Annotated in this window: 104 protein-coding genes, 1 tRNA gene and 4 pseudogenes (2 of these 109 only partly in view); 38 read left to right on the forward strand and 71 right to left on the reverse strand. The window is 55.2% G+C overall.

The annotated features are described in order from the left end of the window. On the forward strand, nucleotides 1-48 hold the 3' portion of the coding sequence (locus AC2FLG_RS07435; RefSeq protein WP_496705675.1) for a M16 family metallopeptidase. Its footprint begins 1,242 nt before the window's first position; only the last 48 of its 1,290 coding nucleotides appear in the window; the start codon falls outside the window, past its left edge; its stop codon occupies nucleotides 46-48. Between the two features lies 1 nt (nucleotide 49). Beyond that, nucleotides 50-1,438, forward strand: a complete 1,389-nt coding sequence (locus AC2FLG_RS07440; RefSeq protein ID WP_496705677.1) for a peptidase M16 family protein — start codon at nucleotides 50-52, stop codon at nucleotides 1,436-1,438. 398 nt (nucleotides 1,439-1,836) lie between these two features. Here the strand turns inward: AC2FLG_RS07440 and AC2FLG_RS07445 are convergent, their stop codons facing one another. From AC2FLG_RS07445 to AC2FLG_RS07455, 3 genes are all read right to left on the reverse strand, one after another. Then, complete coding sequence (locus AC2FLG_RS07445; protein WP_496701402.1) at nucleotides 1,837-2,244, reverse strand: universal stress protein; 408 nt, start codon at nucleotides 2,242-2,244, stop codon at nucleotides 1,837-1,839. Between the two features lie 60 nt (nucleotides 2,245-2,304). After that, nucleotides 2,305-2,754 (reverse strand): phasin family protein, encoded by a 450-nt coding sequence (locus AC2FLG_RS07450; protein ID WP_496705679.1) that lies wholly within the window; start codon nucleotides 2,752-2,754, stop codon nucleotides 2,305-2,307. A 133-nt stretch (nucleotides 2,755-2,887) separates the two neighbouring features. Beyond that, nucleotides 2,888-3,295 carry a c-type cytochrome gene (locus tag AC2FLG_RS07455; protein WP_496705681.1) on the reverse strand — a complete coding sequence of 136 codons (408 nt, stop codon included), beginning with the start codon at nucleotides 3,293-3,295 and terminating at the stop codon, nucleotides 2,888-2,890. A gap of 403 nt (nucleotides 3,296-3,698) precedes the next feature. Here AC2FLG_RS07455 and AC2FLG_RS07460 point away from each other — a divergent pair, with 403 nt between their 5' ends. Both AC2FLG_RS07460 and AC2FLG_RS07465 read left to right on the forward strand, forming a co-directional pair. Then, nucleotides 3,699-4,919, forward strand: a complete 1,221-nt coding sequence (locus AC2FLG_RS07460; RefSeq protein ID WP_281973017.1) for an APC family permease — start codon at nucleotides 3,699-3,701, stop codon at nucleotides 4,917-4,919. Nucleotides 4,920-4,967: 48 nt separating this feature from the next. Then, complete coding sequence (locus AC2FLG_RS07465) at nucleotides 4,968-6,584, forward strand: MFS transporter (RefSeq protein WP_496705683.1); 1,617 nt, start codon at nucleotides 4,968-4,970, stop codon at nucleotides 6,582-6,584. A 9-nt stretch (nucleotides 6,585-6,593) separates the two neighbouring features. Here the strand turns inward: AC2FLG_RS07465 and AC2FLG_RS07470 are convergent, their stop codons facing one another. From AC2FLG_RS07470 to AC2FLG_RS07500, 7 genes are all read right to left on the reverse strand, one after another. After that, complete coding sequence (locus AC2FLG_RS07470) at nucleotides 6,594-8,168, reverse strand: trypsin-like peptidase domain-containing protein (protein ID WP_496705685.1); 1,575 nt, start codon at nucleotides 8,166-8,168, stop codon at nucleotides 6,594-6,596. A gap of 424 nt (nucleotides 8,169-8,592) precedes the next feature. After that, nucleotides 8,593-9,717, reverse strand: coding sequence for an ABC transporter permease (locus AC2FLG_RS07475; RefSeq protein WP_496679684.1), 1,125 nt, complete (start codon nucleotides 9,715-9,717; stop codon nucleotides 8,593-8,595). After that, nucleotides 9,718-12,414 carry a ribosome-associated ATPase/putative transporter RbbA gene (rbbA, locus tag AC2FLG_RS07480; RefSeq protein WP_496705687.1) on the reverse strand — a complete coding sequence of 899 codons (2,697 nt, stop codon included), beginning with the start codon at nucleotides 12,412-12,414 and terminating at the stop codon, nucleotides 9,718-9,720. Then, nucleotides 12,411-13,406, reverse strand: coding sequence for an HlyD family secretion protein (locus AC2FLG_RS07485; protein WP_271952509.1), 996 nt, complete (start codon nucleotides 13,404-13,406; stop codon nucleotides 12,411-12,413). Before AC2FLG_RS07485 ends, rbbA begins: the two co-directional genes overlap by 4 nt. 346 nt (nucleotides 13,407-13,752) lie before the next feature. Further along, the gene (locus AC2FLG_RS07490; RefSeq protein ID WP_271952511.1) at nucleotides 13,753-14,130 is read right to left on the reverse strand and encodes a nuclear transport factor 2 family protein; all 378 of its coding nucleotides are present in this window, start codon (nucleotides 14,128-14,130) and stop codon (nucleotides 13,753-13,755) included. A 244-nt stretch (nucleotides 14,131-14,374) separates the two neighbouring features. Then, complete coding sequence (locus AC2FLG_RS07495; protein ID WP_271952513.1) at nucleotides 14,375-15,160, reverse strand: formate/nitrite transporter family protein; 786 nt, start codon at nucleotides 15,158-15,160, stop codon at nucleotides 14,375-14,377. A 255-nt stretch (nucleotides 15,161-15,415) separates the two neighbouring features. Beyond that, entirely contained in the window at nucleotides 15,416-15,862 is a 447-nt protein-coding gene (locus AC2FLG_RS07500) for a universal stress protein (RefSeq protein WP_496691984.1), read from the reverse strand. Between the two features lie 369 nt (nucleotides 15,863-16,231). On the opposite strand from AC2FLG_RS07500, the gene AC2FLG_RS07505 reads away from it, so the two are divergent. Together AC2FLG_RS07505 and AC2FLG_RS07510 are read left to right on the forward strand one after the other, a co-directional pair. Continuing rightward, a complete protein-coding gene (locus AC2FLG_RS07505) occupies nucleotides 16,232-16,612 on the forward strand; it encodes a hypothetical protein (RefSeq protein ID WP_496705689.1) in 381 nt (126 codons plus the stop codon). 133 nt (nucleotides 16,613-16,745) lie between these two features. Further along, nucleotides 16,746-16,898 carry a hypothetical protein gene (locus tag AC2FLG_RS07510; protein ID WP_185956674.1) on the forward strand — a complete coding sequence of 51 codons (153 nt, stop codon included), beginning with the start codon at nucleotides 16,746-16,748 and terminating at the stop codon, nucleotides 16,896-16,898. Here the strand turns inward: AC2FLG_RS07510 and AC2FLG_RS07515 are convergent. The 3 genes and pseudogenes from AC2FLG_RS07515 to AC2FLG_RS07525 all read right to left on the reverse strand — a co-directional run. After that, a pseudogene (locus tag AC2FLG_RS07515) lies at nucleotides 16,851-17,089 on the reverse strand (transposase); the annotation flags it as partial. The gene AC2FLG_RS07510 and the pseudogene AC2FLG_RS07515 sit on opposite strands and share 48 nt — an antisense overlap. Before the next feature lie 588 nt (nucleotides 17,090-17,677). After that, nucleotides 17,678-17,815, reverse strand: coding sequence for a hypothetical protein (locus tag AC2FLG_RS07520; protein WP_496691982.1), 138 nt, complete (start codon nucleotides 17,813-17,815; stop codon nucleotides 17,678-17,680). Between the two features lie 255 nt (nucleotides 17,816-18,070). Further along, entirely contained in the window at nucleotides 18,071-19,069 is a 999-nt protein-coding gene (locus AC2FLG_RS07525; RefSeq protein ID WP_496705691.1) for a hypothetical protein, read from the reverse strand. 205 nt (nucleotides 19,070-19,274) lie between these two features. Here AC2FLG_RS07525 and AC2FLG_RS07530 point away from each other — a divergent pair, with 205 nt between their 5' ends. The 5 genes from AC2FLG_RS07530 (at nucleotide 19,275) to AC2FLG_RS07550 (ending at nucleotide 23,104) form a co-directional block, all read left to right on the forward strand. Then, the gene (locus tag AC2FLG_RS07530; protein WP_496693701.1) at nucleotides 19,275-19,814 is read left to right on the forward strand and encodes a PepSY domain-containing protein; all 540 of its coding nucleotides are present in this window, start codon (nucleotides 19,275-19,277) and stop codon (nucleotides 19,812-19,814) included. 38 nt (nucleotides 19,815-19,852) lie between these two features. Then, nucleotides 19,853-20,512 (forward strand): response regulator transcription factor, encoded by a 660-nt coding sequence (locus tag AC2FLG_RS07535; protein ID WP_142636050.1) that lies wholly within the window; start codon nucleotides 19,853-19,855, stop codon nucleotides 20,510-20,512. A gap of 50 nt (nucleotides 20,513-20,562) precedes the next feature. Then, complete coding sequence (locus tag AC2FLG_RS07540; protein WP_496705693.1) at nucleotides 20,563-21,840, forward strand: sensor histidine kinase; 1,278 nt, start codon at nucleotides 20,563-20,565, stop codon at nucleotides 21,838-21,840. Nucleotides 21,841-21,971: 131 nt separating this feature from the next. Further along, nucleotides 21,972-22,148 carry a hypothetical protein gene (locus AC2FLG_RS07545; protein WP_496705695.1) on the forward strand — a complete coding sequence of 59 codons (177 nt, stop codon included), beginning with the start codon at nucleotides 21,972-21,974 and terminating at the stop codon, nucleotides 22,146-22,148. 8 nt (nucleotides 22,149-22,156) lie between these two features. Beyond that, nucleotides 22,157-23,104: an ornithine cyclodeaminase family protein gene (locus AC2FLG_RS07550; RefSeq protein WP_496705697.1), complete on the forward strand. Its 948-nt coding sequence runs from the start codon at nucleotides 22,157-22,159 to the stop codon at nucleotides 23,102-23,104. Nucleotides 23,105-23,410: 306 nt separating this feature from the next. Here the strand turns inward: AC2FLG_RS07550 and AC2FLG_RS07555 are convergent, their stop codons facing one another. Then, nucleotides 23,411-23,947 carry a luciferase domain-containing protein gene (locus tag AC2FLG_RS07555; RefSeq protein ID WP_496701430.1) on the reverse strand — a complete coding sequence of 179 codons (537 nt, stop codon included), beginning with the start codon at nucleotides 23,945-23,947 and terminating at the stop codon, nucleotides 23,411-23,413. Between the two features lie 66 nt (nucleotides 23,948-24,013). Then, the gene (locus tag AC2FLG_RS07560; RefSeq protein WP_496705699.1) at nucleotides 24,014-24,604 is read right to left on the reverse strand and encodes a YceI family protein; all 591 of its coding nucleotides are present in this window, start codon (nucleotides 24,602-24,604) and stop codon (nucleotides 24,014-24,016) included. A gap of 124 nt (nucleotides 24,605-24,728) precedes the next feature. On the opposite strand from AC2FLG_RS07560, the gene AC2FLG_RS07565 reads away from it, so the two are divergent. Beyond that, nucleotides 24,729-25,310 (forward strand): TetR/AcrR family transcriptional regulator, encoded by a 582-nt coding sequence (locus tag AC2FLG_RS07565; protein WP_496705700.1) that lies wholly within the window; start codon nucleotides 24,729-24,731, stop codon nucleotides 25,308-25,310. A gap of 466 nt (nucleotides 25,311-25,776) precedes the next feature. After that, nucleotides 25,777-26,532, forward strand: a pseudogene (locus AC2FLG_RS07570) (IS5 family transposase). Between the two features lie 74 nt (nucleotides 26,533-26,606). Here AC2FLG_RS07570 and AC2FLG_RS07575 read toward each other — a convergent pair. From AC2FLG_RS07575 to AC2FLG_RS07590, 4 genes are all read right to left on the reverse strand, one after another. After that, nucleotides 26,607-27,617 (reverse strand): DUF2955 domain-containing protein, encoded by a 1,011-nt coding sequence (locus tag AC2FLG_RS07575; RefSeq protein WP_496705701.1) that lies wholly within the window; start codon nucleotides 27,615-27,617, stop codon nucleotides 26,607-26,609. Next, nucleotides 27,607-28,671 carry an HlyD family secretion protein gene (locus AC2FLG_RS07580; protein ID WP_496705702.1) on the reverse strand — a complete coding sequence of 355 codons (1,065 nt, stop codon included), beginning with the start codon at nucleotides 28,669-28,671 and terminating at the stop codon, nucleotides 27,607-27,609. The genes AC2FLG_RS07575 and AC2FLG_RS07580 overlap by 11 nt, the downstream gene beginning before the upstream one ends. Then, nucleotides 28,668-29,747 (reverse strand): AI-2E family transporter, encoded by a 1,080-nt coding sequence (locus tag AC2FLG_RS07585; RefSeq protein ID WP_496705703.1) that lies wholly within the window; start codon nucleotides 29,745-29,747, stop codon nucleotides 28,668-28,670. Before AC2FLG_RS07585 ends, AC2FLG_RS07580 begins: the two co-directional genes overlap by 4 nt. 180 nt (nucleotides 29,748-29,927) lie before the next feature. Beyond that, nucleotides 29,928-30,194 carry a potassium channel family protein gene (locus tag AC2FLG_RS07590; protein ID WP_496705705.1) on the reverse strand — a complete coding sequence of 89 codons (267 nt, stop codon included), beginning with the start codon at nucleotides 30,192-30,194 and terminating at the stop codon, nucleotides 29,928-29,930. 422 nt (nucleotides 30,195-30,616) lie between these two features. Here AC2FLG_RS07590 and AC2FLG_RS07595 point away from each other — a divergent pair, with 422 nt between their 5' ends. Beyond that, a complete protein-coding gene (locus AC2FLG_RS07595) occupies nucleotides 30,617-33,265 on the forward strand; it encodes an AsmA family protein (RefSeq protein WP_496705707.1) in 2,649 nt (882 codons plus the stop codon). 136 nt (nucleotides 33,266-33,401) lie between these two features. On the opposite strand, the gene AC2FLG_RS07600 is transcribed toward AC2FLG_RS07595, so the two are convergent. Next, nucleotides 33,402-34,739, reverse strand: coding sequence for a metal-dependent hydrolase family protein (locus AC2FLG_RS07600; RefSeq protein ID WP_496705709.1), 1,338 nt, complete (start codon nucleotides 34,737-34,739; stop codon nucleotides 33,402-33,404). 10 nt (nucleotides 34,740-34,749) lie between these two features. Further along, nucleotides 34,750-34,992: a hypothetical protein gene (locus AC2FLG_RS07605; RefSeq protein WP_496705710.1), complete on the reverse strand. Its 243-nt coding sequence runs from the start codon at nucleotides 34,990-34,992 to the stop codon at nucleotides 34,750-34,752. A 150-nt stretch (nucleotides 34,993-35,142) separates the two neighbouring features. Here AC2FLG_RS07605 and AC2FLG_RS07610 point away from each other — a divergent pair, with 150 nt between their 5' ends. Continuing rightward, the gene (locus AC2FLG_RS07610) at nucleotides 35,143-36,831 is read left to right on the forward strand and encodes an adenylate/guanylate cyclase domain-containing protein (protein WP_496705711.1); all 1,689 of its coding nucleotides are present in this window, start codon (nucleotides 35,143-35,145) and stop codon (nucleotides 36,829-36,831) included. Nucleotides 36,832-36,904: 73 nt separating this feature from the next. Here AC2FLG_RS07610 and AC2FLG_RS07615 read toward each other — a convergent pair whose 3' ends face one another. The 7 genes from AC2FLG_RS07615 to AC2FLG_RS07645 form a co-directional block, all read right to left on the reverse strand. After that, nucleotides 36,905-37,318 carry a cupin domain-containing protein gene (locus AC2FLG_RS07615; protein WP_050602994.1) on the reverse strand — a complete coding sequence of 138 codons (414 nt, stop codon included), beginning with the start codon at nucleotides 37,316-37,318 and terminating at the stop codon, nucleotides 36,905-36,907. Nucleotides 37,319-37,847: 529 nt separating this feature from the next. Beyond that, entirely contained in the window at nucleotides 37,848-39,248 is a 1,401-nt protein-coding gene (locus AC2FLG_RS07620) for a TRAP transporter large permease (RefSeq protein WP_496705712.1), read from the reverse strand. 11 nt (nucleotides 39,249-39,259) lie between these two features. Then, nucleotides 39,260-39,892, reverse strand: coding sequence for a TRAP transporter small permease subunit (locus AC2FLG_RS07625; protein WP_496698624.1), 633 nt, complete (start codon nucleotides 39,890-39,892; stop codon nucleotides 39,260-39,262). A gap of 68 nt (nucleotides 39,893-39,960) precedes the next feature. After that, entirely contained in the window at nucleotides 39,961-40,971 is a 1,011-nt protein-coding gene (gene dctP, locus AC2FLG_RS07630; RefSeq protein ID WP_496691966.1) for a TRAP transporter substrate-binding protein DctP, read from the reverse strand. A 126-nt stretch (nucleotides 40,972-41,097) separates the two neighbouring features. Further along, on the reverse strand, nucleotides 41,098-42,438 hold the full coding sequence (locus AC2FLG_RS07635) for a sigma-54-dependent transcriptional regulator (protein ID WP_496705713.1): 1,341 nt from the start codon (nucleotides 42,436-42,438) through the stop codon (nucleotides 41,098-41,100). Further along, entirely contained in the window at nucleotides 42,435-44,165 is a 1,731-nt protein-coding gene (locus AC2FLG_RS07640) for a sensor histidine kinase (protein WP_496705715.1), read from the reverse strand. The genes AC2FLG_RS07635 and AC2FLG_RS07640 overlap by 4 nt, the downstream gene beginning before the upstream one ends. 320 nt (nucleotides 44,166-44,485) lie before the next feature. Beyond that, nucleotides 44,486-45,157, reverse strand: a complete 672-nt coding sequence (locus tag AC2FLG_RS07645; protein WP_496705717.1) for a TetR/AcrR family transcriptional regulator — start codon at nucleotides 45,155-45,157, stop codon at nucleotides 44,486-44,488. Between the two features lie 69 nt (nucleotides 45,158-45,226). On the opposite strand from AC2FLG_RS07645, the gene AC2FLG_RS07650 reads away from it, so the two are divergent. Continuing rightward, entirely contained in the window at nucleotides 45,227-46,450 is a 1,224-nt protein-coding gene (locus AC2FLG_RS07650; RefSeq protein ID WP_496705718.1) for an FAD-dependent monooxygenase, read from the forward strand. 425 nt (nucleotides 46,451-46,875) lie between these two features. Here AC2FLG_RS07650 and AC2FLG_RS07655 read toward each other — a convergent pair whose 3' ends face one another. After that, on the reverse strand, nucleotides 46,876-47,898 hold the full coding sequence (locus AC2FLG_RS07655) for a permease (RefSeq protein ID WP_496705720.1): 1,023 nt from the start codon (nucleotides 47,896-47,898) through the stop codon (nucleotides 46,876-46,878). 85 nt (nucleotides 47,899-47,983) lie between these two features. Here AC2FLG_RS07655 and AC2FLG_RS07660 point away from each other — a divergent pair, with 85 nt between their 5' ends. The 4 genes from AC2FLG_RS07660 to AC2FLG_RS07675 all read left to right on the forward strand — a co-directional run bounded on the left by AC2FLG_RS07660 (nucleotide 47,984) and on the right by AC2FLG_RS07675 (nucleotide 51,209). Further along, nucleotides 47,984-48,841: a LysR substrate-binding domain-containing protein gene (locus AC2FLG_RS07660; RefSeq protein ID WP_496705721.1), complete on the forward strand. Its 858-nt coding sequence runs from the start codon at nucleotides 47,984-47,986 to the stop codon at nucleotides 48,839-48,841. Between the two features lie 304 nt (nucleotides 48,842-49,145). Further along, complete coding sequence (locus tag AC2FLG_RS07665) at nucleotides 49,146-49,451, forward strand: site-specific integrase (RefSeq protein ID WP_496705723.1); 306 nt, start codon at nucleotides 49,146-49,148, stop codon at nucleotides 49,449-49,451. Between the two features lie 12 nt (nucleotides 49,452-49,463). Beyond that, nucleotides 49,464-49,931: an ester cyclase gene (locus AC2FLG_RS07670; RefSeq protein WP_496705724.1), complete on the forward strand. Its 468-nt coding sequence runs from the start codon at nucleotides 49,464-49,466 to the stop codon at nucleotides 49,929-49,931. 201 nt (nucleotides 49,932-50,132) lie between these two features. Beyond that, nucleotides 50,133-51,209, forward strand: coding sequence for a DUF2652 domain-containing protein (locus AC2FLG_RS07675; protein ID WP_496705725.1), 1,077 nt, complete (start codon nucleotides 50,133-50,135; stop codon nucleotides 51,207-51,209). A 180-nt stretch (nucleotides 51,210-51,389) separates the two neighbouring features. Here the strand turns inward: AC2FLG_RS07675 and AC2FLG_RS07680 are convergent, their stop codons facing one another. From AC2FLG_RS07680 to AC2FLG_RS07700, 5 genes and pseudogenes are all read right to left on the reverse strand, one after another. Beyond that, nucleotides 51,390-51,851, reverse strand: a complete 462-nt coding sequence (locus AC2FLG_RS07680) for a hypothetical protein (protein ID WP_142640399.1) — start codon at nucleotides 51,849-51,851, stop codon at nucleotides 51,390-51,392. A 514-nt stretch (nucleotides 51,852-52,365) separates the two neighbouring features. After that, nucleotides 52,366-54,426, reverse strand: a complete 2,061-nt coding sequence (locus AC2FLG_RS07685) for an adenylate/guanylate cyclase domain-containing protein (RefSeq protein WP_496705726.1) — start codon at nucleotides 54,424-54,426, stop codon at nucleotides 52,366-52,368. A 572-nt stretch (nucleotides 54,427-54,998) separates the two neighbouring features. After that, nucleotides 54,999-55,202, reverse strand: a pseudogene (locus tag AC2FLG_RS07690) (IS6 family transposase); the annotation flags it as partial. 343 nt (nucleotides 55,203-55,545) lie between these two features. Continuing rightward, entirely contained in the window at nucleotides 55,546-59,343 is a 3,798-nt protein-coding gene (locus AC2FLG_RS07695; protein WP_496705728.1) for a hypothetical protein, read from the reverse strand. Between the two features lie 550 nt (nucleotides 59,344-59,893). Continuing rightward, entirely contained in the window at nucleotides 59,894-60,784 is an 891-nt protein-coding gene (locus AC2FLG_RS07700) for an AraC family transcriptional regulator (protein ID WP_496705729.1), read from the reverse strand. Between the two features lie 158 nt (nucleotides 60,785-60,942). Between AC2FLG_RS07700 and AC2FLG_RS07705 the strand changes: the two genes are divergently transcribed. Both AC2FLG_RS07705 and AC2FLG_RS07710 read left to right on the forward strand, forming a co-directional pair. Continuing rightward, the gene (locus tag AC2FLG_RS07705) at nucleotides 60,943-61,755 is read left to right on the forward strand and encodes an SDR family oxidoreductase (protein ID WP_496705731.1); all 813 of its coding nucleotides are present in this window, start codon (nucleotides 60,943-60,945) and stop codon (nucleotides 61,753-61,755) included. A gap of 36 nt (nucleotides 61,756-61,791) precedes the next feature. Next, nucleotides 61,792-62,634 carry an SDR family NAD(P)-dependent oxidoreductase gene (locus AC2FLG_RS07710; RefSeq protein ID WP_496705733.1) on the forward strand — a complete coding sequence of 281 codons (843 nt, stop codon included), beginning with the start codon at nucleotides 61,792-61,794 and terminating at the stop codon, nucleotides 62,632-62,634. A gap of 271 nt (nucleotides 62,635-62,905) precedes the next feature. On the opposite strand, the gene AC2FLG_RS07715 is transcribed toward AC2FLG_RS07710, so the two are convergent. The 11 genes and pseudogenes from AC2FLG_RS07715 to AC2FLG_RS07765 form a co-directional block, all read right to left on the reverse strand. Beyond that, complete coding sequence (locus AC2FLG_RS07715) at nucleotides 62,906-63,739, reverse strand: class I SAM-dependent methyltransferase (protein ID WP_496705734.1); 834 nt, start codon at nucleotides 63,737-63,739, stop codon at nucleotides 62,906-62,908. Nucleotides 63,740-63,944: 205 nt separating this feature from the next. Continuing rightward, nucleotides 63,945-65,582 carry a hypothetical protein gene (locus AC2FLG_RS07720; protein WP_496705736.1) on the reverse strand — a complete coding sequence of 546 codons (1,638 nt, stop codon included), beginning with the start codon at nucleotides 65,580-65,582 and terminating at the stop codon, nucleotides 63,945-63,947. Between the two features lie 301 nt (nucleotides 65,583-65,883). After that, complete coding sequence (locus tag AC2FLG_RS07725) at nucleotides 65,884-66,606, reverse strand: IS5 family transposase (RefSeq protein ID WP_496703435.1); 723 nt, start codon at nucleotides 66,604-66,606, stop codon at nucleotides 65,884-65,886. Nucleotides 66,607-66,886: 280 nt separating this feature from the next. Continuing rightward, complete coding sequence (locus AC2FLG_RS07730) at nucleotides 66,887-68,041, reverse strand: glycine cleavage T C-terminal barrel domain-containing protein (protein WP_496703437.1); 1,155 nt, start codon at nucleotides 68,039-68,041, stop codon at nucleotides 66,887-66,889. Nucleotides 68,042-68,070: 29 nt separating this feature from the next. Next, nucleotides 68,071-69,681 (reverse strand): annotated as a pseudogene (locus tag AC2FLG_RS07735) (AMP-binding protein). After that, nucleotides 69,678-70,478 carry an enoyl-CoA hydratase gene (locus AC2FLG_RS07740; protein WP_496703439.1) on the reverse strand — a complete coding sequence of 267 codons (801 nt, stop codon included), beginning with the start codon at nucleotides 70,476-70,478 and terminating at the stop codon, nucleotides 69,678-69,680. Before AC2FLG_RS07740 ends, AC2FLG_RS07735 begins: the two are co-directional and overlap by 4 nt. A gap of 7 nt (nucleotides 70,479-70,485) precedes the next feature. Then, nucleotides 70,486-71,349 carry an MBL fold metallo-hydrolase gene (locus tag AC2FLG_RS07745; RefSeq protein WP_496705739.1) on the reverse strand — a complete coding sequence of 288 codons (864 nt, stop codon included), beginning with the start codon at nucleotides 71,347-71,349 and terminating at the stop codon, nucleotides 70,486-70,488. 36 nt (nucleotides 71,350-71,385) lie between these two features. After that, nucleotides 71,386-71,775 carry a rhodanese-like domain-containing protein gene (locus tag AC2FLG_RS07750; RefSeq protein ID WP_496705741.1) on the reverse strand — a complete coding sequence of 130 codons (390 nt, stop codon included), beginning with the start codon at nucleotides 71,773-71,775 and terminating at the stop codon, nucleotides 71,386-71,388. 122 nt (nucleotides 71,776-71,897) lie between these two features. Next, nucleotides 71,898-72,362: a CoA-binding protein gene (locus tag AC2FLG_RS07755; protein ID WP_496705743.1), complete on the reverse strand. Its 465-nt coding sequence runs from the start codon at nucleotides 72,360-72,362 to the stop codon at nucleotides 71,898-71,900. Further along, nucleotides 72,363-72,731, reverse strand: coding sequence for a 2Fe-2S iron-sulfur cluster-binding protein (locus AC2FLG_RS07760; protein WP_496705745.1), 369 nt, complete (start codon nucleotides 72,729-72,731; stop codon nucleotides 72,363-72,365). Beyond that, entirely contained in the window at nucleotides 72,728-74,083 is a 1,356-nt protein-coding gene (locus AC2FLG_RS07765) for a selenium-binding family protein (protein WP_496705746.1), read from the reverse strand. Before AC2FLG_RS07765 ends, AC2FLG_RS07760 begins: the two co-directional genes overlap by 4 nt. A gap of 72 nt (nucleotides 74,084-74,155) precedes the next feature. Between AC2FLG_RS07765 and AC2FLG_RS07770 the strand changes: the two genes are divergently transcribed. Then, complete coding sequence (locus AC2FLG_RS07770) at nucleotides 74,156-74,917, forward strand: IclR family transcriptional regulator (RefSeq protein WP_496703447.1); 762 nt, start codon at nucleotides 74,156-74,158, stop codon at nucleotides 74,915-74,917. A gap of 354 nt (nucleotides 74,918-75,271) precedes the next feature. On the opposite strand, the gene AC2FLG_RS07775 is transcribed toward AC2FLG_RS07770, so the two are convergent. The 4 genes from AC2FLG_RS07775 to AC2FLG_RS07790 all read right to left on the reverse strand — a co-directional run bounded on the left by AC2FLG_RS07775 (nucleotide 75,272) and on the right by AC2FLG_RS07790 (nucleotide 79,614). Beyond that, a complete protein-coding gene (locus AC2FLG_RS07775; protein WP_496705748.1) occupies nucleotides 75,272-75,991 on the reverse strand; it encodes an alpha/beta fold hydrolase in 720 nt (239 codons plus the stop codon). After that, nucleotides 75,988-77,529, reverse strand: a complete 1,542-nt coding sequence (locus tag AC2FLG_RS07780; protein WP_496705750.1) for an ABC transporter permease — start codon at nucleotides 77,527-77,529, stop codon at nucleotides 75,988-75,990. Before AC2FLG_RS07780 ends, AC2FLG_RS07775 begins: the two co-directional genes overlap by 4 nt. Next, the gene (locus tag AC2FLG_RS07785) at nucleotides 77,526-78,581 is read right to left on the reverse strand and encodes a quaternary amine ABC transporter ATP-binding protein (protein WP_271952026.1); all 1,056 of its coding nucleotides are present in this window, start codon (nucleotides 78,579-78,581) and stop codon (nucleotides 77,526-77,528) included. The genes AC2FLG_RS07780 and AC2FLG_RS07785 overlap by 4 nt, the downstream gene beginning before the upstream one ends. Before the next feature lie 67 nt (nucleotides 78,582-78,648). Beyond that, entirely contained in the window at nucleotides 78,649-79,614 is a 966-nt protein-coding gene (locus AC2FLG_RS07790; RefSeq protein WP_142639707.1) for an ABC transporter substrate-binding protein, read from the reverse strand. Nucleotides 79,615-79,867: 253 nt separating this feature from the next. On the opposite strand from AC2FLG_RS07790, the gene AC2FLG_RS07795 reads away from it, so the two are divergent. Then, nucleotides 79,868-80,767, forward strand: a complete 900-nt coding sequence (locus AC2FLG_RS07795) for a LysR family transcriptional regulator (protein WP_281995973.1) — start codon at nucleotides 79,868-79,870, stop codon at nucleotides 80,765-80,767. Between the two features lie 61 nt (nucleotides 80,768-80,828). Here the strand turns inward: AC2FLG_RS07795 and cuyB are convergent, their stop codons facing one another. Together cuyB and cuyA are read right to left on the reverse strand one after the other, a co-directional pair. Next, nucleotides 80,829-81,530, reverse strand: coding sequence for a cysteate racemase (gene cuyB, locus AC2FLG_RS07800; protein WP_496705751.1), 702 nt, complete (start codon nucleotides 81,528-81,530; stop codon nucleotides 80,829-80,831). Nucleotides 81,531-81,533: 3 nt separating this feature from the next. Further along, the gene (cuyA, locus tag AC2FLG_RS07805) at nucleotides 81,534-82,547 is read right to left on the reverse strand and encodes a D-cysteate sulfo-lyase (protein WP_496704054.1); all 1,014 of its coding nucleotides are present in this window, start codon (nucleotides 82,545-82,547) and stop codon (nucleotides 81,534-81,536) included. A gap of 122 nt (nucleotides 82,548-82,669) precedes the next feature. On the opposite strand from cuyA, the gene AC2FLG_RS07810 reads away from it, so the two are divergent. Next, on the forward strand, nucleotides 82,670-83,557 hold the full coding sequence (locus tag AC2FLG_RS07810) for a LysR family transcriptional regulator (protein WP_496705753.1): 888 nt from the start codon (nucleotides 82,670-82,672) through the stop codon (nucleotides 83,555-83,557). Between the two features lie 885 nt (nucleotides 83,558-84,442). Here AC2FLG_RS07810 and AC2FLG_RS07815 read toward each other — a convergent pair. From AC2FLG_RS07815 to AC2FLG_RS07830, 4 genes are all read right to left on the reverse strand, one after another. Continuing rightward, a tRNA-Arg gene (locus tag AC2FLG_RS07815) sits at nucleotides 84,443-84,519 on the reverse strand. Between the two features lie 64 nt (nucleotides 84,520-84,583). Then, a complete protein-coding gene (locus tag AC2FLG_RS07820) occupies nucleotides 84,584-85,966 on the reverse strand; it encodes an ATP-binding protein (protein WP_142639715.1) in 1,383 nt (460 codons plus the stop codon). A gap of 18 nt (nucleotides 85,967-85,984) precedes the next feature. Further along, nucleotides 85,985-87,403, reverse strand: coding sequence for a dihydrolipoyl dehydrogenase family protein (locus AC2FLG_RS07825; protein ID WP_496705762.1), 1,419 nt, complete (start codon nucleotides 87,401-87,403; stop codon nucleotides 85,985-85,987). Between the two features lie 2 nt (nucleotides 87,404-87,405). After that, the gene (locus AC2FLG_RS07830) at nucleotides 87,406-88,137 is read right to left on the reverse strand and encodes a TVP38/TMEM64 family protein (RefSeq protein ID WP_271952047.1); all 732 of its coding nucleotides are present in this window, start codon (nucleotides 88,135-88,137) and stop codon (nucleotides 87,406-87,408) included. A gap of 296 nt (nucleotides 88,138-88,433) precedes the next feature. On the opposite strand from AC2FLG_RS07830, the gene rpmH reads away from it, so the two are divergent. From rpmH to AC2FLG_RS07890, 12 genes are all read left to right on the forward strand, one after another. After that, nucleotides 88,434-88,568, forward strand: coding sequence for a 50S ribosomal protein L34 (rpmH, locus tag AC2FLG_RS07835; protein ID WP_005632162.1), 135 nt, complete (start codon nucleotides 88,434-88,436; stop codon nucleotides 88,566-88,568). Between the two features lie 25 nt (nucleotides 88,569-88,593). Next, nucleotides 88,594-89,019, forward strand: a complete 426-nt coding sequence (rnpA, locus tag AC2FLG_RS07840) for a ribonuclease P protein component (protein WP_142639721.1) — start codon at nucleotides 88,594-88,596, stop codon at nucleotides 89,017-89,019. Continuing rightward, the gene (gene yidD / locus AC2FLG_RS07845; RefSeq protein WP_496705764.1) at nucleotides 89,016-89,252 is read left to right on the forward strand and encodes a membrane protein insertion efficiency factor YidD; all 237 of its coding nucleotides are present in this window, start codon (nucleotides 89,016-89,018) and stop codon (nucleotides 89,250-89,252) included. The genes rnpA and yidD overlap by 4 nt, the downstream gene beginning before the upstream one ends. A 66-nt stretch (nucleotides 89,253-89,318) precedes the next feature. Then, nucleotides 89,319-90,926, forward strand: coding sequence for an acyl-CoA dehydrogenase family protein (locus AC2FLG_RS07850; protein ID WP_496705766.1), 1,608 nt, complete (start codon nucleotides 89,319-89,321; stop codon nucleotides 90,924-90,926). Between the two features lie 44 nt (nucleotides 90,927-90,970). Next, complete coding sequence (gene ttcA, locus AC2FLG_RS07855) at nucleotides 90,971-91,864, forward strand: tRNA 2-thiocytidine(32) synthetase TtcA (protein ID WP_496705768.1); 894 nt, start codon at nucleotides 90,971-90,973, stop codon at nucleotides 91,862-91,864. 73 nt (nucleotides 91,865-91,937) lie between these two features. After that, a complete protein-coding gene (locus AC2FLG_RS07860; protein ID WP_496691916.1) occupies nucleotides 91,938-93,482 on the forward strand; it encodes a putative bifunctional diguanylate cyclase/phosphodiesterase in 1,545 nt (514 codons plus the stop codon). Between the two features lie 123 nt (nucleotides 93,483-93,605). After that, entirely contained in the window at nucleotides 93,606-95,435 is a 1,830-nt protein-coding gene (gene yidC, locus AC2FLG_RS07865; protein ID WP_496705770.1) for a membrane protein insertase YidC, read from the forward strand. Then, a complete protein-coding gene (locus AC2FLG_RS07870; RefSeq protein WP_496705772.1) occupies nucleotides 95,432-96,169 on the forward strand; it encodes an MOSC domain-containing protein in 738 nt (245 codons plus the stop codon). The genes yidC and AC2FLG_RS07870 overlap by 4 nt, the downstream gene beginning before the upstream one ends. Beyond that, nucleotides 96,166-96,819, forward strand: coding sequence for a ribosome biogenesis GTP-binding protein YihA/YsxC (gene yihA / locus AC2FLG_RS07875; RefSeq protein WP_142639735.1), 654 nt, complete (start codon nucleotides 96,166-96,168; stop codon nucleotides 96,817-96,819). Before AC2FLG_RS07870 ends, yihA begins: the two co-directional genes overlap by 4 nt. Before the next feature lie 60 nt (nucleotides 96,820-96,879). Continuing rightward, a complete protein-coding gene (argB, locus tag AC2FLG_RS07880) occupies nucleotides 96,880-97,743 on the forward strand; it encodes an acetylglutamate kinase (protein WP_496691913.1) in 864 nt (287 codons plus the stop codon). 20 nt (nucleotides 97,744-97,763) lie between these two features. Then, nucleotides 97,764-98,438: a ferredoxin gene (locus AC2FLG_RS07885; RefSeq protein ID WP_496705773.1), complete on the forward strand. Its 675-nt coding sequence runs from the start codon at nucleotides 97,764-97,766 to the stop codon at nucleotides 98,436-98,438. Further along, entirely contained in the window at nucleotides 98,435-98,932 is a 498-nt protein-coding gene (locus AC2FLG_RS07890) for a SixA phosphatase family protein (RefSeq protein WP_496705774.1), read from the forward strand. Before AC2FLG_RS07885 ends, AC2FLG_RS07890 begins: the two co-directional genes overlap by 4 nt. Before the next feature lie 47 nt (nucleotides 98,933-98,979). Here AC2FLG_RS07890 and AC2FLG_RS07895 read toward each other — a convergent pair whose 3' ends face one another. The 9 genes from AC2FLG_RS07895 to AC2FLG_RS07935 form a co-directional block, all read right to left on the reverse strand. Beyond that, on the reverse strand, nucleotides 98,980-99,771 hold the full coding sequence (locus tag AC2FLG_RS07895; protein ID WP_142639743.1) for an amino acid ABC transporter ATP-binding protein: 792 nt from the start codon (nucleotides 99,769-99,771) through the stop codon (nucleotides 98,980-98,982). Nucleotides 99,772-99,783: 12 nt separating this feature from the next. Then, nucleotides 99,784-101,088: an amino acid ABC transporter permease gene (locus AC2FLG_RS07900; RefSeq protein ID WP_496705775.1), complete on the reverse strand. Its 1,305-nt coding sequence runs from the start codon at nucleotides 101,086-101,088 to the stop codon at nucleotides 99,784-99,786. A 1-nt stretch (nucleotide 101,089) separates the two neighbouring features. Beyond that, nucleotides 101,090-102,358, reverse strand: a complete 1,269-nt coding sequence (locus AC2FLG_RS07905; RefSeq protein ID WP_496691910.1) for an amino acid ABC transporter permease — start codon at nucleotides 102,356-102,358, stop codon at nucleotides 101,090-101,092. A gap of 127 nt (nucleotides 102,359-102,485) precedes the next feature. After that, nucleotides 102,486-103,502: an amino acid ABC transporter substrate-binding protein gene (locus AC2FLG_RS07910; RefSeq protein ID WP_142639749.1), complete on the reverse strand. Its 1,017-nt coding sequence runs from the start codon at nucleotides 103,500-103,502 to the stop codon at nucleotides 102,486-102,488. Nucleotides 103,503-103,708: 206 nt separating this feature from the next. Further along, a complete protein-coding gene (locus AC2FLG_RS07915) occupies nucleotides 103,709-104,416 on the reverse strand; it encodes an ATP12 family chaperone protein (RefSeq protein WP_282022297.1) in 708 nt (235 codons plus the stop codon). A 4-nt stretch (nucleotides 104,417-104,420) separates the two neighbouring features. After that, nucleotides 104,421-105,092 (reverse strand): HAD-IA family hydrolase, encoded by a 672-nt coding sequence (locus AC2FLG_RS07920; RefSeq protein ID WP_496705776.1) that lies wholly within the window; start codon nucleotides 105,090-105,092, stop codon nucleotides 104,421-104,423. After that, nucleotides 105,089-106,132, reverse strand: a complete 1,044-nt coding sequence (locus tag AC2FLG_RS07925) for an RluA family pseudouridine synthase (RefSeq protein WP_142639807.1) — start codon at nucleotides 106,130-106,132, stop codon at nucleotides 105,089-105,091. Before AC2FLG_RS07925 ends, AC2FLG_RS07920 begins: the two co-directional genes overlap by 4 nt. Nucleotides 106,133-106,241: 109 nt before the next feature. Further along, nucleotides 106,242-107,555, reverse strand: a complete 1,314-nt coding sequence (locus AC2FLG_RS07930; RefSeq protein WP_496705777.1) for a replication-associated recombination protein A — start codon at nucleotides 107,553-107,555, stop codon at nucleotides 106,242-106,244. Nucleotides 107,556-107,559: 4 nt separating this feature from the next. Further along, nucleotides 107,560-108,942 (reverse strand): trypsin-like peptidase domain-containing protein, encoded by a 1,383-nt coding sequence (locus tag AC2FLG_RS07935; RefSeq protein WP_496705778.1) that lies wholly within the window; start codon nucleotides 108,940-108,942, stop codon nucleotides 107,560-107,562. A 657-nt stretch (nucleotides 108,943-109,599) separates the two neighbouring features. Between AC2FLG_RS07935 and AC2FLG_RS07940 the strand changes: the two genes are divergently transcribed. After that, nucleotides 109,600-110,199, forward strand: a complete 600-nt coding sequence (locus AC2FLG_RS07940) for a TetR/AcrR family transcriptional regulator (protein WP_496705779.1) — start codon at nucleotides 109,600-109,602, stop codon at nucleotides 110,197-110,199. 104 nt (nucleotides 110,200-110,303) lie between these two features. Here AC2FLG_RS07940 and rplQ read toward each other — a convergent pair whose 3' ends face one another. The 7 genes from rplQ to rplO form a co-directional block, all read right to left on the reverse strand. Continuing rightward, complete coding sequence (gene rplQ, locus AC2FLG_RS07945; protein WP_142639761.1) at nucleotides 110,304-110,726, reverse strand: 50S ribosomal protein L17; 423 nt, start codon at nucleotides 110,724-110,726, stop codon at nucleotides 110,304-110,306. Between the two features lie 117 nt (nucleotides 110,727-110,843). Then, nucleotides 110,844-111,860, reverse strand: coding sequence for a DNA-directed RNA polymerase subunit alpha (locus AC2FLG_RS07950; RefSeq protein ID WP_281995981.1), 1,017 nt, complete (start codon nucleotides 111,858-111,860; stop codon nucleotides 110,844-110,846). Between the two features lie 115 nt (nucleotides 111,861-111,975). Next, nucleotides 111,976-112,365, reverse strand: a complete 390-nt coding sequence (rpsK, locus tag AC2FLG_RS07955; protein ID WP_037311698.1) for a 30S ribosomal protein S11 — start codon at nucleotides 112,363-112,365, stop codon at nucleotides 111,976-111,978. A 14-nt stretch (nucleotides 112,366-112,379) separates the two neighbouring features. Then, the gene (gene rpsM / locus AC2FLG_RS07960) at nucleotides 112,380-112,748 is read right to left on the reverse strand and encodes a 30S ribosomal protein S13 (RefSeq protein ID WP_142639766.1); all 369 of its coding nucleotides are present in this window, start codon (nucleotides 112,746-112,748) and stop codon (nucleotides 112,380-112,382) included. A 200-nt stretch (nucleotides 112,749-112,948) separates the two neighbouring features. Further along, complete coding sequence (locus tag AC2FLG_RS07965) at nucleotides 112,949-113,593, reverse strand: adenylate kinase (protein ID WP_142639768.1); 645 nt, start codon at nucleotides 113,591-113,593, stop codon at nucleotides 112,949-112,951. After that, complete coding sequence (gene secY, locus AC2FLG_RS07970; protein WP_271951986.1) at nucleotides 113,590-114,954, reverse strand: preprotein translocase subunit SecY; 1,365 nt, start codon at nucleotides 114,952-114,954, stop codon at nucleotides 113,590-113,592. Before secY ends, AC2FLG_RS07965 begins: the two co-directional genes overlap by 4 nt. 109 nt (nucleotides 114,955-115,063) lie before the next feature. Further along, nucleotides 115,064-115,343 carry the 3' portion of a 50S ribosomal protein L15 gene (gene rplO, locus AC2FLG_RS07975; RefSeq protein ID WP_142639772.1) on the reverse strand. It continues 194 nt past the right edge of the window, so the window shows 280 of its 474 coding nt (coding positions 195-474); the start codon falls outside the window, past its right edge; the stop codon is at nucleotides 115,064-115,066.

Below are 115,343 nucleotides of genomic sequence, written 5' to 3' on the forward strand. Positions count from 1 at the left end.
ATCAAGCCATCAGCCACATCAGTCGTGTTGGCCGAAAAAGCAGAGTAACATGCAAGCATTCAAAAGCCGGTTCACTTCCTCTCTCTTAATGGTTCTCAGCCTGCTGTCAGCGCAGCAGGTCCGAGCAGAGCTGATCGCAACGACTGGCGATGCGAATATTGTTTATCTGATGCCACTAGAAAACGGCATCTCAGAACTCACCTTGGTTTGGCCAATTGATCGGCCAACAACAGAACGGGTGGCCGCGTTGCGCGCTGGTCTCGCAAGTATCGTGTCAGGAGGAACATCAAGCCGTTCCTCCCACAAAATTGCTAAATACAAGCAGTTGAAGGGGATCAGGTATTACGTCGAAACAAGTCGCCATAGTCTGATGCTCACTGTTTCGGCGCCAAATGAAGTCTTTCCAGAGACCATCGTCCACCTCGAAAATCTATTGCTTGAGCCGGAATACTCCGACGGCTGGTATGCAAGAGAGCTGCAGTATTCCAGCCCAATCAAGTCTACCAGGACCAGAATGCCAGAACATGTTCTGGATGAAGTGGCGGATTTCCTAGAGTACGAACCTGACGAAGCAGAAACCGAGGTTTGGGATGGCCAATTTCGTTTCGGTCAACCCATTCAGGCAATCCTAAGATCTGGAGATGAAGAAGTAGAACGCCGCACCATTCGACTGGTTAACAAGCTTCCCCGCCCGAAGGGAAAGTGGGAACTGCCTTTTGCAAAATGGGCTGAAGCGTTGATTGGCACGGATGTGGATGACTTCACCCTTCCAGCGGGTGTCATTCACTTTGCCGATCCCGACTCTTCCGAGATGCTGATCCTTTTTGTCAAAGCAGAGGAGTTTGCGGACGAGGCTGACCAAGTTGGAACAAATGTCTTGGTGGATTACATTGGCGCAAACCAAGGGTCTGAGATGTTTCGGATAATCCGCCAGGAAATGCGTGCGGCTTACGATCCACGTTCAGATTTCGTTGTCATGGGGAAGAGAAAGGCGATTATCTCACTGAGCGCAACAGTTGAGGCGGTAAGATGGCCAGAGATCTATGAGAAAATAAAGGAAATCTATCAGAGTGTCCGCAGCGGGAAGATTGAACAAGAAGGTTTAGAGATTCAGTTCGGTCAGTTGGACCGGGCTTACTATCGCGATTTTTTCACTGAGCCTGTCTGGGGAACGCGGCAATACCTGCACGAGTACCCCGAGGGCGCTGACGGGACTATCGAAATTCCACTTTTTGGCGTGTTCCAAACACTGTCATTGGAGGAGACGGCAGCAATCTCACATGAGCTTTTGCCGCCTTTGGAGGATTTCCTTCTTATTCTGATCGGAGGAGGAAACTCTCCTCTGGACCCCTTGCAATCAAAAGGTTTCTGCTCGATGCCGAAAAGCACCCCATTGAGGTTTTGCCTTGATGTGCTTTCGAATGCTGAAAACCTATAGGTCAAATGCAATTTTAGTTGGCCTTTAAAAGGAAGCACTAGCCCCTGCAAAGCTCAATTGCCGCGCAAAGCAGTCATAAGTGTTTAGTGCTGTATTGTGCAAATTGGGCGCAGAGCCAGGTTTCGCCGCTTGCGGCGCCAAAGTTCGCTCCTGCCATGCGAACGACAGTACATCGACCGTGACAGTGGAAGATAAGAGGCTTGACCTATTCTGCCGATGGCTGGTTCCGTTCCATCTGCGCCAAGTTGCCTACTGCATTGGCAATCGGCCGCAGCGAGCCCATAGCGTGAATACGATTTTCACGCTGCGCGTGCTCGCAACGCCAATTTCACTCCGTCGTCTTTGTGTCCCATGCTGGGCATCCAGCATTCGACTTGGAGCACCTGCCACAAAACGACTCAGCGGATCACGTGGACAGAACAATTGGCGTGGTGAACGACCCGGTTCGCAGTCGACCCAATAAACATGTTCTCGATCCCCGGCTTGTGTGAGGCCAGCACGATGCAATCGATGCCATTTTCATTTGCGAAATCAACGATCGCTCGGCCAGCGCTCCCCGAGATAAGCCGCGGTTTCGCCCCCGGTAGCTCTGCAGCGTTCCGATGTAAGCCTTCCTGAAGCTCTTTTCGCGTGTTGGCCAGAACTTCCTCGGGTATCTGGGATGCCACATATGCAGGGACCGGCTCCTGCACATGGAGCACTGTGAATTCCGCATCGGCACTCGCTAGCAAACGAGCAGCTTCAAATGAGGCCTGTGTATCGTGATCGTTGTCCAGCGCGACTGGAATCAGAATGTTCTTATACATGTTATTGACCTTCGATTGCTCCAGCTACGATCATTCCGGCCTCCGCGGTGATACGGCACTCTAAACCGGTTCGGATTTCGAAGACTTACCCGCTTTCTTTGCTGTGCTTGCAACATCACCTATTGTTTTTTCCACAGCTTCGTCTTCGGTTTCCGCTGCAAATGCTGCACATCGGGCAACTGTTTCGAACCATTCCTGAGCGTCAGCCACGAGGCGTTCGGCTGAATGCTTCTGCCACTCTGCTATGGAATGCAGTGCTTTCGCCGGATCAGTCGGGTCTGCAGCAGACGCCGAGCGCGCAGCTTCTAACGCGGTTCGAACAGCCTCGTGACGCCTCTCAAACCAATGTTGAGCAAAGGCCTCTGCCTCTTTCAGTGATTTCTCCTGCGTGTCCCAGAATTGCTCAAGCTGAGCGCCTAAAAACGGATTGGCCGTAGTAGTCGGCTGCATCTGCTTGAAAACATCAACAAGTGGGTTGGAGTAACTTGATTTTGGCTTCTCTTCAGGCATCGGAGATTCCTCCTCATCTTCCCAATGCTGAATCTTACCATATCCAGTAGAAAATAACCTTAATGTAGATCAACCGGCGTCAACAAACGTGGGCAGTGGTGATCTACAATCTAATGGCAGCATTTGTACCAACCTACTCGATTTGAATAGACTCCAGATAATAGATCACATTTGCCAACGGCACACCTGCGAACATCGGCTGGCCGTCAGGCATGGTCAGCGCAACTTTTTGGTCCGAATCCAAAGCTGGTCCAAAAATGGGCATTTCTCCGCCATGCGCGAGCAATGGTGCGCGACCATCAATTTGACGCGCCGTCTCCTCAATCGGAAAAACGCCGTCGTTTTGGGCCGCAAGCCTGGTCAAATCAGGCGTCCTTATTGCCAGCATCTCCGCCATTGGACCATCTCCAGTGGCCTCGAAACCATGGCATTGCCAGCAATAGGTTCTGTAGAGATTGTTTCCGTTTTGAAGGTCAATATCCTGCGCCAGTGCAGCACTTGCAGCAAATATTGACAAAAGAAGTCCGCGATAAACTGGCATCTGTTCCTCCTCGAACGTCAGCATTTCGCGTTTAGACTACGCGGTAATGAATGAACGCTTCATTGATCTCGCTCATATTCAGCCTTTGAGTACCAGCTGGGAAAGACTGCGACGAAAGTAAATACACTGCAGTCGGTTCCGCTTGGCTGGTCGGTTCTTGGCGACCAATGACATAGATCAATTCAAAAAGTTACATTACATAGTAAAGCATGAATGTTTCAGCGGGATTGCCGTTCATCGCCTGCATCCAAATCAAACATGGTGATAAGCGGAATTGCAAAAGCGTGGAAATTCCACCGCAGGGGCTCGGAATGAATGGTGGCGAGCCCCTCGTTAGTGACTGGTGTACTTAACCGCGCTGTAGCTCGGTACACAGGCGTTTGTTCATTGAGGAGTGAAGCCAATGCATACGGCCGATCCACCGACACCTAAACTCCGACGCGCGCTTACTGCCCCGTTGCTTACGCTTTACGGACTAGGTGTCACCGTTGGTGCGGGAATCTATGTGCTTGTCGGTGCCACCGCCGAGGTCGCTGGTCCTTACGCCGCTGTTTCGTTTCTCATTGCAGCGCTCGTCGTTTCGCTGACGGCTTTGTCGTACGCCGAACTCGCAACCCGTTATCCCGTAAGCGCGGGAGAAGCGGCATACGTCGAAGCTGGGTTTCAAAGAAACTGGATTGCCGTGTTGGTGGGTCTCGCCGTCGCTGCTTCGGGAGTGATATCGGCTTCGGCCGTTGCGATTGGAGCGGCCTCCTATCTTCACACCCTGACCAACCTTGGCACCACGTTGCTTACGATCGGCATCGTGTCGGTTATGGGACTGATTGCACTCTGGGGCATCGCGCAATCAGTATTTGTGGCGGCAGTGATCACGATCATCGAGATTTCGGGGCTTCTGTTTGTGATTGGCTGGGGCATGTCCGTGCAGGATCCGCAAGGCTATGCGTTCAGCGAGACGATTCCAGGTTTTGAGATCAACGCTTGGCGGGGCATTTTTGCGGCGTCGCTTCTGGCTTTCTTTGCCTTTGTTGGATTCGAGGACATGGCAAACGTCGCCGAAGAAGTAAAAGACCCAGTTCGCACAATTCCTAAGGCAATTCTGCTGACGCTCGTTCTGGCGACGGGTCTGTATCTGGCGACCTCAATTACGGTCCTGCTTGTTGTTCCTATCGATACCTTGTCGACGTCGACTGCCCCGCTTGCTTTGGTTTTTTCAAATGCACCCGAAGTAATCAAACAGGGGTTTGCCGCAGTCGCAGTCGTTGCAACAGTCAATGGCGTCCTGATCCAGATGATAATGGCGTCGCGGGTAATCTACGGTCTTGCCGACCGGGATCATCTGCCGAAAATACTGGCGAGTGTCCCGCAGGTAACCCAGACACCAGTCGTCGCAACCCTGCTGGTTGTGGCGCTAATCCTTCTACTGACCCAAACACTGCCGATCGGCACCCTAGCAGAACGCACATCTCAGATCGTCTTGGGGGTGTTTGTGCTAGTCAATTTCTCGCTGATCTTTTTGAAGTTGAAACCGGATTCAACCCGACAACATTTCCACGTACCTCTTGTCGTGCCAATCCTTGGTGTTCTGACCAGCACCCTGCTTTTTGGCGCCGGGTTTCTTTGAGAGAAAATCCGACGGCGTTAGGTCGCCAGAACGGGATCCGAATGACATATGAACACTGATCGACCTACACTTGGAAGGCGGCTCTCTGACTGGTGGCACCGGACATTCGTTGATCTGGTCGCGCAATTACAATGGTCCTACATGCCACCGTTAATGGTGTACTTCGCGGCCGGAGTTTCGGGACTGACATCCGTCGTTGGCGCGTTTTTCCTCAAGGACTATCTGAATCTATCTGCTGCTTTCGTGGCGGGCTTGGCATTTTGGGCCGGATTGCCCTGGATTTTGAAAATGCCGCTTGGGCATCTGGTGGATCTGTTCTGGCGTTGGAAATCGCTGCTGATATTGGTTGGCGCGTCTCTTATCACGGCCTCGTTGCTTATCATGTATGGACTTGTGTCCGCGCCTGCCCAGATGGCCGGGGTCATGTTGCCTGAGCATTGGTATGTCGTTGCCTTGATCTTGGCACCTTCTGGTTATGCCATTCAGGACGTCGTGGCAGATGCCATGACAGTCGAAGCGGTACCACAAACCAACCAAGATGGGTTCGCGTTTACGCATGAAGAAGTTCGTGCCCGCCACACTACCATGCAGACCCTGGGCAGGATTGCGATCATTTCCGGGTTTGCGGGAGTCGCAGCGGTTAACATCTGGATTTTTTCGGGTGCGGAGGATCTGGAGAAAGGCGATCGTTTGGTTCTCTACGGTCAGGTCTATCTCGTCGCTCTGGTTGTCCCCTTACTGTCGATCAGCGGAGTGGTTCTTCATGCTCTGATACAGCGTCGCCTCGTTAGTCTTGGGCACCTTCCACACAAACCGGATCAAGCCACCGAAGTAAGGTGGCCAATACTGCTGGGAGGTCTCGCGTTTGTTGTACTCAGCGTTGTGTTGGGAACCGCAAATTTCGCCTTTGCGCAAGAGACTGTTTTTGCGGTTTCGCTCACGGTCATTCTCTATCTCATGTCACGGCTGCTAAGGGAACTGGAGTCGAAACAGGCCAAGGTTCTGATCGGGACGGCGACAATCATTTTCGTTTTTCGCGCGGTCCCGTTGCCTGGTCCGGGATTGACCTGGTTCGAAATCGACGAGCTTGGGTTCGACGAACAGTTTCTGGCAATTCTGGCGCTCCTGACCTCACTACTAGCGCTGCTTGGCCTGATCATCCTCAGACCGTTTATGGCCAGTCGTTCCATCGCGCAGGTGGTGGTACTGCTCACCATTGCCGCCGGAGTGCTGGCCCTGCCTAACCTTGCTTTATACTACGGAGTGCATGAATGGACGGCCGCGCACACAGGCGGGGTTGTGGATGCAAGATTCATCGCCATACTCGACACAGCCGTCGAGTCACCGCTGGGTCAGATCGCGATGGTCCCGATGTTGGCCTGGATCGCACGTAACGCCCCGACACATCTCAAGGCGACCTTTTTTGCTGTCATGGCGTCTTTCACCAACATGGCATTGTCGGCAAGCAGCTTGGGCACAAAATACCTAAACCAGGTATTTGTCGTGACTCGTGTCGTGACCGAACCCAGAACGGGTACAGTTGCATCCATCGCTGACTATAGCCACTTGGGGAATTTGCTGATTACCGTGGGCCTGATCTCTGTCATAGTCCCACTGATTATGGTTTTTCTTGTGCAAAATTCACCATATCGGACAGGCGAATGAATACGCGGATCAATCGCTTTCATTGAGAAGTGTCTTGAGGTGCGACACCGGAACGCCAATATTCGAACCACCAAACTCGGGTAAGATCGCGGCGTTGATCGCAACCACCTTACCGTTTCGGTTCAACGCAGGTCCCCCGCTTCCTCCAGTTGTGGTCTCTGCATCATAAACAATGGCGCCGGGACTGGTCTGGGCTACGATTCCCCGGCTGGCCAGGGGTCGGATTTTATTTTGTTCCGAAAGATGGGTCGCAATTGTCCAGAAATCCACGGCGCCTTTATTCTCTAGCGTTTTCAGAAAGCCCGGACCGGCCTGCGCGATAAGAGCCTTCAGGCCGGTTGGATATCCAAGCAGGAAAACTTCCTCTCCCGCTCGCGGTGGCTCATCTGCAAGTAACAGCCCAAGACCCCGAACGCGTGTGGCGTCGATAGAGAGAAGCGCCAGATCTGCGGTTTCGCTTGCTTTATGCAAGACAGCCTTAATTGGCACAGTTTGATCAGGCAAATAGACCAGCAAACTCAGCATCTCGGCCTCCAGCGCTGCGGCCTGAAGGGCTTGTGCACGGTCGCCAGTCGTCCAGGGCAAGGCAACATGACGGTTGGTCACCAACAGAGGCGGGTCCTGTAGAAGAAACCCGGTTCCAGTAAACTGAAACTCAGCAGGTTCGCCCATCGCATCTGGTTCGAGCCACGGTTGTCCAAATGGCGTTTGCAGATTCTTTCCATCGGGGCCAACCACATGCCGCAGCAATTTCCCGCTTTTGATCTGCCGCAATCCATAGGCGCCCTGGACGAACGCGACGGAACGCGTAGAGGCTGTGATAATCCGCGTTGATGCGCCTGCGCGTTCCTCCAGCGTGCCAAGACGCTGCTCAGTGGACAGCACCTGACTCTCGAAAGCGTCTTTGAGTGCACCCAAATCCTCCGGCGTCAACGAGTCTTCCCGGGTCTGTGCCAGCATAACGGCAACCGCTTCGATCTTACGGGATTCTCGTTCCAGGCTGTCCGCCAGCTTCCTGTCGTTCTGAAACAGTAAATACCCAAATACGGCGATCAGAAGGATTGCGCCAATAACGGTGATCCTGAAGAGAATTGTGGTTTGTGATGCTAGCCGACGCCCACTGTCGCGTAGTGCACCGGAAATTTTTCTTGGAAAGGGTCGACGGCTTGTTCTCGCATATGCGTACGCGTCGCTTAGGATATCCTCGACCGTGCGATGTGCAGGGAATGAGTGGTCGCACACCCTGTAGCGGGACATCGGGCCTTTTTCGCCGAATTCGATCATGTCGCCGTGCCTGAGGTCAACCGAAGCGACCTTGTGACCATTGACCCAGATATTCCGATCAGACAACGCGTTTAACGTGTAACCGTCATTTGACCACTGAAGAGTCGCAATGTCTTCGTCATAAGCTGGCACATCTTCTTTCGGTCTCAGCCTCAAGGTACGGTCCGGACTAACCGAGGCTGACACAGCGTTGTCGGCAAGCCAGACTACAGTCCCACGAGACGGGCCGGTCAAGCTCTCCAGGAATGCACGGACATTACCTGTATCAACTCCTGTGTCGCCTTGGTCCGGTGTCCGCATGGCCCATCTCTGTTTAATAGCGCTATACCCACTCTATCATGGGCAACCTCGAAACTTCCACGTTTGGCAATAAAGCACACATTCAGAGTATGCCCGGGAGCGGTTCTCCGGCGGTTAATTGTTACCGTCGAGTTAATTGCAAATAGGTGATGCTATCAGGAGAGGTCCAATGACCGACCGGCCTTCTATACATGTTGACCCGATCATGGTGAACGTGCGTGATCTTCTTCTGGCCACGTAGTGTCAATCGATGGTCCTTGATTTGGATGTTTTGCGGGGACTGTTTGCCTTCAAGCATCTGAACCTCCTCCTTTAATGCTATAACGGCGAGGCAGTATTATGCCAAATTACGGGCGCGGCCATTGATCTTACGCAAGCGGGTGCTCTGTCAGCCGCCTAGTTTGGCTCAGGTGCAAAAACTTAATTAGGTCTCTTGCGCAACCGAGCGTCTAAAAAGCAGCAGACTTGTTGCCAGAAGGATCGCGCCCAAGCACGCCATCCATACGAACTCTGCCCAGACTGTCTCGATCCCGGCACCTTTGAAAATGATGGACTGACTGGCTGACATGTAGTGGCGGGATGGGAGGATAGATGTTCCGATCTGAAGCCAGCCAGGCTGCCCTTCGATTGGCGTCTCTCCTCCTGACAGCATCAACATTGGAAGCACCGTCAGCATAACCAAAAGTGCGAATTGAGCCATTGAGCGCGCAATCGTCGCAAGAAACACCCCAAGCGCCGTCGCCGTGAAGAGAAAGAGAGCTGTGCCAATTAAAAACAACACCTTCGATCCCGCGATGCTGATCCCCAGGAAGTCTTGCATAACAAAGGTCAGCGATAGGGCGGTCGCTACCAGAACCACCGCAGCGTTTGCCCAGATCTTGGCGACCGCAATGTCAAATGGGGTAAGCGGCATCGCCAGCAGGTGTTCGATTGTTCCATGCTCGCGCTCACGGATCATGGCAGCACCGGTAAGGATTGTGGTCAGCCACATGATCTGGCCGATCAACGCGACGATACCGGCGAAACGAACAGTGTCGCGATTTGGATTAAATGCGCTGCGCACAATGATATCGATGGGCGGCGGGTCTAACAATTCTGCTCCGATGGCAAAGCGCCGGATCTCGGCGCTCAAGATATTGATGATGTAGTTCGCTCCAATTCCGGCCTGCTCCATCGCTGTCGCATCGATCAAAACCTGAATTTCTGGCGCGCGCCTAGCTCGAACATCTTTCTCGAACCCTGGTGGCACTGCGACTACAAACAGGAAATGCCCTGCATCCATCTTTTCGGCCCCGGTACCCGGTGCGATCTGGACAACGGGTTGGAATTCAGGCGGAAAAAACGCTGAGGCAAGCGAGCGTGAAAGAGGCGAGCCATCCTCGTCGGCAAATGCAATGGATGCATTGTTGACCGAGTTTGAAACGCCCGTAGCCTCCATTACGGGCGCCAGCGTGAATGACCAGACAAGCAGCGCCATCATCACCCAGTCGCGCCGAAGGCTCATCATTTCTTTCAAACCAAGCCAGAATATGCGGGACAATCGTTGCATTCACTTCTCCTGCGCTCGGAGTAACAGTGCAGCGATCAAGGTTAGCGCGGGCCCGAAACAGGCTAGGGCCAGAAGGTCGGGGGCAAGTGCATCCCAGCTAAGACCTTTGGTGAACGCGCCGACGTTTAGATGCAGGAAATAGGATGAAGGCCAAAGCGATCCAATCGTCTGAGCGCCGCCTTCCAACGTCGAGATCGGTTGTAGCAGCCCGGAGAATTGAATGGTCGGCACCACCGACGCGATAGCGGTGGCAAAAGTTGCGGCCACCTGGCTCGACGTTATGGTCGCAATAAGCAATCCATAAGATGTGGTTGCCCAAACATATAGGAAAGCACCAATTGCAAGCGGCACCGGATTTCCTTTTAGGGGCACGCCAAAAATGAAGATCGTCATCGCTGCCAAAAGTAGGAAATTGACGAACGCTATCACAATGTAGGGGATCTGTTTGCCAACCAGAAATTCGAGCCGCGTCGTTGGCGTTGCGTAGAAATTGGTGATCGTGCCCAACTCTTTCTCCCGCGCGACACTAACAGCCATCAAAACGGCCGGCAGCATTATCAACAGGATCGCAGGCATGGCAGGGGCCATTGCAGCGATACTTTCAAAGCTTTGATTGTATCGGAAGCGCGGTTCGATGCGGGCGATTTCGACCGACTGCTCGCCACTTTGGCGGGCCATTACTTCCAGAAACGTACTGTGAAGCCCGGCCACATAGCCCTCTATTGTCTCACCCTTGAACGGTATCGCACCGTCCACAATTGCCAAGACTTCAGTTGGCTCGCCGGCGCGCAACTTGCGACCAAAATCGGGTGGGAGTTCGACAACCAGCGAGATGTCTCCTTTGGCCAACCGCTCGCGGCCGTCTTCAAAACTGGCCAGAGGCACCGTGGGGTTGAAATAGCGGGAACCAGAAATCTCGGCGATATAGGTACGACTCTCAGGCGATTGAGACAGGTCGAGCACCGCGAAATCCAGGTCTTCTATGTCCAAAGTGATCCCATAGCAAAAGACCAACATCAGGATCACCGAGCCAAGGAAAGCAAAAGCCAAACGGACGCGATCGCGCAGAACCTCGGTTGTTTCGCGCCGTGCATAGGCCAGTATGCGCCCGATACTTCCGGCAGCGCCCGGGTTGACAGCATCAACCGAAATTTTGGGTGCTGCTACCGGCTCAGGCGGCTCGACGGCCTCCAGGACAGAGATGAACGCACCTTCCAGACTGTCCGACTGCGCCGTTGCGATCAACTCATCTGGTGTACCTTCAGCTAATACCCGGCCTGCATGCATGAAAGAAACGCGATCACAGCGCTCTGCTTCGGTCATGAAATGTGTCGAGACGAAAATCGTTACATCATCGTCTCGCGACAGCTCGATTAACAGCGCCCAAAACGAGTCGCGCGCCTCGGGGTCCACGCCCGAGGTTGGCTCATCCAGGATCAACACCCGAGGCCGGTGGATCACGGCGACGGCAAGGGAAAGACGCTGCTTGATACCCAGCGGAAGCGCCGACGCCAGCGTGCCCATATGTGCCTTAAGGCCGAAACGTTCGGCCAATTCATCAATGCGTTCTACACGATCTTTGATCGCAAAGATGCGGGCGTGCAACTGGAGGTTTTGTTGAACGGTCAGCTCACCATAAAGCGAGAATGCCTGGCTCATATACCCGATCTCGCGGCGCATCCTAAGATCGCGCGCATCCACCGGTCTGCCGAACAGCAGCGCCTCACCCTCACTTGCTGGCAGAAGACCTGTCAGCATTTTCATGGTGGTTGACTTGCCGCAGCCGTTTGATCCGAGGAAGCCAAAGATTTCGCCTCGGTGGATCGAGAATTCGACATCGTCGACGGCAGTAAAATCGCCAAAGCGTCGGGTCAACCCACGCGCCGTGATCACCGGGTCTGCACCTTGATGATGCATGGGTACCTTGTTCGGCACAAACCGGGGTTCTCCTCGTGCCTGTAGCTGCCTGTAAGATGTTTCAAGATCCCGGGCTTTACCCTTCAGCTTGACAGGGGGGCCGTGAAATATCACCCGACCGGCATCCATCGCTACTATAAAATCGAATTGTTCGGCTTCCTCCATATAGGCCGTTGAAACCAGTATGGAGAGACCGGGCGTTTCTTCTCGGACCGCGTCTATCAGCGCCCAGAATTGGCGCCGCGACAGTGGATCAACTCCGGTCGTCGGTTCGTCCAGTACCAGAAACTTAGGGTCGTGGATCAGCGCACAACACAGTCCAAGTTTCTGCTTCATTCCGCCCGAAAGTTTGCCCATAAGCCGGTCCGAAAAGGGCGCAAGTCCGGTCGCTGACAGCAAGGCCGCGATCCTGATTTCACGTTCCTGTTGCCCCTGTCCGAAAAGACGTGAAAAGAACTCGAGATTCTCACGCACAGACAGTTCCGCGTATAAGTTGCGGCCCAATCCCTGCGGCATAAATGCGATCGCCGGGCACACGCGGTGACGGTGCGCGCGGTCACCTATCGATCCCCCGAGAATATCAATTTCCCCGGACTGAAGTTGCTTTGCGCCGGTAATCAATCCCAGCAGCGTTGACTTGCCAACCCCGTCCGGCCCGATCAATCCGATAAGTTGGCCAGTTGGCAGAACCAGCGAAAGGTTATCCAACGCAACATGCTGTCGGTACGTGTGTGTGACACCGTTGATGCAGAAACCAGATGAGCCCCCCTCGGCGCTCATTCGAACAGCTCGGGTGGAATTCGTCTATCCAGATCGTCTGGCCACGCGCCATCGGAAGTAAGTCGGATCACTGCAATGCCGCGAAGGCCGGTCTTCACATGCTCAATCCGCGCCGTAACCAAATCCCTGGGAATGCGAACCCGAACGCGAAAAACCAGCTGCTCCCGTTCGCTCAAAGTTTCTACCTGCTTGGGAGTGAATTGAGCTTCGGGAGAGACGAAGGTTACGGTTGCTGGGATGGCAAATTCCGGCAACGCATCAAGCACGATGCGCGCCTCGGCACCGATGGGCAATAGTCCCGCTTCGCGTGCAGGCAGGAAGACCTCCATATAGACGTTTTCCAAACTGAGTAACGTCAAGATCGGTTCGCCCGCTCCAACGACCTCGCCGGGCTCGGCCAGTCGATACAGAATACGCCCCGGCATGGGAGCGATGAGAGAACCATCCTCTATTTGTGCCGCAATCCGGCGCACCTCGGCCTCTGCGGCGGCAATCTGGCTATCCGCCGTTGCAACCCGGGCCTTGGCCGCGCCCAGCACGGCATCCGCAACCTGAAACGCGGTTTCACGATCCTCAAAGACAGTCATCGAGATATTCTGACCGGCCAGCAACGCCTTTGCCCGGTCAAGCTCCTGCGAAGCGCGACGTTGCTGGCTTTCTCGCTGGACGACCACGGCTTCGGCTTCGGCCTTGGTTTGGCGCGCCAGCGCAACCTCGGCACTGGCACGGTCAAGGGCTGCAGATAATTCATCTGTATCCATTTCAACCAGCAGTTCACCCGAAGCAACCAGGCTGCCCTCTGCTGCCATGACCCGAGCAACTCGCCCGGCAAAGGTTGGAGCGATTTCTACTTGTTCAGCCTCGATCCGCCCATTGCCCTGTACAAACCCAGCCGGCAATTCATCACTGTCTTCTGCGACGAAAAAATAAACAGCTGCACCTGCAAGTAGGAGCGCTATGGCGATCAGAATTGCGCGTACGTTCTTTCTCATGGCCCCGCGCACATTAGTTAATTTTCTATTCTAATTTAGCTCGCTCTCGACGTGATGCCTTGAGTTGGATCAAACAGGTTCTACCTGATGATTGTCCAAGTGCTTATCGGGTACGAATTTGCGGCTCAGGTCTGGTTGTTGGCCCACATCCACGGCCCAATGAGGCTTTCGGGGTGTGACTCTCTATGACGGCTGCGCCGAATTGGTCGCAATGATGCGCAAGGGCAAGCATCCCGTAGTCGAAATAAATGCCCAGTTGCGCATCTGTCGTGTCAAAGCTCTTACGAGTCACGCTTCCAACGTGCAGATAAAACCAACACTGCGTCAGCGTTGCTGGCTGTCGTTCCTACTTCGGCAACATGAAGAACTCTTCAAGTACAATTTTCCCATCTGCTACCGAATAAACTGCGATCTCGCTCAAGGTCATGTGTTGCCCTGTAGCCTTCTGCGTTACGTTGACCTTATATCGTACACCGAAGCGGTTTGGGGGATGAACATAGGGGCCATCCACGTCGAATTCGACGATTTCATGAGCTGCCAGCCAGTCCTCTCTTTTTCCCTTTATAGCATCCCGGCCCTTGGTGACGCGAAACTGTCGAACCGGAGGTACAACCGCCTCAATAGATTGAGCGTTTTCGGCATACATTTCACCAACGTTTGCAAGACCTCTGCGATCACGCATTGCCTGAACGAATGTTCGTCCAATCTCGACTATTTCTTCCATGATAGCCCCCCAATTTCAGCCTCAACTGTATCACATCGTACCTTTGCCAATCTTGACAGGGATCAATAAAATTAGATGTTCGCGAAGGATTCAGATCAGGATCGAGAGGACGACTTGCACAGTGGAAATGAGCGGCCCAATTTCCGGCGTCGTCTTCAGCCAGTGCGTTATTAGACAACGCCTTCAGAACCAACTGTTTCCGATCATTTCTCTCCGGCGGGTGCTGAAATCGAAGAAACAGATCTTACCGTTTGGGTCCGCCAAGATAAGCAAACCAATAGGCCAAGGCAACTCCTCCCGCCCCGCCGACAATGTTACCCAGAGTGACCCATAGCAGATTGGCCGCCGCTGCGAAAACCGGCACGGTTGCTCCCGCTGCCCAGCCCTGCGGGAAGAAATACATGTTCGCAATCGAATGCTCGAGCCCCAGCAACACAAATGCAGAGACGGGCCACAAGACCGCTAGAATTTTTCCAGCGACGCTGCGGGCGGCGAAGGACAGCCATACGGCAAGGCAGACCAGCCCGTTGCACAATGCGCCGCGGGCGAAAGCCTCCATTGGTTCCAACCCCGCTTTGGCATCGGCTACCCTTATGGCAGTGCTACCCATCGGCCCCTCAAGCAAGCCGGTCAGGGCGAAGGCCAATGCAAGCCCAACGGCACCCACGAAGTTACCAACGTAGACGATGCCCCAGCTTCGGAACAGCAGCCGCAACGGTATCTTGCGATCGACCGCTGCTATCACCATCAGAACATTGCCGGTGAATAATTCTGCACCACCTGCGATCACCAGGATAAGGCCCAGGGAAAACACTGCTCCTCCCAGAACGCGGATCGGCCCTGAAGCGCTGTCTGCCCCCGTGACCGCCATCGTATAGGCCGCTGCGCCAAACCCTATGAATGCTCCAGCCAGCATCGCAAGAATGAACATGGGTGCTAGTGGCAGCTTTGCCTTTGCGACCCCGGCAGTCTCAACTAACGTTGCAATTTCAGCGGGTTTATGAGCATCGAACAGGGCCGGGGGGTTCATGTGGCGCTCCAGAGTTGGCACGAGTTTACGTAGCAGGAAGTTTAATCCTGTCTTCTGACCTTGAACTAACGCGCAAATAAAACCGGAGGCCTATCTGTTCCCTCTGAGTTCGGATAGTTCCACCTAACACAGTTTGGCGCGCGGTCATGGCCATAGGTACCCTTGAGATCTACTTCAGCTTCCGCTTTCGCGAGATCTTAACGCAGAACTTTTCGATCCTCATCGTTTAGCGCCGATTGGGGCCAAGTTTGAAATTCAGGCAACGGTTAAAACAGCACAAGTGGCATTCCGACTGATGCCTAGAGAGGTGCTCCCTTGAATTAGGCTACTAATGCTTCCCAATCCACGGCGGCCCGTCACAATCAGGTCAGCTTTGCATTGCTCGGCACATGCGATGATCTGGTCTACGGGATCACCGCGTTGGGTATACGTTTGCGAAACCGTCTGATTGTACTCTTCGGCGATCTCTCTACCAGAGGAAATAATCTTGTTTGCTGCCTGCTGCACCTCTTCGTCTGAAGGCATTGTCGTGACGGCGTGATAGCCAGCCAATGCGCCCATTGCGAACGCCACGGTTTGGGGTTGAGGTGTATGAACAAGGTGAATTTGGGAGCCATATTTGCTTGAAATATCACAGGCAACGCGCAGAGCTGCTTCTGACGCCTCAGATCCATCCAAGCCAACTACGATCTTTTTGAACATGTTGCACTCCCTCCTTAGTGAGGGGTTAGTATGGGCGAGCTTGCAGTAGTTAACTTTGACTCAAATCAACACATTTCACTGCAGGTTCGAGCGTAGTCGTCCGTCTATTTCCAGAAGATATACGGTAACTGTACCAATTTTGAAAAATGTTAGGAGTTGCAAACGGGTCATCTCAAAGGGGTAACAGCGCATAATTATTGCGAAAAACCTCGCGCAGACGCTACATTTTTTCAAAGGGTATCAAGTTAAGCCCAATGATAAAGATCAAGGGAAATGGCGAGAAGAATTGCTATTAGGGGCGTGCGTTTCAGTTCGTTTGGTAGATTGCCCACGACACGAGATTCAATCTTATTTCTGAGGAAAACAACGATGCCTTCCTCTCCGCCTTGGGTTCGCCCAGTTACGATAGCCGCAGCACTCTTTGGTCTCCTTACCATTTTCTCGGGAGGAACAGCCCTGTTTGGGGGCGCTGCTGCCAGTGCTGCAGTCGGAGATGCAGTTCCATTCGTGCTTTGGTTCAATTTTCTGGCTGGATTTATCTATTTGTTAGGCGCTTTTGCGCTCTATAAATCCACAATCTGGGCACAACGAATTGCCTGGTTGCTTGGCTTATCTACACTATTGGTGTTCGTTGTTCTGATACTAGTGGCACTTAGTGGAACGCCGTTTGAATGGCGAACGGTCGGCGCAATGACCATACGCAGTGCATTCTGGTTAACTGTAGCTTTCGCGCTTTCCAAAACCGCATAAGCCAGCCAATGGGTGCCTCACCCGCGCCCAAATAACTCGGCAAGACAGGCACTTTTGATTGGGATCAAGGGCCGAAACGAGCTGTTTCGACATAGTTGGTGCGTTTTTCGAACCGATTTGCAGGAGGATCGGAATGACTGTGCTGATTGCCTACGGTACCCTAGAAGGCCAAACGGCTAAGATTGCGCATTTTATCAACGATGTGGTCAGAGAAACCAGCTACGAAACGAAGCTGATCAACGCCAGCGGTCACCCCCGCTGTCTGTCTCAGTGGCAGCTTGAATAGCACCTTGATCGACAGGCAGAATTGGATCGCCGCATTCGAAAAGACCGGCTGTGACAAGGCCGACCTTCGTGCGCCGCGAGCCAGGTCATGTCCTTGTCCAGCCAGACAAGAAGTGAGCCGCGCTCTTTAAGCGCAGCATTGTAGTCGGACCAATTCGTGACGCGCTAACGGGCGGAAGATGGCTTACTCATCCAGACCGTTTAACCTTATGGATTCGCGTTGTGAATCCCTCGCTGCGAGAGATATGCAACAACGCCCATGTTCGCGAGAACATAGCGGTCTAACTATCAGAAGGTCATTTAAGATGAGATTGATATTCGCGATTTTACTTCCGTTTGTGGTGTTCTTCACGATCCAACGCCCTTTTCAGGGCTTTTTCTGCCTGCTCTGCGTATTCCCAGTGAATTGTCGCGTGAATCCCAATAAAGTTGCCGCCCAATCTTGTTGACAACGTGCATCCAGACCGATGTCCTCCAATCGACGTGCCACAGGCTGCTTGGCAGGAAGGCCACACGGCAGACCTTCGCCGCGCATGCATCAACAAGACCTACAAACGGCGGCAATGCACTTGAAGCAGACCCTTAATCCAAGATGCAGTGTTGTGGAGCATTGGACAGTGGCCATACGGACAAAGCTGCCATCGGGAAATAAAATCAAAATGGCAGCATTTTCTTATATGGCGGTCAATGCCCCCCAGTTTGTCCACTCATACGCAACAACATTAACCGAACGTGAACAATGTATTCTCAGAGTGTTCAACCGTTATCGTTCATACTTCCTTACTCAGGGCCGATCAATGCGTGCCCGGATGCACTGAAGGGGAACAGCATGATCAATACTGCCAATGAGGGTGCGCCTAGCATTCCTACAGCAATGCAATCCTCGCGCACCGTCTCAGGCGGTGAATTGTCAAGCATCACGAATTCGAGCAACGGTCGCTTCCCTCCTATCGAAAATGCACTGTCTGAACTATTCAACAAAGAGCGGCTAAAAGAGGCGAAACGAGGCGTCTGATCTCTCAACAGAACGTCTGCGTATATCCCAAGTCACGTGGTGTTGTCTGGGATGTAGTGAAACCCGCTCCGGATCGGAGCGGGTTTTTTTATTTGTGATGTTGTTATGCCTGCTGGCTCGGGTCTATTTGACCTGGTGATTGATTGGACAATCAGCAATCAGCTATCAAGACCAAGCAGAGTTTTTACGGCAGCTTCGACCTCATCCGTCACAGGCTTGTTGGCGGCAGCCTCCAACGCTTCACGCTCGGTCTGCGGTTGATTTTCTACAGCCTCAGTCAGCGCATCGACTTCTGCCACCGTATCGTTGTAGTCGACCGCAGCCTGCCGTTCGGCGCCTAGGTCTTCGGCCGTATCGAGGGCTCCCTGAAGTTCGTCATTGGCGTCCTTAAGCTCTGCTTCTATATCCGGATCTGTGCCCCCGGCATCGGCAAGAGCGTCCTCAAGCTCGTTCACGCGATCCTGCTTCTCCTGAACATCTTTCAGAGCCGCATCAAGGTCCTCTTCGATCTCAGAGACCGGGCGGTCCGGCGGGGTCATGCCATCCAGCAATGCCTGTGTTTCCGCAAGCTCCTCACGCAATTCATCTCCGGCCAGAACTGCGTCACGAAATGCGGCGATGCGGCCCACACGGGAATTAGGAGAGGCGTTCTTGAGAGCATTCTCATTAGCGTTGGCGGCGTTCAGTGCGCCTAGTTCAGATGGGTGCACGCCCAGCAGATCCGCCATCTTGTACCCTTTTGGTTTCGGGGCGGGGCGAATTGCTTTGGTCACCTGATCCACTGGTTGACTTTTGCGTACGGTCTTTACGGCTGTGGTTTTGGCTTTGGTCTTTTTACCCCCAAACAGGTCTTTCAAGGAAAATTTGTTTTTTCCCGATGACTTTGACTTACCAGCGTTGGAAGATTTCCGGTTAGATTTTCCGGCCGCTTTATCACTATCGCTAATGGACGCACCAGATCCGCCATTACCGTTTCCACCACCATTGCCGTTTCCACCGCCATTGCCATTACCGCCGCCGTTTCCGTTACCGCCGCCGTTGCCCCCTTTGGCAAAAGCAGCATCAGGAAACGCGACAGCTCCGACAATCGCGGTCGAGCCCAGCAGGGCGATGGCAATAGCAGAGGCTTTTAGCAGGTTGATCGGTTTGGTGTTCATAATGGTCCTCGTTCATCAGGTGCGATTCTCGTCTGTCACGGTAATCAGCGGCGAGCAGACGCAAAAACTGGGTGTCGAAAACAGAATCCGACACCCCTGATCTAAACCCATCATCGTTGAACCCACGCGTAACTGGCTGTTCACCGTAGGTTCACATAGAAATCGGTAGATTGAGCCGGCGTTTTCGCAGTAATGAGTGACAAGGATGAAAAAGCTTATTGCCATTGCCTGTCTACTTGCCTTTCTCCACCCCGGAGAGGGACAGGCTGCTGCACGTGAGTTGACGCAATCCGAGTTGCGCAAGGCGACAACCTCAGGCAGTGCCATTCGTTTGAAAAAAGTAATCAAAGGCGTTGAAAAGGCTTTTGGTGGAACGCCAGTTGACGCGCGAGCCTTTCAGGCTGACAGGCTATATTACCGTATTCTCGTCAAGAAACCGGATGGTAAAATCGTCAGTGTCATCGTCAACGCTCAGACGGGTGTTGTTGTGTCCAACCGATCCGTTGTTGGCCGCCAGATTTCTGAAGCTGCCCGCGCTGCGCCGGGTAAATCCGGCAAGGGCGCTTCGCAGGGGAAATCTGCAAACAAAGGCAACAGCGGCGGTAACTCCGGTGGCAATGGTGGTGGTAATTCCGGTGGTAACGGTGGCGGTAATTCCGGTGGTAACGGTGGCGGTAATTCCGGTGGCAACGGCGGCGGTAACTCCGGTGGTAATGGCGGAGGTAACGGCGGGGGCAAAAAGTAATGGTTATACTTCCATTTGCTCGCCTATAGTCCTTAAGTATGAGAGTATTGCTGGCAGAAGACGAACCGCACCTCTGCGAACAGATCAAAAAACTCCTGAACGCAGAAGGCCGCGTTGTGGATGTCGCCAATAGTGGGCTCGACGCCCTGCATCTGGGTGCGACCGAACCATATGACATGATCATCCTTGACCTCGGCCTTCCAGAGCGCGACGGCATTTCGATTCTGCGCGAATGGCGCAACGAGGGTGTCAAAACACCGGTGCTGATTCTGACTGCCCGCGATGGCTGGAGCGAAAGGGTCGACGGCCTGGATGCGGGCGCAGATGACTATATGACCAAACCGTTCCACATGCCCGAACTGGCCGCGCGTGTTCGCGCCATCCTGCGACGGCAAAGTGGACAGCTAAATCCCGTGATTGAAATGGGAAACGTCATTCTGGATACCCGTAACGGCCGGGTGACAGCCGATGGCGTGCCGGTTGACCTGACTGCTCAAGAAATCGCGGTGCTGACTTATCTGGCGCATAATTCTGGTCGGATGATTTCACGATCAGAACTTTCAGAGCATATCTATGAATACGATGGAGACCGGGATTCGAACACTATCGCCGTATTTGTTACCCGTCTGCGCAAGAAGCTTGGCACTGACCTGATCACAACGGTTCGGGGTCGTGGATATATGATCGATTCGGCCTGATGTTATCGCTGCGACAACGGGCATTGCTGGGGGGAATTGCATCTGGGGCAGTGTCTGTGGGCGTAGGCACACTGGCGGTTTTCTCATACATTGATGCACGGGTGTCCAACCGGTTCGACTCTGCGCTGCTGGATCGTCACACACAGCTGGTTGTCGGGCTGAATGTCACAACCGAAAACCCGGATGCCCTACGGGATCTGATATTTGACCCGGCTTATGGCACCCCCTATTCCGGACGGTACTGGCAGGTCAGCAGCGCCGACGGTGTGGTCTTCACCTCTCGCTCGCTGTTTGATGAGGTCATCGCGGAACCCCCCGGCATTCCCGATATCCCCACACTCTGGGACACAAGCGGCCCGGAGAATGAAGTGCTGCGCAGCGCTTATCAGAAGATCACTTATGAAGATGGCACGGTATGGGGCGTCAGCGTCGCCGAAAGTCAGGCTCAACTCGTGGCCGAGCGGCGCGCGGCGCAGAAAAGCCTGCTGCCGGTGTTTGGCCTAGTTGGCCTGATCGGTTTAGCCGGCTCGTTGTTTCTGATTTCAGTTGTTCTGGGACCATTGCGAAAGCTGCGTACGGATGTGGCCCATCGCTGGGATCGGGACGAAGACCTTAGGCCAACAGATTACCCCGAAGAGGTCTCGCCATTGGTCGAGGACCTGAACCAGCTGCTGCGTCGGAACCGCGAGATCGTCTCGGGTTCGCGCCGCCAGGCCGCAGATCTGGCACACGCATTGAAAACTCCTACAGCCATATTGCGCAATGAACTTGTGACATTGTCCGACGCCGGAGCGGTGACAGATACCGCACAAGAGGCGCTGGACAGGATCGATGCTCAACTTGGTCGATCTCTGGCCAGGCTGCGGGCTTTGAACGCTGCGGACCTGACCCATTCGCGGACCGATCTGTCTAACTCCATCAAGCGCCTGGCGCGGCTGTTCTCGGCCATGGCGGACCGCGAAGGCAAATCGCTGCAGATTGATGGCGATCCGGGTCTTTGGGTGCGCATGGATACGCAGGACATCGAAGAGATTTTGGGCAACCTTCTGGACAACGCAGTCAAATGGTGTCGAAGCGCGGTACGGCTGACCGCGAAACGTAAGCAGAAATGCATCGAAATCAGTATCGAGGATGACGGACCCGGAATTCCGGAAGACGCCCACCGCGAAGCCTTGCGATCCGGCGGACGACTGGACACCTCGGTCGTTGGCAGCGGGCTTGGGCTGGCGATCGCGGTCGACTTACTGAAAGCCTACGATGCCAGACTAGATCTGGACCGCTCTGAATCGCTGGGTGGGTTGGTGTGTCGGATAGTGATCCCGACCTGAAGTCGCCCGGAATCTGATCTGCAAAGTGTCGTTTGAACAATTCGCAACTTTAACTACCAATGGGCCCGAACCTGTCGTCTGACGATCTCAGTAGGTCATCGGGTTGGTTCAGACCGCACAAAGTCGGCCTAATGGACGAAGCAGGCGTTCGACTGGGTTCACATTTTCAGAAAAATGAAGGCGCTTTTTTTCTGCGCATTGGATCGGGCGATCAAAAGTTACAGCCAAAATACTTCTGTGAAGGTAAACCGATAGGAAGAACTGCCGAAGACAATGTACTCAGTCAAAAAGCCAAATTGCTTAAGTGAGGGACTCTGTGACTTCTGAGAACGCCTTAATTTATCTGTCTGACGACGACCTCGGGGGTTTAGGCATCCAACCTTCGGAAGTTGCCGATGCCATCGAGGCTGCTTTAATAGCCAAGGCAGACGGAAAGCTTCACACTTCTCCCAAGACAGTCATTTTGCCCGGCGATGGGCGCTACGCAATGTCTACATTGGCAATGGGAGATGATGGATTCATCGTGACCAAGCAGGTTACAGTGTGTCCGGAAAATCCGGCGAGGGGTTATCCCGCGATAAACGGTGCCATCATGGTTATGGATGCGCAAACCGGACTGCTTCGCGCGGTCTTGGGAGCGAATTGGATTACGGCAAACAGAACTGCGGCTCTGTCAGTGGTGGCAGCGCGTCGGCTTGCTGACCCTCATGCCGAGACAGTGGCTTTTGTGGGCGCGGGCGTGCAGGCTCACTCCCATCTAGCTGCGTTTTCAGAACTGTTTCCCTTGAAACGAATCCGCGTGTTCGGGCGAGGTAAAGAGAATGCCGACAAGCTTTGTCGTTATGCTAGGGGCATGGGTCTCGAAGCTGAAACATGCGCCGATGCCAAGGACGCTTTGAGTGATGCCGATCTGATAGTGACATCGATAACGTTGGACTACTCCATTGAACCCTTCTTGGATGCCCGATGGCTGAAGCCGACTGCCTTCGCCACCATAACTGATGCGTGCATCCCGTGGGTGCCGGCGCACATGATTGGTTTCAAAACGGTAATTGTCGACGACCGTTTGCAGGAGCTGGAAAGCGACAAGCCGATGTTGCCATACGAGCAAATTGCTGGCGACTTGACGGAATTGGTCGCTGGCAAAGTCGACGTCCGAGCACGCAATAAACCGGCGGCTTTTGCTTTCAGAGGGATTTCATTGGGGGATTATGCTGCTTCGGTCCTCGCAGTTCGCCGGTTCACCGAAAAACCCGTGAAGTGAGCCCAAAGACATGAACACCCACTTTGTAATTAGATACCGGAATGGTCGCTTTGGGCGCAGATACGCCATTCTCTGCGATCAGTTCAATTAGTTGGTCGCAGCCCAAAGCGGGCATTTGCCACTGAGCTTTGCAAATTCAACTGCGCGGGACGGGAGTTACTATTGGTGCTGAAGGTTTGAACGCACGCTCCGAGCGCTTCGCCACGGCAAGAATGTAAGAAAGAAATTGACCGTGAAAAGCAAGGCGGCTGAAACAGCACTCTTTAAGGAAGCAGGCGCCACCGCACACTTTCGGGCAAAACAGGTTTAACCCAAGGTGTTGCCGGTGATGAAGGTGTACGAACTTTCGACCAGATCGATGACGACTTCCAACTCTTCTGGTGTGGTCGGTGTGTATATCATGACAAAGCCGCTCCATCCGGGGCGTTGATCGGCCCAAGGGTGAGCTACGGCCCAGCCAGCCTCAATTGCTTTTCGCGCCAATGCTGGGTCGAGCGAAGCGTGCAAACTGCCGTCAGGATGCAAATGCGCAAACTCAAACCCACCGACGATAGAGCTCGGTCGAGACAACAACATGTCGGGATCAAGCTGAAAGCCAATCGCGCCAGGTAGTGATATGCGTGTGGGGCCAAGTGTGACCCCTGGGAATTGCGCAACTCGCTCCTGCAATAGCTGGGCCAAATCGGCATCAATTTCGACACCAATCTGAGTATGCGGTACGCCGCTTGTTGTTTCCGGACGGGGCGAGGTGCGCTCCGGGAACGCGTACTCTTGCGCATATGCCAAAGGGCTCGTGACTGCCGCTACTGCGACAACAGCAAATATTTTCGGGAAAATATCCATATTGTTGGCAACCCCGTCAAAAGTTAAGAAAGAGCACTCCGAGCAGTTTCAGCGCACTTGCACACATCATTCAGCCTTTAACGCTTCGATATTGATCAAGAGCTCTATTTCGTCGCTCACCGCTGGTGCAAAGGCCCCAAGTCCGAATTCAGACCGCACGATAGTCGCCGTGGCTGCCAGCCCCAAGGTCGGCGTGCCCTCCTTTTCGCCAAAAGGGTATGGTGCCGACTTGTTAAGCGTTGTTTCCAGAACAACAGGTTTGGTGACGCCATTCATGGTCAGGTCGCCAGAAATATTCGCGGAATTGTCCCCGGTCACTTCAATGCTGGTTGAGGCGAATGTGACCACGTCACCGTCACTCGCGCTAAAAAAGTCATCGGACATGAAGTGTTGCAAACGGGCATCCCAGCCCGTGATCATGGATTTTACAGGTATAGACACTGTGACAGATGATGCAGACGGATCATCTTCGTCGAACTCAATCTCACCGTTAAAACCTGAGAACATTCCATATGTTTCTGAGAACCCGATGTGGTTGTAGCTGAACAATACCTGGCTGTGTCCAGGATCCAGCTCGTAGGTGCCACTCTCGGACAATGCGGTTGTCGCGCCCATCGATAAGAGTACCGCCAGCGGGGTTGCTGCCACTTTGAACATTGATACGCTCCCATTTTGACAAGACGTGTTTGTGGAATTGGGTATTGGGATTTAGGTGTTGGTCGACCATACTTTTAGGACAAAGTGTTCTATTGTGCAACAAATTGTTCTATAGGAGGGGTGATTGAAAGAAGATCCTAGGCTGATCGCCACACGACAGACCGCGCTTGATGCTGCGCAAAAGATACTAATGGATGAGGGCGTGCTGCACGTAACTCATGGCGCAGTTTCAAAGGCAACGGGCATTTCGCGCAGCACACTTTACAGGCACTGGCCAGATGCGCGCAGTCTGCGTGATGCTGCATTCCGGCGCATCGCAACACCGCCGAACATACCACCCAAAACCGATGGCCCGCTGCGATCTGACCTGCGCTGGTTACTCGGAATACTGATGGGAGCTTTGAATGACACACCGTGGGGCCAAATCGCGCCTCAGGTGGTCGCTGCTGCGTCCACCGACGAAGAAGCGCGGTTGGTGATCACTGAATTCATGAAACACAGGTTTGCAAGTGTTGAAGCAGTATTTACAGCCGCAATAGACCGCGGTGAGATCGCCGCGGATGTTCCGGTTGACCAACTCATAGAACTAGCAGTCGCAGCACCTTATTTCCGCAAACTCATACGTCACGAGGCACTGGACGAAGATTGGTTGGATCAACATGTTGATCTGCTTTGCAGTGTAGCGAAAACCAATTCGGGACATTGAACATCGCCTGAATTTGCAGACAAAGCGACCAAGAAGCCTAACGATCTCCAAGATCGCGGTGGGGCTACGTTCGCTGCGTGACATCAGCACGTCGCATGGTCAAAACGAACCGCTACTCACAACGTTGATGTCTGTACCCTGATTTGTCGCTGCCGCTCATTCCTATTGCAACATGAACACCTTGGGCTCAGTGTTGCCATTCTCCGCAGCAAGCATGATAGGCCGCTAGCAGCCCAAAGCGGACCTTCAAGACAGGAATTTGCAGTTTCGTTGATGCGAGCCTACCCGCCGTTCGCTACTCTCGCATAAAAAGCATTCACAGTCTCGGTTAGCGGCCATTCAACAACGCTTGCCATGAATTGACTTTTGGTGCGAAGGAAGCTTTCGCTTGGATCTATGTTAGGCTCAGGATGCATTGATTTTCGCTGCGCTGCGTGATTCACAGCTCCAAATATGGAGCGATGACATGAGCGACCTTTATTGGCTGACAGACGAGCATATGGCCAAGCTTTCCCCTTTCTTCCCGAAGTCGCACGGCAGGCCACGGGTCGATGATAGAAGGGTGCTAAGCGGGATTATCTTCATCAATCGCAATGGGTTGCGTTGGCGAGATGTGCCCTGGGAATCCGGACCTAAAAAGACGCTCTACAGCCGGTGGAAGCGTTGGAGCGAGAAAGGCATCTTCGCACGGATGATGGCTGGTCTGGCTGCCGAGCATGGTGAAAAGAAGATGTTCATGATCGACGCCACATATCTAAAAGCCCATCGCACGGCGTCCAGCTTGGGCATCAAAAAGGGGGGCATGGCCGCCTGATTGGCAGAACCAAGGCGGCATGAATACCAAGCTGCATGCTATTTGTGATAGCTAAGGTCGCCCGCTCAACCTGTTTGTTGCTGCCGGGCAAGTCAGCGATTACATCGATGCTCGGGCTCTGCTCAGCAGCATATTAAACGTGGATTGGCTGCTCGGGGATCGCGGCTATGACGCCGACTGGTTCCGTGAAGCGCTAAAAGACAAAAGGATACGCGCCTGCATCCCAGGCCGTATGCAACGCAAGACACCGGTCAAATACGATAAGCGAAAGTACAACGTCGCAACCGGATCGAGATCATGTTCGGCAGGCTCAAGGATTGGAGGCGCGTGGCGACACGCTATGACCGTAGTCCCAAGGTCTTCCTCTCAGCCTTCGCACTCGAGGCAACCGTTATGTACTGGTTATGAATCCTGACCCTAAGTAGAATTGGTCAAGTTGAGAACACTGTCGGTTTCAGCGCCAAGCCTTGTTGCAACTAACTTCATTGAGCCGCCTGGCGCTCTTTTTCCGGCCAGAATTCATCTACCACGACATATGCGATGATTACAAAGAAGGCGGCGCTGGCAACTTGCAAAACTCGAATGATGCTCTTGACGTCAGCCTCGTCTGAAAACGGTGCAACCGACCCGCCGTATACAATCAGAGCCGTTGTAATAGCAGAGCCGGCAGCGGCGGCGAGCGGGGCTTGAGATTTACCGAGTGCTCCGAGTGTCAGGCAAAAGAAAAAACACAGCAGAATGGGCGTTAGAATAACCGGAGCTATTACGTTTATCTCATAGCAAATGATGGATACTGCCGCCCCAAGAAGGTTTGCCGTCAGCATTGCTTTTGCAACTGTTTTGCCTGCAGCGGGCATTGCCGCAAGTTGCTGGCTCAGCAGGGCGACAAAAAACAAAACAAGTAGTGCAGATGCGCCGGAAACAAAAAACGCCAAGGCAAACGGCACTGTTACAAGCGACATCCTGACTATTCGGCGATGTGGGTCGAAGTTCGGCGACGATGCGGCCTTCTTCTGGGCCGCTGTTTGAGGTTCGGCAGGGATCAGCGCGAACATTAGCGTCGATACGAAGCCCGCAAACAGCAGATTCAAAGGTATCCAATACACAAGCACCAAGGCCAGATCCTGGGATTGCAGAACCAAGTTTGGGATCATCAATGCCCCCATGAGAGCTATGACACCGGGTAATACTCCGGCGCCGGAAACTGACCACATGAAAGACAGGATTATTCCAATCGCCACCAGCATCAGAAATACAAGCGGATATGGTGAGAAGACTGACGACACCAGAAACGAAATGAACATCAATCCAATCGAAAAAACAAACAGCTTAGTAAATGCTGCCAGAGGCAATGCGGCGGGCGCCTGCAAAAACAGTGCGGCGAACACCGCCCCAACGACGGCAAGCGGCCACCCAAGAAATAGGCCCAATGAAAAGACGCCGGTAACACCTAGCGCAAGCCGGGTGACAGAGCGTTGGTCCTCAGTACGCATAGGACAGAATTGAAACCACGTGAATGTAGGTACGTCCCACGAGGTTCAGCAACGAGTTGTCGCTTAGGTACATGATCACATCGGCTTGCCCATTCAACTGAAAGCGAAGGTCGTCTTCGGTGCTTCCGGCTTCATAGCCGGGTAAAACGATCCTGACTGGGAATCTCTCAGGCTCTCGTAAAAAACCTTTGGTGCTTGGCGGGCTCGCTAATTGCCCGGGCACATCGCCGCCACTTAGGGAAACAGCTGCACTAAAGCTCTCAATGACGCCCGGAATAACCTGACCTGGATGCATGTCCAACACTACATCAACCGGAGACCCTATCGAGGCTCTTCCTAGGTTGTTCTCGGAAAAATACGCCTCAATCCAGACGTCAGTTGCGTCCAGAAACGTCAACAGATCCTGACCGGATCGCGCATATGTTCCGGGGGCTATCAGCAAATTAGAGATGACACCTGTCGCCGGAGCGCGCAACTCAGTCCACTCAAGGTTAAGCTCTGCATCCGCCAAGGCGGCCAACGCGCGCTGGATTTTCGGGTTTTCGATTCCGTCGTCACCAAGTCTCTGTTTTGCTTTTTCCAGATCTGCTTTTGCGTTCTCATAGTTTGCCTCGGACTCTGCCAGTTGCCCTCGCGCATCATCGGCCTTTGAGACGGCAATCAACCCTTTCTTTTCGAGCGCAAATACGCGTTCTGTTTGAATGCGCATCGTATCCAGATCGCTCTGCGCCCTTGCCAGTTTGGCCTGTGCCGCTCTTACTTCTGCCGAAGATGCGCCGACTTCTTGAGTGGCTGCTTCGAGATCAGCTTCCGCCTTGTCGCGCTGAATCTCGTAGGGTCGCGCATCGATCCGGACAAGGACATCTCCGGCCGAGACAATCTGACCATTTTCGACCAATACTTCAGTCACGGTGCCAGTCACCTGAGGGACGATCTGAGTCGCCACGGCTTTTACTCTGGCGTTCCCGGTAAATGGCGTTTTCCGATCAGCGACCAAATACCAGACAAGGAAAATCAGAATGACAGCCAGGGTTGTCCATATCGTTTTCCTCATTTCGTCGTACCATCAGCAACGCCCTCGGCTTCGGGCGAGGTATCAATCCAAACCTTGAACAGCTCATAGAAGACAGCGAAGAGAACCGGTCCCATAAAGACGCCGATCAAACCGTACGCCATCATACCTCCGAGAACACCGATGAGGATGACCAACATAGGAGTCTCGAGGCCTTTTGAGATGAACACGGGTCTTAGGAAACTGTCCATTATAGTGACGGGAACAGCCAGTATGGTGAAGATCAAAGCAGTTCCGCCGGACATGGAGCTCCATGCGTAGATGATTACTGGTATAAGAACCAATCCGGGCCCGATTTGGATAATCGAGAGTATCAGGCAGATGAATGCCAATGTGGCGGCCGAAGAAATCCCAAACACAGCCAAAAGTATCCAAACGCAGACCGCCTGAATGGCAGCTACGCCAATCACGCCTTTTGTAACGTTCCGAATAGTTGCGCCTGCCAGTGTTACGAATTCTCCACCGCGCGGAGCGAAAACACGGTTGGCAAAGCGCTGAAGACCCTGGACCATATTTGGCCCGGGGCTGAACAACGCCCCCATAATCAATACGGACAGAGCTAAGCCAAGAAGCCCGATGCCGATGCCCAACACCTTTCCAAACAGCGACTTGGTGATCTCAAGGATTTGCGCGCCATATTTCGTAAGCGCGCCGTCAAGATTGCGTTCAAACATCCCCCAGACATCGGAAATTTTGTCTCCAACCAATGGCAATTCCTTGAGGCCCTCGGGAGCAGGGGGGACTTTCAGCTCACCCTTGTCTGCTTGTTCCGCGAATTCAGCCCCTAGTTCTGCAGCACCAGACACCGCAGTTGCGACTGGCCCCAGGGTCAAAACAAGGCCCAACAAAACCAAGATCGTCGTTGCAAGCTTTTTCCGACCTCCCAGCTTGGACTGCAGCCAATCAAATGCCGGGTAAAGCGCCACACAGAGGATAGTTGCCCAGATAACCACGCTTGCAAGCGGGGCCACCATGACCAAAGCGCTGTAGAGAAATAGTCCGAGAAAGAGCAATCGTATCGCTAGATCGACAATCTTTGCGTCCTGTGTCTTTTCCATTCCATCCCTCCATATGTTTTTTTGAATGTTATACTCAAAAAACATAATATGTATATATTTTTAGTTTTAGTGATCATCTATCAGCTTGAAGACGCAAATGAATCCAGGCCGCGGCTTGAGATGCAGAGACGGGCCAATGCCTGTGCAGGAACTCGGTTTGGCTCATTTGAGTGCAGTCTATTAGTCCGCTTTTTTGTCGTCTTGGGACAAGATTGTATCTGCCACTGTGGTCGCAGCGGTAACGAAGACACCGAGGCCCACGATGATGTAAATCATTGTGAAGATCTTCCCTGCCGCGGTTTCAGGTGAGAAGTCACCAAACCCTACGGTCGAAATTGTCACTACAGAAAAGTAGATTGAGTCGAGCCAACTCCAACCCTCGACAAAGTGGTAAAAGACCGAGGCCCAAAAAATCATTCCTACCGTGAAGGCAAGAATGCCTTTCACTCTACCGTCTTTGAAAGCGACGCCTATCCCACGTGTTATTCTAGTTAGTGAGTTCATCCTGTCCTCGTCGTTTGAAGAATTCACATATAACAGTAATTAGATAAATGTGGGAAATCGAAGAAATCTAGCTGCCAATAGCTTGGGGATGCGTCGAGCCGCTGAAATCGCAACCCCTGCAACGTGTCCAGTTCTGGTCGGTCAAACTCGCTTCAAGCCAGCTGATTGGAAGCTGGGTCAGCGGTACAAAAGTTATTTTGTCATCTACCCGTGATTTAGCTGTCCGACCAAATCAGCGAGAGTTATCAGCTGTACGGTCAAGATCATTCAGAGGTCGGGAAATTTACCGACCATATAATCCATTAACCTAACAAATAAATGGTTTAGGTTGCCCAAGGTATGAATCGGAACATTAGGAGAAAAGCGTGCGGTACGTTGCAAAAGGTGTATTTGTTTGTTGCGCTGTCGCGTTTGTGGCTGTGTTAGCAGCTTGGCTTTTCCTGTCTTCTACGTTGTTTTCTTCTGTAAGGACCACCTTCGTTGAAAACCTGATCTCCAAGAAACTTGGTCAGGACGTCATCATAGAGGATGAAGTGCGTCTAGGCCTTGGCCGGCACTTGCAGGTGTCAGCGGCGGGGCTGGTACTACCCGGTTCGCGGAGAGCGAACGAGAATCTGGCAGCAATCGACGAAATAGAGTTCGAAATTTCCACGCGCGACCTCTGGAACAGTAATCTATCGCTGAGCAACCTTTCTCTCTCGGGCGTTCACCTGAACCTGATCACAGGCAAAGACGGCGTCGGAAACTGGCAGTCCCTTTCCCAATCAGATGTAGAAGCCGGGCAAGCTGCTAAGTCTCCTAAAATGCCTTTGGCTGGAGTTCTAACGGACCATAAAATTGACCTGACCGATATCACCGTTTTCTACCGAAATGATCTAAACGGGCTTGAGCTGGATCTGAAGCTTTCTGAGCTGCTTCTAAAACGCGATACGGAAACCGACGTTGCGACCTCAGTTGGGGCCGGTTCGCTAAACGGAGAGAGGTTTGATCTGAACGCGACATTCCCTGCGGAAGACCCGTTTCAGGTAGCGGTGAACTTCGAACAGATTTCGATTACCGCAGAGGAATCCCCCATAGAAGACGGGTTGCAAGTGAAGACGACCCTAGAGGTTGTAGAACTTGGCCAGCTTCTCGATATCCTGAAGATTGACCGTGTCCTGGAAGGTTCAGGAAGTATTGGTGCAACATTCAAATCGGTCGACGGTGTAGCACGAATTGACGACCTATCTGTATTGGCTGAATTGGAAGGCGGACAAAGCCTTTCGTTGACGGGGCAGATCGGGGAATTGGGAAATCCGGAAGACGTATCGCTGACAACCCGCATTCGGTTGTACCCTGAAGATGCTGAACCGGGCACAGCCGCATCGCGGTATGATCTTAAACTTATCGCGGTCGACATGGTTATCGACAGCGTCCCCGGGCAGATTCCGCAGCGGCAAATGGTCATTAAGACCAACGGATTCACATTAGACACGTCTGGAGAGGGTCCGCCTCCGATCAAGTTCTCCGAACTTTCCAGAACACCAGAAGGCGCCTTAAGGGTCGGAAGCATCAACTTGAGAATTGGGAACCCGGCTGATCCGTTTATCATTTTGGACGGTTCGGTCGATGACGCGCTGCAGTTACAAGGAATATCAGCTGAAGGTCTAATGGATATTCCGGCAAGCAGTTTGATCTCACCAGAACTGTTAGGACCGGACGACCAACTCGGCAGATTTTCCGGCGACTTTCATTTGAATGGCGACATCAATCAGCTATCGCTGACGAATTTGGATGGCAGGACAAGCGAAACGGAAGTCTGGAACCTCGAAGTACATGGCACTGTCAAGAATGTACTCAAATTCGAGGACCTGGATTTGGCAATTGATGTTGAAGTCCCATCAGGTGCAGACCTTTTGGAGGCACTATCGCTTGATCGCGTGGAAACCGGACGGGCTCGCCTTGAGATTGACCTCGCTAGCGAAGGCACCGATTGGAACGCGAGTGCCAATGTCGAGGTTGCTGAATCTGTCCTGGAAATTGTCGCCGATCTTGATGATGCAACAAGTGATCCTGTGCTGAAAGGTTCCATAGAGAGTGACCTGATAAAGATAGATCATATTCGAACTATCATTCAGGCCGCCGCACAGTTGCGGAAGCTAGGCGGTACGGGGCCCGACGAGGAAGACGTCAATCAAGAAGCAGATGACACTGACCCTTTGAGAAATGTTACGCTTAAACCAATTGGGCGTTCAGTTCTCTTGTCCGGTATGGATATGGATGTCGACATTGACCTTCGGCACATAGAGGGCGCCAAAGGCATTAGCAGTTTGCAGAGCGAACTGACGCTTAACAAAAATGAGCTTAAGGCCGGACCTTTGAAATTTGAATACGGTGGCGCTCATTTCGACGTCAGCGGGCAAATGGATCTATCGAACGACGCGCACCTGCTCACGTTGACCGGCAAGGCAGGCGGCTGGCAGCTGGATGATATTCTTCACGGTCTGAACTTCAAAAAAGGTGCAAGCGGTACGATCTATGCAGATTTTTCGGTGTCAGGAGGAACCGATTCACCCAAGCACTTTGCCAACAGCATGAACGGCAACGCCACAGTTTCATTGCGTGATGGCTCGATCGAGACCCAGCTTTTGGATTTGGCGGGGCTGGGTGTGCTACCTTGGGTGTTTACCAAAGAAAAACAAAAGGTTGCTCCGATCGTGTGCTTGCGCGCGCCGATTAGTATCTCCAATGGAAGTATTTCGACGAAACAAACCACCTTGGAAACGGATCATGTCCAAGTTGTCGTTTTTGGCGGGGTCGATGTGGCTGGCAAGGTCTTGGATTTAGATCTACAGCCCCGCAAGATTGGCGAACCTCTTTCGAAAAGCCCCTGGCCAGTGACTCTAAAAGGCCCGCTAGCTAAGCCGAAAATCAAGGTCAAGGACGGCCCGAAGCGACTGAAACGATCAGATGGTGCAGACAAAATGCCTGCCAAAAGAAAACTCTGCGTCCCGGATATTTTGCAACTGCAGTAGTAGTAGTGGAGGCAGTTGGTTCAGGAATAAATCTAGAATTAAAGAAAGATTGCAGTGCTCCCGAAAAGGGATTTCCGTTTTGAGCCCAAAGCAGTTGTTACAAAGTTGGCTTTGAGCAAAGGACTTCATCTGGAACTCAGTCCAGCGTGTTCTTGTAGACTTTGCCGTCTTTCATGATCAAATCGAAATTCTCATGCGGGTCTGCGATCAGGTCGATATCTTGCAGCGGATTGCCGTCCACAAGGATTAAGTCGGCATAAGCGCCCTTTGCGATTACACCCAAATCGCCTTGTTGATAGGGGTGGCGCGGGCCTGAGAGTTTGAGCAGTTCAGCATTGGTTGAAGTCGCCATTTTCAGCACCTCGTATGGCGTGTACCAGCGCTGCAACTTGGCAAGGAACGCGCCTTGACGTTCGGCCAGTTTGGGATCGAACAGGATGTCGGTGCCGAAAGCGACTTTCACGCCAACTTCTTTCGCCGTTTTGTAGGTGAAATCTGTACCGTTGGTGACGTCGATCCATTTCTGCTGGCTAACAGGGTCGTCGAAAGAAAAGCCATCCTCGTCATCCAGAAGAGGCTGCACTGACAACCACACGTCGTTGTCGCGCATCAGTTCCATCGTTTCGCGGCTCATCAAGAAGCCATGCTCGATGGACTTAACGCCAGCGGCAACGGCTATCTCCACTGCCTCGTCCGTGAAGACATGAGATGCAACATAGGTGTTGTAGGTGTCAGCCACCTCTACGAATGCCTCGATTTCGGCCTTGGTGTATTGGCGTACATCCAGAGGGTCATAGGTAGATGACACCCCGCCGCCGGTGGAAATCTTAAGCTGGGTCGCGCCCATGCGCATGATTTCACGCGCGCGTTTGACCACTTCCGGAACACCATCAGCCTGCGCCATCAAACCAACGCTGTACCAGTACCATTGCGAATCCGCGCCGTTCGTCGGAACCGCTTGGTAGGGGCGATAGTCAAAGTGGCCGCCGGTTTGTGTCACGGGCGGGCCGGACGGCAGGATACGAGGGCCTTCGATCTCGCCTGCGTCAATCATCCGTTTTATGGCAAATGAATTGCCGCCAACGTCGCGCACCGTTGTAAAGCCGCGCATTAACGTGCCTTCGGACCCGATGGCACCCCGCACCGCGACTTCAAGAATATCGCCGGTCACAACCACGCTCTGCGGATTGCAGCAATAAAGCGTGTGCCAGTGTACGTCGATCAGGCCAGGCATCAACGTGCGCCCGCCGCCGTCGATGACGATACCATTGGCGACGGTGAGGGGTTCTGAGGACACATCTGTGATCAGATTGTCGGTTACAACGACATTGGCATTTGTAATCAATTCCTCATTCACACCATCAAACACGTTGACGTTTGTGAACAGTATCGGTCCCCCATCCTGGGAGAGCGCTTGCGAACTGGTTATTGCAAGAGCAATCGACGAAACCGCGGCAAGTTTGGGAAAATGCACTCGAAATTCCTCAGAAAATTCTGTCGGAGAAACCATCCCAGCGGAAGCAAGATTTTTCAAGCATTACCTCGCTTTTCTCCAAGGTCGGCTTTGTCCCGCTCAGCAGACGTTCAACGAGTTTAGAGAAACGTCTGCCTTGAGCCCAAAGCGGAATTGCTTTGCCACGAACATTGGCATCTAAAGAAACGCAAGTAGCTAACTCCGCGGATATAAAGGTGACCGTTTGCTGAATGCGCGACAGGTATTTGAGCATTACCTTTTTAGTTGTGCGTGTATGCCTGTACCTGTGCTTTCTATTCATTAAGGCTTTTCAAAATCTGACGAATGGGCTGACAGAAGCAACCCACCGAGCTAACTTCATTGCAAAGAGGAGGGGTGAATGGGAAGACGTCTCACGACGGTATTGGCCGCCGACATTGTGGGCTATTCCGCGCTGATGGATCAGGACCGTACTGGCACAGTCGCTGCATTAAAGACCTTCCGCGAGGACACGTTTCTCCCGATCGTGGAAGATACCAATGGTTCACTGATCAAAAGCATGGGCGACGGCTGGATCGTCGAGTTTCAATCACCATCTGAAGCAGCAGCTTGCGCGATCGCAGTTCAGTCCGCCCACAAACCTGACCACATCAAACTGCGCATCGGGGTTCACACAGGGGAAGTGGTAACCGATGGCGATGACATTTTCGGCGACGGCATCAATGTTGCGGCGCGTCTGGAGGCTCTCGCGAAGCCGGGACAAGTGCTCTTTTCGGATACGTCACATAACAGCCTTGACCGTAACGATGCGGGATTATTCGACGGCGGAGAGCAAACCGAACTGAAAAACATCACGCGCCATGTTGGAATCTGGTGTTGGCCAAAGGGTACGAAAGCCAATCTCGCGATCAAAGCGGATGTGAGGCCGGGAATCGCTGTGCTCCCATTCGACAATATGTCGGGTGATCCGGAGCAGGAATTCTTTGCCGATGGCATCACGGAAGACATCATAACTGAGCTATCGCGGTTTCGTTGGTTGATGGTCGTCGCACGAAACTCTTCTTTTACTTATAAGGGGAAAAGCACGGACATCCGCGACGTGGGCCGCGACCTAGGGGTTCGGTATGTACTGGAAGGCTCCGTTCGGCGTTCCGGGCAGCGCGTCCGCATCACGGGACAGCTCATAGATACCGAAAATGGCAGCCATTTGTGGGCGGACCGCTTTGACGGTGTGCTCGACGACATCTTTGATCTTCAAGATCAAGTCACCGAAGACGTAGTTACAGCTATTGAACCATCGGTGCGGCACGCTGAAACAAATCGTGCGCGTGCAAAGCCCACCAAGGACTTACAGGCATACGAGCTCTACCTCCGAGCATTATCACATTTCCACTTGCTGACTGACCAAGACAACATAGAGGCAATACGACTAACAAAACTGGCTTTGGATCGAGATCCGGAATACGCCTCCGCAGCGGGCTTGCTAGCATGGCTTCATATCCAACGTCTTGTGCAAGGTTTGGAGCCTGTAGATCAGGGACCCAAGTCAGCTGTCGCGGCCGCAGAGCAGGTGCTGCGGAGCGATCGCGCGGACGGCATTGCAAAGGCTTATGCCGCACATTCGATCTCTATGCTGGCACAGGACCTGTCCCGCGCGCGGACAGCCTTTAAGGAAGCATTGTCGGAAAATCCCAACGCGGCGACGGTCCACATGCTCGCCGCTGCAAATCTTTATTTGCTGAATCGCCCTGACAAGGCGCTGGAACATGCAGTCCGGTCTGTCGAACTCAGCCCGGGTGATCCATTGCGGCACGCCGCTTTCATGGGACAGGGTGCCGCCTTGTTTCACTTGGGACGTTATGAGGAAGCCGCGCAGGCCTGTCGCGAAGCCTTGTCTGTGCGTGCAACCTTCCTGATGAGCCACCTGATGCTGATTGCCTCGCTCGCTGAGCTCGATGACATAGATGCGGCAAAAACAGCGGCTGTCAAATTGAACGAAATCGCTCCGAATGCGGCTTCGATAACCGAGACAACACGTTTACCATTATTCTCTATTCCAACCTGCGCTGATCGCTGGCGCAGCGGGTGGAAAAAAGCAGGGTTGCAAGTGTGAAGGCAAACGGCACCCCCCCCCGGTTCCGACAACCATGCATTCGGTAAAGGATATTTCGCCTTTGTCTTGAAAATCAGTCGCTGACCAAAACTCTGCCTGGCTGGCCCTCCTCATGGACACGGAACACCAAAATGGTTGCCCCTTCGTCCCCTGAGCGAGCGGTGTGCACTTTTTTCAACGGAACGACGCCTACGTCACCTGAAAAAGCTTCTTGTTCGCCTTCGCCGTCTAGGATGAGGGTGACGCTGCCCTGCAGAATGTAGGCAAATTCTTCACCGGGATGCCAATGCATTGGTAAAGTGAGGTTTGGTGGTAGGGCAACATGGCTCACGACAACCTCCAAGCCCTCAGTGCTTTTGAGCGACTCGGTTAGCAAGTCCTGAATAAGCGGTTTTTGCAAAGTCGCTGGATCCCGCACATCGTGCGACATAGCCGCTGCGGCACCAGTCACGACAATCAAAAAAGCAAATATGATTGGTTTCCACATCTAATCCCCTCCTACTTTTAGAAGATGATGGCATTGGGACCTTTTCGAAATCAATGCTGGTGTGCACGCAGTTAACTGCGGCGTTCCAAATTGTTGTGTCAAAGGCTGTTCCAGGGTCCGCAAAGTTCGCGGAGCGCTTCTTAGTGGACGGTGCGGCGAGTGGCGGCTTAGCCCTGCAGACCGTGAGTAACCGTTCTACAGGATTTCGCACGCTCGACGAAAGGCAGCTAAACACACACTATTCAGCACTTCGCCGTGGTGACGGCGGAGTGCTCTTTCCACTATCTCTCAAGATTCTGCTTTGGGGTCACAACAGGCTCCGGTGCCGTTGCAGAAAGGTCCCCTGCCCCACCAATAGCTGATCATGCGGACGGCCCAAATCAGTCGACACGCCTTTACACGACTGAACAGATAATGACGCCAGCTATCTTTGCTTTTGCTCGCCGTTGCTTATTCATGAATGGCACGCATCTTGCATCTTTGTCTAAGCCGCACCGGCAAACCGCGCTCAAAAATCATCCCCTGCAATTCAAACCTGTCCAGGAAGCCACAGAACGATAGCAGGGAACGCAACGAGCATTGCGATCGTCGCTGCATCCGCCAGAAAGAAAGGCGTTACACCTTTAAAAACATCCTGAACGCTTAGGTCATCACGCACGCCAGCCACTACAAAGCAATTCAGCCCGATAGGTGGGGTGATCAGGCAAAACTCGGCCATTTTGACTACCAGAATGCCAAACCAGATGGCACACATCGGGCCGGACATTCCAAAGGTACTATCGGTCGCACCTACCGCTTCACCACCGTTCAACGCCATGACGGCTGGGTAAACTACGGGCAACGTCAGCAGCAGCATACCTATCGCATCCATGAACATGCCCAGTACAGCATAAGCCAGCAGGATACAGATCAGAATGAGCATTGGTGACATCTCAAGCGAGGTGATCCAGTCGGAGAACGCGCTGGGTAGTTCGGCAAAACCCAGAAAACGAACATAGACCAGCACGCCCCAGATGATGGTAAAGATCATGACGCTTAGCTTGGCCGTCTCCAGCAACGCGTCTTTAAGTTCGGACCAGCGCATGCCCTGGTAAAGCGCCATCAGAAAGACAACGAAGGCACCGATTGCGCCACCCTCGGTTGGCGTGCCCCAAGCATCGCCTCCGAATGGGTTGTAGACAAAGAAGATAATCGTCACGACGACAAACAAGATAGGCAATGCAGGCGGAAGAGACATGAAACGCTCTTTCCATGTAAAGCCTGAGACTGGGGGGCCAAAATCTTTGATCACAACAGCCATGCCAATGATCAGCAAGCCATAGATCAAAGCAGAGAACATGCCCGGAATGAAACCGGCTAAAAGCAGTTTGCCCACGTCTTGCTCCACGATGATCGCGTAGATGACCAGAATAGCCGAGGGAGGGATGAGCGACGCCAATGTGCCGCCTGCAGCGACGACACCTGCAGCAAAGCGCTTGTCGTAGCCGATCTTCAGCATCTCGGGGATGGCGATGCGGGCGAAAACGGCGGATGTGGCAACCGAGGCTCCTGAAACCGCAGCGAACCCGGCGGTCGCGAAAACGGTCGAAACCGCCAGCCCGCCAGGAACCCATGCCAGCCATCGCTTGGCGGCCTCGAACAGTGCTTTGGTCAGGCCCGCGTAGTAGGCGAGGTAGCCAATCAGGATGAAGGTCGGGATAAGGCTCAGCGCCTGGCTCGAAATCTTGGAATGCGGCACCTGCCCCGCTGTTTTGACGGCCACAGTCACAGCCTTGCCGAACCGCGCCGGGTCGTACCCAAACTTGGCCCAGAAGATCCAGATCAGGCCAACCATTCCGGCCGTTGCGGCAGCAAATGCCACACGCATACCCAGCACCACAAGAACAAGCATTCCGCCCGAGACGATCAGGCCAATATCAATGGGTTCCATCAGAATTTACCTCAGTTGTCGTGGCCCGAGACATGCTCGGCTTCCATCGCAGCCTGGGTGGCGGCATCGGGAATCAACGGGACGGCGATAGGCGGCTGGTCAGGATGGCGAATCGCACGACCGTAGGCACAGAGCTGCAGAAAGAGCCTTAGGCAAAGCACGCTGAAGGCGACGGGTGCCAACAGTTTGGCGGGCCACAGCGGGATACTGATGTCAATGGAACTGTCGCGGCTCCACAGTGGGGCACCAAAGTCGAAACTGCGCGCGAAGTGCGCCCAGCTCCCCCAGATCAGCAAGACGATCAGCGCCAGAATGACGGCGGTTGTTACGAATTCGACGATATAGAGCGTCCGGCCTTTAAGTGCACCAACGAACATGTCCATTCGGATGTGGCCGCCATCGCGCTGCGCATAAGATATCCCCATGAAGGCAATCAACGGCATGGCCTGTTCAATCCAGTCGACATACCCGGGAAGCGGCGCATTGGCGATGTTCCGACCACCGACGGAGACAACGGCCATGACCATCAGAGAGAAAACCGCAAGACCGCTGATCAAAGCCAGAAAGCTCTCCAGTTTGTAGAGATGTTGATCGAGAATGCTGAGACGGCTGTCGTCGGACAGCACCAGGGATGACCCGGCCATCGTTGTGCTCCGCTATCAGGGGAATAGGCACCCGACGCCAGCTTGGCCGACGTCGGGTGGTGAGTGGATTAGCTACCGTTGGCGATCTTGCCGGTCACGAGGTCATAGAGTTCTTGCGCCGGAAGACCGCGTTCGGTGTTTTCCGCAATCCAGGCTTCTGCTGCAGGTGCGGCGGCGGCCTCTTTGAATGCCGCGATTTCTTCATCGCTGAACGTGACCCGTTCGATGCCGCGTTGATCCAGCTCGGGGCCCCAAGCTTCCATCGTTTTGGTCTGGTATTGGGAAACGTAGTGATCCAGCGCTTCGTCTATCGACCCCAGCAGAGCTTTACGATGTTCATCGGACAGATCTTCCAGTGCCAGAGTATTCACGACGACCGGGCAGTTGACTGTTCCGGGGTTCAGGTTCGTCGTCCACCACGTACCGTTCTCAATAGTGCCAAAGGACATATGGGCGTGTGGTGCAAAGCTGACGGCTTTGACGATGCCGCTGTCCATTGCCTGACGTACTTCGGATGCGGACATCGAAGTCGGAACTGCGCCGACCGTCTCCATCGCTTTACCGATACCGCCGGTGGCGCGCACACTCAGACCTTCAAAATCGGTCAGAGATTTCGGCGCGTCACCTACCCCGACAAGGTTGTACTGCGGTAGCGGAGACGGCATCAGCAGAGTCGCGTCCCAGCGGGCCAGATCCTCGACAACGGCTGGATGTTGATAAACGGCCATCGACAGGTCAATTTCCTGTTCAAGGGATGTCACGCCCAGAAACGGCAGTTCCAAGACAGTGATCGAGGGGTTCTTGTCGCGGTGATAGCCAGCGCAGAACTGGGCCATTTCAAACGCGCCAATCGAAATCCCATCGAGGTTTTCTTTGTTCTTCGACAGGCCACCATAACTGATGTTCAGGGTAAACTCACCGTTGGTCTTTTCGTTCACCAGTTCAGCCAGCTTTTCGACATGCTCTGTGAAAGCACGACGCTTGCCCCACAGGGATACGTTCCATTCGACAGCCAGTGCTTCGGATGCAACGGTCAGCGACAAGGCGGCAATGGCCGCCCGGTTAAGGTGTTTGCGCATAGTGGCTCCTCCCAGATCATGCAATTCGTTTGGGCGGAGTATTCAGAATGCGCGGCGTCCTGACTATGAAGGAAAATGCGCGCGTTTTCCCGGGCGCCCTGCGGATTTCCGCAGAGCTGTTTTCGCCTACAACAGAGCCTCTTTATCGAGACCAAGTTTGACGATCTTTTCGTTGAGCGTCCGGCGGCCAATCCCAAGCGCTTCGGCGGCGGCATCCATGCGGCCTTTATGCGCCTTGATGGCTTTCCCGATGAGCTCGCGTTCAAAAGCGGCAACGGCATCGCGCAGGGTATCCGGCACTTCGTCGAAGTGCTGATCGCTTTGGATAGCCTGCGCCAACGAACCGCCTCCGCGCCGGGCCGCCAATATGCGCCGTTCGCAGACATGGCGCAATTCACGCACATTGCCGGGCCAGTCATGTGCAAGCAGAGCCGCCAAATCGTCCTGATCAAGTTCTGGTACGTCTATCTCATAAACCTGCGCGTATTCGTTTAAGAAATGCGTTGCCAACAGAACCAGATCATCCCGTCTTTGTCTAAGCGGGGGTAAGGACAGGACGACAGTATTCAATCGAAACAAAAGGTCCTGACGCAGGCGGCCTTGCTCGGCTGCCAGTACAACGTCTTCGTTGGTTGCTGACACGACCCTGAAGCTTACCGGCACCGGCGACACAGCCCCCACAGGCAGCACTTGTTGATCTTCGATGACCCTTAACAGCTTGGCCTGCGCCGCTGGTGGGCACGAGCAGATTTCATCCAGAAACAAGGTCCCACCCGATGCCGCCCCAAGCCTTCCGTCGGATTCACCCGCGACGCCGAACATTTCCGCTTCAAATGTATCGACCGACAATGCGGCGCAATTCAGCGCCAGAAACGGTGCCTCCGGCGAGCGGCCCAAATCATGTAAAGCATGAGCAACCAGCTCTTTCCCGGTGCCCGTATCTCCCTGCAACAAAACCGCAACCGATGTATCAGCAAGATCAAGTACTTCTTGTCGCAAGTCTGTAATGGCGTCCGTTTGGCCCAGCAGGATGCGGTCAAGGCCTGACAGTTTGAACAGCCGGTCTTTGAGGCGGGCATTACTTCTTCGCATTCGGTATTGTTCGGCCGCGTGCCTCAGCACCGTAAGCAATCGCCGTGGTTCATATGGCTTTTCGATGAACCCATACGCCCCGTCCTGTATGGCCTGAACGGCCATCGGGATGTCACCATGCGCCGAAATCAGTACGACCGGAGGCGCCACATGCCTGTCCAGGCTGGCCAGCAATTCAAGTCCCGACATGCCGGGCATACGCACATCGGACAGAATGACATCGGGCGAGGCGTTAGCCAGATGCTCCGTCACCTGAGTCGCACGTGGCAAGGCGCTGACAGTCCAGTCGGCGGCTTCGAGCAACTCAACAAGAGACTGTCGCATTGATTTGTCATCATCAACGACCAGAACTTTGAAGGGTTGCTGCAGGTTCATTCGTCCGTTTCTTCAGTATTTGAGGCTATCGGGAAGGTGACACGGAAAATTGTTCCGCCGCCATTTCGATTTCGGGCCGTCATTGTGCCATCGTGATCTTTGACAATGCTAGTGGAAATGGCCAGTCCCAAGCCCATGCCTCTCCCGCTCTCTCTTGTGGTTACAAATGGCTCTTGCAACTCTGCCAGCGTTGCCTCGCCCAACCCGTGACCGTTGTCCTGAATTTCCAACACGACCTCATCATCAGAAGCCATGACAGCGATATGGATTTCAGGCGCATCCGCTTCATCCGTAGCATCTATGGCATTGCGCAAAAGATTTGTGATGACCTGTTCGATCCGCAGGGCACTGCCCCGGATAAACGCCGGACCAGTCGACACATCAATTGAGATTTTCACCTTGCCCTGTTCGATGTTTGGGGCAACCAGAGCCAACGCGGCATTAACCGAAGTGCGTAAGTCTACGTCGTCGAACGCCTCACTCTCCGACCGTGCAAAAAACCGTAATTGGCGTGTGATCCCTTCCATCCTGTCAACCAGGCTGCCGATTTTTTGTGGCAGCTTGGTTTCCCCGGAAGATGAAATCTCTGCAGCCACCAGATGATTGCGCATCGCCGCGATGGGCTGGCCCAGCTCATGCGTGACCGACGCGGATAGTTGCCCAAGAGCGGCCAGTCGGCTTGCGCGCTCCAACTCGCCCTGGGTGCGTTTGAGGCTCCGCTCGGCTGTCTTGCGGTCGTCGATTTCGATGGCAAGCCTTTCATTTGCTTCGCGCAGCATTGCTTCTTCCTCTTCGGACCGCGCCAAAGCAGCGCTGACGCGTCTCGCACGTTGTATCTGGAAGTAGATAAATGTGAGCCCCGCCAAGAGGACAAAAACTGCAGTTACAAGCCAACTGCGCGCTACGGCCTGATCGTCACTTGCAAAATAGTGAAGCGACCAGCCATGAGGTAAATCCGTTGCTGCAAGATGCAAGCGCTTCGCCCCTGCAATTCTGGCCTGATCTCCCGGCAAATCAACCCAATCCAACGCATCTAAAGCTTGCCCCGGAAACTGCCGGGCGTTTCGAATTCGCTCTCGCTGTGGTTCTGACAATGGCGTCAACGCGCGATATTGCCAATCCGAGTTCGAAGAAAGCAGAACGACACCGTCTTCATTGGCCAAAAGAACCTGTTCGCCCGAGTTTTTCCAACTATCCTGAAGATTAGAGAAATCGATCTTAATCGCTATGACGCCAGTTGAATCTCCCTGATCGTCAAGCACTGCGTTGGCGATGAAGTATCCTGGCAGACCAGTCGTCGCCCCGATGGCATAGAAGCGGCCCTGTTTACCAGAAATGGCACTTTGGAAATACGGGCGGAAAGCGTAGTTCTGTCCAACAAAGCTCCCTGTGCCGCGGTAGTTCGATGCGGAAATCGTGATCCCGTCTTCGTCCATCAGGTAGATAGCATCCAGCCCCGCCTGCTCTGCAAAATCCTCAAGGCGTCGATTTAAAGCTCCGGTGCCGTCTCCTTCGGCTGTTCCAATTACAAAGGAATCCTGTGACAGCACATATGTGAGGTGGGAAAATCGTTCGAGTTCGCTGTTTACCGAGCTTTGGTAGAGAGAGAGCCGGCCCTGAGCTTTCGAAAGCTCCTCCGAAACGAAGTACTGGTAAGAAACCAAATAAAGGCCAATGCTGGCGGCAATGGCTACCAAAATACCTACAATATACGAAGCTGATCGCATTGAATGCCCATGAACTGCGACAGCATAGGATCACAGTAGGTATTAGCCGTCCATCCCAAGAGTTCTAATCCGATATTTGGATGTTCAGGCGAAACAAGAATGACCGAGTAATTTGAGAACGCGAAGCAATGAACGAACCCGCTGAAACAACTATTTCCATTGCGCAAGCAGACTCGGCCCAGAGCCGACATCCAGCAGCCAACCGACATGCTGCGGTCGCAGCCCGCATTCCGGACATTCACGGGACACGCTGAGAGCACAGGTCGGTCTAAGGTGTGAAGAACGGAGTTGCCGACCAAAAACCAAAGATCAAGATCGGCTTATAAGGTTTTGGTTCTGGATCCTGTTGCATCCGCTTGAGTGACCCCATCAAGAATCCAGCCTATAGCAAGCATGAACCGTTCGCCGCCGTCTCTGGTTGCATAGGTTTGCATGTTCTTTTGTAATATCGGGGTATCCTCGGGCGCGAGTTGCTTGCCCAACTCCTCACGTATCTGCGGTGGCCGGGTGAGATCGTTGGCGATCGATCCGATGAGTAGCATGGTAATTGCGTCACTCGCTTCGGCGATGGCCCTACCGCTGAACCCACCCGCCCTGAGACATTCAAACATCAGCTCTGTCGTGGTGGCGGTTCCGGGGCCGATGATAGCCTGGCGGACAAAGATCATGCCCGCACCAGGTGTTTCCAATAGCCGCTTTCGAACCTCCTCCAAAAAATCGAGTAAGCGGTCTCTCCAATCTTCCCCTATTCGCAGACCCTGCGCGGCTGCAAGAAAGAGGCTATCAACTGCGAGGGTGGCGAGTTGGTTCTTGTCGTCGATATGATGATAGATCGCCATGGCTGAAACACCGCATTCTTCTGCCACGCGCCGCATTGTAAGTGCGGCTGGGTCGCTTGACTTCAAAACGACAAGGGACGCTTCAACAATTTTTTCCACTGTTAAGTCACGGCGTTGGTTTGTTTTTTTTGATCGTTTAGTGGGTTTGTGCATTTCTTTATTTTACATTGTATAATTAAATATACAAGGTAAAGTTATGTGAATTCAACTTGGGAGGAATGCATGAGTCTGGAAGGTTTGCAAGTTGGAGTGATCGGTGGCAGCATCGCAGGCTGCGCCGCAGCAACAGCGTTGACCCGAGCTGGCTGCAATGTGGACGTGTTCGAACGATCCTCAAAAGGGCTGATGGACCGCGGGTCCGGCATCGGCATTCCGGGCCCTCTACGCGCCACGCTTATGGACAAGAGATATCTTCCTAAGAATTTCCCAAGTTGCGAGATGAAATCGCGTTGGTGGCAGTTTCCCGATGGAAGTCGTGACGGAAAGCGCTTGTGGACCCAAGCGACCCCCGCCTTCGCCAATAACTGGGGGAACCTGTGGCGTGCGCTGCGGGAAACAGTCTCCGATGACATCTATCACGAGGGCAAGATGCTCTTGGATTTCGCAGAGACTGCAAATGGAGTCACAGTGACCTTCCAGGACGGTGAGACGCGTGACTTTGATCTTCTCATAGGCGCGGATGGATACAACTCTGCGGTGCGCCAAAAGATGCATCCCCACATCGAAACGGACTACGCAGGCTATGTGCTGTGGCGCGGGAACTATCCTGAGGCAGAGTGTGCCGACACCCATTTGATTGAGGCGATCGACAAAGAGACGGCCTGGTTGACTGTCCCTTTTTCGGGCGGACACGGAGTCCTTTACATGATCCCGAATTTTGACGGCAGCGCCGCGACGGGGCAACGCCGTGTGAATTGGGCGGTGTACGCATCCTGTCCTGAAGCGCAACCGTTGAACGGCGTCGAATCTATTCCCCCAGGCAGTGTCACGATGGCGGCGTTCGCCGAGCTTCAGATGCTGTTGAACGATCACTTTCCACCCGCCATTCGCAGCCTCCTCGCCCAAACCCGCCACAAAGACGTGTCGATACAGCCGATCTATGACAGCATCGTCGATACCTATGTCAGCAAAAGAACGCTGCTGATTGGCGATGCAGGAACAATGACCCGCCCGCACACCGCAAGCGGGGCTACAAAGGCATTAGAAGACGCGCTGGCGCTGGAAATGCTTGCGGGCGCAGCCAAAGATTTACCTGACCTGCTCAAAAGCTACGACGCCCAACGATGCGAGCAAGCAAAAACCCTCAGTCAAATTGGCCAACGTATTGGCCAGATGCAGGTCGTTGAAACGCCTAATTGGGGGGATATGTCGCCAAAGGATTTTGAGGATCTGCACTTTGCGATCCTGTCAGGTGACAGGCTCTATCTCTACGGTGAGGAAGCGTGAGCCGAAGTGACGGGCATGACTGGTCCAATTTTGAGCAGCCTTAGAAACTTGATACAGCGGATCTTCTTAAGCGTCTATCGCCCATAATCCACAAAGCGGGCGACCTCTCTTCGATGATGTCTGGACAGTCTAGGCTTCTTGCAGCCCCCGGTGTCGCCGCAGCATATTAGCGGCGAGGACTATGCGCGCGGATCACGGCCCTTTCCGGACATACAGTATACGATAACGATACTGCGGTCGCAGCCCGCATTTCTGCCGTTCGCTTCAGGCGCAAAACCCACAACATTGCGCTCGAAATCTGGCGCTGTGACGCGGCGATGAAACCGGCCATTGGTGCAGCGCGCAGCGAGGCTGGAATGATCAATTCACACAGTGCGGACGAAGCTGCCGGTTGCTGAACGTCTGCTTCCCGTTAACGCTGAATCTCAGACAATCCACCCAAAGACATACCCCGCCCCGAGCGACCCCAGAATTGCAAGCAACAGATAGAGCATGAACGGTTTAAATCTGAGCACTGGTGCAATGGCCATCGCACCCCAGATGCTGACAACACCGCCCGAGACAAGGAAAGCCATCGCCGCGCCTTCGGACATGCCGTTGTCGATCAACCCGCGTGTCAGCGGGAGCGCAGCGTAACCGTCGATATAGGCCGGGGCACCGACAAAGACAGCGGCGGGTATGGCCCACCATTTGTCTTCGCCAACATATGCTGCCAGTGCGCCCGGCGTCAGTGCGGCGTTTAAGGCATACTCGGCGGCAAATGCCGGGATCAGGCAGGTCAGGATCAGCCGCGTGGTCGCCCAGAACTGTCTGCTGAAAGAATGCCTTCGTGCCTCAGACCGCCATACCCATGGATCAAAGGGTTGATCCCTGCCGCATCGTGCGGCACTCAGTTGGCGCGCAAGACCATTGTCTCGAAGCGCGCTCATTGCCCAAGGTGTCTTGGCGAATAGCCCTGTGATCACGCCCCCGAATACGCCTAATCCGAAAGCTGCGAGTGTTTTGCCGATCGCAAAGCTCAAACCCAGTGTCGCGGCTGTTGTCGCGAGCATCGCCGGATCAGTTATTGGGGAGGACAGCCAGAATGCCATGATCGGAGCGAGTGGCACGCCCGCTGCCAGCAATCCGGCCATTAAGGGCAGCACCGTCACACCGCAGACCGGCGTGATGGCTCCGATGAGCGATGCAGCCAAAACCGCTCTCAGCGTCCTGCCCTCGAACGCGCCAGCGATGTGGGTATCCGCGCCGCTGGCGATGATCCAAGCTGCTAGTATGATGCCCGGAATGACAATGGGGGCAACGACAATTAGACCCCATAGGACGAACCTTGCTGCGTTTGCGGCGTGTTCCGGCCAAGCAAAACCTACACCTGCCAACAGAAGCAGAAACAGGCCCCACACTAAGGGTTTCCGGTTGGATGGTCGGTTGGCAGCTGTCTGATCGGACATGGGATACTCCTCTGACCTTGAAAAATAGTGCGGCGCGAGGCATCTGTGAAACGCATAGTTTCAATTTCCGATATTGGAAAAACAAATGGAAAACCTGGATAGCGATCTTTTGCGAACCTTCGTCGCCGTGGCCGATGCCGGCAGTGTCACAGACGGTGCCGCCCGCATCCACCGGTCGCAGTCTGCAACGAGCCTTCAAATCAAGCGCCTCGAAGCGATCCTGGGTCAGCCGGTCTTCGACAGGCATGGTCGTGGGGTGGTCCTGAGCGACACGGGACGAAAGCTATTTCCAGTCGCGCAGGAGGTGACGGCACGTCTCGACGCGGCACTACGAGAGATTTCCCAGAACACTGTAAGCGGGAAACTACGTTTGGGGATACCCGACGATCACGGGCGAACCAAACTCGCCGAGATCATTGCGTCCTTCACCCGTCATCACCCAAAAGTCGAACTGGATGTCACCTGCGCCCTGAGCACAAGTTTTCCCGAGGCCCTCGACAAAGGTTCGCTGGACCTTGCGGTCTATGAGGTCGAAAACCCGTCCAGCCAAGAGGAAGTTCTTTATGAAGACCCAACTTGTTGGGTGTCGTCGGCGCGTCGGAATTTTCAGATCGATGAAAGCCTTCCGGTGGCCCTATTCGATCATGCGTGCTGGTGGCGCGACGCGGCAGTCAGTTCATTGCAAGCCCGCGGAGAGCCATATCGCCTTGTATATTCCAGCCAGAGCGTCTCTGGCGTGATCGCAGCGGTTGAGGCTGGGATTGCAGTAGGTCTACTTGGTCGCTCGTCGCTTCACGCAGGTCTATCGGTGGTGAACGACGCATTGGGCTTCGGAAACACACCTGCCTCCAAGCTGGTGATGGCATCCAGCAAGCCGAAAGAACAAGGGCCTCAAGACGCTATGAAGGAGGCGATCCGAGCCGCATTTATGGCCAAGCCATAAAAAACTGACTTTCACTGCGTTCTGTCGAATGGGCAGGTCGGACTCGGTTCCTGACATCGGAGGCGGCGCGGCATCCTGTGGTACGACGTTTGTGTCAACGTCGGGTTGTCGTTTTGGGAGGGCATGGCGGATCGGAGGATTAGTCATGAAAATACCAATCTTACCTGCCATTCGCGCACTTCGGCTAGCCTGGAACAAGGGCCGCATTGTCGGTTAGAAGCGGCCACTGAAACCTAAGCATGTCTGGGCAATCCGGGTGCGGCTTGAATTGGCAGAGAACCATCGTGATCTTGCTCTGTTCAATATGGCAGTCGACAGCAAGCTTCGCCGCTGCGACCTTGTGAAGAGGAAAGTTGTGGATGTGCTGGCGTCAGGCCAGATCAGGGAACGCGCCTCAGTGCTGGAGAACAAGACACAGAAGTCAGTTCGGTTTGAGATATCGGAAGGCGCCCGCACATCCATCGAGAAATGGATGGAATACGAATTGATGGTCGGATCAGAGTATCTTTGGCTAGGCCGTTCTCATGAGCGCCTTCACATATCGCCACGTCAATATGCGTGGATTGTTCGGGACTGGGTCACGTCGATCGGACTGGAAGTCAGTGCATAGGGCACGCATTCGATGCGGCGAACGAATGTCACTCAGATCTACAAGAAGACTGGCAACTTTCGCGCCGTTCAGCTTTCCGAAACGGCCATGGCCTTCTTTGATGCATGCGAAACAGGCAAAGGCTGGAACGTCTGCAAGTCATACTGTCAGGACGGTGCCGCTTTTACATGTGAAGCCGACGCATTGGCCGAAATCTCGACAATCGAAGGCTATACAGCTTGGACCGCCGGAATTTTGACCCCAATCCCAGATGGCAGTTACGACATCACCTCATTCTCGACTGATCACGAACGCAACATCGTAACGGCCACAGCAGTATTCAGCGGCAAACAAACCGGTGAAGGTGGACCAGTTCCTGCCACCGGCAAAGAAATCGCAACCAACTATGCCTACGTTATGGAATTTGAAGGTGATAAGATCGCCCGAATGACCAAAATCTGGAATGATGGGCACTCTCTAAAACAACTCGGATGGGCGTAGTGACGTCGCTATAGCGGCGGCGCCATTTAGGGGCTGTTTTGCGGAACTTGGTAACCACTTCGGGCTCTCACCGGCAACTTTGCGTCTGAGCTCCGGCCTACACACCATGATGACCGTTTATGGCGCATTTGGACCCAAAGTGGTTTTGAACCCTTTGTGAACTAAAATAGTCGCGCCAAACACTCTTTTGAGGAGCGTGCCATGTCAACACAAACTGGATATCTGTTGATTGCCGACATTTCCGGATACACACAGTTTCTGACCACTTCGGAAATGGATCACGCTAATCCGATTTTGCAATCCTTGCTGGGCGTACTGATCGAACAGGTGGGTGATCCGCTCCATTTCTGGAAAACCGAAGGCGATGCCGTTCTGGCATATTCGACGCGGCAGGATTTCCCCTCCGGCGAGACCTTCCTGACCATCAGCGAAAATCTCTACAACGCATTTGCTCTTCGTCGGCAGGACATGATTGCCAACACAACCTGTACCTGCAACGCGTGTGCCAATGTCGGAGGTCTGGATTTGAAGGTTATCGCCCACCATGGCCAGTTCGAAGAAATGCAACTTGGCCCGGTAACGGACTTTTCCGGCACCGACGTTATTCTGGTCCACCGAATGGCCAAGACGAACGTTGTAGAAGCCACCGGTGTGCGCAGTTACGCGCTGTTCAGCGAGGCCGTTGCAAACGCCATGGATATCAAAGGTATAGTGGAACCGTTTTCACAAGACATCGAACATTTTGGCGAGGTTTCGATGAAGGTCTACGATTTGGCTAAATCGTGGGAACGTTTGCGTGCAAACCGCGAGCGTCATTTCCTGACCGAAGAAGACGGCGTTTGGACATATTTCCATCACTTCGATGCGCCAATCGCGGTGGTTTGGGAGGCATTGGTCGCGCCGGAACTAAAGCTGAAATGGATGAACCGCGTACAGAAAATCACCGTCGACAGCCCGCAAGGACGCCTCGGCAACGGGACGGGTTATCATTGCTCTCACGAATTAGCGGACTTTTTCTATCGCATCACTGATTGGGAACCGTTCGATTATTTCTCGACCTGCATCCAGGATCCGGCGCGCACTGGAGTAAGCCTGCCCGAGACATATCAGCTGACGCAAACGAACACCGGCACCGACTTGCGATACACAATGGGTCAAGCGACGGATGCCGAGGGCAATAGGTCGGAAATCTCAGAACAGGAGGTTTCAGCGTTCCTGGCAGAATTCTGGGCCGCATCGTTCTCTGATCTGGACGAACAACTCAAGGCCTCGAAGTAAGAGCGCTTTGTTGGGACGGCTTATATTGCGTCGGCAACCGCGAAATGCTGCTCTCTGTGATGTGTATGATGTCTGACGCCATCGCCTACCGAACATTGGAGCAACAGTAACGTTTTCCCATGCCCTGCTTCCCACGATCAATCCAACGGCCCTACCCCTCATAAACTCAGGGACAACATTTCACTCAGGGATTTCCACGGTTCCTACTATGTGGGTTCGCCTCAAAGGTAGTGCTTGGTACATCGACACAATGTCCGTCGTGGCTATGCCCTCGCCAGTCATCCCATCATAGCGCCCAGTTCCGACGATAATTTCCCAAGAGTTTGCCGCGCCTTTTTCACCTGCTTTCCAACGCATCGTGAAAGTGTCTTCGCCCTCACCAAAAATGCATATTCCGGAGATTGAGTTGGTCCCATCTTGGTAACCGAACCCCGATCCAAGGCATCGAGCAAGCCCGCCGTCAACAGGACCTTCGATAACTTCAAATCCCCCTTTGTTGTCGGCGATGTGAAAAATATGATCACCAAGGTCAAAGTTTTCCTGAGAAAGCGGATAGAAATTATTAAGCTCGATGCGTTGCTCCTCGGCACTGGTCGCAGTACTAGTAGCGGCCAAGACCGAGATCAAAATTAGGTTTTTCATTAAGGCCTCCTAAGGCTCCATTCACCTTAAGAGTATTAGTGACATTAGCAAACGACGGGCATGTTAATTTCGGCTATTCATGTGCGCCCGCTCGTCTCGACCCGCCAGTATGTGCGGATTGTCCGGGAATGGGTGAAGCCCATAAACCTTGAGGCGAGCACCAACGGAACGCATTCTAGGAGGTGAACCAAGGTTACTCAGATCTGCAGAAACATTGACAATCTGCGCAATAAGAGACTTTTGCCTGGACATACGAAAATGAATAGGACGGTACGGTATCCTGGCCTAGAGTTGGAGGACACATTGGCCATCGCGGAAGCTTTTTGAAATTTAGAGCCACAGGGTCGTTTTCCTAGACGGCCCAAACCGGACATTGGCTACCGCGTGGTGATGCTGCGGTCGCAACCCACTTTCCGGACATTCGCTGCGAGAGCGAAATCCCCGGCGCGCTGAGCTCACACAACGCAAGACTTGTCGGACTTTCCCGAAGCCCCTTAACTTTAATGGAAGTTTCCTACTGGTTCTTGTTGGTGCTAGTAACCGCACGCCAGCCTTCCTTTGGCGGCCTGTCTAACAGGTCTTGGGCGCGGGCCATCATGGCGACTGAGGCGGGGTCTCCGTTTCGCGCCTGGTCTGCGGCAGCGAATGCGGCAACGGCCTCTTCAAACCGCCCTGTCCGATAATGTGTAAGGCCTTGTTCATAAGCCTCTATCCAGGCAAATGATCCAACACGCCCATCCGCCATCGCGATCAGTTCGTAGACCACCAGCTCTTCAACACGTCCAAACACGGTAAGCGTGTCCAACTCACGGACCACGATTGCGTCAGCGGCCTGTCGCCTCGTTTCCGGCCCGACCAGGATCAGCGTTCCATAGTCTTTGTTGGCCCCTTCCAACCGACTGGCAACGTTCACGACATCACCAATCGCGGTGTAGTTCAACCGCTGCTCTGATCCGATATTTCCGACCAGAGCCTCGCCGCTGTTCACCCCGATCCTGACGCGTAGGGGGTTGCCGGCCTCATCTTCAATTCCGGACGCGCCCACGGCGGCGACAAGGTCCAGCGCTGCGCGGCAAGCATTTTCAGCGTGATTGGCATCTTTACGCGGCGCCCCCCAAAACGCCATCACGGCATCGCCAATAAACTTGTCGATCGTCCCACCGTTTTGAGTAATGGCCGCAGAGGCTGCGCTGAAGAAGGGCTCCATCAGCTGGACAATATTTGGGCCAAGTTTTTCGGACAGCCCTGTGAAACCCGCTACATCGCAAAACAACACAGAGATCTGTTTCATTTCTCCGCCCGGCTGTATCTTGATGCCCTCAGCAACCAGCATACGCACAAGATCGGTGGGCACGTATTTTCGGAAAGCGGACAAACCAGCGGCCATGCTCGCGGTTGCCGCAGAAAGATTGGCAAGCTCAGACAGTCTGGAGGGTCTGCGCTCAATGCGTTCGACGTCAAAGCGTTCGATTTTGCCAAGATCTTCGGCGATGCGTGCCAACGGATTTGCGACAATGCTTCGGATCAGCCAGATCGCCAGCCCGGTTGCGACGACTACCACACCGATCAAAACGTATATCAAGTTTATCAGCGCTTCATCGATGCTCGACAGAAACGCCGCTTCGGGTATGACCGTGGCAACGCGCCAGCCGTAAAACCCCAGTGGCGTCAGCGCCACCGCATAAGGCACGCCGTCGATGACGACACGTTTCGTCAACGTGCCCTGGGCATTCGCTTGGGGGTCTGCCAACAACCTTTCGCCTGAGATCATGGCAACTTCATAAAGCTTCCCTTCGCCCATGCGCGCCGGGGTAATCTCATCCGCTTCTGCATCAGGTACCGCAATAACTTTGCCGTCAGCGTTCAGAATAAATGCCGCGCCGAATTCGCCGGGCGCAAGCGTGGCGAGAAAACGTGACAAACGATCCGTTTCGATTGCAACAGCCAGAACACCTTGCCGCGTTCGGTTGACGTCTATCGGACCAGCAAAGGCGTAAACGGTTTTTTTACTATCCGGAAGGTCGCGCGTTTCGATCCACCCCGCAGAGCTGAGCCCCATGAAGTTTTCAAACCAGGCGTGTTCGCGCGAATCATAGGATGTTTCAGTAAAGGTCCGCTCCTCGAACTGAATGTCACCCGGGATAAAGATGTAGCGATCCTTCCGCAGCATTCGATCGCGGATTCCCTTGTCGATTTCAATCATCTCAAGCCCGCCGTCACCTAAACGGTGCGACGCGAAAAAATTGCCATCGGGCCAGCCAAAAAACATCCATGAGATATTCGGCTGCGCCTGCAGTTGCGACAGAAAAACAAACTCGCGCTTGTCGGCCTGTCGCGTCGCGATGACGTTCTGGACAAAGATCGTGCGAACGGCTGCCCAGGCGGCTTCGGCCGACCTAAGCGTCACCCCCACCTCGATGCGGACAGTGTTCGCGATCTGGCCGTTGATTTCAGCTGCAAGCATGCGGCTATTGTCGCGCGCAGTCGTCCACCATAGGGAATGGACAATAAAGGTCGACACTCCGATAGACACAGCCACCAGAATTGACACAGCGATACCCACGCTAAGTCGCACTTAAATCTCCGCCAAATTACTCATATTCTTCAGTATTGAATTGAGATTGCTAGGAGGGCATAACTTTTTTAGACCTATCCCGAAATCTCACGCAACTGTTAGGTAGCAGCAAAGCATTGTGTTGAAGCGGACGCTTGAACATTGACTACTGTAGCTGACCTTTGCGATTTTTCCAGACGCTGTGTGCAAATGAACGGGCGGCCCGAACCTGCCATTGGCAGATTTGTCCCGCCACTGCGCTGCAGCTCATCAAAGGAGACATTCGCCGCAGCCACAAAATCGGCAGGTCTACGAACTAACAGCTCGCGAAAGGAATCTGCCGTTCATCTACTCTGCCCTTCCGACCGCATATTGCGGGAAGAGCCACCGTTGGTCCGAATTCGCAAGTTCGGTATGATCTTAGCGGCTTTGTCGCAAAATTCTCTGAAGTGTGAGGGCTGGTTGGAATTTATTAAGTTCAAGCGGTTAGGTTCGCAAACTGCTTGAACGGGCAGATTCCGACTCCGAACTGACCCTTTCTGATCATCTGCGCAACTTCAATCCCATCGAGCGTTGCAGAGGCGGACGCAGTTTCGCTTCTGGCGACGTGCCTTGTCGGCAATCAATGGCGCATATTTGACGATCCAACGGTTCAGCGTCGCGTGATCAACCTTAACTCTGCGCTCAGCCAGGATTTCTTCCAGATCCCGATACGACACTGAGTAGCGCAGATAGAAAAACACCTCGTGCAAGATCACATCTTTTGGGAAATGCGAGCCCTTGAATGAGATCGTCACCGGATGCTCCTGTCAATTTTGGGCTGGTCATAAATGTTGTTTTCTCCAGTGACAGAATAATTAAGTCTATTGAGAACCAGTACCGCCAACTACTAATCCAAGTATATAAGGGCGCCTCTTTATAAACGTGGCCTTTGTGCCGAATGGGCAAAGCATTGGTTTTTCACCCGTCGCGCAAACAAACCGCACCAGGGAATGGCGAACGACATCTAATCTGATCTCTAAACGGCGGCGGCTGCTACCTGAAGGGTGCGTTGTGGGCTAACACTTGCCAGATCTCAGGCGTCAGCCCTGGATGCTAGCATTGGATCGAGTTCCCTTTCAGCACAAAGAAGCTAACCATCTAGCGCGCTCCTGTAGAAAACTTGACAGTTACCGGGTTTGCGCCTTTGACGCGCAGCTCCGCCACATGCTCACCTGGCTTGGGTACATCGATCCAAGCATCCAGATCTTTGGCGACCTTCTTGCCGTCCAGATACCATTCAACAGATTTTGCTTCGGTGCGGCCAGTGAATGTACCCCAGAGATGCAGCGGTCGGTCCGGGCGCACCACTTGCCCCTCAGAGGGGTGAATAATGGCGAGTTCGGGTGGCGCTGGTGGCAGTTTAACTTGCTTGGTGTCTGCCGTTGCGGTGAAGTAACCGTCATGAGCAAGGACCCTAATCCAAACCTTGTCGACCGGAATGGTGTTGGGGTCGATCTCTACGCTGTTACCTCTCGCACCAACCCTGAGCCCGTTCCAGCGTTCACCATCAGAAGACCATTGCAGCCAAATATCGGGATCGTAACTACGCTTGGCCCCGGTCGTTTTCCAGGAAACCTTTAGACCAGACTTGCCAATGCTGGCTTCAGCCGAAGCCAATTTAACCGGCCGTGTCGGTCGCTTGCGCTCCCATATGACTGCGTCCCCTTGGCAGATGCGGATTGCAATTCCAGAGCCGACATCGCCCATTGCCGCAATGAAACTATACGGCGGTTTAGGCGGATCCTTTTTATCGCCTCCGCCGCAACCGCAGCCATCGCCATTGGCGTCGTGATTATCCATTGTGAACACCGGCGCAGATGAGATCACCTCGTCCTTGTCCCCGATCAACTGCAAAACTAGATCGGTACGCGCGCCAGACATCCGCAAGGGCCGGGTTGGAACCCGTACGAGGCTTGCGACCGAGACCTGCATGTCTTTGCCGACCTCACCCACGATCGTCACGAAAGGACGCATCTGGTCTTGCCGATCGACTTCCATGGCGCCTGCCCCCACCGAATTGCCGCCAGACACGCCCGTTGCCAGCGCCACCGGGTCAAATTCGGCGCGGTTCAGCATATAGTTATGCGTAAAGATCGAGACCCACCGGGGGCCGCAATAACCCATCAGATCCTCACTGTTGGCCGGCCGGTGTATTGTCCCGTCATTTGTGTCGAGCCCGTATTCGCCGATGCTCGCATCCGAATAGACAGTGTTGCCATTGCTATCGGTCGTTGTCATGCCGGTATCGTAAGGCTCGTAAAGCGGGTAGCTCGCGTTCGGCGTGCCGACCGTGCCACATGGGGCATGTGGTAAACCCGCCTGATGGCCCAACTCATGCGCTAACGTGACCGGGCTACCGGATAAGCCAGCGCCGTTGCCGCCGCTGGCGCATCCTGTGTTGCCATGCGAGCGCGGGATCGCCGCATTGACCAGTCCATAGTAAAGCCAATCGCCCTGATTACCGTCATTCGTGCGCGCGTTAGCCACGAAATTCAGGATCGGCGTCCAGTTGGGATCGCACCCCCCCGCTGGGAAATTGTTGTTTGTCAGACCTTGTGTTGTTGTCTGACTGTCGATGATCCGCACGTTGGGCGTACTGCCTACCGGGAAAACCCGAAGGGCAAAGCTGGTATCAGCGGCAACTTGCGCTGCGTTAGGGGCAGGCAAGGTAATATTGGCGCCGCCGCCCATCGGTGGACCGTTATAGCCAATTGTGACGGCTGCAACGCGCAACTCTTGCTCAAGATCGACATCAACAAGCTGTTGGGCCGTGCCGCTGCCTCCATAGCAATCGTCTGGCGACGAGACAGTGATAGAAAGGCGCAAGAGCCCGGTCATCACGTTGGCAGGGATAATGAAGTTCAGCGTCGCATCAATGTCGCGTCTCTCTGCGTCGTAGCTCGAGAAACTGTCCTGCGCTGTCACCGGGGCATTGGACGGAACGATATTGGCCACCGTGGACCAGATCCCACCAACCCGGCGTTCCACTTGAAGTGTGCCACTGACATTGCCGAGCTGCCCATTATCGAAATTCGGATCCTGTCCACTGCGCAGATATGTCCGCACCCAGGCCGATTTATTGGCAACAAGTTGAAGTGAGTTGTCCGGGCCGCGGTCAGCTGGATCAGTCAGATGCTGGTTGGCTCGGAAATACTGTATCGCCTGCGTTACCTCGACCCCGTCGATGGATAGATCCGGCGGGTTCTGGAAAACGAGGTCTAAGCCCTGACTTACTGTAGGAGGTTTACATTTACCGGTCACGACGATTTCGACCCGCACTCGGGTCGTTTGGTCGAAGTCAGTCTGATCGAAGTCCCAGCGTCCCAGATCGGGGGCCGGTGAAATCTGCGCAATGGCAGCGCCGGTGTCTGTATTGACGATGCGCACAGTCACTGAGTCAGCGGCGCAGACCTTCCAGCGGATTTTCAGAACCTCGCCGGGTAACAGGCAGTCGTCGTTCTGATGCCCTTTGACGATAAACTTGAGAATGTCAGCGCTTGTGCCTTCGAACTCAGCCAACATCGTGCCGCTTTTTCGATAGTCCAGGAAACGATCGCAGACGCTGATCGTTTGGGTCGGAGGAATGATCGCCAAACCACATCCTGCACTGGACGGGACGATCACGCAGATGCGTTCGTCTGACCACGAGGTCGGCACAGCGATCGGACCGGGGTTCATCGTGCCATGCTGGGTGAACTGCACTTGCCCCGCAATATCGCCAAACCCGCACCCGCAGATCGCAACCGTGTCACCGGGGCAGGCACGCTCTGGGTTGATCTTGGTCACGGTGTAGCATTCGATACTGCACCAGTTTCTATATGCATCCGTGATGCAATCCAGGATGGGCTGGCGGACACAAGTTTGACAGCAAGGCACTTGTCCACAAGGGGTTTGACCGGTGCAGATGCACATCACATATTCGAGCAGATCCTTAAAATGACGCCCTGCGTGCGGCTTCTTGCAGATCAGGTTGACAGCTGCTTCATGAAGCGCGGTCAACGCCTGGAACCGGCAACGTTGTTCAAGCAGCGCGCCGACGTATTTGATCATTGTTGGTCTGTGACCACAGGATACATGCATGGCCGCAAAGACCATCAAGCTCATGTCTTTGTCAGCGATCAGGGACTTACCGGTCGGGCAGACATGGTCGGAACAGCACACCGGGTTGGGTTTGGATTTGATGGGCTTACAGCTGTCATCATTACAGTCGTCGGAAAAAATGTCCTGCAAGATACCGCCTGCATCATCCCAGGATGCGCCGCCACAGCCACAGCCTGTTGGCGACGTGGCACAAAGAGCATTGAGGACATCCACATAGCGCCCCTTGGCAGCGACGTCTCCGTTCAGAACACTCCAGGCATCACTAAGCGAGTTGTCAAAAATCGCAAGCGTCGGGCGGATGCACTCAAAGAAGTGAGTGCGCTTGCGCAGCAACCGATCAGCATCCGCAAGCTCAAGCGCTTCCTCAATGTCATCGAGAACGCTTTCTGGCAAAAACGGCTTATCCGGTGCAGCCCAGCTTAACGGGCGCCTCAGGTGACACGCCAGCTTCTTTGCTGGGATGGCGACGTCGATTTTAATATCGTCGGTGCAGGAACAATCCTCAATCTTGAGCCGGGCTTTATGGATGCGCACGCCATCGCGGTCGCGCAGCTTTATCCGCAATTCCATCGGACCTGCACATCGACAGTCTTCGGGTATTTTCGACGAATCCACTATGAGCACAAATCGGCCATCGGCGGCCGTCAGGACGCATCCAAGATCGATTTTACAGCCATCTCGCTTGCGCCAGCCATCCCCAAATACCGCCTGAATCTTGACCAATATACCGTGTACGGGCTGACCGTTCTCCTGTTGGGTGACACGACCGAAAACAGATTGAATAAGACTGGACATAGCTAAAGTAAGCCTCCGTTTTAAAAATGAACTTCTGTCAATTTCTCTTGGGAATTGCGCCAAATAGGACGCTTTACACCAATCTCGACCAAGTGTGATTTGCAAATTTGGAATAGTGTTAATGCTGTTTAAATATGCCTTTATTTTGCGCCAAAATACCCAAAATGTCAATCAGGTGCCACCTAGGGCGTCGCCGCTCGGAGGCATTAACAGCAATGAACACCGCACTCCTTCCGCACGGTGCCAAGTGCAAAATGCCGCACATCTCTGACGTGAAGAGCAGGTTATTGTGCAATTTTACCGCGCACGCAGCCGCAAGCACTGAGCGGCCCATAAGAGACATTCGGCACCCTGCTGGGATTCTGCGGTCGCAGCCCGCATCCCGGTCATTCGCTGCAAGTGCAGACTTTGGCGCTGCTCGAACTCACACATTGCGGGACGCAGCCGACTTTCGCTGCGAATGCGCCTACGGCTGCTTTCGGAAATTGGCCGGGCTGAAAGGCTCTTATCCGTAATAGAGCTGTGACGTTTGAATTTGTTACTTTTTGCCTTATTGGACGGCCATAGAAACTCGATCGAGTCTTGGGGAGCATCCGAATTTGCGTGCATATTCCCGCGAAAACTGGGCCGAGCTTTCGTATCCGACGCCATAGGCAATCTCGGACACTTTCGACCCGGTTGTGCGCAGCTCGTTGCGGGCCTGCATCAACCGCAGGTCCTTTTGGTATTGCAAGGGAGACGTTCCAGTGACCGCCTTGAACTGCTCAAAAAAGGCCGAGTTGCTCATACCAACACGCCCGGCAAGCTCGGGAACACTCAGTGACCGACCCAGATCAGAGCGGATTTCGTGTGTCGCTGCAAAGATTCTGCTGGCCACGTTTTCATGCCACACCAGTTTCTGAAGCGTGCCGCCATGCTTGCCAATCAACAAGCGGGCATGGATTTCCCGCGCTGTTATGGGGGCGAGCATGCACCGTGTCTCATCGGTTTCGCACTGTTGGAAATAGCGCAACAGCGCGTCCTGTAACGCATCATCCGTATCTGCGAGGCAAATCGAAAACGGGTCCGATACACGGGCACCAGATGACGGTGGCAGCGACGACGCCAAGGCGCGCATCACATCCAGATCCAAAGGGAATACGAGTGCGACATAGGGATGCTCGGGCGTTGCATTGGTGACCTGCGAGACCACGGGCAAGGCATTGCTGACGATCATTGATTGCCCAGCCCCAACTGTCAGGATTCTAGTGCTGGTGCCAACCTCCTTTGCGCCCTGCAGCACCGCACACAAAAGAGGACGGTAGACATTGGCCTCTTGTTGGGTTGGCGTCGGATGGGTCAGAAACACCGTCCCGCTTTCTTCATGCTGAAGAACGCCCTGGCCGATCCCTTTCTGGTCAAGCAGTGTCGAAACGTAGCCCAACAAATCCTGGGGTTCCATGTCCGCCTCCCTTGGTTTGTCCTCCTTTAGCATGGGCGCAGCCTTATTTCTTAAAAAAACTCCGTTTCTGGAGAAATGTGCTAATTTTTTGGAGAATAGAAAAAGATTCCCACAGAATTCTTGAGTATTATGCGCAAAGGCATCAGGGGATCAAAGATATGAAGACCATTCTAATTACCGGCGCGTCGTCCGGTATCGGCGCGGCAACGGCCCGGTATTTTCAGGCCAGGGGATGGAACGTCGTTGCCACGATGCGGACCCCTACCCGCGGCTCGGATCTTGCCAATTTGGAGAACGTCCACCTGGCGCGGCTGGACGTGACGGATGCCGACTCAATCGCGACGGCCGTGGCAGGGGGCATCGAACGCTTTGGACAGATCGACGTTTTGCTGAACAATGCAGGCTATGGGGCCTATGGCGCGCTCGAAGCCTTTACGATGGACCGCATCCGACGCCAGTTCGACACCAACGTGATCGGCTTGATGGAGGTGACCAAAGCGGTGCTTCCCCACTTTCGTCAAAACCGTTCCGGCACGGTGATCAATATCTCGTCTATCGGTGGGCAGATCACCTTCCCGCTGGGCGCGCTTTATCACGGTACCAAGTTTGCGGTGGAAGGTCTGTCCGAAGCCCTGCACTACGAGTTGGAACCGTTGGGCATACGGGTGCGTATTGTTCAGCCTGGCATGATCCAGACGAATTTCGGCGGCAGCTCGTTCGATTTTGCGATGGATGAAAATCTGTCAGACTACGTGCCGATGGCCGAAGCTATGGGGCGCCTGTTCGGCAAACTCGCATCGAACCCTTCTGCGCCAGAGACGGTTGCCGAGGTGATTTGGGACGCGGCCAACGACACCGGCGACCGTTTGCGGTATCGCGCAGGACCTGATGCCGAGGCTTTGCTGGATGCCCGCAAACAACAAGACGATGCGGCGTTTATCGGGGGCATTAAACAAAAGATGGCGCCCTGAAACACGACGTGACCCGTCATCAAGAGAGGGAACAACATGTACCAAAAAGCAATCGATAAAGGCGGCCTGGCCGTTGTCACCGGGGCGGCAAGCGGCGTGGGCTTCGCTGCGGCCAAACGGTTCTTGCAGGCGGGTCTGGGCGTTGTGCTGGTCGATCTTCCGGGAGAGGCGCTGGACAAAGCCGAGCCGGATTTGATCGAACTGGCGGATACGTCCCAGACGGTTCGGGCGATACCCGCGGACGTGACCAACGCCGCAGCCATGACGGATCTCGCCGATCAGGTCTTTGAACTCGGAGAAGTGGCTGTCTTGATGAATAATGCCGGGATTGCGTTGCCGACCGGCAGTTGGGAAAACAGCGAGAACTGGCGGAAACTGATAGAGGTCAATCTGTTTGGCGTCATGAACGGAGTGCACGCCTTCCTGCCGCGGATGATCGCCACAGCGCGCCCTGCCGTGGTCATCAACACAGGCTCGAAACAGGGGATCACCACGCCACCCGGAAACGCCGCCTATAACACCAGCAAGGCCGCTGTGAAGGTCATGACCGAGATGCTGGCCCACGAGCTGCGCGAGGCGGGTGCCGAGATCAGCGCCCATTTGTTTGTGCCCGGCTTTACCTACACGGGCATGATCCAGAAGTTCATGCCCGAAAAGCCCGCGGCGGCATGGTCAAGCGACGAGGCGATCGACTATCTGCTGCAGCGCATGTCGAACGGAGATTTCTATATTCTCTGCCCCGACAACGATGTCTCAGAAGCCCGCGACAGGAAACGCGTCGAATGGGCCTTGGGTGATATTATCCATAACCGGCCCGCGCTGTCGCGCTGGCATCCTGGCTATGCGGATGCCTTTGCCGCCCACGAGGTCTCGGAATAGCCGCTCCATAAGTGCGGCCGTAAATGGAGCCAACAAAACTGCTATCCAAATCACAAGGCTTACACCTCGTCGAAATACCTAGCGGACATTCGTACGAAGCGCGGCAACTGAGACTTCGGGCTCTCCTTAAACCTATGCCGCGACTTGCACCGAGGGCCGCTCTGGTACGAAACGACTTTTGCGGCATGCGTGTGAACAGACAAAACGCGGGACAATCCGGACACTTGGATGAATGGCGACGACGCGCATTTCAGCACATCGTTCCGATCGGCTAGGCAACGACCGCCGAGGTCACGACAGACGGAATTGGCACGTCCCATTCAGGACCCGTACCGTGCTTTGCCAGAACTTTGGCCACAACCGCCGCTCGGATTGCGGCCGAATTCGTTGTAGGTTGAGGGCGCAAAAGGGCGCCACCTCGGGCCGTTCCTTCAAGAAAGAAATCGAACGGTGCGCCCGGATCACTAACCTGCCATTTCGACGCGACGAAGGTTTGATGGCAATCTGAAAAACCGGCCTTGGCGAGTACGGGAAAGGCGATAGTCGGATCGGCATAATCATTTGCCCCGGGACCCGGTGGCAAGGCAATCTCTGGCGACCCGTGTTCCTCAATGGCGCCAAAAACATACCCCAGTGCAGTGTCAACTTCGGGCCCGCACCACACCGAATACGCCAGCCGACCGCCGTCGCGCAAAACACGGCGAACTTCTGCCAACACTTTCGGGGGGTCCGGCATATGCGGCATCCCAAAGCCAATTGTTACAGCGTCAAACGTATTGTCTTCAAAGCTCAAGGCCATCGCATCGCCTTCAACGAACTGAGCCTGTGGCACCGCCAGCCGCGCCATCTCAAGCATGGCGGGTGAGAAATCAAGGCCCGTTACGCGAGCACCTGTGTTGAAAAGGCCTGCGGATACATTGCCATGTCCGCAGCACAAATCGAGCACACGAGTGTCCGGTCCAGCACAAACCGCAGCGACCAGGTGTGGGACAACCATGTCCGCCGCCTTGGCAAACACCTCGGCATAGGACTGTGCCACATCGCACTTGGCCCATTCGCGCCTTTCGAGGGCGGCAAATGTGTCCTGTTCCTGATTGTCAGGCATCCAACATCTCCTCAGTCGCCACGTTTCGGAGGACCGCCGAAAGGGGCAAATTGTCAAGTTCGCCAAATGAAATGGGCATTCGCCGTCATTTGCGGGTAGGTTGCTTTGGGTGCAAAGCAGTCGATTGATGCGGTATCAAAACCCCATTTTTTGGTTCGCTTCGTGAATTGTACAGCGTGTGGGACTAAATTAACTTCCATCGCACCTATTCTGCAGCAGCGCTTCTGCAATAACACGATGCTCGGATGGGGACCTCTGCCCTAGCCAGCGCTTGGTCAAGCAACTCCGCGACGTGGCGCCGCTCAACCTCTTCTCCGCGGGCCTCAAGGCACTCGTGCAGCCCGTGGAGCGACCAGACGTTGCGCGGGTGTTGAACCGGGCGTGGCAGGGTATCATCTAGACCCAGATCTGCGCGGTAGATCGGCTCGGCCTCGGCGAACCGGCCCTGATCCATCAGCAGGGCAGCCAACGCATGCCGCGGTGGTTGCATCCAGCCCCAGGGTTCATCGTAGACCAGCCCGTCAGACGCAGCGATGGCCGCCTCCAGACGTAGAAGGCCGTTCTCAACCTCGCCTGATTTGTATAGCAACTCACCTTCGGCCATAGCCGCCGCAATTTTCAAGACGTCGCGGGCTTCGTTGTTGAACATGAAGCGATCCTCGCCGACCTTATCCTGTGCAGCACGGAATTCCGCAAATGCCGCGCGGGCCTCGTCGATGCGCCCCAGGTTGGCCAGGGCGACGGTGCGCCCGTAAAGGGTCAGCGCGGTAGTGAAGCAAAAGAGCGCCTGATCTTCAGGAAGCGTCTCATCCAACAGCGCCTGCCACATGCCGAACCGCACCAACACGTGAATACGCATACCCCAGAAGGCTTCAAACAATACGGGAAGGTACGCGACCGTTTCGCGCGGCAGGACTTCCTGCAGCCGCGTTGCAGCGGCAAGCGCCTGCGACTTTCGCCCCATGAACATCGCGCCGTAGGCCTCAAAGTGGATGTTATGCAAACGGTAGACAGTATAGAAATTCTGGGCTCCCGCGTAGGCTTCATATGCTTCGTCAACTTCCGCGGCCCGGTGATTTCGCCAAATGACATTCTGGTAGTCACCACACAGCACGTCGATGTGCGTCCCCATATGCACCAGATGCCCGGAATCCGGCACAAGATCCAGCAGGCGATCCCCATGCGACAGGGCCAGCTCGGGCCAGGGCGACATCTCCATTAGGTGGATATAGAGGTGCAACAACCCCGGATGGTCCCAAGCACCAGCGTTGTTTGAGAATGCGGTTTCGAGAACGTTTCGCGCCTCTTCTGTCGACGCGCCGTCTGAAGGTTGATTTTTCTCAATGTCCCAAAGCCCCCAGGGGGTGCGATTCATGAGCGCCTCAGCAAACACTGTCGCCACCTCAAGGTCGTTCGGGTGGGCCGCGTAGATCGGGCGCATCGCATCAGCGAATGCGTCGTTCCACGGACCGAAATCCTCGACTTCCGGGTCGGTCGGATACCGCGCCGTGAGCGCCTCGATCATCGCCGCGGCGACTGTGTTGATGCCTGCTTGCGCCTTGGCCGTCGACAGGGCTTCGTGCGCTTCTTTCAGGACCGAGATCCGCTCCTCAAGCTCGAAAAAATCCCACTCTTTGTTGTAGTTTGGACCAATCGCAAAGGCCAACCCCCAATAGGCCCACGCACAGGCGCGATCCGCTGCAATCGCCTTGCGAAAACAATCCGCCGCCTCTTCGTGGTTGAAGCCAAAGGTCCAGTTCAGACCGCGGTCGAACCACGTTTGCGCTTCATTTGATGCGGATGCGCTGGGCCGTGAATAGGTCCCAAGGTCGAAATAGCTCATGCGTCCCCCCCCAAGCATTTGAAAATGAACATCTTATTCAAAACCGTCAAATTTCGAACGATCGCGTTCGACGTCCTTCTGAACGGTCTAGCGGCGTGCAGGCCACTTCATCTCCAATCAATGGAGATGAGCAGAGATTACATTTCTCGGTCCCATTTTCCAACACCCAGCCGGAATTGACATGCGCGAAGTTGGCTTTTGATGACCCAAAATGGTGATTTCGAGTGATCGGCCCAGAAAACCCAATTCTCCGATATAGGCGTAGATAGATAAAGGCCGCTTTGGACTCTCTGCTGACGACTCATAGCCAATAGATGACGAGAGCTGCGAGGGCGATTGCTGAGAGGAAGACCTTCGGGCACCTGTCGTAACGGGTTGCCACACGGCGCCAATCCTTGAGCCTGCCAAACATGACCTCGATCCGGTTGCGGCGTTTGTATCGGCGCTTGTCGTACTTCACCGTTGTCTTGCGCTGCTTCCGACCGGGGATACAAGCGCGTATCCCTTTGTCTTGCAACGCTTTTCGGTGCCAATCAGCATCGTACCCGCGATCTCCGAGTAGCCAATCGACATTCGGTATGCCGCTGAACAGAGCCCGAGCACCGATGTAGTCGCTGACCTGTCCTGCGGTTATGAACAGGTTCAGCGGGCGTCCCTGACTGTCGCAGATGGCGTGCAGTTTGGTGTTCAAGCCGCCCTTGGTTCGGCCAATCAGGCGTCCACGCCCCCCTTTTTGACGCCCATGCTGGTCGCTGTCCGATGAGCCTTCAGATAGGTCGCGTCGATCATTACAGTCTTCTGTTCGCCGTGCTCGGCGGCCAGACCGGCCATCATTCGCGCGAAGATGCCCTTGTCGCTCCACCGTTTCCATCGATTGTACAGCGTCTTGTGCGGTCCATAGGCGGCAGGGGCATCCCACCACCGCAAACCTCCGATTGATGAAGATAATCCCGCTCAACACACGCCTGTCATCGACGCGCGGCTTGCCGTGGGGCTTCGGGAAAAACGGCTCCAGACGCGCCATTTGCGCATCCGTAAGTCAGAAGAGATCAGACATGTTCACCGCTCGTTTTTGAACCGTGAATCACGCCGCAAAACGGAAATCAATGGGTCCAGACCCTAACAATCAACTTGGACCAGTCAGATGAGGCTGTTCAATGTCTGCTTCCAATTCGGCAATACGAAACCGTCGTTTTCTATGATCGTAGTTAGGGAACTCACTTATGCTCCGTATTTTTTAACGCGGATTACATCGAGGGGAAACGCTTCGCTGCACAGGCGACCAAACCTATGCAGCGGCCCATTCAGCTCGCTGAGGCAAGTGATTTCTTGGGATCGTAAAACGGGATCGGCACGACAGTGCACATACGCATTTCGCTCAACTTATCTACCTGTAGGACCCCGCCTGATGCTGCGTAGTCGATGCTGATCATCGCAAGTGCGATGTTCTTTTCCAGTCTTGGGGAATAGATCGCAGACGTGACCGCGCCGACCTGCACGCCACCCTTGATAATGGGCCAAAAGAAATCATTGGATCCGATAAAAGGATCACCGTCAATTTCCAGACCGACTAGCTGTTGCGACACGCCCTGTTCCTTGATCTTGGTTAAGGCCGCCTTGCTGACAAAATCAGCCTCCGTGTCCAGATCGACAAGACGCCCCATACCCAGCTCATAGGGGTTGTTCGCAAGGTTCATATCCGCGTGATACGACAACATGCCCGCCTCGATCCGGCGAATGCTCGATGTATGGCCGGGCTTGAGACCCAAAGGAGTGCCAACGACCATCAGATGTTCCCAAAGCCGGTCACCTTGTGATCCGTCGCGCAGGAAAATCTCGTAACCAAGCTCGCTTGACCATCCGGTGCGTGAAATAATCAAAGGCACGCCGTCCCAGTCAAATTCCATGAACCGGTAGTATTTGAGCTCGGTCGGGGCATCGCCAAAGGCTGCGCGCAGAACGTCGCGGGATTTGGGGCCTTGCAGCTGCAACGGTGACACGTCGGGTTCGGAAATCTCCACATCCATGCCGGAATTCACCGCAATACCGCGCGCCCAGAGCAGGACGTCACTGTCCGCAATAGACAGCCAAAAATGATCCTCGGCCAGTTTCAGAAGAATCGGATCGTTGATGATCCCGCCGCTCTGGTCGGTAATCAGTACGTATTTACATTGTCCGACCTCACATTTCGAAAGATCACGGCAGCTGAGGAATTGGGTGAATTTTGCCGCGTCCGGTCCTTTGATCTCGACCTGACGCTCGACAAAGACGTCACACAGGATCGCCTCATTGACCAGATTCCAGAAATTCTGCCTCGGATCGCCAAAATCGCGGGGGATGTACATGTGGTTGTAGACGGAAAATCCTTTGGCCCCCCAACGCAAGGCTGCGTCGGAGTAAGGGGATTTTCGGACCTGTGTTCCAAAGCTGAATTGGGCAAAGCTAAGTTCATGGGACATGACGTGTATCCAGTTAATTGTGTGGGAGTTCAGCTATTTGCGCGGACCAAATCTCGGAGTTCGTTTTTGCGGATTTTTCCGGTACTGGTCTTGGGCAGCTCACCAAAGATCACCTTCTTTGGCCGCTGGTATCCCGCAAGACGGGCTTTGGCGTGCGCCAGAAGCTCATCCTCGGTGGCCTCGCCGGAAAGCTCCACAAAGGCACAAGGCACTTCGCCCCATTTCTCATTCGGCATCGCCACGACGGCACAGAGGCTGACCGCAGGATGCGAATAAAGCGCCTTTTCCACCTCGATGGACGAAATGTTTTCGCCGCCCGAGATGATGATGTCCTTGGACCGGTCGCGGATCTCGATATAGCCATCGGGATGCTGCACGGCGATGTCACCCGACCAGAACCAGCCATCCTTGAAGGCTTTGGCGGTTTCCTCGGGCGCTTTCAGATAGCCCTTCATGACGATGTTGCCGCGAAAAACAATTTCGCCCAGCGTTTCACCATCCCATGGCACGGGCGCACATGTGTCGGGGTTCAGGACCAGCACGTCTTCCTGCAATTCATACGCGACGCCTTGACGGGCTTTCGGGCTTGCCTGTTCTTCCGCTGGCAGTGCTGCCCAATCGGGTTTTTCCGCGCAAACCACCGCGGGGCCATAGACCTCAGTCAGGCCATAGACATGGGTGATCGAGATGCCCATCGCCTCCATTCCTGCAATCACACTGGCCGGAGGTGGGGCGGCGGCGGTCATCATATTGATGTGTTGCGGGAAGTCGCGTTTTTCCTCTGCGCCCGAGATCATCGACATGATGATCGGCGCTCCGCAAAGATGGGTGACGCCATGATCGGCGAAGGCGTTATAAATCGCGTCGGCCCTTGGCGCACGTAGGAACACATGCGTCCCGGCCAGCATGGTGATTGTTCAGGGAAAGCACCAGCCATTGCAGTGGAACAGCGGCAGCGTCCACAGGTAAACCGGATGATGCCGCATTTCCCATGTGACGACATTGTTGACCGCGTTGGTCCAGGCGCCACGATGGGAATAGACAACACCCTTGGGCCGTCCTGTGGTGCCTGACGTATAGCTCAGAGCAAGTGCGTCCCACTCATCCTCCGGCAAGGAATAGGCAAAATCCGGGTCGCCTTCCGCCAGCAGCGCATCATAGGTCAACGTGCCGATTTTCTCGCCGCCCGGGCCTTCACTATCCTCGATATCGATGACCAACAGGTCACGGCCCGATTGGGCGACGGCCTCAGTGGCCAGATCGGAAAATTCGGTATCGACCAACAAAACCCTGGCGTCGCCGTGATCCAGAATATAAGCGATCGTGCCCGCGTCCAGCCGCGTGTTGTTCGCGTTCAGAACCGCGCCCAGCATGGGCACAGCCAGCGCGCATTCCAGCGCCTCGGGGATATTCGGCGCAATCAGGGCGACGGTATCGCCCTTGCCGATATCGCGTTTGGCCAGGGCAGAGGCCAGCCGTTTGCAACGTTCCGCGACCTCGCCCCAGTTGCGCCGGATGTGGCCATGGATTTGCGCCGGAAGCTCTGGATGCACGCGCTCGACGCGTTTGAGGATCGAAACCGGTGACAGGGCGGTGTGGTTCGCTGCATTACGGGCAAGCTCCGGGCCCTCGTAGATCATTCCCCGGTCCATTCAGGCATCGGTTCTTTGCGGGTGAAGGCCCCGATACCGGCCTCGGCATCTTTGGCCATCATGTTTTCCGCCATCGTGCGACCGGCAAAGGCGTAGGCCTCTTCCAGCGGCATTTCGAGCTGTTCGTAATAGGCACGCTTGCCGATCTTGACGGCGGACGGCGATTTGTAGGCAATGATCCTAGCCATTTCTGTGGATGCCGCTTCCAGTTCCGCCAAGGGCACCACGCGGTTGACCAACCCCATTTCGGCGACGCGGGCTGCGGGCAGGAATTCCCCCAAAAGCAACATTTCCATCGCCAGCTTGCGCGGCACATTGCGCGAAAGCGCGACCATCGGGGTTGAGCAGAATAGCCCGATATTCACGCCCGATGTTGCGAAAGTTGCGTTGTCGGCGGCCACCGCCAGATCACAGGACGCAACAAGCTGACACCCCGCCGCTGTGGCAATCCCTTTGACCTCGGCGATTACAGGTTGCGGCAAGCGCACCACCCGAAGCATCATCGCCGAACACGTCGCAAACAGGTCTTGGAAATACTGAAATCCACCGTCGGCATCCGCCCGGCGCGCCGACATTTCTTTGAGGTTATGACCCGCGCAAAAGTGATTGCCGCCGGTACGCAAGATCACTGCTTTGACACTGCGATCTTCTGCGATTTCGTCAAATGTGTCAGACAGAGCGCGTAGCATCGCCTCTGACAACGCATTAATCGACATGGGCGCGTTCAGAGTCAGAACGGTAACGCCATCGATGTCAGCCCGCAGGATCAAATCATCGTTTTGCATTTCGCCCTCATAGGTCATTGAGTGGAACTTTCAGCATAGGTGCGCCGCTTTCGTCGCACGGGATTTCGCCGGCCCGCATGTTCACTTGCAGGGACGGAATGATCAGTTTGGGCATCGCCAGTTGCGCGTCACGCTCTGTTCGGAACTTGATGAAATCTTCGCGCGATTTGCCAGCACCCACATGGATGTTGTCGGCACGTTGCTGGCCAATTGTGGTCTTCCACGCGATGGCGCGCCCACCGGGGCCATAGTCGTGGCAGATGAACGGGCGCATCTCGCCCGGCAGGCTCAGCACGGTTTGGATAGAATCGTAAAGCTGCCCTGCATCACCACCCGGAAAGTCTGCGCGGGCTGAGCCGCCGTCAGGCATAAAGAGCGTGTCACCGGCAAAGGCGGCGTCGCCAATCACATGCACCATGCAGGCTGGTGTGTGGCCCGGCGTGGCAATCACAAAGGCTGTCATTTCGCCAATGGTGTAGGTGTCACCATCCTCGAATAAAGCATCAAACTGCGACCCGTCGCGTTGAAATTCCGTGCCTTCGTTGAAGATTTTGCCGAAGGTGTCCTGAATTTCGATGATGCCTGCACCAACGCCCATTTTGCCACCCAGCCTATCCTGAATATAGGGTGCAGCAGACAGGTGATCGGCATGGACATGGGTTTCAATGATCCATTCCACCGACAAGCCTTGTGACTGGATGGCGTCGATCAAGCGATCGGCACTGTCATAAGTGATCCGCCCGGCGGCGTAATCCATATCCAGAACGCTGTCTATTATTGCACAGGCGTTAGATGCGGGGTCTTTCACGACATAAGAAATCGTGTTGCTGGCAGGATCAAAGAACCCTTCGACACTAGGCTTTGCTGCCATATTGAGATTTGGGAAATTTGTTGAAGGTTCCATGATTTATTCCAGCGCGCCCGCGGCTTTTTTCCAGGCGCCAACGCCTCCGGTCAGGTTCACAACGGGCGACAGTCCCATATCCATGGCCACCACCGCCGCCATGGCAGAACGCCCACCCGATGCGCAATAGAACACGTAAGTCTTATATTGACTGAACTCCGGCTTGTGCGCAGGATTTTCCGGGTCGATGTGGAATTCCATCATGCCGCGCGACGATGCGACAGCACCCTCAATGACGCCGGTTTTGGCCTGTTCCGTACCATCGCGCAGATCGACAAAAACGTGATCGGGCGAGCCTACCAAGGCCAATGCCTCTTCGGCACTGATCGCAGGCACCGCTTTCATGGCCACCTTTACGATGTCTTTCGCGCTTTTGGTGATCGTCTGAGCCATGTTTGGTTTCCTTTTTCGATTGGTTTTGAGCCAGTCCAATAGTACGTCGAGCGGCCAATTTATGGCACCGCTACAGCCGTATGCGCAGGCAGAGGCCACATGAGTTTCTGTGCCGCTCTCAGTCAAATTGCGAGATCAAGACGGGGCTTCCAGAACGGGCGGAACAGCTCGATCTTGGGGCAGCGGTTCATCACCACCTTCAGCCCCGCTTCTTCGGCAAGCGCGGCCGCGCGGTCATCATAAACGCCGATTTGGCCCCAAAGCACCTTGGCACCGATTGCAATGGCTTTCTCGGTGATCGCGTAAAGTTCCTCTTTCGGGCGGAAGACCTCGACCATATCCACGGGCCGGCCGATCTCTTCCAGCGAATGAACGACAGGTATGCCGCGAATTTCGATCAGCTTTGGGTTTGGATTGACAGGGATCATGTCATAGCCCGTTTCGTGCAGCACACGCAGCACGCCATAGCTGAACTTGGTCTTGTCGCCACTGGCCCCCACCATCGCAATGGTTTTGACCGAACGCAGGATGTCCGCCAGATATTCGGGCGCGTAATCATACAGGTGATCGATGTCAGCTTCGGGCATTTAAGCCTCCTTAGGGGTCGCGATATCCGCCTTCAGCTCATGCGGCTCCAGCGGATCAAGGAAGGGGTTGCGATAAAGTTTGTCGTGGCTTTCGACGCCGATTTCCAATATGCAATCGCTCACTGCGCGGGCCACACACAGCAGAACATAGCCATTGTTGATCTGGCGATTGTTCAACGCCACTTGCCTGCGCTGATCCACTTCGCCAACGGTCAGTTTGGCCGCACAGGTGATGCAGCCGCCGTATTTGCAGCCATAGGGCAGATCGACTCCCTGTTCGCGTAAAGCGTCTAGCAACGGACGGCGGGCGTCGACCTGATAGGTCGCATCATCGCGGTTGGCGATTGTGATTGTGCGGGTTTCGCTCACAGCCAGATGTCGCTTGTACAATCGCCACCGGGATAGCGGGTTTCATGGCAGCGGCTTGGTCCGTTTGGCTCTTTGCCAAAATCAACAACGAAATCTTCGTTGATTTTCATACCGCCGTTTTCGACATCACAGTCGATCATCAGCATGACACCGCCCTGGGTGCGAATTTCCGGATAGAACTGGTTGTCCCAGGTCGAGAACAGCGAGGTCGTGACATAAAGCCGTTTGCCATCAAGCGAGAGCTGATACATTTGCGGCCCGCCTGCCACTTTGACGCCATTGACCTCGGGCGCTTTGCCCAAAAGCCCGCCCATCCAAACCTGCCCGGTCAAAACAGGATTATGCGGGTCAGAGATGTCGTACTGGCGCATATCGCCGTGCAACCAGTTATTGAGGTAAAGGTATTTGTCGTCCATCGATACAAGGATGGCCGACATCACACCGGGCACGGGAATAGGCCATTCGGGATGCGGTTCATTCTCCACATCAATGATCTTTTCCCATTCCCATTTCCCAGCTTCGGACTTCCAGAAATGGATGACATTGGCGCTAAGCGCGGCACCGCAGAACCCATGTGTACTGTCAGGATCATGCAGAAACTTTACCTCCAGCGGGATCAGGCCGTCTTCGCCGAGATACATCGTCTCGACCGGCACCTTTTTCTCAAAATCCCAGATGTGCAGGCGGCGACCGTATTTCAGGTGGCCCACTTCTTCCAAATCAAACCCTGGCATGAATGTGTTGGGTGCGGCCCATTCGGAACTGACCATCACGTTATGGCGCGGCTGGTACCAGAAGTCATAACCAAACGGGATATCGCCCATTGAGTTTTCCCAACGACCAACGATCTCGAATTCTTTGTTGAGGTGCAGATAACCACCCGGCGCTTCGCCCTGTGCGTCACCTAAGAAGGAAATGATGATCTCAGAGCCCAAACAATGCACGGTGTGTGGGCCGCTCAGATTGGTTTTTGACTTGATCTCGGCCCCGTCAATCACCTTATGAAGGCGCAGAGCAAACGGGTCCGTCGCGGTGTCGATCACATAGATATTGTTGGATCGCACGCCTGGCACCAGCAGGTATTTACGGCTCATGCCCGCGTCGTCGTGGCAGGAAGAACAGGCATTCCAGCCCATGTGATGCAATTCATCCCCGATGCCGGGCATCTCTAAGCGATGGATGACTTGTGAATAGGTCGGGCTTTCCGGGTCGGCGTCCACGGTGGCTAGGTAGTCCGGCTTTTGAATGCCGGTACCGGTGTAGATGGCAATTGTGTACAAGAGTTTTTCACGCGGCGCTTTGATCGCCTCGGCAGGGCTTGCATACCCCGGGCCACAACATGCTCCGTTCATCTTCACATTCCTCCCTTGCGATCATTTGAAGATTCTCGTAAATCGATAAAAAGATTCTCGCAAGGTAAAAATATGCATCTGGAACGCCTGACATTCATCCTCGAAGTTGTTGGACAAAAGGGCGAGGCTACAGTGGCCGAGATTTGCGCTCATTCTGACCTGCCTAAGCCGTCTGCCTACCGGTTGGTGCAGGACCTCGTCGGTGTGGGTCTACTGGAACCTGTTGCCCGTGGTACATTCACAATCGGCTCCCGCCTGAAGCGGATCACGAAAAGTGACCACTCTGACCGTGCACTGCTAGAGGTGATTGCGCCTGCGCTAAAGCAAGCCGCTAAACAATATGGCACCGCATTTTTCCTGTCCCGTCTGCGCGGAAAATCCGTGGAAATTATTCACGTTGAAACACCTGACACTGGGGTCTCCTATCTCCATCCCGGTTTGGGGAAACGACCCTTGCATGCCTGTTCCTGCTCTAAGGCCGTTGCTGCATTCTCACCCGACTTGTTTTTGACCAGCGAAATGGAAGGCCGGCTGCGCGCCTACACCGAATTCACCCTGACAAACGTGCAGGACTTGGAAGCCGAGTTTGACACCATTCGCAATCGCGGCTTCGCAGAATGCGTGGAAGAGATTGAGCGCGGCATGTGTTCGGTGGCAGCTCCCCTTGCGCCAAGCGGGCCAGGTTCCACGATGTCCATCGGTGCAACCGGATCGGTACGGGTCTTTACGCCAGCGTTCCGCGAAAAACTTGGTCCCCAGATCTCCCTTATTGCGCGTGAAATGTCTGCAAATTTGGGTTGGGACGCGGCGCAGGATGCCAAAATATCAGGCTAACTTTTAGGTGGTCTTCGAATGTGGGCCTCTTCTAAATCTGATCTGAACTGACCTCCGCTCCACACAAACAAAAAAAGCAACGCCGGACGTTCGAACGTCTCGCAGCATCAGTCAGTAAGAGCTCAGAGCCGACCTCAGATGCGGCGCGGCATCTGCCAGTTTCGCAGAACTAGCATCGTGGCAGAACGGCCCATAAGAGACATTCTACAACCGAGCGGATTACTGAAATACAGCGTTGCAAACCGGCGTTTGCTGCCCGTGCATACCCATTCGCAGCAAAATCTACACTATCCGGGAAAGACCGGTATTGGTCACGACAGCGGTCGTTCTAACATTTTGGCTGCAGACAAGCTGTCAGGCGGTACAAAAATCTCGCAGTATCGAGTTAAAGAGCCCCGGCTTCTCTAAATGCGTCGCGTGAGCACATCCAGGTATCACGGCGAGGTTGGCGTCGGGAATTGATTGCCACAATTGTTCGGTTTGGCTCCATGGATAGGTCCGATCCCGGTCACCCCAAACCACCAACGTACGGGTCATGATATCCGCCAAATGTTTGGCGCCGCTCCAACTTTCCATTGCGTCGAGCCCAATTAGCATGGTTTGCAGGCTGCATTGTTCTGCAATCATAGCACAGTCCTCATAGGCCGCAGCTTTTCCCCGATCAAGAAACCAGGTTGCCGCAATACGTCTGGCTGTGGCTCTTGGTCCTTCTGTATTGGCCCGATGCTTTGAGGTGTCGATTGTCTCAAACCGGCCGGGTAAAATGCCGATTGTTCCGGTTCCGTACAGCACCAACTGGTCGATGCGGTCGGGTGCACGGGCAACCATTTCCTGAACGATCATCCCGCCCATTGAATGGCCGATCAGGATAAACCGCTCAATCCCACGCGCGCTTAATTCTCTCAGCGCCCACTCGGCAAAGCCCGCAATACTGGCGGGGGCCTCGAGATGTGCGTTTTCACCAAATCCCGGTAGATCCAGGGCCACGACATTGAAACCGGCCAGAGCATCGACTTGCCCCAACCAATGCCGACTGCCGCCCAAAAATCCATGGACGAATACGACAGGTGTCATTTGCGCCCACCCTGTACAATGCGATCAAGGATCATGGCGCAGAAAAGGATCGCAAACCCGGCGAGGATGCCTTGGCCCACATTGGCATATTGCAACGCTTCCAGCACGTCCTCACCCAGCCCCTTGGCGCCAATCAGCGAGGCCACGACGACCATCGCCAGCGACAACATAATCGTCTGGTTGATCCCCGCGCGGATCGATGGGCTTGCTAATGGAAGATCTACCTTAGTGAGCAAGTACCACTTATTGGCACCGAAACTAATAGCTGCTTCGCGCACGCTTTCTGGTACACCACGCAGACCAAGAACGGTCAATCGTACCACCGGTGTGCCGCCAAAAATCATCGTGACCACAACCGCCGCTGGCTTTCCAACGCCGAAGAACGCAATCACAGGCACCATGAACACGAAGGCTGGCATGGTTTGCATGAAATCCATGATCGGCTGGATAAACGCATAGAACCGTGGGCGACGGGCAGCAAACATGCCGAGCGGAATTCCGATAACAATCGACAGACACGCCGCTGTCCCCAACAAGGCCAGCGTCGTCATGGCACCTTCCCAGAAACCCAGCAGGCCCATATAGGCCAGAAATGCGCCCGAATAGATCGCCGTTCTGATGCCCGCTGTCAGCCAGGTCAGCAGAATAATCAAGCTCGCAATCACGATCCATGGCGTCTGAACCAGTATGACCTCTAGCGCATCCAACAGAGTGCGGATGCCGAATGTCAGCCCATCAAAGAAGGTCTCGCTGTTGCGTACGCACCAGGCGATGAAATCTTCTACCCAAGTGATACTGGTCAGGCGGATGTTTGGGTCTGTCGGAAAATGGCTAAGCAGTGAAAAGCGCCCTGGGAAGCTGTAATGCAACATTGCCGCGGCGACGATTAACGCCATGAAGATTGCGCTGAACACGATCTGCGACACCGGCATGGCCGAACGGATCGAACGATCCGATAGCCACTCCGAGAAACGCGCCTCAAGCGCCCAGTTCGCCACCTGTGACTGTATGAATTTGACGATGATCAGTATGATCAGGCCGGTTAGAATGATGTAAGGACCTTCAGCTGCCATCGCCTCGGCCTCGGCACGGATACCTCCTATGTTTTCTTCAAGCGAGTCCACCGTTCGCTGATAGACATCGATCTTGTCCGAGTTGTTTTCGATAGCCGCCGCCAATTGCTGACGGCGCAGTTCAAGCGTCCCTTCAATCGATGCAATACGCTCCATTGCCTCGGCTGCCAGATCGCCGAACAACCCTCGCGCAATCTGCACAAAGGCTATTGTTTCGAGGATCAGAAATGGTAACGCCCATGACCACAGACCTCGCGCACCGAACCAGACCGGACCAAACAATCCGGCCATCAGATTGAAAGTTGGTGTAAAGCGGGACGATGCACCAATCTTGTCGAAATTACGGATATAGTAGTCAGGGCTGGTGCGTACAAATGTGCGAATGTTTTCACGCCGCTCTTCGGCATAGGCAAGGGCCGCTTCGCTTTCGGTATCTTCCAGCGGGTTCACATCAGAAATGCTCATGACACTTCGGTCCCTTCGATCACGGTGCGCAACAGATCGGCACGGGTTATGACGCCAACATCCACGCCGCCGTCCTCCACAAGGATTGCGCTACTGTTGTCGATCGCCAGATTGATCAGCGTGCTCAGATTTTCGTCTTCATTCACGCGCGGGGCATCCGCCGATAGCGGCCCATGGGCCGCAATATGTTCTGGAATTGGCCGCATGACCGCATGGGCGCGCACCACTTTGAGGCGTGAAATACCTGCAACGAAATCAGCCACATAGTCATCAGCGGGGTTCATCACGATGTCTTCGGCTGTCCCGATCTGCACCACCTTGCCGTCCCGCATGATGGCGATCCGATTGCCGATACGGACGGCTTCATCAAGGTCATGGGTAATGAAGATTGTAGTCTTCTTGAGAATCTTGCTCAGCCGGATGAATTCATCCTGTAATTGTCGCCGGATCAGCGGATCAAGGGCCGAAAACGGTTCATCCATCAAAAGCACGTCGGGGTTGGCGGCCAAGGCGCGGGCCAGACCCACACGTTGTTGCATGCCACCGGACAGCTCGTGTGCGAACTTTGACCCCCAGGCGCCCAGTTCGACAATATCGAGAATAGCAGCAGCCTGACGCATGCGTTCATTCTTGCTGACCTGTCGGATTTCCAGTGGCATTGCCACGTTATCCAACACCGACCGATGCGGCATCAGCGCAAAGTTCTGAAACACCATACCGATTTTGTTGTTGCGAAACTGCTGAAGCTCTTTTGGCCCCAAGGCCATGACATCAGTGCCTTCGATTTCGATCTTACCAGCTGTCGGCTCCAGCAGTCGGTTGAAATGGCGAACCAGGGTGGATTTACCGCTGCCTGACAGACCCATGATGCAAAAAATCTCACCCCGGTTTACCGACAGGCTGACATCAGCGACGCCGACAACACAGTTGTATTCGGCCAGCACTTGGGACTTGTCCAACCCGCGGTCGCGGATCGCCTGCAGCGCCACCTCGGGTCTGCCTCCGAAAATTTTCCAGACATTCGAAATTTCGATAACGGTGTCGTCGCTCATAGGTCCTCCAGAGATCTGCTTTTGGGTGGCGCCAGCAGATGCCGCCACCCTGTTTCTGGAAGTGGGATCAGAGACCCAGCCAAGCGTCGACGCGATCCGGGTTCGCTTCGACCCATTCGCGGGCAACCTCTGCCGGATCGCGACCTTTGCCGCTGATCTCATAGGCGAAACCGCTGACATCATCTGCAGTCAATGCGAAATTCGCGAAGAAATCAGCAATCGCAGGTGATCGGTCTGGCAACGTATTGGACCATGCGATCTGGACGTTCTTCAGGGCGTCTTTGGTGGCAACACTGGATTTGCTATACCAATCCGGATCGTCCGATGGCTGCACCATCACGTATTTTGCCGGGTCGAACGTCGGCTCGCTCAGCATTTGAACGTCGAACATGTACCAGACCGCGTGTGGCTTGTAGCAATAGAAGGCATAGCCCTCGCCTTTGGCGATGCTGTCTTTGATACGCGCGGTCTTCACGCTTTCTTCTGCACGCACGGGCTCGATGAAATCAAGCAGACCGTAGTCGCGCGTTTTAACCTCATTCACATTGGCCGACGCCCAGCCCGGGGCGCCAATCCACATCTCACCCTTGCCATTGCCGTCGCTATCCATCAGGGCAGCGACGTCAGGGCGGCCCAGATCAGCTATGTCGGTGATATTGTTGGCCTCACCAAAGTCCTTACTAACGCAAAAGCCCTGATTGCCTTCATAGGGGTTCGACGACAGGGTTACTGTGCCCGCTTCGTCTACATATTTCTTGGTAAAGCTTTCCTGATTGGGTAGCCACACATCAGGATGCACGTCGATGTCACCTTTGCCCTGATCCATGGCTTGAAAGATGGTTGCATTGTTACCGGGCACATATTCAACCGTCCCGCCGATGCGCGTTTCAACAACGGCACCCAGAAGATGAGCGATTGCCTGCGCCCCGGTCCAAGACGGCACACCAATTTTAACCTCTTCCGCCGCGAATGCGGGCATCGCATAGATACCTACCGCCGCTGCCATACCAAATGCCTTTAGCTTGTTTCTCATGATAGTCTCCTCTGTTGAATTGCGCCGTATTTTGGCGTCGTTTTTTTAGTCAATCTCATTCCCATCGCTCGGCGGTGTCGTACAAAGTCGTCTCGGGCTGCGACTTCGGACGGAAGGGGAAAAGGGGGACAAACCGCCAGGCCCTAGCTTGAAGTCTAGAGCATGAGGTTTTCTGAGGGCCAATTCGAACATTTCATCAAACTATTCCCGCAATGCATAGTTTTGAGTATGCTCGACCAATGCTTCCTTGGAAATGCAGGTACACACATTGGATTTGAACTGGCTGCGCGATTTTGAATGCCTCGCCCGGACACTGAACTTCACCCGAGCCTCCGATGAACGCAACATCACACAATCCGCATTCAGTCGTAGAATCAAAGCGTTGGAGAGCTGGGTCGGGCTGCCTCTGGTCAATCGCGCCACCTATCCTGTTCAATTGACAGAAGCAGGTCAACAATTCTTGCCGGTCGCTTTAGCGGCGATCTCACAACTGTCAGAATCCCGTCAATCGCTGCGGGATGCCGATCGTGGGGATAGCCGTTTCATCCGGTTTTCGGTCCTCCACACGATCGCGGTTAATTTTTTGGCAAGTCGCATCGAAGAGTTGCAGATGCAAATTCCCGATCTGCGCACTCGAGTATTGTCCGATTCCCTAAGCACCTGCTGTGACCTGTTGGTCGAGGGCGCAGTGGACATTCTCTTGTGTTACAATCACCACTCGGTTTCACCGATGATTGATGAAACCGCATTTGAGCGAAAAGACCTGTTAAAGGATCGTCTGGTGCCAGTGGCTACAGCTAATTCAGCGCGTGCCATGGGTTGGAGTCTCGCAGAGCAGGATGGCCCACCCATCCCCTATCTGGCATATGACCGTTCTTCGTTTTTAGGCATGGTTGTAGAAAATACCATAGACCGCAAACCCCTGAACGCCGAGACGATTTATGTTGATAGTCTGGTTGAGACAATCAAGAGACGCCTGATTACCGGAAGCGGCTTTGCCTGGATGCCCGAAACCGCGATTTCGCCAGAGCTGGACGCAGGATTGCTGGTGCCAATCGGCGATGACGCGTGGTGTGCCACCTTGACGATTTCCGCATTTGCCAATCCGGCGACCTTTGATCAGACAGCGCAACAGCTTTGGGACCAATTATGAACAAAGGTATCTGTTGACTTACAGATTGCCTCCGAACGCTGTGGCGCACTTATTCAATCGCCTAAACTTGCCCTGCGTGGGAAAATTCGACAATCGCCTGGACAAGCAGGTCAATCGTATCAATGGCATTGACCTCGGCCGCAACACTATCAGCGATGAGCGAGAATTCTGAGCAAGCCACAAGCTGCAGGTCGGCCCCTGCGGCAACAAGTTCTTTCGAGGCAACTCTTAGTGTTTCGCGCCCTTCATTGCACGGGCCGTCAGTCTTAATTTTTCGGATCGCTGCAAGCATTTTTTCATCGTCTGCCGGCCAAACAACCGAAAGCCCGCGCGTTTGCAGCGTTGTCTCGAATAGATAAGTACGTTGTACGGCTGGCGAGGCAAGCATTCCGATACATCCCCCTGACCCAAGCGTCCGAGCTGCATATTCAGCTGCCAGTTCGATCAAGTTCAGCAAGGGGATGTCCACGGAATCCGTAATCGCCTTGGCATAGTGATGGGCGGTGTTGCACGGCATCGCCAGCGCCAAGGCTCCAGCTTCTTCAAGCCGACGCGCCATAGCGGCAAGTGTCGGCCCCGGATCCTCTCCGACGCCCTCGAGCAGATGACGAACCCGCGACGGCACCTGCGGGTTCATGTCGATCAACAAAGGTATGTGGTCTTGGTCATCAGTTGCGGGTACGTCCGCCACCAGCTTGCGCTGGAGGAGGATAGTCGCTTCGGGGCCCATACCGCCAAGAATTCCAACCGGGCGCAGTGTCATGGTTCAGACAGTCACCCAGCGGTTTTGATGATCAAAGGCAAAATCATACCCCCCAAGGGCTGCGGCACCCCCTGTGTGCAGGAACACAATCCGTTCGCCGTTGAACTCACCCTTCCGTGCAAGATCAATCAGACCGGCTGCACCCTTGGCGGAATAGCACGGATCGAGAAGGATGCCTTCGAGCTCTGCAAACATCTGGATCGCCTCTATGCCGCTTGTCGTTGGCAGGCCATAACCCTCGCCGACATAGTCAGTATTGGCCTTCACGTCTTCGCGCTTGACCACACCTGCGCAGCCCAGTTTTTCAGCAGTTTTGCAGGCGAGGTCAAAAACCATCTGTTCTTGCTTGGGCTGAGGCGCCCTTGTGCCGATGCCCAGAACGGGCACCTGCGCATTCATGGCACACATGCCCGTCACCAATCCGGCCTGCGTTCCTGAAGAACCGGTTGCATGCACCAATCTGTCAATTTGCAAACCACTGTTATTTGCTTGTGCCAACAGTTCGAAGGCCGCGTTAACATAGCCAAGTGCGCCGGTCGGGTTCGATCCGCCGCCAGGAATGACATAGACATTGTGCCCTTCCGCGCGCTTCTTTTCGGCTGCTTTTTCCATCTCACCCGGCATGTCGTGGCCGCCGGGAAACTTCTCGGTAGTTGCGCCATGCAAATGGTCTAGAAGGACGTTACCGTTCGTATTGTAGTTTCCATTTTGGTAACCGGTGCGATCCTCCAAAAGGATGTGACAAGCAAGCCCCAGCTTGGCGGCAAATGCAGCCGTCTGCCGACCGTGATTGGTTTGCGTGGCCCCTTGGGTCATCACCATGTCGGCACCCTGCGCTTCGGCCTCAGCCATTAGAAATTCAAGCTTGCGGGTCTTGTTGCCGCCGGTCGACATACCGGTGCAATCATCGCGTTTGATCCATATTTCGACCCCCAGCTCTTTTGACAATCGAGTCATGTGTTCAAGCGGTGTTGGAAGATGGGCAAGATGCAGGCGGGGAAAACGGGCAAGGTGCATGTCATGGTTCCTAATATTTGCTTTTGTCAAGTTACTACGCGCTGAGGCGCATTCATAATTCGAACTTCGGTACATAAATTGCAGGAATTGCATGTTGTCACGAACTGCACTATCGATCCGCCATGCGTCTTGAGTGGATCGATGATATATTAGCCGTGCTTGATAGCGGCTCTCTCGCCCGCGCCGCTGAAAAGCGATTGCTGACGCAATCTGCGTTTACTCGGCGGGTGCGGCTTATCGAAGACAACATCGGCGCAACGCTGTTTGATCGCCGCCGCAAGCCAGTCTCTTTGATGCCAGGCGTGCGGGAACTGGAATTTGAATTACGTGAACTCAGCACCCGGCTGCAGAGGCTTCGACACACCTTAAAGACAGCGAGTGATCAGCTAGGCAAATCGCTGTCTTTTGTTTGCCAACACGCGCTCACCACGACAATTTCACCCGAAATTGTTCGTGTTTTAACTGAAGCTGGCGAAATCTCGGTTCGTGTGCGTTCAGGAAATCAAGACGAGTGCCTGATGCATCTGATTTCAAAAGAAGTTGATTTTGCCATCATGTACGCGGTGCCTGATGACAGTATTCAAGAACCCGCTAACGCGTTTGAAACCAAAACACTCGGGATGGATACTTTGATTCCAGTCTGTGCGCCTACTGTGCGCACGCAAGTGACGGAAGACGTAATTCCTACAATCAGCTACCCGCCCGAAGTCTTTCTCGGGCAGGTCTATTCCAGAATGATTGCGCCGCGATTACCTGAAGGTAAAACCGCAGTACCCAGAGCTGAAACCGCACTTACGTTGGCCATACTACAATACGCCTTGAATGAAATCGGCATCGCGTGGTTGCCCCGCTCTCTAGTGGCGACCCACCTTTCTGAGGGCGCGCTTGTGTGTATTGACGACGTGCTGCCCACACAGCTTCTGGCAATCAGGGTAGTCCGCTTGGCAGAATCTCAGCCAGATCACGCAGAGCAAATATGGAAACAACTTGAAGACATTTTAAGTTTCTAGTTTTCCCTCTGCACTCTCTATCCCAAATGGCAAGCCGCCCCTAATCAGAAGGGCTTGATTTTCCCTTACACACCCTTCCGAAAAAAACGAAGCCCACACGCAAAACGCTTCGTTATCGCAAATACTGCTACATCCTAAACACCTGATCCTGGCAGCAGTCGTCTCTCGAACATGCCCAGCTGCCAAAGAAGCGATACAAGCGAGTGGCCACTTTGACCGTTGTGGTTTTTGAAATTCGAATACGCGGCGAACGTCTGCTTTCCGCCCTGGCAGCTAGGACTTTCAATCAGTCGGCGCTTCGCTTTCAATTGGTCGAGCCATCTTCCCGTTAACGTCTGCTTCCACTCCCGTACTAATTGCCTTTGGCGTCTGCGGCAAACTTCCGCATTCCGCCCATTCTTTAGAAAAACAACGTGTTCTGGCGCAAAGAGTTACGGCGCAGCCCACACCGTCGCACTTGTCTTGGGGCCAGCGGGATTTGGACTAGCCAAACGCCCCTGGCCATCAGGGGAAAGACGCTGCCTTCCCCCTCGGGCAACCCTATTAGACAGAACCGTGTCCTCGGCTGTGCCTGCGGGCCGCGCCACCCCCGTCGAATAGCATTGCCTCGCCTCCATCCGCGTTCGCCACGTGGCAGATCAGCAGGAATAGGCAGCTTCGCTGTCAGACCTACAAATCAGCTTTGATTTTCCTAGAGGGGGGATCAGATCAAACCAAACTGTCTGCGGGAGTATGAAATGGGGGCGGCGTGCTAGTTGATGACGCAAAGGTCAAATTCAACTGATGTCCAACGTTGGGGCGCCTTCTGATGTCGAACGTTCACTGCTTTTCTGGTCCAACTATGACGGTTGGGTCAGGTTCGTGTGACGTTCAACAGGAAACCAGTGGCGGACCGAGGAGGATTCGAACCCCCGACCCCTTGATTCGTAGTCAAGTACTCTATCCAGCTGAGCTATCGGTCCGCGTTGGTGAGGCGCTATGTAGACCCGGTATTCGGGACGTGCAAGTTGATTCTGTAAAAATAATTCAAAAAGCCCCATCGCCCCGCGGGAGGCGAATTTCAAAGGTGGTACCTGTTGACCCTGTCTCGGTCAGAACAAGGTCACCCCCATGGCCCCGCAACAGTTCCTGTGAGATCGCCAAGCCCAGACCCGACCCGCCTTTGCGGACGCCACCCTGAAAGGGTGTGAACAGATTTTCACGCGCTTTGGCCGGCAGGCCCGGCCCTGTGTCGCTGATCTGAATACACCAGTTGGCGTCCTGCTCTTGCCCGGACAGGGTGATCCGACCGGGCTTTCCTGATGCAACCAGCGCCTGACGGGCATTTCGAACGAGATTCATCATGACACGGAAAATCTGTTCAGGATCAGCTCGTACGACCAACTCTTCCGGCACATCATTGATGATCTCGACACAGGCATCGGCAACGGCAAGTTTCTCGCTAGCAACCACATCCTCGGCCACAGTGCGGAGCGGAACCAGTGTAAGCGACGGTGCAGGTTCTTCAGCGCGGCCAAATGCCAATGTGCTTTCGCACAGGGTTACCGCTCGGGTGATCGAGTTCACCAGCTTAGGGGCCATGCGACGCACCAACGGGTCTTCGCTGGATTCGATCCGGTCGGTAAACAGCTGGGCCGAGGTCAGAATGTTGCGCAGATCGTGGCTTACCTTGGCCACAGCCCCGCCCAGCTGCGCCAGACGCTCGCGCTGTTTCAGGGCCTGGGTCAGTTCGGTTTGCAACTGTTTCAGCGCCTCTTCGGCCTCGCGCAGCTCGGTCACTTTGGAATCCGGTGAGATGATTCCACGGGCATCTTCGGGGGCGCTGGCATAGCGCTGCATATATCCGACAACGCTTTTGATGGGCTTTACCAGAACCACCCGAACCGCAAGAAACAGGAAAAAAGCCGTGATGATCGAAATCACAAATGACAGGCCCAGAATGCGTAACCCATAATCCGTCATCGCCATACGCAAAGGCATGCTGTCAGTCGTCACCTCAATCAGCAGACCTGCGCCTTTCACAGGCTCGCCAATTACACGGATGACTTCATTTTCCGGCGTGAACAACCGCACGACAGCATCCCGGATCAAAACCCATGGTCGCGCGTCACGCAGGTCATAGGTCTTGCTGATCTGCCCTGGAATAGGAGAGGACAGCATCAACTGGCGCATCTCGTCTCGCCGTAGAACCACGTTATAGACGCCCGCATTGGCCAGCAGTTCAGCCTCAAGGTCCTCGGCCAGCATATCATCGGCCAACAAAGCGAGCGATGCGATCTGAGCGCGCTCCAGCCGGTTCAGCAGGAAATCTTCGCGGAATCGCGCAATCGAAGGGACAAAAATCAGAACCTCGGCCAACATCACGAAGACCGTCGTCAGGATCAGAAATCGGCCTGACAGCGAGTTCACATTGCTCTCCCTTCCAGGTCAGGGCATCCAGCGCTGGACGAACCTGACCACACGTTTAACCGTTTGATTCTCAAACAGCCTTGGAGAGAAATAAGCGCCCGCCACCCGTTTGTTAAGCTCTCCAATCGTCGGATAGGGCGAAACCATCGCGGCGACCTGCCCCATCTTCAGATTATTGGCCAAGGCCAGCGACCACAAGTTGATCAGTTCGCCCGCCTGATGACCAACGATTGTGGCCCCTACCGGACGGCCTTTGACGACCATGACCTTGATGAAACCATTCGTTTTACGCTCGGAAATGGAGCGGTCGTTGTGGTGATAGTCAAACCGCGCAATTTCCATCTTATCGCCATGCTCGGCGCGCGCCTGCACCTCGGTCAGGCCAACCTGCGCCAGCTCGGGGTCGGTGTAGGTCGCCCAGGGGATATGTGCGGTTTTCGCCTTGGAGGGCAGCCCAAACAGCGCCGAACGAATGATAATCCCCGCGTGATAGCCCGCCACATGAGTGAATTGCAGCCCACCCGCGACATCTCCGATCGCATAGACCCTGCGGTTCGTGGTGCGCAGGGTGTCATCGACCTTGATGCCGGTTCGGATGGGCTCGATCCCGGCAGCGGCAAGGTTGAGGCGGTCGGTATTGGCCTTTCGCCCCGCAGCCAGCAGCAGATGCGTGCCCGAGAAGATCTCGCCGTTCTCGGTCACCACTTCAACCGCGCCATCGGAGCCGCGAATCTGTGCCACCATCGCCTGTTCATGGATCGCAACGCCCTCGGCGCGCAAACTGTCCAGCACGACCTCTGCCGCCTCGGGGTCATCCTTGCCCAGCGCCTTTTGCCCTTCGATGACTGTGACCTTGCAACCGAGCCGAATATGCGCCTGCGCCATCTCCATCCCGATGGGGCCACCGCCGATGATCAGCAGATGATCGGGCTTGTCGCGCAGATCAAAGATAGTCTCGTTGGTATAATACGGCACCTTGTCCAAACCGGGTATCGGCGGGACCAAGGGGGATGAACCTGTTGCAATCACAACCCGCCGCGCGGCGATCAGGTGATCCCCCGCCTGTACCTGTGTTGGAGAGACGAAGCTGCCAAATTCCCGGATCACCTTGACGCCAAAGCCTTCGAACCGCTCTTGGCTGTCCATCGGCTCGATCTGCGCAATCACATCATGCACGTGGTCCTTGGCGGCGGCGTAATCCACCTGTGGCACCACATCCGCCACACCCAGCGCCGAGGCATGCGCCTGCCCATAGGCGGCCTTGCCGCTGGCAATCAGGGCCTTGGACGGGACGCAGCCGAAATTCAGACAATCGCCGCCCATCTTGTGACCTTCCAGCAGGATCACATCCGCACCCATCTGGCTCGCCCCCGCGGCGACCGACAGCCCACCTGACCCGGCCCCGATCACCAGGATATCGGATTTCAGTTCTTGCATGATCAGCTGTCCTTTTGGCCGCGCAGCGTTTTGATCAGAATGGGCAGAGCCGCCAGCACACACAAGCCGATGATGGGGCCGATGACAAAAGGCTCCCACAGCAGTGAGACATCCGGCGTTTCACCTCGGTCGAATACACCGCCCAGCCCGACGCCGATCCAAGTATAAACGATGCCACCGGGAATGATGCCCAGCGCCGTGGTGAACAGAAAGTTGCGGAACTTCACCCCCACCAGCGCCGGCACCAGATTGGCCACAAAGAACGGAACCACCGGGACAAGGCGCAGCAGGAACAGGACCGAGATCTCATTCTCGCGCAGGCCGTCCTTCAGCTTTTTGATCGTGCCTTCCGAGGCCTCAAGACGCGCCGTCAAGGACGCCCCCAACCCCCAGCGCGCCGCCAGAAAGATCACCGAGGCGCCGATGGTTGCTGCAAAAATGTTGAAGACCGTGCCTGCGAAAAGGCCAAACAGGAACCCTCCGGTCATCGATGCCACCGCAGCGCCGGGCAGCGAGAACGCAACGATGGCAATGTAAATCGCTATGAACGCACCTGCCATTGCCCAGTAATTGGCATCACGCCAACCCAAAAGGGCCTCTCGGTTGTCGCGCAGGGTTTCAAAAGTCAGGTATTCACCCAGTGTAAAGTAACCCACAGCGGCTACGGCAAGAATCACCAGCAAAGGAATATGTCGCGCAAGCCCGCTGCGCGGGGCCTGAGTTGTATCGCTCATAATGGTGTCCGGTTTTGTGCGTCTCATTCTGGCCTCAACATGCGACGTCACGCGCCCGGGCAACAGGGGCCTCACGCTGCCTTGATCTTTTCGACAGTGAATGTGAGGGTTTTGTGCCTAAAATCCGTATTTTTGAAATCTTTTAACGCGCGGGATTATAGAATTGTTGCAAAAGGCTGCAAAACCCCCACCAAGGGGTTTGACTTACCCCCCGCTTGGCAGTAGAGGACGGGCTTCGAACACCACGGGCAGGCGAATCCGCGCTGCACCCGACCGAATAGATTGGAGACGGAGCGATGAAACGCACCTATCAGCCTTCGAACCTGGTTCGCAAACGCCGCCACGGTTTCCGCGCGCGCATGGCCACCAAGGCCGGCCGCAAGATCCTGAACTCGCGCCGCGCACGTGGCCGCAAGTCGCTGAGCGCATAAACCGCTCACCGATCAGGTTATGAACATGACGCCGCCGGAGGCCCCTGAGGATGGTAAGAACCAACCTGGGGATACGCCCCCGGCGGCGTCCGTTTGCGCATCCGAAACTTTGACCATTCTCAGGAAACGATCCGAATTCCTGAACGCTGCGCGTGCGCGTCGGCAGGGCACATCATCAATGATGGTGCAGGCGCGCAAACGCGCCGAGGGCGAGGCGGACGGGATTCGCGTCGGCTTCACCTGTTCCAAAAAGGTCGGCAATGCCGTGGCTCGCAACCGGGCCAAGCGACGCCTGCGCGAAGCTGCGCGCGCGGTACTGCCTGAGAAGGGGCAGGACGGCTGGGATTACGTGCTGATCGGTCGCGCCGATGTCACAGCCGGACGCCCCTATGCGGCGCTGCTGGATGATTTGCGCTATGCTCTGCGTAAAGTCCATGCTGCGCGGAAATGACATTGCTCTCGCATATCCTTGCCTTACCCATTCGGGCGTACCGGTTGATGTTCAGCCCTTGGGTCGGGTTCAACTGCCGCTATCAGCCTACATGCTCGGCCTATGCGTTGGAGGCACTGGAAAAACACGGTGCCATCAAAGGCACATGGCTGGCCGCGCGACGGATTGGGCGCTGCCACCCTTTGGGTGGTGAGGGGTATGATCCGGTTCCGGACCGTGAAGATCACTCCTGACCCGTCGTCGGACTTGACCGGAGCGCACCTTCGCTGAACAGTTGTGCTGTTCAATTCGAGGGCCAGATGACATCTGACGCGCGCCATTCCCTACCCACGCATGACGTTCTGAACCAGCCGCCTGTGCGAGCAGATTTAGACCTTTGGGCCTCTGACCCAGTACTGCAAAATGTGGCAGGCGCGCGAAGCTCTATTCTTCGCAACTATGGTGCAGACCTTGGGCGTGCTGCAGTGAGAGACATGGCGCGCGAGGCCAATTTCCACTCCCCAGAACTTGTTCTGTTTGACCAAGGTGGACGCCGCCTGGATGAAGTGCGTTTCACTCATTCATACCATCACCTGATGCAACTCAGTCAATCATCCGGATACGCAGCCGTTGCCTGGTCTGACCTACCGAATGGTCACGCAACCCACGCCGCCATGGTCTACCTTGCCAGTCAAGTCGAACCCGGACATTGCTGCCCGCTGACCATGACTTACGCCGCCGTTCCAGCACTTGCGGCGAATGAAGAGATTGCCTCGATCTGGGTTCCCAGATTGACAGAATGGAACCACGATTCCTCTATCGCTCCTATCGCCTCCAAAAAAAGCGCCACGCTGGGTATGGCGATGACTGAGAAACAGGGCGGCTCGGACATTCGCGCCAATACCACGACGGCCACACGCGACGGAGATCACTGGCGGTTGCGCGGGCATAAATGGTTCTGCTCGGCCCCGATGTCCGACGGTTTCCTGACACTTGCCCAGACCCCCGGCGGTCTGACCTGTTTCCTTGTGCCCCGCTGGCTGGACGACGAACGCAACGCAATCCACCTGATGCGGCTGAAGAACAAGCTGGGCAATCGGTCCAACGCCTCGGCCGAGATTGAATACCATGATGCGCTGGCCTATCAGCTTGGCGATGAGGGCGCGGGTGTGCGCACAATCCTGGAGATGGTGCATCACACACGGCTCGACACTGCAATGGCCCCGGCAGGTCTGATGCGGGCGGCCCTCAGCGAAGCGCATTACTGGGTCAGCCATCGCAGCGCCTTTCAGCGCCGGTTGATTGACCAACCCCTGATGCGCATCGTTCTGGCCGATCTCGTGCTGGACTGGGAGGGGGCGCTGACACTGGGAATGCGTGTGGCGCAGGCTTTTGACAGTCATACACCCGAGGACAAAGCCTTTGCCCGCATCGCTGTTGCACTCGCCAAATTCCTCAACAACAAACGCTGTCCAGCCGTCGTGGTCGAAGCCATGGAGGTGTTGGGCGGCATGGGCTATGTCGAGGACACCCCCCTGCCCCTGCTCTACCGTGAAGCCCCTTTGAACGGCATCTGGGAAGGTTCGGGCAATGTGATCTGTCTGGATATCCTGCGCACCCTGGCGCGCGACCCCTTGGCCGCCCAGGTCCTGCAGGCCGAGCTTGAGGCGGCAACCGGAGTGAACCGCCACTATGATGCGGCGCTGAGGGACCACCGCGCCCGCTGGACCAATATCCCACCCGAAGCCGAGGCGCGCTGGTTTGCGGAGCGCACTGCCTTGCTGCTGACGGCCTCTCAACTGATACGCCAAGCGCCCGAGCCGGTCGCTGATGGATTTGTGGCGTCTCGGCTGACAGGTAACAATGGCCGCATCCCCGGTTCGGTGTCCGGGCTGGACACTGGTGCCCTGCTTGCGCGGTTGGGCTGACCCGCACACTTGCCCGGATACGCCATCTGCTGTAGGGGCAGCGCATGTTTGACGAAGCTGACGATATCCATCCGCTGTTTGCCGGCGCGCCTTCGACCACCGAGTTCAAGAAGCTGCGCAAACGCATCGTGCGCCACACCCGCGAAGCCATCGAACACTATGGCATGGTGGACCCGTCCGCGCATGAGAAAGACGGCAAACCACCCCGTTGGTTGGTCTGCCTGTCAGGCGGTAAGGACAGCTATACCTTGCTAGCGGTTCTGTACGAGCTGAAATGGCGCGGCCTACTACCGGTCGATCTGCTGGCTTGCAATCTGGATCAGGGCCAACCGGGTTTTCCCGCTACCGTCCTACCCGAGTTTCTGGAACGCATGGGTGTACCGCACCGCATCGAATATCAGGACACTTACTCGGTCGTCATGGACAAGGTTCCCCAAGGCCGCACCTTTTGCGCGCTATGTTCGCGCCTGCGCCGGGGCAACCTGTACCGCATCGCGCGGGAAGAGGGCTGCTCGGCCGTGGTGCTGGGTCATCACCGTGACGACATCCTTGAGACGTTTTTCATGAACCTGTTCCACGGCGGCCGTCTAGCAACGATGCCGCCAAAGCTGGTGAACGAAGAAGGCGACCTGTTCGTCTTTCGCCCCCTTGCCCATGTCGCCGAGGCGGATTGCGAGAAATTTGCCAATGCGATGAACTACCCGATCATTCCTTGTGACCTGTGCGGCAGCCAGGACGGGTTACAACGCCAACAGGTCAAACAGATTCTCGATCAGTGGGAAAAAAACAGCCCCGGACGGCGGCAAGTGATGTTCCGCGCCTTAACCAATGCGCGCCCTTCGCACCTTTTGGACCCGAAATTGTGTGATTTTGTTAATCTTTCCATCAATTCGAACGAAAAAACTGAAAAAACGGATGATATTCCACAGCTGCGTTAACGAGTGACTCAGACTGATTTTCTACGGTTTGACCTGAGCGCAAGATGCTCAAGGTAAAGGCGAAGACGAACCGATGAGGAAATCTGTTTCCGTTGATCAATTTCTCGATACTCTCACCACATATCTGAGTGGCCCGCCGGTGCTGGCCTTTGCTCCCGCCATTTCGCTTGCGGCTTTCTGGATCGGTGGAGAACGTGCGCTTGTCGTTGTGGCACTAAGCCTTCCGTTGCTGATCGTCGCCTTCGCCTCAGTCAGACGCACGCAAACTGCACGCATCTCTCCACTGCACCATCACGGAAGACTCGCGCCAACGGATAAGTTTGCCGCCGAACTTGAAAATTTCTTTGACCGTACCGATCACGATAACATGGGATCGGCTTGTATGATTATGGCCTTAGACGGGTTCACAGAATTTGTTGACCTGCACGGAAATGCGGCCGCGACCCATCTGTCCAGCCAATTTTGTGACCGCATCTTCTCGGTCATTCGAACCGGCGATATTGCGACACGATTAGACGAGTGCAGAATTGCCATCGGCCTGCGCCCGTCACAGCATCTCGATCTCGAAGCCTGTATTCAGATGTCGGGCCGCATCCAATCCGCCGTTGAAGAGCCGATCACCCTAAACGGCACCACTGCCTATGTCTCGTGTTCAATCGGTTTTTGCCTGCAATCCGCAATTCGCGGATCCGGGTTTGAAAATTGGATTGATGCCGCATCTGCTGCGCTATGCGAAGCTCAGCGTAATGGGCCCTCAACGATCCGCGCCTTTTCAAACGAAACCCGCCGTAGATCCAATATCAGGGCCAACCTTCGCAAAGAGTTCGAGGCTGCGCTGGACAACGGACAAATCCGCCCCTGGTTTCAGCCTCAGGTTTCCACAGATACAGGGCGGGTTACGGGGTTTGAAGCCCTGGCCCGCTGGGAGCACCCGCAAAAAGGCATCTTGAACCCACAGATATTTCTGCCTTTTGCCGAACAGGCCGAGCTGATGGAGAGGCTTGGCCAGACGATGCGGCATCATGCATTCTCCGCGATGTGCGACTGGGGCCGGAACGGGATTCACGTCCCACGAATCGGAATCAACTTTTCTTCGGACGAGCTACGAGACCCCGCTCTGCTGGACCGATTGAAATGGGAAATGGACCAAAACGACCTGACGCCCGACCGACTGGCTGTCGAAATTCTGGAAACCGTGTTTTCGCGACGTCCGGACGATGTGATTACCCGCAACGTGACCAGCCTTGCAGCACTTGGCTGTTGTATCGATCTGGATGATTTCGGCACTGGACATGCCTCGATCGCCTCGATCAAACGGTTTGATGTGACGCGGATCAAGATAGACCGAACTTTTGTGGCCAAGGCGGACAGTGATGCATCGCAACAACAATTGGTCAGTGCAATTCTGACTATGGCCGAAAGGTTGAATGTGGAAACACTCGCCGAGGGTGTTGAAACCACCGGTGAGCACGCGTTGATGGCACAGCTAGGTTGTGACCACGTTCAAGGCTTTGGCATTGGCAAGCCCATGCCGTTCGAAAAGACCATGGATTGGATCTCGGCCCACCAGAACAAAGTCAAAGGCATTCCCAAGATTGGACGGCAAGCGGGTTCCTGATCGCAGGTTTTCACCACAAAAGCCCAATCTGGAACCATAAGGCGGGCGAATCCGCTTGACCTTTGGGGCTGCACTCTGTTGAACCCACCGGGTGTGTTTCACTGCTTAAGGTGGCTGTCCCAGATGGACGATCAGAACAAGAATCTCATCCTCGCAACCGCGCTCAGCTTTGTCGTGATCCTGGTTTGGTTCGTGCTGTTTCCACCGCCCGAGCAAACCACCATTACTGATCAGGCTGAAATCAGCGCCATCAAAAGCGATGAGGTTCAGACCCCCAGCGCCTCGAGCGCGGGCACCGTAGGCGAAGCCACGGCGAGCGCAGAAGAAACGCTGCCCGGGTCCGAGGCCGCGCGGATCAAGATCGACACGCCCCGCCTTGAGGGCAGCCTGTCGTTGTCCGGTGGCCGCATCGATGAATTGTACCTGAAGGATTATAAAGTCTCGATCCAGGACGACGCACCGATTGTCGAACTGTTCTCTCCGGTCGGATCTGAATCTGCATATTATGCGCTCTACGGATGGGCGCCTGGCGCTGGTGTCACCGGCACGGACGTACCCGGGCCGAACACGGTCTGGATGGTCGAAAATGGTGAAACACTTGGGGTGAACGCTCCAGTTACGTTGAAGTGGGAGAATGGCAATGGCCTGACCTTCCGCCGTACCATCTCGGTAGACGAGAACTATATGTTCGAAGTCACACAAGCGGTGGAAAACAACACACAAGCCGAGGTCGGCATGGCGCCATATGGCATCCTCGCCCGCCATGGCATCGGCGAAGATGGCGACCTGCCCGGACTGAAGAATTTCTTCATCCTGCATGAAGGCGTGATGGTCATGGCCGACGGTGTTCTGGATGAAATCGACTATGGCGATGTGCGCGACTTTGATATTGATCCGAACGAACGGGCGCAAGCCGAGGTCTTTCAGGTCAAAGACGGTGGCTGGGTCGGCTTTACTGATCACTATTGGATGACCACCCTGATCCCGGCTGAGGGCACGACCTTCAAGGCAGCAGCCAAATACGATGCCCGTCGCAAGATCTATCAGACGGAAACTGTACTGCCGACATTGCTTGTCGCACCTGGGGCTACTGAAGAGGTCACAACCCAGCTGTTTGCCGGTGCCAAAGAATGGGAAACCATTCGTGAATATCAGGCCGAAGGCGTTCAAAAGTTCATCGACAGCATCGACTGGGGCTGGTTCTATTTCCTGACCAAGCCGATCTTCTGGCTGCTGCACAACATTAACGCCCAGATCGGCAACATGGGCTGGTCGATCATCGGCCTGACCCTGATCATCAAGGCGATCTTGTTCCCGCTGGCGTTCAAGTCCTATGTCTCGATGGCGAAGATGAAGGAACTGCAGCCGCAGATGGAGGCCCTGAAAGAGGCCGCTGGTGACGATCGTCAGAAAATGCAGCAAGGTATGATGGAACTGTACAAGAAGGAAAAGGTTAACCCCGCCGCGGGCTGTTTGCCGATCCTGATGCAGATCCCTATCTTCTTCTCGCTGTATAAGGTGATCTTTGTCACCATCGAACTGCGTCAAGCACCGTGGTTTGGCCCGTTTCAGGATCTCAGCGCACCGGATCCAACGTCAATCATGAACTTCTTCGGCTGGCTGCCTTGGGCCGGGCCGCAACCTGACACCCTTATGGCGCTGATCTTCATCGGCATCCTGCCACTGTTGCTGGGGATTTCGATGTGGCTGCAGCAAAAGCTGAACCCGGCACCAACAGACGCGACACAGGCAATGATCTTTGCCTGGATGCCCTGGGTCTTCATGTTCATGCTCGGTGGGTTTGCCAGCGGCCTTGTGGTGTACTGGATCGCGAACAACACGATCACCTTTACCCAACAGTATCTGATCATGCGCAGCCAAGGTTATAAACCGGATGTATTTGGCAACATCAAATCCGGTTTCAAGCGCGCCGCCAAGACGGATGACAAATGACGGCTGAAGTCACCCATATTTGGCGGCATCCTATGAAAAGCCACGGCCACGAAGCCGTGCAGACCGTGACAGTGACCCCCGGGCAGACAATGCCCGGGGATCGCGTTTGGGCAGTTGCGCACGAAGCGTCAAAGGCCGATGGCACGAAATGGGTACCTTGCGTCAATTTCAGCCGAGGGTCAAAAGCCCCAGTTCTGATGGCCATTTCCGCCAAGCTGGATGCGGATCTGCTGACCCTGACCCACCCCGATCGCCCCGATCTAACCTTTGACCCGGATCGGGAACAGGACGTTTTTCTGGATTGGGTGCGCCCGCTGATGCCCGCGGACAGGGCGGCATCTGCCCGGATCGTTCGAATACCAGGGCGTGGGATGACAGACAGCGATTTCCCGTCAATCAGCCTATGCAACATGGCCTCTCACCGGGCGGTTGAACAAAAACTGGGGCAAGACCTATCAATCAAACGCTGGCGCGGTAACATCTGGTTCGATGGCCTGCCCCTATGGGAAGAATTCGACTGGCTCGACCGCGAGTTGCAAATCGGTGAGGCCGTGTTCCGTGGCCGCGAGCGGATTGTGCGCTGTTTGGCGACCACTGCGAACCCCGATACCGGCGACCGCGATGCCGACACTTTGGGCGCGCTGAACAGCTGGGGCCATCAGGATTTCGGCATCTATACCGAAGTGGTTCGCGGCGGGGTAATCTCGGTCGGTGACAAGGTGATACCGTTATGAGCACCCTACCCTTCCCTCTGGCCCAAGATCCCGATGAATTCTCGTTGGAGCGCGGGCGCAAGCTGTTTGCAGGCCCGTCCGAGTTTGTCAAAGGTGTCGTCGCCATGAGTGGGCTGCCCGACCCTGACCGGCTTGAGGTCTGCTTTGCGGGCCGCTCCAATGTTGGCAAGTCCAGCCTGATCAACGCGCTGACCGGCACCAAGGGGCTGGCGCGTGCATCGAACACGCCGGGCCGCACGCAGGAAATCAACTTTTTCACCCAAGGGCCGGAGCTGTATCTGGTCGACCTTCCCGGCTATGGCTATGCCAATGCGCCGGTTAAGGTGGTGGAAAAGTGGCAGCGGTTGCTGAAACAATATCTCAGTGGCCGACAGACCCTGCGCCGGGCCTTTGTCCTGGTTGACGCGCGCCATGGGGTAAAGCCTGTTGATGCCGAGATTATGAAGCTGCTGGACACCAGTGCCGTAACCTTTCAATGCGTGCTGACCAAGGCAGACAAGGTCAAGGCCAATGAACGCGAAAAGGTTCTGAACCAGGTCCGCTCGGCCCTGTCAAAACACCCCGCCGCTTTCCCCGAAATCGTGCTGACGTCGTCCGAAAAAGGCGATGGTATCCCAACGTTGCGCTCGATCATCACGCATCTGGAATAGCTTGGCCCTTGGCAGCACCTTTCAAAGGCCCTAACACGGTGGGCCAGAGGGACCTTAGCCATGAAGACAAGAGACATGAACCGGGATTGGATTGCCACCGCCGCCACATTGAACAGCGCACTGCCCTATCTGCAGCGCTATGATGGGGCCATTGTCGTTATCAAGCTGGGCGGGCACGCCATGGGCAGCGATGAAGCGATGGAAAGCTTTGCCCGTGACGTGGTTCTGATGCGCCAGGTGGGCATCAACCCGGTTGTGGTACATGGCGGCGGTCCCATGATCAACGCGATGCTGGACAAGCTAGATATCCAATCCGATTTCGTGAACGGTAAGCGTGTGACGGACAAGGCGACTGTCGAAGTGGTCGAGATGGTCCTGTCCGGCCTCGTGAACAAACGCATTGTTCAGGCCATCAACGGACAGGGAGGGACTGCGGTTGGCCTGTCGGGCAAGGACGCCAGCCTGATGATCTGTGATCAAACCGATGCCTCGCTGGGGTTTGTTGGCTCTCCTTCCGAGATGAAACCCGAAATCCTGCACGATCTGTTTACGCATGACGTGATCCCGGTAATTGCGCCTCTGGGCGCCGGGCGCGAAGGTGAGACGTTCAACGTCAACGGTGACACCGCCGCCGGTGCCATCGCCTCGGCCTTGAAGGCAGACCGTCTGCTGTTGCTGACCGACGTATCAGGCGTCAAGAACGCTGCCGGAGAGGTCGTGACCGAGCTAAAAGCCGGTCAGATCCGCGAGATGACCCTGGACGGGACCATCGCAGGCGGAATGATCCCCAAGACCGAAACGGCGCTGGACGCACTACATAGTGGGGTGCGGGCCGTAGTCATTCTGGATGGGCGCGCGCCCAATGCGGTGCTACTGGAACTGTTCACCGAACACGGGGCTGGGTCGCTGATCCGACCCGATTGATCGACTGCGACGGAGGTGACATGACAGAACAAACCGCACCTTCTCCGAACATTTATCAACGTGTCGACAGAGCGGCAGCTGAGGTTGGGCTTATCGTGATGGGTGCGTTGCATCCTGGGCGCGCTAATGCCAAGCAATTGGACAGCGGCACCCTGATCCTGCTAGGTGCAGGGCCCACGTTCTGGCCTGTTTTGAAATCAGCCCTTGAATGGCAAGGTCCCGACCCTGTTGACCGGTGGTCGTACCGCGTCGTCAATCAGATGGCGCAGGATTTGGGGGCGCAAGCCTATTTCCCATTCGGTGGCCCACCCTATGTGCCGTTTATCGACTGGGCGCTGAAATCGGGGCGTACATTCAGCAGCCCTGTTGGCGCCTTGGTGCATGACACGGTCGGTATGATGATCTCGTATCGCGGCGCGCTGCATTTTGATGAGGAATTCGAGATTCCCGGTGCCCATAACTCATCGCCCTGTGTTACATGCGATTCCCCTTGCGCTCAGACCTGCCCAGTCGGAGCCCTGAACACCCACAGCTTCTATGACGTTGAGGCCTGCCACGGGCATCTGAACACAGAGCAGGGCCAAACCTGCATGACCGGTGGCTGCCTTGCGCGCCTCGCCTGCCCTCTCAGCGCCGGGGCCGGACGCGATCCGGAACAATCCGCCCACCACATGAGGTCTTTTCACCCGTCATGACCCGCACTCTGATCCTGATCCGCCATGCGAAATCCAGTTGGGATGAGCCGACGCTCAGCGATCATGATCGGCCATTGAACAAGCGTGGGCGCAAATCAGCACCCGCCGTGGCCGACTGGCTGCGCAGCAACGGCTGGCTGCCGGATGAGGTTCTCAGCTCTACCGCTGTCAGAACCCGCGAGACATGGGACAGGATGGGGTTGCACGCCGATCCGATCCGGTTCGAGCGCGCGCTGTATCTGGCTGGTCCTGATCTCATGATGCGGGTCCTGTCGCAGGCTACGGGTCAAACCGTGCTGATGCTGGGCCACAACGCCGGTATCGCCGACTTCGCTAGACAGCTTGTGCGGCAGGCGCCAGATCACGGCCGTTTCGATGACTACCCGACCTGTGCAACAACAGTCATACAGTTCGAGATCAACTCCTGGGCCGCGCTTCGGTGGCACAGTGGGGATGTCTTGGGATTCGTCATTCCACGCGAGTTGCCGGAATAAAAAAGGCGGGGCAAAAACCCCGCCTTTCATGGTTCTTCCGATCGGGATCAGTGACCCAAAATCTGGCTCAGGAACAGCTTGGTCCGCTCGCTTTGTGGGTTGTTGAAGAACTCTTCTGGTTCGTTCTGTTCCACAATCTGACCGGCATCCATAAAGATCACGCGGTTGGCGACCTGACGGGCAAAACCCATCTCGTGGGTCACACAAAGCATGGTCATGCCTTCTTCGGCCAGCTCGATCATAGTGTCGAGCACCTCTTTGATCATCTCAGGGTCCAGCGCCGATGTAGGTTCGTCGAACAACATGATCCGCGGCATCATGCAGAGCGAACGGGCAATCGCAACACGCTGCTGCTGACCACCCGAAAGCTGGCCAGGATACTTGTCGGCCTGTTCTGGGATTTTCACCTTCTCTAGGAAGTGCATCGCACGCTCTTCAGCCTCTTTCCTGGGCGTCTTGCGCACCCAGATCGGGGCCAGCGTACAGTTTTCCAGAATGGTCAGATGCGGGAACAGGTTGAAGTGCTGGAACACCATCCCGACCTCGGACCGGATCTTGTCGATGTTTTTCAGGTCATTCGACAGTTCCGTCCCATCCACCATGATCGTGCCTTGCTGGTGTTCCTCCAGCGCGTTCAGACAGCGGATCAGGGTGGACTTACCCGACCCTGACGGCCCCGCGATAACAATCCTCTCGCCCTGATTGACGGTCAAATTGATGTCGCGCAGCACATGGAAAGACCCATACCACTTGTTCATGTTGTTGATTTCGATGGCGACCTCGTCGCTCACCTGCATCTTGGATCGGTCAATTTCGCGGTCTATTGCAAGTTCAGACATGTGTTGAACTCCTTAACGATGGCCAGTCTGAAGCTTGCGCTCCAGATACATGGAATAACGGGACATGGAGAAGCAGACGACGAAGAACAGCGCGCCGATAAAAGCGAACAGTTCCCAGTAGATGCCGTTCCAAGCGGTATCAGCGCGGATCGCGTTGGCAAGGCCAAGCACGTCGAACAGTCCGATGATCGACACCAGAACCGTATCCTTGAAGATCCCGATGAATGTGCTCACGATGCCCGGAATTGAGATTTTCAGGGCTTGCGGCATGATGATCAAACGCTGTGCCTGCCAGTAGTTCAGGCCCAAACTGTCGGCGCCCTCGTACTGACCGCGTGGCAATGCAGCCAGGCCACCCCGGATCACTTCGGCCATATAGGCGGCTGAGAACAGGGTCATCATGATCATCACCCGCAGGATGATGTCAAAATTGGTGCCTGGTGGCAGGAACAGATTCAACAGCAGCGAGGCCACGAACAGTAGCGTGATCAGCGGCACGCCGCGAATGAACTCGATAAAGCCCACACACATGTATTTGACGATAAGAAGGTCCGACTGACGGCCCAGCGCCAACACGATACCGATCGGCAGCGAGACACCGATGGCGACAACACCCAGCAGGATCGCGAGCATGAAACCACCGAACTGACGACTTTGCACGGCTTCGATACCGATCGGCAGGATCGAATCCATGGCACCAACGAAGTGGCTCGATAGAAACAGCCACCAGATCAACGCAGCCACTGCACCACCGATCATCCCGAGCAATTCGCTTTGTTGCTTGCTGACGACGGTGTAGACGGCCCAGCCGGCAACAAATCCAAGTGCCGCCGACAATGGCCCCCAGATGGTACCACCCCACATCAACCAAGGCATCAGGAAGGGATAGATCGCGCTAAAGATCAGCAACTTGCTCGGAACACGGTCCGAATACAGCACTGGTGCCAGAGCAACCAGCAACAGAACAAGCGCCAGAATCGGCCGCCAGTACAGATGGCTCGGGTAGAATCCGAACAACAGCTGCAGCCAGCGATCATTGATGACAGCCCAGCAAGCATGACCATGGGTGTCTCCCCAGGTTGCCATCATGATCTCACGGCACTCAGTCAGTGAATTGGCATTCCAGACGGATTGGAACGTCCATGGCAGAACGCCCGACAACACATAGTAGATCGCATAGAGCGAAACCAAAGTCAGGATCGAATTGAACCAACCAGAAAACAGATTGTGCTTAACCCAACCTACTATTCCCACTTCAGACGCTGGTGGCGCTTTCTCCGGCAACATTTCCGCGCGGACAAATGAAACATCACTCATATTACCGCTCCACCAATTTGACACTATTGTTGTACCAGTTCATCACTGCCGAGATGCTCAGCGAGATGCACAGATAGACCAGCATCAGCAGTAGAACGCATTCCAGCTCGCGGCCGGTTTGGTTCATGGTGATGCCACCCAAGGTACCTGTGATATCCATATATCCCACCGCAATCGCCAGAGACGAGTTCTTGGTCAGGTTCAGGTAGTTCGAGATCATTGGCGGGATGATCACGCGCAACGCTTGCGGCAGGATCACCAGACGCATAATCCGGCTCGGGCGTATACCCAGCGCGGCGGCGGCCTCGGTCTGCCCCTTGGAAATGGCGAGAATTCCGGCCCGCACGATCTCAGCGATGAAAGCTGCAGTGTAAAGGGACAGGGCCAACCACAATGCGATAAGCGAGTTCCGCAAATGAGTGCCGCCTTTAAAGTTGAACCCTTTCAGTTCCGGGTATCCCAAATGGAATCCCAACGCAGTCAGCAGGATCAACATCGGCACAAACAGTATGCCCAACTGAATATGCCAGATGGTTGGGCGATCACCAGTTGCTTCCTGTTTTGCAGCGGCATTAGCGGATACTTTGCGCATTACAAAAATGCTGCCCGCCAAAACGACCAGAAAGGCAACCAGATCCAATGAAATGTCGAAGCGTAAGCTGGACGCACCAAACAAGTGGATATCGCCAAGACTGCGTGAAAACAGGAGCTCTGGGATATAGACACCGCGATTGGTGACGGCGACAGAGTTGAAAAAATCCATCGTGGCCGTCGGGGTTTCGCCTCGGAATGCATTGGGTGCCGGTAAACCTTCGATCAGAATGGCCATAGCCAGAACGATCCAAAGCAGCACAGGCACGTTACGGAACATCTCGACATAAACAGTCATGATCCGCGCGATCAGCCAGTTGTTTGAAAGCCGTAATACACCAACGAAAACACCGATAATCGTCGCCGTGATACAGCCGAGAACTGCAACAACAAGTGTGTTTAGCAATCCGATAAGCCCAGCACGCAAGTGGCTGTCTCGAGAATCGTATTCCAGCAGGCGTTGGTTGATATCGTAACTTGCAGGTTCGCCGAAGAACCCGAATTCTACGGGTTTACCAAGTGCTTCGAGGTTCTGAATGGTGTTGGAAATGATCCAGGCTGCCAAAAGCATGAAACCGATCATTGCAATGACCTGGATGGTCGCAGATCGGTACCGCGTATCGTAAAGGAGCATGGACAGCCGGAACTGCTCCTTTGGCGGGTCAGTGAGAGTCGACATGACCTATGTATATCCCCGTGTCATCCCGTTATTCGCAGACAGAGTTGATCTCTGTTCAATCTAACCGGGACTGTTTCTTATGGATTGAAAAAGGGCGCAGGATGAACTGCGCCCTCTTCAATGGATATTAGCGGAACGGCGGCGAGTACAGCAGGCCGCCATCGGTCCACTGACCGTTCAGGCCGCGTGCCAGACCGATTGGGGTTTCTTCACCGATGTTCTTGGCAAAGACCTCACCATAGTTACCACCCGCCTTGATAGCGCGCATTGCCCACTGTGCGTCCAGACCCAGCATCTCACCCAGAGTGCCTTCGCTGCCCAGCAGACGGTTCACTTCGGGGTTGTCGGTGCCAGCAGACATCTCGTCGATGTTCGCCGAGGTCACACCCAGCTCTTCAGCCGAAACCAGTGCGTTCAGTGTCCAGCGAACAACGTCGCCCCACTCGTGGTCGCCATGACGGACCAGCGGGCCCAGCGGCTCTTTCGAGATGATTTCGGGCAGCAGGATGTGATCACCGGGGTTTTCGAACGTGGCGCGCGTTGCGGCCAGGCCCGATGCGTCGGTGGTATAGACGTCACATGCGCCAGCCAGATACTGCTGCTGCGCTTCTGCGTTGGTTTCGATCGGAACCGGCTCGTAGCTGATGTTGTTCGAGCGGAAGAAATCCGCCAGGTTCAGCTCGGTGGTGGTGCCGGTCTGGATGCAGACAGTCGCGCCGTCCAGTTCCTTGGCCGAGCTTACGCCCAGCGCTTTGGGAACCATAAAGCCCTGACCGTCGTAATAGTTTACACCGACGAATTCGAACTTCAGGTCTACGTCGCGGCTGAAGGTCCAGGTGGTGTTCCGGGCCAGCATGTCGATTTCGCCAGAAGCCAGCGCGGTAAAGCGTGTCTTACCTGTGGTCGGAACGAATTCAACGGCGCTTGCGTCACCCAGAACCGCAGCGGCAACGGCGCGGCACAACGAAACGTCAAAGCCCTGCCATTCACCATTTGCGTCGGGCGCGGCAAAGCCGACCAGACCGGTGGTCACACCGCAGTTCAGCTTACCGCGCGCCTTGACGTCGTCCACGGTTCCCGCCATGGCTGCGCCTGCGGCCAGACCGGCAACTGTGGCCGCGCCCAAGATTACGGATTTTTTCATTTTTACCTCTTCCTGATTGTCCATCCCGTTCAGGGACGGTTCTATCCGGCACCTCAGGTACCAGAAAGGTTTCCCCAAAGGTGTCTCCCCTTTAGTGCGCACGAGTTTGGTCGCATTCATAAACAAACGTCAAGGGTCGGATCAGGGAAAACGATGGATCAACTCACAGATGTCCATCAGAGCGGTAAAAATTCAGAAATCTAAGATCAATCAGAGACGTCGTAGAAGCGTTTAGCGTGTAAAAAGGCAGAACGTTTGACTTCGGCTGCTTCATGCGCCTCGTCGTCATGGCCCCATTGTTCGATTTGCCACAGCTCGTCCAACCGCGAAATCCGCCAGATCTCTTGCGCATCACACCAATCGGAAGTGGCCGCAAACCCAAGGATCAACGAGCCCGAAAGGCTGACCAGGTCGTGGAAGGCAGCCAGTTGGAAGTTGTTGAAATCATGCACTCGCCGGCGCAACTGATCCAGCGCCGCCACGTCTTGCGGCTGATGCAGGATACCTGTGACGGGCTGCAAGCGAACCGACATGGCTTCCGCGGCCCAGTCCAACACCGGGTCCCACTGTTCAGCTTGCCGCTGCTGCAACTCTTGCGGGTGGGCGGCGCGATAGCACAGCAAATCCGAATCGCCATAATCGGCAAGCATGTCTGCAACTTCGGCGTGCTGAATCTGTACCTTGTCGATGGCTGCATTGGCCGAACGCGTGTAGGGCATCGTCCCTGGGTCAACCTGTTCTTCCTGCGCGTCCCATTCGGCCGCAATGGCCTGAGCCATCGGCAAGGTCGGCAGGATAAGTCCGGCCCGCGCAGGTGTTTTGACCCTACGACCGTCCAATTCGACCGTAAATCCGCCATCGGCCTCTACCACCTGACATGCAGTCCAAAATCGTTTCGGTTTCCAGTCACTCATGTCTTCAGGTCCAGATATCGTCCAGTGCGCCCGGCAACTGGTCAAACGTTTCGATAATACGAGAGGCAGCGGCCAAGGCAGGCTGTTCGTGATACCCCCAGGTTACGCCAATTCCGGTGACACCGGCGGCGGCGGCCATATCCATGTCAAACCGGGTATCCCCGATCATGACCGTATCAGCAGCGTTGACGCCGGTTTCGGCCCGTGCCGTGTCGATCATCGAAGGGTGCGGTTTTGACGGGTGGTGATCCGCGACCTGCCGGGTCACGAAATAGCCTTGCAGGCCGTGCCCCTCGATCAGGGCATCCAGACCGCGTTGCGATTTGCCCGTCGCCACGCCCAGCAGAACCTCGGGGATCGCATGTAGCGCCTCGACGACCTCGCGCGCGCCGGGATAAAGCGGCGAGCTGGCCATTCCCTGTTCCAGTCGATGCGCGTGATAGGCCTGTTTATAGCCCTCTACCAACCGTGCCTGATCCACAGCAGAACACTCGGGCACCAACTGTGCCATGGCTTGTGGTAGAGATAATCCGACTATGGACAAGATCCCCGCCCTATCCGGTACCGGAAGAGACAAGGCATCAAAGCTGGCGGTCATGGCCGCAATAATGCTGCCCTGGCTATCGACCAGGGTACCGTCCACATCAAATAGTACCAGACGCAAGGGTCTGCTCATTGCAGAGACTCGAACGGATCATCCGCAGCCAGGTCTTCGGCCCATCCGAATGTGTCCCAGCTGTGTTTCATATGATCAGGCAAGGGTGCGGTGACCGTGATCTTCTTACGCGTCACCGGGTGCTGAAACGAAGCCTGCCGCGCATGCAGGTGCAGCTTTTTGCTGATCACACCGCCCAACTGCGCACCCCAGCCATCGCCAAGGTTCTCTTGACCCGAACCGCCGTATTTTCCATCCCCGATGATTGGATGCCCAATCGCTGCCATATGCGCACGCAACTGATGAGTGCGGCCGGTGATCGGCTCCATCGCGACCCAGGCGGCGCGTCCGGCCACGCGGTATAGCGTAGCGTAAAGTGTATGGGCCCGCTTCGCGCCTGGCGTATCGTTGATTTCGTTAAGATGAACGGGGATCATCTTTTCGCCCTCGCCCTGGCTGCCATGGCCCGGGGCCTTGACCAAACCGGTCTTGATCTCGCCCAGATAAGGGGTCGGCACCCCAGCGACTAGAGCCCAATATATCTTGCGCGTGTCCCGGTGACGGAAAGCGGCGGTCAGTGCTTTGGCGGCCTCGCGTGTGCGGGCCAGCAACAGCACGCCCGAGGTATCCTTGTCCAGTCGGTGCACCAGTCGCGGGTTTTCGTCATATCCAAAGCGCAGCGCCTCGGACAGGCCGTCCACATGGCGGGTCTGGCCGCTGCCGCCTTGCACCGGCAAGCCTTGCGGTTTGTTCAGCGCGATCACGTGATCATCGCGATAAATCACGCAAGCCTGCATCATCTTGGCATCCGCATCTGTGATCCGCGGTTTCACCTCGACCGGTTTGTGGTCCGCATCCGGCAGAGGTGGCACGCGTACGACCTGGCCGACCTCAAGCCGGGTCGAGGCCTTGGCCCGTCCGCCATCCACACGCAGTTCGCCCTTGCGGCACATTTTCTCGATGCGCCCCTGGCTGACATGCGGAAACAGACGCCGCAGCCAGCGGTCCACCCGCTGATCGCCATCCCCATCCGCAACCGTTATCATCTGCACGCCACTCATGCCATTGCCCCTTGCGCCGCGCGGCAGACCCGCCCGGACCACGCTGTAAACATTGTCCCAGAAAACATGCGCGTCTGTCGCGCGCATCGGCCAAAGAGTCAAGCCGGTGCTAGTCTGGTTTCCGTTGCGAACGCAGCTTGGCAAAGTAGTCCAACCGTTTCTTTAGCTCACGTTCAAACCCACGCTCGACAGGTTGATAGAGAACAGGGCGCGATATGGACTCGGGAAAGTAGTTCTGCCCAGAAAACCCATCCTCGGCATCGTGATCATAAGCATAGCCTGCACCATAGCCCTGATCTTTCATCAAAGAGGTCGGCGCATTCAGAATATGTTTGGGCGGCGGCTCACTACCTGATTGCTTGGCCAGACGCATCGCTGCCTTGTAGCCCACATAGGCTCCGTTCGATTTCGGAGCCAGAGCCAGATAGACCAGCGCCTGCGCCAAAGCCAACTCGCCTTCGGGACTGCCCAGCCGCTCATAGGTTTCCCATGACTGCAGACAGATCGCCTGAGCCTGCGGATCAGCCAGACCAATGTCCTCGACCGCCATTCGCGTGATCCGGCGTGCCAGATACCTTGGGTCCTCGCCTCCCGTCAGCATTCGCGCGAACCAGTACAGGGCGGCATCGGGGTCGGATCCTCGCACCGATTTGTGCAAGGCCGAGATCAGGTTGTAATGCTCATCTCCAGATTTGTCGTATTTCGCGGCACGGCGCATGAGCCGGGTCGACAGGGCTTCAAGGTCCAGCGGGCCCTCAACTTTCCACGCGGCCACCTGTTCGATCAGGTTCAACAGCGCGCGCCCGTCGCCATCGGCCATTTCTTGCAGCGCAGCTCGGGCCGCCGGGTCCAGTGGCAACGCGCGATCCAATTCTTTTTCAGCACGTTGCGTCAGGCGTTCTAGATCGGCAGGGCTGAGCCGTTCCAGCACCAGCACTTGTGCCCGGCTGAGCACAGCGGCGTTCAGCTCGAACGATGGATTTTCCGTGGTCGCCCCGACCAGAAGGATCGTGCCATCCTCCATATGCGGCAGAAACCCGTCCTGCTGCGCCTTGTTGAAGCGATGGATTTCGTCAACGAACAGCAACGTCCCCTGCCCGTTGTGACGCCGGATCTTCGCAGCTTCGAACACTTTCTTCAGGTCGGGAACACCAGTAAAGATGGCACTGATCTGCACAAAATGCAGGTCCGTCTCTTGCGCCAAAAGCCGCGCGATCGTGGTCTTGCCGACACCGGGCGGCCCCCAGAATATCAGGCTCGACAGACTGCCCGAGGCCAGCATCACGCCCAAAGGCGCATCCGAGCCCAACACCTGTTCCTGCCCGATCACCTCGGCCAGCGTTTGCGGGCGCAATCTGTCGGCCAGCGGGCGATGTACAGGCGGCGCAGGGTCAGATGACCCGGTATCGAAAAGGTCACTCATCCGGTCACAGCCTGAACCGCAGGGAAACCGGCCGCCCGCCCCTGAGGATATCCAGATTGATCCGACGCCCCGGATCGGTCAGCGCCTTCACGACATCAGCAGGTCGCTCGACCCGCGCGCCGTTTATCCTATCGACCACATCGCCCGGACGCAGCCCGGACCGACCACCATAGCGGCCCGCGTCGACCACAGCCACCCCCGTCTGCGACAGCAAAAGCCCCAGCCGCGCGATAACAGCAGGGTTGATCCGCGACACGGTCAGGCCTGGCATCACGGTTTCATCGTTCAGCGTCGTCACTTCCGCTGCCGGAACCTCGGGCGCTTTGACCAAAGCGACCTCAAGTTCAGCTCGGTCCTCGCCGCGCAGTCGCGTCACCACCGACGTGCCGCCCACACCGGCCACTGACATGCGGAATTTCATCTCTGCCGGCGAGTTGACCTCATCCCCGTCGACATGGGTCACGACGTCCCCAACCTGCAACCCTGCCTCGGCCAACGGGCTGAGCGCATGGAGATCCGAAATCACCACACCCTGCGGGATGACCAAGCCCAGAGACTCAGCGATATCCGCACTCATGTGCTGCCCTGCCATTCCGGCCCAGGGGCTGACAAAACTGTCATTGCCGGCCTGCGCTTGCCGCAGGAATTCGGCAACCAGATTGGCAGGGATGGCAAAGCCGATCCCGTTCGATCCGCCAGAACGTGTCAGGATCGAGGTGTTGATGCCAATCAGATCACCGTTTACATCGATCAGCGCCCCGCCCGAATTGCCGGGATTGATCGCCGCGTCCGTCTGAATGAAATAGCCCCGCGCATTGCCCGTCGCCGTACCGGTCCGCGCCAGCCCCGAGATAATGCCCGATGATACCGTCTGCCCGACGCCGAACGGGTTGCCGATGGCCAGAGCCAATTCACCCACCTCAACCAAATCGGAATCCCGCATGTCGATCGAAGGCAACGCCTCGGCATCTTTCAGACGCAGAATGGCGATGTCGCTTTCCTGATCGCCCAGAACCACCTCGGCCGAAAACTCGCGCCGGTCCGTCGTGACGACCCGTATTTCTGTCGCTGAACCAACAACATGATAGTTAGAGACCACATAACCGTCATCCGTCAGGATCACACCCGACCCCAGCGAATTCTGAACGCGCGGTCGCGGTTCGCCAAAGCCGCCGCCAAAGAAATCCTGAAAGAACGGGTCAGAGAACAGTGAATTCGAGCGCCCTTCGCGCACGATCTTGGCGTAGATATTCACCACAGCCGGCGCGGCCTGTTTCACCACCGGCGCAAACCCTAGGCTGATTTCGGCCTGAGAACGTGGCACCCTGGTTTCCGCCGCGGCAGAGGCAGACAAAAGCGATAAAGCGAAGGCCGTGGCGCGAAGCATCATAGTTCCCGAAAATTTTTGGACTGTTTTGGATATGCGGCGCGATGTCTGGGTTTGCAAGCGCGGTATTGGAGTTTCTGCCAGACTTCAGTCATCACCACCCAGACAAGATTAAGCCAGTCCAGCCACATTTGACATGTCCGACCGCCTGACTACGACGTTCATAGTCAGACGGTTAGGTATTAGCTGAGCTGTCTCGGTTTCAAGCGAACCGATCTGTATGCCAAAACGACAAGCGTAAGTATGGCCCCCTGCCCTACGAGTACTGCGGGCCAGATCAGGGGAAACTGCGCGTCTGCGTACTTTTGCGGTCCGAAGGAAACCGAAGCAAGAAGTGCTGCTAAAAGTGTCAGGCATATACCGGCCTTTGTTTCCGTGGCGCCAAGGAGGATCGCAGCGCAGGCTGCGCTGAGTGCGGCTCCAATAAAAGGCGCGATCCCAAACAGTGGTGTAGCTGTGGGCGGATGTGGCGGTACTCCGGCATAGAGAGCGCTCAGCATAACGATCTGCAAAACGATAAGTGTCAACAAAGCAGCATTGGCCGCCCGATCTTTCTCATAAATCAAATTCGCCTCCTTTTTCCGTAACAAAGTGTACGGTTGCGTTAAGCCGTAACCCAATGTACGGCTTAGTGTCAACACCATTCAGGAGGCCAGATTGAAAGATCACCTACGCACTGCCCGGCAGGAACAGATCGAAACAGCGGCTTATGAACTGCTCGCAGAAAAAGGTTTCGCGGGAACTTCGATGCTGAGCATCGCCAAACGTGCCCGCTGCTCAAACGAAACACTCTACAACTGGTATGGCGATAAGCTTGGCTTGTTCCGCACCTTGGTGTCACGAAACGCTGCAGAAGCAAAAACGTTGCTTGAAAACGCGCTTGCACAGCGTGAAGCCTCGATCGAAACACTCGACGCCTTTGGGCCGGTATTGTTGGATATCATATTGGGCGAGAAGGCGGTTTCTCTGAATCGCGCGGCCGCAGCTGACCCAACCGGCCAACTAGGTAAAGCCTTGTCAGAGGCAGGCCGGGAAACAATTTTTCCTCTCCTGGCACAGCTGTTTGAAGCTGCCAGAACCAATGGAGAGCTAGTCAGAAACGATATATCGGACGTGGTTGATTTGTATTTGGGATTGTTGATTGGTGATCTACAGATCCAGCGCGCGATCGGGCGCACACAAAAGCCCGATCCGGGAACATTGGCAAGGCGCGCTGAAGCAGCAACCAGACATTTGCAAACGCTTCTCGGGCCCTGACTAAAGCTGACACATACCAAGAGCAGAGCGGACTTGCGACTGGCTCCATAAGAAAAACCCCCGCGTCCGAGACACGGGGGTTTTCACATGAAAGCCAGGCTTTCTTATTCTTCGTCTGCGGCCTCTTCGGCGGCGGTACGCGCTTTGTCTGCAGCGCCTTTGGCGTCCAGATCGCGGTCAACGAATTCGATGATCGCCATCGGGGCCATGTCGCCATAGCGGAAGCCTGCTTTCAGGATCCGTACATAACCGCCCTGACGCTCGGCGTAACGGGGGCCCAGGATTTCGAACAGCTTTGCGACGTCTTTGTCTTCTTTCAGCTGCGATGCGGCCTGACGACGGGCGTGCAGGTCGCCGCGCTTGCCCAGAGTGATCAGTTTTTCAACGATCGGGCGCAGTTCTTTTGCCTTGGGCAGAGTTGTTTTGATCTGCTCATGTTCGATGAGCGAGCCAGCCATGTTCGCAAACAGAGCCTTGCGGTGCTCATGAGTACGGTTCAGGCGGCGGTAACCACGTGCGTGACGCATTTTCTAGTTCCTTCTTTAGCGTTTTGCTTTGTCTGGCCGGCGATGCGTGTCACCGACTCTCCTTGGGGCAAGATCGCCCTTGATTCCCCGGCAGCCCGAGCATTGGGGAAGACGCGCTTAAAACGCGTCTTCGAATTTCTTCGCCAGATCTTCGATGTTGTCGGGCGGCCAATCCTCGACATCCATGCCAAGGTGCAGACCCATGCCGGACAGCACTTCTTTGATCTCGTTCAGCGACTTGCGGCCAAAGTTCGGGGTGCGCAGCATCTCGGCTTCGGTCTTCTGGATCAGGTCGCCAATGTAGACGATGTTGTCGTTCTTCAGACAGTTTGCCGAACGGACCGACAGCTCCAACTCATCTACTTTCTTCAGCAGCAGCGGGTTGAACTCCAGACCATCATCCTCGTCCTGACGACCAGCCGCTTCCGGCTCATCGAAGTTGACGAAGATCGACAGCTGATCCTGCAGGATGCGCGCAGCATAGGCCAACGCGTCCTCGGGGGTGATCGAACCGTCAGTCTCAATCTTCAGGGTCAGCTTGTCATAGTCCAGAACCTGACCTTCACGCGTCGGTTGAACATCATAGGCGACCTTTTTAACCGGCGAATAGATCGCGTCGATCGGGATCAGGCCGATAGGTGCATCTTCTGGCTTGTTCTTTTCAGCCGAGACATAGCCCTTACCGGTGTTGACGGTCAGTTCCATGAACAGGTCGGCACCATCATCCAGGTGACAGATGACGTGATCGCGGTTCAGAACCTCGATGCCAGCGCTTTCGCTGATGTCCCCTGCGGTGACGATTGCCGGACCTTTTGCATTGATCGACAGACGCTTGGGGCCTTCGACCTCCATGCGCAGAGCGACCTGCTTTAGGTTCAAAATGATGTCGGTGACGTCTTCACGCACGCCTGCAACCGAACTGAATTCGTGCAGGACGTTGTCGATCTGAACGCTGGTGATGGCCGCACCTTGCAGCGAGCTCATCAGAACGCGGCGCAGGGCGTTGCCCAGTGTCAGACCAAAGCCACGTTCCAGCGGTTCTGCAACCAGCGTTGCCTGGCGCGCAGGGTCGTTGCCCGGCTTGCTTTCCAGCTGGGTTGGCTTGATCAATTCTGCCCAATTCTTGTGGATCATGTAATCCCTCCATTCCTGTCCGCGCCCCATGACCAACAAGGTGCAGACGCCCGAGGTTCAAAATGACGTGCTGGGGCCGTGCGAAAATGCGGGCCCCAGCTCAATTCTAATTCGCTTAGACGCGGCGGCGTTTCGGCGGGCGACAGCCATTGTGAGCGATTGGCGTCACGTCGCGGATCGACGTGATGTTGAAGCCCACTGCAGCCAGTGCGCGCAGAGCCGATTCACGACCCGAACCGGGGCCCTGAACTTCGACTTCCAGCGTCTTGACGCCGTGATCCTGCGCCTTTTTACCTGCGTCTTCCGCAGCCATCTGAGCAGCATACGGTGTAGATTTACGCGACCCTTTGAACCCCATGGTCCCGGCCGACGACCATGCAATGGCGTTGCCTTGCACGTCTGAGATCAGGATCTTGGTATTGTTGAAGGTCGAATTCACATGGGCCACGCCCGATGCGATATTCTTGCGCTCTTTTTTCTTGGTACGAGTCTTTTCGCGTGCCATCGGTCAGACCCTCCTTATTTCTTCTTGCCAGCAATGGCCTTTGCGGGGCCTTTGCGGGTACGAGCGTTGGTATGGGTACGCTGACCGCGAACGGGCAGGTTACGACGATGACGCAGACCGCGGTAGCAACCCAAATCCATCAGGCGCTTGACGTTCATCTGAACTTCGCGACGCAGGTCACCTTCGACGGTGAAGTTTGCGTCGATATGTTCGCGGATGGCCAGAACTTCGGAATCCGACAGCTCATTGACGCGACGGTGCGCTTCAATGCCTACGGCTTCGCAGATGGCCTGCGCCGAGGTGTTGCCGATACCGGTGATATATGTGAGGGCGATAGGTACCCGCTTTGCAGTCGGGATGTTTACGCCGGCAATACGTGCCACGTGTCACTTTCCTTTTTGTTGCGGTTCCGTAGCTCCGGAACCTTTTTTCACAACACTTGACCGTGGCAGTGACGCCAGAGGGCCCAGTATTATTCGAGGTGGTCGGGGCAGTTAGGACGAATCCCGCCTGCGATCTTGATTCCCTTTAGGGATGGGGGTCGATATGGGCTTTTGCGCTTGGCGTCAAGGCCATATTGGAGCTAGCCGAGTACGGCCTCGATCGACGCAGTCACTTCCTTGATATCGGCCAACCCATTGACCGGGCGAAGATCGCCTTTGGCGTAGTAATAACCAATCAGCGGCGACGTCTTTTTGTAGTACTCCATCAACCGCGTGCGCAGGCTGTCTTCGTTGTCGTCGGCGCGACGCGTGAACTCTTTTTGCTCACCACAGTTGGTGCAGCGACCATCTGCCGGAATCGGCTTGGTCTTGTCATTGTAGACCTCGCCACAGCCCGAACAGGTCGAACGTGCGGTGATCCGATCCACCAAGGCATCGTCATCCACCCGCATCTCGATCACAGTGTGCAGTGACTGACCCAACTTGGTCAGCAAAGCCGCCAATGCGTCGGCTTGTGCCAATGTGCGGGGAAAACCGTCAAAGATGAAACCGGCACCGGTTTCGGTGGTCAGCTTCTCTTCGATCAGGCCGATGACAATCTCATCGGTGACCAGCTTGCCGGCATCCATGATGGCTGCGACCTTCAGGCCCATCTCGGTGCCCGAGGTTTTGGCTTCGCGCAGCATGTCTCCGGTGCTCAACTGCACCATGCCGCGTGTTTCAACAAGATGACGCGCTTGCGTTCCTTTACCCGCCCCCGGGGGGCCCAGAAGAATGATGTTCATCGACGAGCGGGTCCCTTCCTGCCGCGTTTCTTACCCTTCCCGCGCAGTTGGGACTTTTCGATAAGCCCTTCGTATTGATGCGCCAGCAGGTGGCTCTGAACCTGTTGGATCGTATCCATGGTCACAGAGACGATAATCAGAACCGAAGTACCACCGAAATAGAACGGAATGGCAAACTGGCCCCGCAGGATTTCAGGCAGCAGACAAACCGCCGCCAGATAAGCCGAACCCAGAACCAGCACGCGGTTGACCACGTATTCCAGATACTCGGCGGTTTTCTTACCCGGACGGATACCCGGCACAAAACCGTTCTGCTTTTTCAGGTTATCCGCCACGTCATCCGGTTTGAACGAGACGTTGAACGTGTAGAAATAGGCAAAGAACACGATCATCGACGCGAAGAACAGCAGGTACAGCGGCTGACCCGGACCAAAGTTGGCCAGCAGCCAGGACATGATCGGCCCGTTGGTCGCACCCGATGAGAAGGTTGAGATCGTCACAGGCAGCAATAGCAAAGAGCTGGCAAAGATCGCCGGGATAACGCCAGCCGGGTTCACTTTGACCGGCAAGTGGCTCGAGCCGCCTTCATAGATCTTCATACCGGCCTGACGGCGCGGGTATTGAATATGGATCTTGCGCAAAGCGCGCTCCATGAACACCACAAAGGTGATCACGGCGATGACCATGACGATCACCCCGATGATTACTGCGGGGCTGATTGCGCCGCTGCGGCCACTTGCGAAGAACTGAGCCAACGCTGCCGGAACCTCGGCGATGATGCCAACGAAAATAATCAGAGAGATACCGTTGCCGATGCCGCGCGCGGTGATCTGCTCACCCAGCCACATCAGGAACATGGTGCCGCCAACCAGTGTAATCATAGTCGACAGACGGAAATAGAGGCCCGGATCAGTCGCCAGATCGCCCGACTCCAGCGAAACGGCCAAGCCATAGGCCTGAACGGTGGCCAGCGCCACGGTGCCGAAACGGGTATATTGGTTGATCTTCTTACGACCCTGCTCGCCCTCTTTCTTGAGCTGTTCGAGCGCGGGAACCATCGAGGTCAGCAGCTGAATGATGATCGAGGCCGAGATGTAAGGCATGATGCCGAGGGCAAAGATACCCATCCGCCCAAGCGCCCCGCCGGTGAACATCGAAACCATACCGCCGATGCCCTGCCCCGCTTGCTCCATGAACTCACGCAGGGCCTGTCCGTCGATCCCCGGCACCGGTATAAAAGTGCCCAGGCGATAGACGATCAACAAACCCAGTGTGAACAGGATGCGGTTGCGCAGATCGGTGGCTTTGCCCAAAGCAGCCCAGCTAGTGTTGGCTGCCATTTGTTCTGCTGCTGATACCATAAATCGGTCTCTCTTATGAAAACACCGCCCGGAACCGTTTTCCGGCTCGGGCGGCGTCTTGGAAAACTCTGAGGTCTATGTAAGCGGGTCTTGGCCCGCTCACAAGCGCTTACTCTGCCGCAGCGGCTTTTGTGACCGTCAGTGAACCGCCCGCTTTTTCGACTGCCTCAACGGCAGCTTTCGAAGCACCAGTTACTTCCAGGGTCACCTTGGCGCTGATTTCGCCTTTGGCCAGAACGCGGATACCGTCCAGTTTACGGCGAACCAGACCGGATGCAACCAGTGCGTCCTCGGTGATCGCGGCTTTGGCGTCCAGCTTACCGGCGTCGACGAATTTCTGGATCAGGCCCAGGTTGATAACGGCAAACGCCTTGCGGTTCGGCTTGTTA

Source organism: Ruegeria sp. CDSA193 (assembly GCF_059611885.1).

Bases quoted from the DNA above. Each gene is read 5' to 3' on its own strand.
- AC2FLG_RS07730 (WP_496703437.1), bottom strand. From the start codon at position 68,041: ATGTCCCATGAACTTAGCTTTGCCCAATTCAGCTTTGGAACACAGGTC.
- AC2FLG_RS07710 (WP_496705733.1), top strand. From the start codon at position 61,792: ATGTACCAAAAAGCAATCGATAAAGGCGGCCTGGCCGTTGTCACCGGG.
- rpmH (WP_005632162.1), top strand. From the start codon at position 88,434: ATGAAACGCACCTATCAGCCTTCGAACCTGGTTCGCAAACGCCGCCAC.
- secY (WP_271951986.1), bottom strand. From the start codon at position 114,954: ATGGTATCAGCAGCAGAACAAATGGCAGCCAACACTAGCTGGGCTGCT.
- AC2FLG_RS07700 (WP_496705729.1), bottom strand. From the start codon at position 60,784: ATGGAACCCCAGGATTTGTTGGGCTACGTTTCGACACTGCTTGACCAG.
- AC2FLG_RS07905 (WP_496691910.1), bottom strand. From the start codon at position 102,358: ATGTCGACTCTCACTGACCCGCCAAAGGAGCAGTTCCGGCTGTCCATG.
- AC2FLG_RS07950 (WP_281995981.1), bottom strand. From the start codon at position 111,860: ATGATCCACAAGAATTGGGCAGAATTGATCAAGCCAACCCAGCTGGAA.
- AC2FLG_RS07575 (WP_496705701.1), bottom strand. From the start codon at position 27,617: ATGCGTACTGAGGACCAACGCTCTGTCACCCGGCTTGCGCTAGGTGTT.
- AC2FLG_RS07470 (WP_496705685.1), bottom strand. From the start codon at position 8,168: ATGCGGACACCGGACCAAGGCGACACAGGAGTTGATACAGGTAATGTC.
- AC2FLG_RS07560 (WP_496705699.1), bottom strand. From the start codon at position 24,604: ATGTTCAAAGTGGCAGCAACCCCGCTGGCGGTACTCTTATCGATGGGC.
- AC2FLG_RS07715 (WP_496705734.1), bottom strand. From the start codon at position 63,739: ATGCCTGACAATCAGGAACAGGACACATTTGCCGCCCTCGAAAGGCGC.
- cuyB (WP_496705751.1), bottom strand. From the start codon at position 81,530: ATGACACTGCGCCCGGTTGGAATTCTTGGCGGTATGGGCCCCGAAGCG.
- AC2FLG_RS07675 (WP_496705725.1), top strand. From the start codon at position 50,133: ATGTCAACACAAACTGGATATCTGTTGATTGCCGACATTTCCGGATAC.
- yidC (WP_496705770.1), top strand. From the start codon at position 93,606: ATGGACGATCAGAACAAGAATCTCATCCTCGCAACCGCGCTCAGCTTT.
- AC2FLG_RS07920 (WP_496705776.1), bottom strand. From the start codon at position 105,092: ATGAGCAGACCCTTGCGTCTGGTACTATTTGATGTGGACGGTACCCTG.
- dctP (WP_496691966.1), bottom strand. From the start codon at position 40,971: ATGCGCAAACACCTTAACCGGGCGGCCATTGCCGCCTTGTCGCTGACC.
- AC2FLG_RS07650 (WP_496705718.1), top strand. From the start codon at position 45,227: ATGAGTCTGGAAGGTTTGCAAGTTGGAGTGATCGGTGGCAGCATCGCA.
- AC2FLG_RS07585 (WP_496705703.1), bottom strand. From the start codon at position 29,747: ATGGAAAAGACACAGGACGCAAAGATTGTCGATCTAGCGATACGATTG.
- AC2FLG_RS07810 (WP_496705753.1), top strand. From the start codon at position 82,670: ATGCGTCTTGAGTGGATCGATGATATATTAGCCGTGCTTGATAGCGGC.
- AC2FLG_RS07500 (WP_496691984.1), bottom strand. From the start codon at position 15,862: ATGTTCAAAAAGATCGTAGTTGGCTTGGATGGATCTGAGGCGTCAGAA.
- ttcA (WP_496705768.1), top strand. From the start codon at position 90,971: ATGTTTGACGAAGCTGACGATATCCATCCGCTGTTTGCCGGCGCGCCT.
- AC2FLG_RS07725 (WP_496703435.1), bottom strand. From the start codon at position 66,606: ATGGCGCGTCTGGAGCCGTTTTTCCCGAAGCCCCACGGCAAGCCGCGC.
- AC2FLG_RS07795 (WP_281995973.1), top strand. From the start codon at position 79,868: ATGCAGGTACACACATTGGATTTGAACTGGCTGCGCGATTTTGAATGC.
- AC2FLG_RS07755 (WP_496705743.1), bottom strand. From the start codon at position 72,362: ATGCCCGAAGCTGACATCGATCACCTGTATGATTACGCGCCCGAATAT.
- AC2FLG_RS07495 (WP_271952513.1), bottom strand. From the start codon at position 15,160: ATGAACCCCCCGGCCCTGTTCGATGCTCATAAACCCGCTGAAATTGCA.
- AC2FLG_RS07580 (WP_496705702.1), bottom strand. From the start codon at position 28,671: ATGAGGAAAACGATATGGACAACCCTGGCTGTCATTCTGATTTTCCTT.
- AC2FLG_RS07930 (WP_496705777.1), bottom strand. From the start codon at position 107,555: ATGAGTGACCTTTTCGATACCGGGTCATCTGACCCTGCGCCGCCTGTA.
- AC2FLG_RS07530 (WP_496693701.1), top strand. From the start codon at position 19,275: ATGAAAAAGCTTATTGCCATTGCCTGTCTACTTGCCTTTCTCCACCCC.
- AC2FLG_RS07750 (WP_496705741.1), bottom strand. From the start codon at position 71,775: ATGGCTCAGACGATCACCAAAAGCGCGAAAGACATCGTAAAGGTGGCC.
- AC2FLG_RS07615 (WP_050602994.1), bottom strand. From the start codon at position 37,318: ATGTGGAAACCAATCATATTTGCTTTTTTGATTGTCGTGACTGGTGCC.
- AC2FLG_RS07850 (WP_496705766.1), top strand. From the start codon at position 89,319: ATGACATCTGACGCGCGCCATTCCCTACCCACGCATGACGTTCTGAAC.
- AC2FLG_RS07870 (WP_496705772.1), top strand. From the start codon at position 95,432: ATGACGGCTGAAGTCACCCATATTTGGCGGCATCCTATGAAAAGCCAC.
- AC2FLG_RS07475 (WP_496679684.1), bottom strand. From the start codon at position 9,717: ATGCAACGATTGTCCCGCATATTCTGGCTTGGTTTGAAAGAAATGATG.
- AC2FLG_RS07535 (WP_142636050.1), top strand. From the start codon at position 19,853: ATGAGAGTATTGCTGGCAGAAGACGAACCGCACCTCTGCGAACAGATC.
- AC2FLG_RS07885 (WP_496705773.1), top strand. From the start codon at position 97,764: ATGACAGAACAAACCGCACCTTCTCCGAACATTTATCAACGTGTCGAC.
- AC2FLG_RS07660 (WP_496705721.1), top strand. From the start codon at position 47,984: ATGGAAAACCTGGATAGCGATCTTTTGCGAACCTTCGTCGCCGTGGCC.
- AC2FLG_RS07935 (WP_496705778.1), bottom strand. From the start codon at position 108,942: ATGCTTCGCGCCACGGCCTTCGCTTTATCGCTTTTGTCTGCCTCTGCC.
- AC2FLG_RS07620 (WP_496705712.1), bottom strand. From the start codon at position 39,248: ATGGAACCCATTGATATTGGCCTGATCGTCTCGGGCGGAATGCTTGTT.
- AC2FLG_RS07670 (WP_496705724.1), top strand. From the start codon at position 49,464: ATGCGGCGAACGAATGTCACTCAGATCTACAAGAAGACTGGCAACTTT.
- yihA (WP_142639735.1), top strand. From the start codon at position 96,166: ATGAGCACCCTACCCTTCCCTCTGGCCCAAGATCCCGATGAATTCTCG.
- AC2FLG_RS07510 (WP_185956674.1), top strand. From the start codon at position 16,746: ATGACTGTGCTGATTGCCTACGGTACCCTAGAAGGCCAAACGGCTAAG.
- AC2FLG_RS07520 (WP_496691982.1), bottom strand. From the start codon at position 17,815: ATGCTTGACAATTCACCGCCTGAGACGGTGCGCGAGGATTGCATTGCT.
- AC2FLG_RS07770 (WP_496703447.1), top strand. From the start codon at position 74,156: ATGCATCTGGAACGCCTGACATTCATCCTCGAAGTTGTTGGACAAAAG.
- AC2FLG_RS07465 (WP_496705683.1), top strand. From the start codon at position 4,968: ATGAACACTGATCGACCTACACTTGGAAGGCGGCTCTCTGACTGGTGG.
- rnpA (WP_142639721.1), top strand. From the start codon at position 88,594: ATGACGCCGCCGGAGGCCCCTGAGGATGGTAAGAACCAACCTGGGGAT.
- AC2FLG_RS07910 (WP_142639749.1), bottom strand. From the start codon at position 103,502: ATGAAAAAATCCGTAATCTTGGGCGCGGCCACAGTTGCCGGTCTGGCC.
- AC2FLG_RS07635 (WP_496705713.1), bottom strand. From the start codon at position 42,438: ATGAACCTGCAGCAACCCTTCAAAGTTCTGGTCGTTGATGATGACAAA.
- AC2FLG_RS07545 (WP_496705695.1), top strand. From the start codon at position 21,972: ATGGACGAAGCAGGCGTTCGACTGGGTTCACATTTTCAGAAAAATGAA.
- AC2FLG_RS07455 (WP_496705681.1), bottom strand. From the start codon at position 3,295: ATGCCAGTTTATCGCGGACTTCTTTTGTCAATATTTGCTGCAAGTGCT.
- rbbA (WP_496705687.1), bottom strand. From the start codon at position 12,414: ATGAGCGCCGAGGGGGGCTCATCTGGTTTCTGCATCAACGGTGTCACA.
- AC2FLG_RS07680 (WP_142640399.1), bottom strand. From the start codon at position 51,851: ATGAAAAACCTAATTTTGATCTCGGTCTTGGCCGCTACTAGTACTGCG.
- AC2FLG_RS07925 (WP_142639807.1), bottom strand. From the start codon at position 106,132: ATGAGTGGCGTGCAGATGATAACGGTTGCGGATGGGGATGGCGATCAG.
- AC2FLG_RS07460 (WP_281973017.1), top strand. From the start codon at position 3,699: ATGCATACGGCCGATCCACCGACACCTAAACTCCGACGCGCGCTTACT.
- AC2FLG_RS07625 (WP_496698624.1), bottom strand. From the start codon at position 39,892: ATGGCCGGGTCATCCCTGGTGCTGTCCGACGACAGCCGTCTCAGCATT.
- AC2FLG_RS07790 (WP_142639707.1), bottom strand. From the start codon at position 79,614: ATGAGAAACAAGCTAAAGGCATTTGGTATGGCAGCGGCGGTAGGTATC.
- AC2FLG_RS07860 (WP_496691916.1), top strand. From the start codon at position 91,938: ATGAGGAAATCTGTTTCCGTTGATCAATTTCTCGATACTCTCACCACA.
- AC2FLG_RS07745 (WP_496705739.1), bottom strand. From the start codon at position 71,349: ATGGCAGCAAAGCCTAGTGTCGAAGGGTTCTTTGATCCTGCCAGCAAC.
- AC2FLG_RS07645 (WP_496705717.1), bottom strand. From the start codon at position 45,157: ATGCACAAACCCACTAAACGATCAAAAAAAACAAACCAACGCCGTGAC.
- AC2FLG_RS07665 (WP_496705723.1), top strand. From the start codon at position 49,146: ATGGCAGTCGACAGCAAGCTTCGCCGCTGCGACCTTGTGAAGAGGAAA.
- AC2FLG_RS07900 (WP_496705775.1), bottom strand. From the start codon at position 101,088: ATGAGTGATGTTTCATTTGTCCGCGCGGAAATGTTGCCGGAGAAAGCG.
- cuyA (WP_496704054.1), bottom strand. From the start codon at position 82,547: ATGCACCTTGCCCGTTTTCCCCGCCTGCATCTTGCCCATCTTCCAACA.
- AC2FLG_RS07525 (WP_496705691.1), bottom strand. From the start codon at position 19,069: ATGAACACCAAACCGATCAACCTGCTAAAAGCCTCTGCTATTGCCATC.
- AC2FLG_RS07765 (WP_496705746.1), bottom strand. From the start codon at position 74,083: ATGAACGGAGCATGTTGTGGCCCGGGGTATGCAAGCCCTGCCGAGGCG.
- AC2FLG_RS07895 (WP_142639743.1), bottom strand. From the start codon at position 99,771: ATGTCTGAACTTGCAATAGACCGCGAAATTGACCGATCCAAGATGCAG.
- AC2FLG_RS07780 (WP_496705750.1), bottom strand. From the start codon at position 77,529: ATGAGCATTTCTGATGTGAACCCGCTGGAAGATACCGAAAGCGAAGCG.
- AC2FLG_RS07605 (WP_496705710.1), bottom strand. From the start codon at position 34,992: ATGCTCAAATACCTGTCGCGCATTCAGCAAACGGTCACCTTTATATCC.
- AC2FLG_RS07695 (WP_496705728.1), bottom strand. From the start codon at position 59,343: ATGTCCAGTCTTATTCAATCTGTTTTCGGTCGTGTCACCCAACAGGAG.
- AC2FLG_RS07965 (WP_142639768.1), bottom strand. From the start codon at position 113,593: ATGAACATCATTCTTCTGGGCCCCCCGGGGGCGGGTAAAGGAACGCAA.
- AC2FLG_RS07785 (WP_271952026.1), bottom strand. From the start codon at position 78,581: ATGAGCGACGACACCGTTATCGAAATTTCGAATGTCTGGAAAATTTTC.
- AC2FLG_RS07740 (WP_496703439.1), bottom strand. From the start codon at position 70,478: ATGCAAAACGATGATTTGATCCTGCGGGCTGACATCGATGGCGTTACC.
- AC2FLG_RS07505 (WP_496705689.1), top strand. From the start codon at position 16,232: ATGCCTTCCTCTCCGCCTTGGGTTCGCCCAGTTACGATAGCCGCAGCA.
- yidD (WP_496705764.1), top strand. From the start codon at position 89,016: ATGACATTGCTCTCGCATATCCTTGCCTTACCCATTCGGGCGTACCGG.
- AC2FLG_RS07440 (WP_496705677.1), top strand. From the start codon at position 50: ATGCAAGCATTCAAAAGCCGGTTCACTTCCTCTCTCTTAATGGTTCTC.
- AC2FLG_RS07720 (WP_496705736.1), bottom strand. From the start codon at position 65,582: ATGAGCTATTTCGACCTTGGGACCTATTCACGGCCCAGCGCATCCGCA.
- AC2FLG_RS07915 (WP_282022297.1), bottom strand. From the start codon at position 104,416: ATGAGTGACTGGAAACCGAAACGATTTTGGACTGCATGTCAGGTGGTA.
- AC2FLG_RS07655 (WP_496705720.1), bottom strand. From the start codon at position 47,898: ATGTCCGATCAGACAGCTGCCAACCGACCATCCAACCGGAAACCCTTA.
- AC2FLG_RS07640 (WP_496705715.1), bottom strand. From the start codon at position 44,165: ATGCGATCAGCTTCGTATATTGTAGGTATTTTGGTAGCCATTGCCGCC.
- argB (WP_496691913.1), top strand. From the start codon at position 96,880: ATGAAGACAAGAGACATGAACCGGGATTGGATTGCCACCGCCGCCACA.
- rplQ (WP_142639761.1), bottom strand. From the start codon at position 110,726: ATGCGTCACGCACGTGGTTACCGCCGCCTGAACCGTACTCATGAGCAC.
- AC2FLG_RS07445 (WP_496701402.1), bottom strand. From the start codon at position 2,244: ATGTATAAGAACATTCTGATTCCAGTCGCGCTGGACAACGATCACGAT.
- AC2FLG_RS07705 (WP_496705731.1), top strand. From the start codon at position 60,943: ATGAAGACCATTCTAATTACCGGCGCGTCGTCCGGTATCGGCGCGGCA.
- AC2FLG_RS07485 (WP_271952509.1), bottom strand. From the start codon at position 13,406: ATGAGAAAGAACGTACGCGCAATTCTGATCGCCATAGCGCTCCTACTT.
- AC2FLG_RS07490 (WP_271952511.1), bottom strand. From the start codon at position 14,130: ATGGAAGAAATAGTCGAGATTGGACGAACATTCGTTCAGGCAATGCGT.
- AC2FLG_RS07890 (WP_496705774.1), top strand. From the start codon at position 98,435: ATGACCCGCACTCTGATCCTGATCCGCCATGCGAAATCCAGTTGGGAT.
- AC2FLG_RS07555 (WP_496701430.1), bottom strand. From the start codon at position 23,947: ATGGATATTTTCCCGAAAATATTTGCTGTTGTCGCAGTAGCGGCAGTC.
- AC2FLG_RS07825 (WP_496705762.1), bottom strand. From the start codon at position 87,403: ATGCAAGAACTGAAATCCGATATCCTGGTGATCGGGGCCGGGTCAGGT.
- AC2FLG_RS07830 (WP_271952047.1), bottom strand. From the start codon at position 88,137: ATGAGCGATACAACTCAGGCCCCGCGCAGCGGGCTTGCGCGACATATT.
- AC2FLG_RS07450 (WP_496705679.1), bottom strand. From the start codon at position 2,754: ATGCCTGAAGAGAAGCCAAAATCAAGTTACTCCAACCCACTTGTTGAT.
- rpsK (WP_037311698.1), bottom strand. From the start codon at position 112,365: ATGGCACGCGAAAAGACTCGTACCAAGAAAAAAGAGCGCAAGAATATC.
- AC2FLG_RS07775 (WP_496705748.1), bottom strand. From the start codon at position 75,991: ATGACACCTGTCGTATTCGTCCATGGATTTTTGGGCGGCAGTCGGCAT.